101 protein-coding genes, 2 tRNA genes, 2 pseudogenes and 1 riboswitch (2 of these 106 running past the window's edge) are annotated in these 113943 nt (G+C 68.6%); of the genes and pseudogenes, 35 read left to right on the forward strand and 70 right to left on the reverse strand.

Features of this window, described 5'->3' with window-relative positions:
* Nucleotides 1-46 carry the final stretch of a hypothetical protein gene (locus ASC59_RS06155; protein ID WP_055819615.1) on the forward strand. 899 nt of this gene lie to the left of the window's left edge, so only the last 46 of its 945 coding nucleotides appear in the window; the start codon falls outside the window, past its left edge; its stop codon occupies nucleotides 44-46.
* A 34-nt stretch (nucleotides 47-80) separates the two neighbouring features.
* Here ASC59_RS06155 and ASC59_RS06160 read toward each other — a convergent pair whose 3' ends face one another.
* The 7 genes from ASC59_RS06160 to ASC59_RS06190 all read right to left on the reverse strand — a co-directional run bounded on the left by ASC59_RS06160 (nucleotide 81) and on the right by ASC59_RS06190 (nucleotide 7547).
* Complete coding sequence (locus tag ASC59_RS06160; RefSeq protein ID WP_055819618.1) at nucleotides 81-1370, reverse strand: CDP-glycerol glycerophosphotransferase family protein; 1290 nt, start codon at nucleotides 1368-1370, stop codon at nucleotides 81-83.
* 54 nt (nucleotides 1371-1424) lie between these two features.
* Nucleotides 1425-2300, reverse strand: coding sequence for a glycosyltransferase family 2 protein (locus tag ASC59_RS06165; protein WP_055819623.1), 876 nt, complete (start codon nucleotides 2298-2300; stop codon nucleotides 1425-1427).
* On the reverse strand, nucleotides 2287-3117 hold the full coding sequence (locus ASC59_RS06170) for a CDP-alcohol phosphatidyltransferase family protein (RefSeq protein ID WP_235492591.1): 831 nt from the start codon (nucleotides 3115-3117) through the stop codon (nucleotides 2287-2289). The genes ASC59_RS06165 and ASC59_RS06170 overlap by 14 nt, the downstream gene beginning before the upstream one ends.
* Nucleotides 3118-3119: 2 nt before the next feature.
* Nucleotides 3120-4175, reverse strand: a complete 1056-nt coding sequence (locus ASC59_RS06175; RefSeq protein ID WP_055819630.1) for a glycosyltransferase family 2 protein — start codon at nucleotides 4173-4175, stop codon at nucleotides 3120-3122.
* Between the two features lie 118 nt (nucleotides 4176-4293).
* Nucleotides 4294-5982, reverse strand: a complete 1689-nt coding sequence (locus ASC59_RS06180; protein WP_055819633.1) for a S1C family serine protease — start codon at nucleotides 5980-5982, stop codon at nucleotides 4294-4296.
* A gap of 117 nt (nucleotides 5983-6099) precedes the next feature.
* On the reverse strand, nucleotides 6100-6906 hold the full coding sequence (locus ASC59_RS06185) for a hypothetical protein (protein ID WP_157487933.1): 807 nt from the start codon (nucleotides 6904-6906) through the stop codon (nucleotides 6100-6102).
* Between the two features lie 68 nt (nucleotides 6907-6974).
* The gene (locus ASC59_RS06190) at nucleotides 6975-7547 is read right to left on the reverse strand and encodes a hypothetical protein (RefSeq protein ID WP_157487934.1); all 573 of its coding nucleotides are present in this window, start codon (nucleotides 7545-7547) and stop codon (nucleotides 6975-6977) included.
* 146 nt (nucleotides 7548-7693) lie between these two features.
* On the opposite strand from ASC59_RS06190, the gene ASC59_RS06195 reads away from it, so the two are divergent.
* Entirely contained in the window at nucleotides 7694-8890 is a 1197-nt protein-coding gene (locus ASC59_RS06195; RefSeq protein ID WP_055819643.1) for an aminotransferase class I/II-fold pyridoxal phosphate-dependent enzyme, read from the forward strand.
* A gap of 38 nt (nucleotides 8891-8928) precedes the next feature.
* On the opposite strand, the gene ASC59_RS06200 is transcribed toward ASC59_RS06195, so the two are convergent.
* From ASC59_RS06200 to ASC59_RS06250, 12 genes are all read right to left on the reverse strand, one after another.
* Nucleotides 8929-9753: a carbon-nitrogen hydrolase family protein gene (locus ASC59_RS06200; protein WP_055819645.1), complete on the reverse strand. Its 825-nt coding sequence runs from the start codon at nucleotides 9751-9753 to the stop codon at nucleotides 8929-8931.
* A 3-nt stretch (nucleotides 9754-9756) separates the two neighbouring features.
* Complete coding sequence (locus tag ASC59_RS06205; protein WP_055819647.1) at nucleotides 9757-10044, reverse strand: GNAT family N-acetyltransferase; 288 nt, start codon at nucleotides 10042-10044, stop codon at nucleotides 9757-9759.
* On the reverse strand, nucleotides 10041-11828 hold the full coding sequence (locus tag ASC59_RS06210; RefSeq protein WP_082513432.1) for an ATP-binding protein: 1788 nt from the start codon (nucleotides 11826-11828) through the stop codon (nucleotides 10041-10043). The genes ASC59_RS06205 and ASC59_RS06210 overlap by 4 nt, the downstream gene beginning before the upstream one ends.
* Nucleotides 11825-12223 (reverse strand): response regulator, encoded by a 399-nt coding sequence (locus ASC59_RS06215; protein ID WP_055819650.1) that lies wholly within the window; start codon nucleotides 12221-12223, stop codon nucleotides 11825-11827. The genes ASC59_RS06210 and ASC59_RS06215 overlap by 4 nt, the downstream gene beginning before the upstream one ends.
* Nucleotides 12210-12590 (reverse strand): response regulator, encoded by a 381-nt coding sequence (locus ASC59_RS06220; protein ID WP_055819653.1) that lies wholly within the window; start codon nucleotides 12588-12590, stop codon nucleotides 12210-12212. Before ASC59_RS06220 ends, ASC59_RS06215 begins: the two co-directional genes overlap by 14 nt.
* Nucleotides 12587-12727, reverse strand: coding sequence for a hypothetical protein (locus ASC59_RS17465; protein ID WP_200942345.1), 141 nt, complete (start codon nucleotides 12725-12727; stop codon nucleotides 12587-12589). The genes ASC59_RS06220 and ASC59_RS17465 overlap by 4 nt, the downstream gene beginning before the upstream one ends.
* Nucleotides 12724-14223, reverse strand: a complete 1500-nt coding sequence (locus tag ASC59_RS06225; protein ID WP_055819656.1) for a glycosyltransferase family 2 protein — start codon at nucleotides 14221-14223, stop codon at nucleotides 12724-12726. Before ASC59_RS06225 ends, ASC59_RS17465 begins: the two co-directional genes overlap by 4 nt.
* Nucleotides 14220-14966, reverse strand: coding sequence for a PHP domain-containing protein (locus tag ASC59_RS06230; protein ID WP_055819658.1), 747 nt, complete (start codon nucleotides 14964-14966; stop codon nucleotides 14220-14222). Before ASC59_RS06230 ends, ASC59_RS06225 begins: the two co-directional genes overlap by 4 nt.
* Nucleotides 14963-15928: an ATP-grasp domain-containing protein gene (locus tag ASC59_RS06235; protein WP_055819661.1), complete on the reverse strand. Its 966-nt coding sequence runs from the start codon at nucleotides 15926-15928 to the stop codon at nucleotides 14963-14965. Before ASC59_RS06235 ends, ASC59_RS06230 begins: the two co-directional genes overlap by 4 nt.
* Entirely contained in the window at nucleotides 15925-17001 is a 1077-nt protein-coding gene (locus tag ASC59_RS06240; RefSeq protein ID WP_055819664.1) for a response regulator, read from the reverse strand. The genes ASC59_RS06235 and ASC59_RS06240 overlap by 4 nt, the downstream gene beginning before the upstream one ends.
* 84 nt (nucleotides 17002-17085) lie before the next feature.
* Nucleotides 17086-17709: a uracil-DNA glycosylase family protein gene (locus ASC59_RS06245; protein ID WP_055819667.1), complete on the reverse strand. Its 624-nt coding sequence runs from the start codon at nucleotides 17707-17709 to the stop codon at nucleotides 17086-17088.
* 80 nt (nucleotides 17710-17789) lie between these two features.
* Nucleotides 17790-17863: transfer RNA gene (locus tag ASC59_RS06250), tRNA-Met, on the reverse strand.
* Between the two features lie 147 nt (nucleotides 17864-18010).
* On the opposite strand from ASC59_RS06250, the gene ASC59_RS06255 reads away from it, so the two are divergent.
* Entirely contained in the window at nucleotides 18011-19882 is a 1872-nt protein-coding gene (locus ASC59_RS06255) for an alkyl/aryl-sulfatase (RefSeq protein WP_055819670.1), read from the forward strand.
* Between the two features lie 99 nt (nucleotides 19883-19981).
* Here the strand turns inward: ASC59_RS06255 and ASC59_RS06260 are convergent.
* From ASC59_RS06260 to ASC59_RS06275, 4 genes are all read right to left on the reverse strand, one after another.
* Nucleotides 19982-20055 (reverse strand) — tRNA-Met (locus ASC59_RS06260).
* Between the two features lie 122 nt (nucleotides 20056-20177).
* Nucleotides 20178-21041 (reverse strand): class I SAM-dependent methyltransferase, encoded by an 864-nt coding sequence (locus tag ASC59_RS06265; protein ID WP_055819673.1) that lies wholly within the window; start codon nucleotides 21039-21041, stop codon nucleotides 20178-20180.
* 14 nt (nucleotides 21042-21055) lie between these two features.
* Entirely contained in the window at nucleotides 21056-23968 is a 2913-nt protein-coding gene (locus ASC59_RS06270; RefSeq protein WP_055819676.1) for a UPF0182 family membrane protein, read from the reverse strand.
* A gap of 110 nt (nucleotides 23969-24078) precedes the next feature.
* Nucleotides 24079-25185 carry a YlbL family protein gene (locus ASC59_RS06275; RefSeq protein WP_055819679.1) on the reverse strand — a complete coding sequence of 369 codons (1107 nt, stop codon included), beginning with the start codon at nucleotides 25183-25185 and terminating at the stop codon, nucleotides 24079-24081.
* Between the two features lie 139 nt (nucleotides 25186-25324).
* On the opposite strand from ASC59_RS06275, the gene ASC59_RS06280 reads away from it, so the two are divergent.
* Complete coding sequence (locus ASC59_RS06280; protein WP_055819682.1) at nucleotides 25325-26689, forward strand: zinc-dependent metalloprotease; 1365 nt, start codon at nucleotides 25325-25327, stop codon at nucleotides 26687-26689.
* A 415-nt stretch (nucleotides 26690-27104) separates the two neighbouring features.
* A pseudogene (locus tag ASC59_RS17585) lies at nucleotides 27105-27539 on the forward strand (hypothetical protein); the annotation flags it as partial.
* On the opposite strand, the gene ASC59_RS06285 reads toward ASC59_RS17585, so the two are convergent.
* The gene (locus ASC59_RS06285; RefSeq protein ID WP_442915093.1) at nucleotides 27529-29274 is read right to left on the reverse strand and encodes an ATP-dependent helicase; all 1746 of its coding nucleotides are present in this window, start codon (nucleotides 29272-29274) and stop codon (nucleotides 27529-27531) included. The pseudogene ASC59_RS17585 and the gene ASC59_RS06285 sit on opposite strands and share 11 nt — an antisense overlap.
* Nucleotides 29268-30233, reverse strand: a complete 966-nt coding sequence (gene nudC / locus ASC59_RS06290) for an NAD(+) diphosphatase (RefSeq protein ID WP_055819687.1) — start codon at nucleotides 30231-30233, stop codon at nucleotides 29268-29270. Before nudC ends, ASC59_RS06285 begins: the two co-directional genes overlap by 7 nt.
* A gap of 155 nt (nucleotides 30234-30388) precedes the next feature.
* Between nudC and ASC59_RS17755 the strand changes: the two are divergent.
* A pseudogene (locus ASC59_RS17755) lies at nucleotides 30389-31117 on the forward strand (phosphotransferase); the annotation flags it as partial.
* Nucleotides 31118-31515: 398 nt separating this feature from the next.
* Here ASC59_RS17755 and ASC59_RS06300 read toward each other — a convergent pair.
* Together ASC59_RS06300 and ASC59_RS06305 are read right to left on the reverse strand one after the other, a co-directional pair.
* A complete protein-coding gene (locus ASC59_RS06300) occupies nucleotides 31516-34968 on the reverse strand; it encodes an ATP-dependent DNA helicase (RefSeq protein WP_082513435.1) in 3453 nt (1150 codons plus the stop codon).
* Nucleotides 34965-38186, reverse strand: coding sequence for an ATP-dependent helicase (locus ASC59_RS06305; RefSeq protein WP_082513436.1), 3222 nt, complete (start codon nucleotides 38184-38186; stop codon nucleotides 34965-34967). Before ASC59_RS06305 ends, ASC59_RS06300 begins: the two co-directional genes overlap by 4 nt.
* A 98-nt stretch (nucleotides 38187-38284) precedes the next feature.
* Here ASC59_RS06305 and ASC59_RS06310 point away from each other — a divergent pair, with 98 nt between their 5' ends.
* Both ASC59_RS06310 and ASC59_RS06315 read left to right on the forward strand, forming a co-directional pair.
* Nucleotides 38285-38509 carry a DUF3107 domain-containing protein gene (locus tag ASC59_RS06310; protein ID WP_055819690.1) on the forward strand — a complete coding sequence of 75 codons (225 nt, stop codon included), beginning with the start codon at nucleotides 38285-38287 and terminating at the stop codon, nucleotides 38507-38509.
* 1 nt (nucleotide 38510) lies between these two features.
* Entirely contained in the window at nucleotides 38511-38816 is a 306-nt protein-coding gene (locus tag ASC59_RS06315) for a hypothetical protein (protein ID WP_055819693.1), read from the forward strand.
* 62 nt (nucleotides 38817-38878) lie between these two features.
* Here the strand turns inward: ASC59_RS06315 and ASC59_RS06320 are convergent, their stop codons facing one another.
* Nucleotides 38879-39592 carry a ferritin-like fold-containing protein gene (locus ASC59_RS06320; RefSeq protein ID WP_235492695.1) on the reverse strand — a complete coding sequence of 238 codons (714 nt, stop codon included), beginning with the start codon at nucleotides 39590-39592 and terminating at the stop codon, nucleotides 38879-38881.
* A 119-nt stretch (nucleotides 39593-39711) separates the two neighbouring features.
* Here ASC59_RS06320 and ASC59_RS06325 point away from each other — a divergent pair, with 119 nt between their 5' ends.
* Nucleotides 39712-41241 (forward strand): DEAD/DEAH box helicase, encoded by a 1530-nt coding sequence (locus tag ASC59_RS06325; protein WP_055819698.1) that lies wholly within the window; start codon nucleotides 39712-39714, stop codon nucleotides 41239-41241.
* Nucleotides 41242-41359: 118 nt separating this feature from the next.
* Here ASC59_RS06325 and ASC59_RS06330 read toward each other — a convergent pair whose 3' ends face one another.
* From ASC59_RS06330 to ASC59_RS06340, 3 genes are all read right to left on the reverse strand, one after another.
* Entirely contained in the window at nucleotides 41360-42229 is an 870-nt protein-coding gene (locus ASC59_RS06330) for a PHP domain-containing protein (RefSeq protein WP_055819701.1), read from the reverse strand.
* 67 nt (nucleotides 42230-42296) lie between these two features.
* Nucleotides 42297-42734: an alternative ribosome rescue aminoacyl-tRNA hydrolase ArfB gene (arfB, locus tag ASC59_RS06335; protein ID WP_055819704.1), complete on the reverse strand. Its 438-nt coding sequence runs from the start codon at nucleotides 42732-42734 to the stop codon at nucleotides 42297-42299.
* Nucleotides 42735-42962: 228 nt separating this feature from the next.
* On the reverse strand, nucleotides 42963-43190 hold the full coding sequence (locus ASC59_RS06340; protein WP_055819708.1) for an RNA-binding S4 domain-containing protein: 228 nt from the start codon (nucleotides 43188-43190) through the stop codon (nucleotides 42963-42965).
* An 82-nt stretch (nucleotides 43191-43272) separates the two neighbouring features.
* On the opposite strand from ASC59_RS06340, the gene ASC59_RS06345 reads away from it, so the two are divergent.
* Both ASC59_RS06345 and ASC59_RS06350 read left to right on the forward strand, forming a co-directional pair.
* On the forward strand, nucleotides 43273-44304 hold the full coding sequence (locus ASC59_RS06345; RefSeq protein WP_055819712.1) for an endonuclease/exonuclease/phosphatase family protein: 1032 nt from the start codon (nucleotides 43273-43275) through the stop codon (nucleotides 44302-44304).
* Nucleotides 44305-44348: 44 nt separating this feature from the next.
* Nucleotides 44349-45935: an aminopeptidase P family protein gene (locus ASC59_RS06350; protein ID WP_055819716.1), complete on the forward strand. Its 1587-nt coding sequence runs from the start codon at nucleotides 44349-44351 to the stop codon at nucleotides 45933-45935.
* A gap of 1 nt (nucleotide 45936) precedes the next feature.
* Here the strand turns inward: ASC59_RS06350 and ASC59_RS06355 are convergent, their stop codons facing one another.
* Nucleotides 45937-46524: a general stress protein gene (locus ASC59_RS06355; protein WP_055819719.1), complete on the reverse strand. Its 588-nt coding sequence runs from the start codon at nucleotides 46522-46524 to the stop codon at nucleotides 45937-45939.
* A gap of 94 nt (nucleotides 46525-46618) precedes the next feature.
* Between ASC59_RS06355 and ASC59_RS06360 the strand changes: the two genes are divergently transcribed.
* From ASC59_RS06360 to ASC59_RS06375, 4 genes are read left to right on the forward strand one after another with little or no spacing between them, the layout of a single operon-like run.
* A complete protein-coding gene (locus tag ASC59_RS06360; protein WP_055819722.1) occupies nucleotides 46619-47965 on the forward strand; it encodes a magnesium transporter MgtE N-terminal domain-containing protein in 1347 nt (448 codons plus the stop codon).
* Nucleotides 47952-48488 carry a DUF1003 domain-containing protein gene (locus ASC59_RS06365; RefSeq protein WP_055819729.1) on the forward strand — a complete coding sequence of 179 codons (537 nt, stop codon included), beginning with the start codon at nucleotides 47952-47954 and terminating at the stop codon, nucleotides 48486-48488. Before ASC59_RS06360 ends, ASC59_RS06365 begins: the two co-directional genes overlap by 14 nt.
* Nucleotides 48478-49665 carry an Mrp/NBP35 family ATP-binding protein gene (locus ASC59_RS06370; RefSeq protein ID WP_055819731.1) on the forward strand — a complete coding sequence of 396 codons (1188 nt, stop codon included), beginning with the start codon at nucleotides 48478-48480 and terminating at the stop codon, nucleotides 49663-49665. Before ASC59_RS06365 ends, ASC59_RS06370 begins: the two co-directional genes overlap by 11 nt.
* A 4-nt stretch (nucleotides 49666-49669) precedes the next feature.
* Nucleotides 49670-50605, forward strand: coding sequence for a hypothetical protein (locus tag ASC59_RS06375; RefSeq protein WP_055819734.1), 936 nt, complete (start codon nucleotides 49670-49672; stop codon nucleotides 50603-50605).
* 100 nt (nucleotides 50606-50705) lie between these two features.
* Here the strand turns inward: ASC59_RS06375 and ASC59_RS06380 are convergent, their stop codons facing one another.
* Nucleotides 50706-52184, reverse strand: coding sequence for a pyridoxal phosphate-dependent decarboxylase family protein (locus ASC59_RS06380; protein WP_055819739.1), 1479 nt, complete (start codon nucleotides 52182-52184; stop codon nucleotides 50706-50708).
* A 4-nt stretch (nucleotides 52185-52188) separates the two neighbouring features.
* Complete coding sequence (locus tag ASC59_RS06385) at nucleotides 52189-53625, reverse strand: MFS transporter (protein ID WP_055819741.1); 1437 nt, start codon at nucleotides 53623-53625, stop codon at nucleotides 52189-52191.
* Nucleotides 53626-53782: 157 nt separating this feature from the next.
* On the opposite strand from ASC59_RS06385, the gene ASC59_RS06390 reads away from it, so the two are divergent.
* Nucleotides 53783-55333 carry a succinic semialdehyde dehydrogenase gene (locus ASC59_RS06390; RefSeq protein ID WP_055819744.1) on the forward strand — a complete coding sequence of 517 codons (1551 nt, stop codon included), beginning with the start codon at nucleotides 53783-53785 and terminating at the stop codon, nucleotides 55331-55333.
* Between the two features lie 50 nt (nucleotides 55334-55383).
* The gene (locus ASC59_RS06395; protein WP_157487935.1) at nucleotides 55384-55971 is read left to right on the forward strand and encodes a hypothetical protein; all 588 of its coding nucleotides are present in this window, start codon (nucleotides 55384-55386) and stop codon (nucleotides 55969-55971) included.
* Nucleotides 55972-56018: 47 nt separating this feature from the next.
* Here ASC59_RS06395 and ASC59_RS06400 read toward each other — a convergent pair whose 3' ends face one another.
* Together ASC59_RS06400 and ASC59_RS06405 are read right to left on the reverse strand one after the other, a co-directional pair.
* Nucleotides 56019-57458, reverse strand: coding sequence for an HNH endonuclease signature motif containing protein (locus tag ASC59_RS06400; RefSeq protein ID WP_082513438.1), 1440 nt, complete (start codon nucleotides 57456-57458; stop codon nucleotides 56019-56021).
* A 292-nt stretch (nucleotides 57459-57750) separates the two neighbouring features.
* On the reverse strand, nucleotides 57751-58194 hold the full coding sequence (locus ASC59_RS06405) for a twin-arginine translocase TatA/TatE family subunit (RefSeq protein ID WP_055819753.1): 444 nt from the start codon (nucleotides 58192-58194) through the stop codon (nucleotides 57751-57753).
* Nucleotides 58195-58277: 83 nt separating this feature from the next.
* On the opposite strand from ASC59_RS06405, the gene ASC59_RS06410 reads away from it, so the two are divergent.
* Entirely contained in the window at nucleotides 58278-58910 is a 633-nt protein-coding gene (locus tag ASC59_RS06410) for an O-methyltransferase (RefSeq protein ID WP_055822927.1), read from the forward strand.
* A gap of 228 nt (nucleotides 58911-59138) precedes the next feature.
* Here ASC59_RS06410 and ASC59_RS16970 read toward each other — a convergent pair whose 3' ends face one another.
* The 3 genes from ASC59_RS16970 to dapE all read right to left on the reverse strand — a co-directional run bounded on the left by ASC59_RS16970 (nucleotide 59139) and on the right by dapE (nucleotide 61748).
* Entirely contained in the window at nucleotides 59139-59312 is a 174-nt protein-coding gene (locus ASC59_RS16970; protein ID WP_082467399.1) for a DUF3117 domain-containing protein, read from the reverse strand.
* 103 nt (nucleotides 59313-59415) lie between these two features.
* Nucleotides 59416-60669, reverse strand: a complete 1254-nt coding sequence (locus ASC59_RS06415) for a mannosyltransferase family protein (protein WP_235492594.1) — start codon at nucleotides 60667-60669, stop codon at nucleotides 59416-59418.
* Complete coding sequence (gene dapE / locus ASC59_RS06420; protein ID WP_055819756.1) at nucleotides 60651-61748, reverse strand: succinyl-diaminopimelate desuccinylase; 1098 nt, start codon at nucleotides 61746-61748, stop codon at nucleotides 60651-60653. The genes ASC59_RS06415 and dapE overlap by 19 nt, the downstream gene beginning before the upstream one ends.
* A 56-nt stretch (nucleotides 61749-61804) precedes the next feature.
* On the opposite strand from dapE, the gene dapD reads away from it, so the two are divergent.
* The 3 genes from dapD to ASC59_RS06435 all read left to right on the forward strand — a co-directional run bounded on the left by dapD (nucleotide 61805) and on the right by ASC59_RS06435 (nucleotide 67243).
* Complete coding sequence (gene dapD, locus ASC59_RS06425) at nucleotides 61805-62779, forward strand: 2,3,4,5-tetrahydropyridine-2,6-dicarboxylate N-succinyltransferase (protein WP_055819758.1); 975 nt, start codon at nucleotides 61805-61807, stop codon at nucleotides 62777-62779.
* 172 nt (nucleotides 62780-62951) lie between these two features.
* Nucleotides 62952-65528 (forward strand): penicillin acylase family protein, encoded by a 2577-nt coding sequence (locus tag ASC59_RS06430; RefSeq protein ID WP_235492595.1) that lies wholly within the window; start codon nucleotides 62952-62954, stop codon nucleotides 65526-65528.
* 101 nt (nucleotides 65529-65629) lie between these two features.
* Nucleotides 65630-67243 carry an MFS transporter gene (locus ASC59_RS06435; RefSeq protein ID WP_235492596.1) on the forward strand — a complete coding sequence of 538 codons (1614 nt, stop codon included), beginning with the start codon at nucleotides 65630-65632 and terminating at the stop codon, nucleotides 67241-67243.
* A 46-nt stretch (nucleotides 67244-67289) separates the two neighbouring features.
* On the opposite strand, the gene ASC59_RS06440 is transcribed toward ASC59_RS06435, so the two are convergent.
* From ASC59_RS06440 to ASC59_RS17590, 5 genes are all read right to left on the reverse strand, one after another.
* A complete protein-coding gene (locus ASC59_RS06440) occupies nucleotides 67290-67916 on the reverse strand; it encodes a hypothetical protein (RefSeq protein WP_055819760.1) in 627 nt (208 codons plus the stop codon).
* Nucleotides 67917-67943: 27 nt separating this feature from the next.
* Entirely contained in the window at nucleotides 67944-69251 is a 1308-nt protein-coding gene (locus tag ASC59_RS06445) for a citrate synthase (protein ID WP_055819763.1), read from the reverse strand.
* A gap of 168 nt (nucleotides 69252-69419) precedes the next feature.
* Complete coding sequence (gene dapC / locus ASC59_RS06450) at nucleotides 69420-70526, reverse strand: succinyldiaminopimelate transaminase (protein WP_268765477.1); 1107 nt, start codon at nucleotides 70524-70526, stop codon at nucleotides 69420-69422.
* Between the two features lie 12 nt (nucleotides 70527-70538).
* Nucleotides 70539-70859 (reverse strand): ferredoxin, encoded by a 321-nt coding sequence (fdxA, locus tag ASC59_RS06455; protein WP_055819766.1) that lies wholly within the window; start codon nucleotides 70857-70859, stop codon nucleotides 70539-70541.
* An 89-nt stretch (nucleotides 70860-70948) separates the two neighbouring features.
* Nucleotides 70949-71902: a hypothetical protein gene (locus ASC59_RS17590; protein ID WP_235492597.1), complete on the reverse strand. Its 954-nt coding sequence runs from the start codon at nucleotides 71900-71902 to the stop codon at nucleotides 70949-70951.
* 221 nt (nucleotides 71903-72123) lie between these two features.
* Between ASC59_RS17590 and efeU the strand changes: the two genes are divergently transcribed.
* From efeU to efeB, 3 genes are all read left to right on the forward strand, one after another.
* Nucleotides 72124-73032 carry an iron uptake transporter permease EfeU gene (efeU, locus tag ASC59_RS06465; protein ID WP_055819769.1) on the forward strand — a complete coding sequence of 303 codons (909 nt, stop codon included), beginning with the start codon at nucleotides 72124-72126 and terminating at the stop codon, nucleotides 73030-73032.
* Nucleotides 73033-73072: 40 nt separating this feature from the next.
* Entirely contained in the window at nucleotides 73073-74278 is a 1206-nt protein-coding gene (gene efeO / locus ASC59_RS06470; protein ID WP_055819772.1) for an iron uptake system protein EfeO, read from the forward strand.
* 93 nt (nucleotides 74279-74371) lie between these two features.
* On the forward strand, nucleotides 74372-75709 hold the full coding sequence (gene efeB / locus ASC59_RS06475) for an iron uptake transporter deferrochelatase/peroxidase subunit (protein WP_055819775.1): 1338 nt from the start codon (nucleotides 74372-74374) through the stop codon (nucleotides 75707-75709).
* A gap of 1 nt (nucleotide 75710) precedes the next feature.
* Here the strand turns inward: efeB and ASC59_RS06480 are convergent, their stop codons facing one another.
* The 6 genes from ASC59_RS06480 to ASC59_RS06505 form a co-directional block, all read right to left on the reverse strand.
* On the reverse strand, nucleotides 75711-76145 hold the full coding sequence (locus ASC59_RS06480; RefSeq protein ID WP_055819778.1) for a hypothetical protein: 435 nt from the start codon (nucleotides 76143-76145) through the stop codon (nucleotides 75711-75713).
* A gap of 210 nt (nucleotides 76146-76355) precedes the next feature.
* The gene (gene typA, locus ASC59_RS06485) at nucleotides 76356-78266 is read right to left on the reverse strand and encodes a translational GTPase TypA (protein WP_055819780.1); all 1911 of its coding nucleotides are present in this window, start codon (nucleotides 78264-78266) and stop codon (nucleotides 76356-76358) included.
* A gap of 214 nt (nucleotides 78267-78480) precedes the next feature.
* Entirely contained in the window at nucleotides 78481-80238 is a 1758-nt protein-coding gene (locus ASC59_RS06490; protein WP_055819783.1) for a dipeptide ABC transporter ATP-binding protein, read from the reverse strand.
* Nucleotides 80235-81191 (reverse strand): ABC transporter permease, encoded by a 957-nt coding sequence (locus ASC59_RS06495; RefSeq protein ID WP_055819785.1) that lies wholly within the window; start codon nucleotides 81189-81191, stop codon nucleotides 80235-80237. Before ASC59_RS06495 ends, ASC59_RS06490 begins: the two co-directional genes overlap by 4 nt.
* Nucleotides 81181-82110 carry an ABC transporter permease gene (locus tag ASC59_RS06500; RefSeq protein WP_055819788.1) on the reverse strand — a complete coding sequence of 310 codons (930 nt, stop codon included), beginning with the start codon at nucleotides 82108-82110 and terminating at the stop codon, nucleotides 81181-81183. The genes ASC59_RS06495 and ASC59_RS06500 overlap by 11 nt, the downstream gene beginning before the upstream one ends.
* Nucleotides 82111-82295: 185 nt before the next feature.
* Nucleotides 82296-83924, reverse strand: coding sequence for a peptide ABC transporter substrate-binding protein (locus tag ASC59_RS06505; protein WP_055819790.1), 1629 nt, complete (start codon nucleotides 83922-83924; stop codon nucleotides 82296-82298).
* A gap of 242 nt (nucleotides 83925-84166) precedes the next feature.
* Here ASC59_RS06505 and ASC59_RS06510 point away from each other — a divergent pair, with 242 nt between their 5' ends.
* The gene (locus ASC59_RS06510) at nucleotides 84167-84985 is read left to right on the forward strand and encodes a CPBP family intramembrane glutamic endopeptidase (RefSeq protein WP_055819793.1); all 819 of its coding nucleotides are present in this window, start codon (nucleotides 84167-84169) and stop codon (nucleotides 84983-84985) included.
* Here the strand turns inward: ASC59_RS06510 and ASC59_RS17175 are convergent.
* The 5 genes from ASC59_RS17175 to ASC59_RS06530 form a co-directional block, all read right to left on the reverse strand.
* Nucleotides 84906-85322 carry a hypothetical protein gene (locus ASC59_RS17175; protein ID WP_157487936.1) on the reverse strand — a complete coding sequence of 139 codons (417 nt, stop codon included), beginning with the start codon at nucleotides 85320-85322 and terminating at the stop codon, nucleotides 84906-84908. The genes ASC59_RS06510 and ASC59_RS17175 overlap by 80 nt on opposite strands.
* Before the next feature lie 118 nt (nucleotides 85323-85440).
* Nucleotides 85441-88347 carry an aminomethyl-transferring glycine dehydrogenase gene (gcvP, locus tag ASC59_RS06515; protein ID WP_055819796.1) on the reverse strand — a complete coding sequence of 969 codons (2907 nt, stop codon included), beginning with the start codon at nucleotides 88345-88347 and terminating at the stop codon, nucleotides 85441-85443.
* Nucleotides 88348-88394: 47 nt separating this feature from the next.
* The gene (gcvH, locus tag ASC59_RS06520; protein ID WP_055819799.1) at nucleotides 88395-88766 is read right to left on the reverse strand and encodes a glycine cleavage system protein GcvH; all 372 of its coding nucleotides are present in this window, start codon (nucleotides 88764-88766) and stop codon (nucleotides 88395-88397) included.
* Between the two features lie 46 nt (nucleotides 88767-88812).
* Complete coding sequence (gcvT, locus tag ASC59_RS06525) at nucleotides 88813-89934, reverse strand: glycine cleavage system aminomethyltransferase GcvT (RefSeq protein ID WP_055819802.1); 1122 nt, start codon at nucleotides 89932-89934, stop codon at nucleotides 88813-88815.
* A gap of 151 nt (nucleotides 89935-90085) precedes the next feature.
* Nucleotides 90086-90173: riboswitch (glycine riboswitch) on the reverse strand.
* Between the two features lie 57 nt (nucleotides 90174-90230).
* Nucleotides 90231-90899 carry a DUF1294 domain-containing protein gene (locus tag ASC59_RS06530; protein ID WP_055819805.1) on the reverse strand — a complete coding sequence of 223 codons (669 nt, stop codon included), beginning with the start codon at nucleotides 90897-90899 and terminating at the stop codon, nucleotides 90231-90233.
* Between the two features lie 138 nt (nucleotides 90900-91037).
* Between ASC59_RS06530 and ASC59_RS06535 the strand changes: the two genes are divergently transcribed.
* The 5 genes from ASC59_RS06535 to ASC59_RS06555 are packed head-to-tail and all read left to right on the forward strand — an operon-like array spanning nucleotide 91038 to nucleotide 96832.
* On the forward strand, nucleotides 91038-91826 hold the full coding sequence (locus tag ASC59_RS06535; RefSeq protein WP_055822943.1) for an NUDIX hydrolase: 789 nt from the start codon (nucleotides 91038-91040) through the stop codon (nucleotides 91824-91826).
* Nucleotides 91823-93220 carry a quinolinate synthase NadA gene (gene nadA / locus ASC59_RS06540; protein ID WP_082513441.1) on the forward strand — a complete coding sequence of 466 codons (1398 nt, stop codon included), beginning with the start codon at nucleotides 91823-91825 and terminating at the stop codon, nucleotides 93218-93220. The genes ASC59_RS06535 and nadA overlap by 4 nt, the downstream gene beginning before the upstream one ends.
* Nucleotides 93221-93222: 2 nt before the next feature.
* A complete protein-coding gene (locus tag ASC59_RS06545; RefSeq protein WP_055819809.1) occupies nucleotides 93223-94815 on the forward strand; it encodes an L-aspartate oxidase in 1593 nt (530 codons plus the stop codon).
* Entirely contained in the window at nucleotides 94809-95693 is an 885-nt protein-coding gene (gene nadC / locus ASC59_RS06550; RefSeq protein ID WP_055819812.1) for a carboxylating nicotinate-nucleotide diphosphorylase, read from the forward strand. The genes ASC59_RS06545 and nadC overlap by 7 nt, the downstream gene beginning before the upstream one ends.
* Nucleotides 95690-96832, forward strand: a complete 1143-nt coding sequence (locus ASC59_RS06555) for a cysteine desulfurase family protein (RefSeq protein WP_055819815.1) — start codon at nucleotides 95690-95692, stop codon at nucleotides 96830-96832. Before nadC ends, ASC59_RS06555 begins: the two co-directional genes overlap by 4 nt.
* Nucleotides 96833-96838: 6 nt before the next feature.
* Here the strand turns inward: ASC59_RS06555 and ASC59_RS06560 are convergent, their stop codons facing one another.
* A complete protein-coding gene (locus tag ASC59_RS06560) occupies nucleotides 96839-97855 on the reverse strand; it encodes a magnesium and cobalt transport protein CorA (RefSeq protein ID WP_055819818.1) in 1017 nt (338 codons plus the stop codon).
* Between the two features lie 222 nt (nucleotides 97856-98077).
* On the opposite strand from ASC59_RS06560, the gene ASC59_RS06565 reads away from it, so the two are divergent.
* Nucleotides 98078-99613, forward strand: a complete 1536-nt coding sequence (locus ASC59_RS06565) for a DHA2 family efflux MFS transporter permease subunit (protein WP_082513442.1) — start codon at nucleotides 98078-98080, stop codon at nucleotides 99611-99613.
* Nucleotides 99614-99672: 59 nt separating this feature from the next.
* A complete protein-coding gene (locus ASC59_RS17700; RefSeq protein ID WP_268765478.1) occupies nucleotides 99673-99804 on the forward strand; it encodes a hypothetical protein in 132 nt (43 codons plus the stop codon).
* Here the strand turns inward: ASC59_RS17700 and ASC59_RS06570 are convergent.
* The 4 genes from ASC59_RS06570 to ASC59_RS06585 form a co-directional block, all read right to left on the reverse strand.
* Nucleotides 99749-100348, reverse strand: coding sequence for an RBBP9/YdeN family alpha/beta hydrolase (locus tag ASC59_RS06570; RefSeq protein WP_082513611.1), 600 nt, complete (start codon nucleotides 100346-100348; stop codon nucleotides 99749-99751). The genes ASC59_RS17700 and ASC59_RS06570 overlap by 56 nt on opposite strands.
* Nucleotides 100349-100456: 108 nt before the next feature.
* Nucleotides 100457-100852 carry a ribonuclease E inhibitor RraB gene (locus ASC59_RS06575; RefSeq protein WP_055819824.1) on the reverse strand — a complete coding sequence of 132 codons (396 nt, stop codon included), beginning with the start codon at nucleotides 100850-100852 and terminating at the stop codon, nucleotides 100457-100459.
* Nucleotides 100853-100976: 124 nt separating this feature from the next.
* Nucleotides 100977-102641, reverse strand: coding sequence for a VWA domain-containing protein (locus tag ASC59_RS06580; RefSeq protein ID WP_157487937.1), 1665 nt, complete (start codon nucleotides 102639-102641; stop codon nucleotides 100977-100979).
* Between the two features lie 116 nt (nucleotides 102642-102757).
* A complete protein-coding gene (locus ASC59_RS06585) occupies nucleotides 102758-103438 on the reverse strand; it encodes a TetR/AcrR family transcriptional regulator (RefSeq protein ID WP_055819830.1) in 681 nt (226 codons plus the stop codon).
* Nucleotides 103439-103534: 96 nt separating this feature from the next.
* Here ASC59_RS06585 and ASC59_RS06590 point away from each other — a divergent pair, with 96 nt between their 5' ends.
* Nucleotides 103535-104461 (forward strand): SDR family oxidoreductase, encoded by a 927-nt coding sequence (locus tag ASC59_RS06590; RefSeq protein WP_055819834.1) that lies wholly within the window; start codon nucleotides 103535-103537, stop codon nucleotides 104459-104461.
* 4 nt (nucleotides 104462-104465) lie between these two features.
* Here the strand turns inward: ASC59_RS06590 and ASC59_RS06595 are convergent, their stop codons facing one another.
* A complete protein-coding gene (locus ASC59_RS06595; RefSeq protein ID WP_055819837.1) occupies nucleotides 104466-104924 on the reverse strand; it encodes a DUF4279 domain-containing protein in 459 nt (152 codons plus the stop codon).
* Nucleotide 104925: 1 nt separating this feature from the next.
* Complete coding sequence (locus ASC59_RS06600; RefSeq protein WP_235492598.1) at nucleotides 104926-105702, reverse strand: LON peptidase substrate-binding domain-containing protein; 777 nt, start codon at nucleotides 105700-105702, stop codon at nucleotides 104926-104928.
* 117 nt (nucleotides 105703-105819) lie between these two features.
* Here ASC59_RS06600 and ASC59_RS06605 point away from each other — a divergent pair, with 117 nt between their 5' ends.
* Nucleotides 105820-106320 carry a tetratricopeptide repeat protein gene (locus ASC59_RS06605; RefSeq protein ID WP_055819839.1) on the forward strand — a complete coding sequence of 167 codons (501 nt, stop codon included), beginning with the start codon at nucleotides 105820-105822 and terminating at the stop codon, nucleotides 106318-106320.
* 75 nt (nucleotides 106321-106395) lie between these two features.
* Nucleotides 106396-106971, forward strand: a complete 576-nt coding sequence (locus ASC59_RS06610) for a carboxymuconolactone decarboxylase family protein (protein WP_055819841.1) — start codon at nucleotides 106396-106398, stop codon at nucleotides 106969-106971.
* A 51-nt stretch (nucleotides 106972-107022) separates the two neighbouring features.
* On the opposite strand, the gene ASC59_RS06615 is transcribed toward ASC59_RS06610, so the two are convergent.
* The 8 genes from ASC59_RS06615 to ASC59_RS06655 all read right to left on the reverse strand — a co-directional run.
* The gene (locus tag ASC59_RS06615) at nucleotides 107023-107883 is read right to left on the reverse strand and encodes an Fpg/Nei family DNA glycosylase (RefSeq protein WP_055819844.1); all 861 of its coding nucleotides are present in this window, start codon (nucleotides 107881-107883) and stop codon (nucleotides 107023-107025) included.
* A gap of 105 nt (nucleotides 107884-107988) precedes the next feature.
* A complete protein-coding gene (locus tag ASC59_RS06620) occupies nucleotides 107989-108471 on the reverse strand; it encodes a nucleoside deaminase (protein ID WP_055819848.1) in 483 nt (160 codons plus the stop codon).
* Nucleotides 108472-108476: 5 nt separating this feature from the next.
* Nucleotides 108477-108686 (reverse strand): dodecin, encoded by a 210-nt coding sequence (locus ASC59_RS06625; RefSeq protein WP_055819851.1) that lies wholly within the window; start codon nucleotides 108684-108686, stop codon nucleotides 108477-108479.
* A gap of 104 nt (nucleotides 108687-108790) precedes the next feature.
* Nucleotides 108791-108982, reverse strand: a complete 192-nt coding sequence (locus ASC59_RS06630) for a hypothetical protein (protein WP_055819854.1) — start codon at nucleotides 108980-108982, stop codon at nucleotides 108791-108793.
* A gap of 7 nt (nucleotides 108983-108989) precedes the next feature.
* On the reverse strand, nucleotides 108990-110765 hold the full coding sequence (locus tag ASC59_RS06635; RefSeq protein WP_157487939.1) for a cell wall-binding repeat-containing protein: 1776 nt from the start codon (nucleotides 110763-110765) through the stop codon (nucleotides 108990-108992).
* 239 nt (nucleotides 110766-111004) lie between these two features.
* Nucleotides 111005-111880 (reverse strand): DNA-formamidopyrimidine glycosylase family protein, encoded by an 876-nt coding sequence (locus ASC59_RS06645; protein ID WP_055819863.1) that lies wholly within the window; start codon nucleotides 111878-111880, stop codon nucleotides 111005-111007.
* 50 nt (nucleotides 111881-111930) lie between these two features.
* Nucleotides 111931-113379: a hypothetical protein gene (locus ASC59_RS06650; RefSeq protein WP_055819866.1), complete on the reverse strand. Its 1449-nt coding sequence runs from the start codon at nucleotides 113377-113379 to the stop codon at nucleotides 111931-111933.
* Between the two features lie 70 nt (nucleotides 113380-113449).
* On the reverse strand, nucleotides 113450-113943 hold the 3' portion of the coding sequence (locus tag ASC59_RS06655) for an RNA polymerase sigma factor (RefSeq protein ID WP_235492599.1). Its footprint extends 85 nt past the window's final position; 494 of the gene's 579 nt are visible here — the last part of the coding sequence; its start codon lies beyond the right edge, outside the window — the gene reads right to left on this strand; its stop codon occupies nucleotides 113450-113452.

Genomic DNA, 113943 nt, shown 5'->3' on the forward strand with positions numbered 1-113943 from the left:
CCCGCTCGACGACCTGTTCGGCGAACCGGACTCAGACCCGCGCTGAGTCGGCGGAGCGCCAGCCGGAACGCCATCGCGGCCTACTGCCCGAGGATGCCCGGATCGTCGTCTTCGCCGACATCGTGTTCGTCGACCTCGCCATCGGCGGCGTGCAGTGCGGCATTGCGGTCCCACTCGTCCATGAGATGCTGCACGGCGGCGTGGAAGCGCGCGGTGGCCGCGCCGGGGGTCGCGTCGCCGAAGTAGCGTTCCACCCACACCCGCAGCCGCTCGCGTGCGTCGTCGCCGTGCGACAGCTCGTCGACGAACTCGACGATGTTCGGGGCGTCCGCCGCCGTCAGCCACTCGCAGTCGGACAGGTAGCCGCCGGTGTCGATCTCCGCTGCTGGGTTCACCGGGCGGGTGATCATCAACGGCTTGCCGGTCGCCAGACGGTCGTAGACCATGGCTGAGATGTCGACGACCGCTACATCGGCTGCCGCGAGCTGCCAGCCGAGGTCGGCACCCTGATCGAAGATGTGCTGCGCTGTCTGGTCTGACGCATTGGCCTGGGCGATCATCCGGATGATCTCCCGGTTGGCAGCCCCGTAGGCGTCATCGACGACTCCGGACCGCGGATGCGGTCGATAGATCACCCGGTGCCGCCCCGTGGCCAGCAGCGCGCGGACGAGTGCGACACCGTGCGTGGCGACGGATCCGTAGGCGGCAGCGGCCCGGTCGCCCTCCCATGTAGGCGCGTAGAGCACGACGTCACGGGCATCGGGCGTGTACGGCAGCTCGCCCGAGTAGTGGTCGGCCTGCGGACGCCCGATGGGCAGCGCCCGTTTCGCGAAGTCGTAGTCCCACAGCACCTTGTTCAACCGCGACAGGGCTGCGTCGCCGGCGACCAGCGCGTAGTCGTAGGCCTTGAACTGGTTCGTGGTCATGTACATCTTGTCGCTCTCACCATGGTTGATGAAAACGTGCCAGCGGCGCCCGTAGCGCATCATCTGGAAGTTCTTGGCGTTCTGGTTGACGTAGAAGATGACGTGCAGGTCCTGCTCGTCGATCACCCGCTCCAGGTCGACGACTTTGCGCACGTAGGCCACCGGAACGGGCGCCTCGTCGAGCAGGATCGACGCCGAACCCGATGCCCGGCTCAAGATCAGCACCGGCCAGGTCTTCGACAACTCGGCGAGCGGCTTGTACCACTGCCGCATCTGGTACAGGTTGACCTTGCCGTCGGCGAAGTAGACCGCGATCTTGTAGCGGTGGGGCTCGAGCGGCGGCTTCGCGGCCAGCTTCTGACGCAGTTCCGCCTGGGCGCGGCGGTTGGCGAAGACACCCTTCACGTAACGCAAGCCCAGCTTCGCGTCCTTCATCACACCCACGGTTCCAGCCTACGGGGTGAGGTGAACGAGGGTCGACGACGACGACGGATGCCGTCAGATGACGGGCGGGCGGCCGGCGAGAGTCATGCGCCACACCGTGCGCCAGCGGAGGGGCCGCCGCTCGCCGGCATCCGTTCTCCAGCCCTCGCGCCAGCCGCCCCACCAGGCCCCGAGACCGTCGCGATTGCGCAGCGACCGCAGCACCTGCACGCCGGTCCAGGAGCCGACGTAGAGCGGGATGAAGACGGCGGGCAGGTTGCGCCGGGCCAACCACACCCTGTTGCGGGCGTTCAGCCTGTAGTAGTAGCTGTGCCGCGTCGGGGTGATCACCGGGTGATTCGCCACCAGGTCGCCGGCATACCAGGTGCGCTTGCCCTGGTCCCAGACCCGCCAGGCGAGCTCGATGCCCTCGTGGGCGTAGAAGAACGGCTCGGCCCATCCGCCCGTGGCGTCGAACACGGCGCGGGGAAGGATGATGGCGCCCTCCCAGACCGAGAAGACGTTGCTCGAGTGCTCGGCATCGCCCTTGCGGATGCGCGGGATCCACCGCTTCGGCGGCGTGGTTCCGCTCGGGTCGACGACCCGTGGCTGGATGAGCCCGATCGAGGGGTCGGCACGCAGCTTCGCCACCGCCGTCGCGAGGAAGCCGGGATCGGGCAGGCTCGCGTCGTCGTCGAGGAAGAACAGGAACTCGCCGTCGACTCGAGCGACACCGCGATTGCGGCCGGCTGGGATGCCGAGGTTCTCGGGCAGCGCGAGGGTCGCCACTCCGGCAGGCAGCCCCGTCGGTTCCCATCCGTTGCCGACGCAGACGATGTCGAGGCTGACCCCGGTCTGCTCCTGGAGCGAGCGGATGCCGCGGGCCAGGTCATCGGGACGCGTGCCCTGGGTGAGCACGACGACGCCGACGGTGGGATCAGGAGCGGACACGCTTGGAGGCCATGATCGCGACGAAGTGGCCGATCAACGCGAGGAAGGCGAGCGGAACTAGCACGACGACCAGGATGCGGTCGACCTCCGGCTGCCCGACGAAGAGGCCGATCACGGCCGCGACGAACGCGATCATGGTGAGCTCGACCGAGTGGTACAGCCTGTGGAACGGCACGAAGCGCGCTGCGCGGCGCAGGGTGGCGACCAGGCTGTGCGTCGGTGCGGACTCGCCGTGCGTGTCGGCGAGCTTCGTGAGCCCGGCGTTCGCACGCGCGACGTGCACCATGTCGTTCAACGCCTTGTTCAGGACGATGAGCAGGGCGAGCAGGGTGCCGAGCGTGGTCCAGAGGTAGTCCTCGGGAGTCTCGAAGGGCCAGGCGGCTGCACGGACGCCGAGGGCGATGGGGATGAGCGCCTCTGTGGAGTAGTGCCCCACCTTGTCGAGGAAGACGCCGGCCGGCGACGAGGTTCGGCGCCAGCGGGCCACTTCTCCGTCGCAGCAGTCGACGAGCATCTGGAGTTGACCGAGCACGAGAGCCAGCAGTGCGCCCCAGATGCCGGGGATGAGGAGGGCTGCCGCCGTCGACCAGCCGACGAGGATCATGAGGCCGGTCACGCCGTTGGCCGAGATGCGCGTCTTCAGCAGCATCCAGGTCAGGTAGGGCGAGAGGTCGCGCAGGTACAGCGACGCGGTCCAGTGCTCGGCGTTGCGACGACCGCGCACCTCCGGCGGTTGCGCGACGGCGCGCAGCTCGGCGATCGACGACGGACGCGCCGGACGCTCGGGAGCCGCCGCCGACTCGTGTGGTGCCGCCAAGCTCATCTCCCCGTGTGCGCCGCGATGTTGCTGGTCAACGAGAGATAGCCCGGCAGGAAGCCGAGACCCCAGCAGAAGTGGATGCACGGCAAGACTAGGAGAAACCACAGGGACACGCGAATTCCGGCGCCCCTCGTCGAGAGGATGGTGGCCGCGATCACGAAGAGCGCGTACACGGCCGGCACGGCGAAGCCGACCAGAAGCCACGGCGCGACGCCCACGAGAGCCTGGACGACACCGGCGAGGCCGAGGAGAACGCCGAGCGTGACTCCCACCACCATCACCGGAGGGATGAAGTAGCGCAGGCCGTTGTTGGCGGGGAACCGGCGCGCCAGTTCACCGCGCCACAGGCCGGTGGAGAACATCTGTCGGGCGAGGCGGGAGACGCTCGGCCGCGGGCGGTAGACCACCTTGAGGCGCGGGGTGAACCAGACGGTCTCCCCCGCCAGCCGCAGCCGACGATTGAGCTCCCAGTCCTGGCCGCGCTTGATGTTCTCGTCGAAGAGTCCGACGGCCTCGATGGCGTCGCGCCTGAAGCATCCGAGATACACGGTCTCGGCTGGCCCCTCGGCCCCGCCGACGTGGAACGACGAACCGCCCAGTCCGACCCTGGTCGTGTAGGCGAGCGCGACGGCCTTCTGGAACGGGCTGTGGCCGCGGGCGTCCATGATGCCGCCGACATTGGCGGCGCCGGTCGCGAGGATGGTCTCGACGGCGATGCGTGCGTAGTCCCTCGGCAGGCTGGAATGCGCGTCGACGCGGATGACGATCGGATGCCGGGAGGCACGGATCGCCGCGTTGAGGCCGGCCGGCGTCGAGCCGACCGGGTTGTCGATGACCCTGATGCGCGGGTCCTCGGCTGCCATGTCGGCCAACAGTTCGGTGGTGCCGTCGATGCTCGGGCCGAGGGCGATGGCCACCTCGAATGGGCCGGCGTAGTCCTGTTCGAGCAGGCTCTTCACTGCCGCCCGCACGTGCGTCACCTCGTTGAGCACGGGCATGACGTAGGAGACGCCAGGCAGCAGCTCTGCTGGGCCGCTGGGGGCGTTCTCTGTCATTGCATCCACTCGTCAGACGGTCGATTGAGCCTATCGCAGTGATTCTGGGAACTCCGCAGCCGGAGACCGACGAAGCCGCCGCACCCACGGTGCGGCGGCTTCGTCTCGATCGAGTGGATCAGCCTGCGGTGTAGTCGCCGAGGGTGACCGTGGCTGTCTTGGTCTTCCCGTCGCGAACGAAGCTCAGCTCGGCCTTCTCGCCGCCGGCCAGGTAGCGCACCTGGGCGGTCAGGTCGGTCGCGTTCGAGATCGGCACTCCGTTGAACTCGGTGACGATGTCGCCGGACTCGAGGCCGGCCTTCTCGGCTGCACCATCGGAGGAGACCTCCTTGATGAGGGCGCCGACGACACCGGCATCGGCGCTCGTCGCATCCTGCACGCTCGCTCCGAGCAGACCGTGCGAGGCCGTGCCCTCCTTGATGATCTCCTGAGCCACACGCTCGGCGAGGTTCGAGGGGACCGCGAAGCCGACGCCGATGCTGCCGGACTGGCTGCCCTCAGCAGTGGCTCCGGCGCTGGCGATGGCCACGTTCACGCCGATCAGCTCACCCTTCGAGTTGAGCAGTGCACCGCCCGAGTTGCCCGGGTTGATGGCGGCATCCGTCTGGATGACGGGCAGGGAGATCGTCGACGTGGCCTGCGGCTGCGCCTGCGGCTGTCCGCTGCCGTCATCGGGCAGGTTCCAGAAGTTGAACGGGCTGTCGCCGCCCTGGCCGTTCTCGTCGTTGGGGTCCTGCTGGTCCTGCGTCGAGTCGTCGGGAGCGGCGGAGGACGCCACCTGGATGGACCGGTTGAGTGCGCTCACGATGCCGTTGGTGACGGTGCCGGCGAGGCCGAGAGGCGCGCCGATGGCGATCGCCGAGTCGCCGACGTTGAGCTTGCTGGAGTCGGCGAAGTCGAGGGGCGTCAGGTCCGACGCATCCGTCAGCTTGATGACGGCGAGGTCGGAGACCGGGTCGGTGCCGACGAGCTCGGCGGCGTAGAGGGTGCCGTCGGACATCTGCACCTGGATCTTGGTGTCGCTCGCACTGCCGTCGAGGGTGACGACGTGCGTGTTGGTGAGCACGTAGCCGTCCTTGGAGAGAATGATGCCCGAGCCGGTTCCGGCTCCGCTGTCGGACTGCACCGAGATGGTCACGACGCTCGGCGACGCCTTGGCGGCGACGGCGGTGATCTCGTTGACCGAGTCGGTGTTGTTGACGACGACGTTCTGGGGCTCAGCCGAGGTCGACGACTGGGTCGTGTCGTCGTTGCTCGTCAGGACGGCTGCGACGCCGACTCCCGACGCTCCACCGATGAGGGCACCGGCGATGAGGGCCGCGACGATCGGGAGCGTCGCGCGACGCTTGGTCGCGGTTGCGGCCGGTCCGCCGGCGGCTCCGCCGTTGCCTCCGGATGCTGCAGGCGTCCCGAGGTAGGGCTGCGTGGGCTGGGTCTGCTGGGCGTACGGCTGCGGGGCGGTGCCCGGCGCGTAGACGGTGGCCGCCGGGGCTGCCGGCTGTCCGAACGCTCCAGTGGCCTGGGGGTGCGCACCCGGGTGAGACGCCGCAGCGGGGGCCGCGGGTGCCGGAGTGGCGGGGGCTGCCGCAGCGGGCGGGGTCACGGCGACCGCGGGGGCGGCCGGTGCGACGGGGCTGGTGGTGGCATCCGGAGTCGTGGGCTCGGAAACGACGGGAGCGGTGTGCTCGACAGTCGGCTCGATGACCTCGGTGGGTCCGGTGGGCGTCGTCGCCTCAGGGGAAGTCTGCTCGGGGGCGTTCGTAGCGACTTGCTCCGCTGCGCCGTCCGGGGTGTTGCTCTCGGTCATGGTTGCTCCTTCCAAGCGATATCAGCTTGTCGCCCGTAGCTGTGCGTAGGATTCACAGACGCTGTGAGCAGACTTGCCCGCGCATAAGAGTTCCCTATGACGCACGGCCTCTCGTCGTCAGCAGCCCGGACCCGACGGATTCCGAACGCAATCCCGAGCGACGAGCACGGTCTCGGCCTGCGCCGCCGTGACGATGATGTCGTTCGCCGACACTGTCAGCGTACCGGCGATGGGGCGCCACGGCTGGCCGGCGAAGCTGAATTCGGCCGCATACTCGACGGATGCCCTGACGGTGATGCGCCCCGTCGTCGTGAAAGTGAGGCTCGTGGGCGTCGCCGTGAACTCCGGCACGCCGAGCTGCGCCCAACTCGCACCGCCGGTGCCGCTCGTCGCCACTGCGCCATCGCTCGACGACCAGCCGTAGCCGACGGGCGTGAAGCGCACGCGAGCCGCGAAGCCGAGCAGGGTGCCCGCTTCGACCTCGGTCTCGGCCGCAGTGAAGAAGTTGGCTGGAAGGCCGACGACGGCCCATCCGTCGGGCTCCATTGCCTGAGACGGTGTGGTCGGGCGGAAGGAGGCGATGTCATCGAGGGTGACGACCGTCGGCGGAGTCGGCTCCTGCGGGTTGCAGTCGACGACGGCACCGCAGGTGACCGCACCGCCGTCGCCGTCACCACCCGTGAGCGTGCGCAGGCTCACGTCGACGCCGTCGTCACCCACAGCCGGGTTGATGATCAGGTCGGGCGGAGGTGAGGCATCGCCGCCCCCGGCCCCACCACCGTCACTGTCTGAACCACCACCCTCGCCATCGCTGCCGCTCTCGCCGTGCGCGGTGAGGTCGACGCTGTCGTCTCCGATGGAGCCGGATGCTGACGGCGTGCACTCGTGCAGAACAAGGGCAAGATCGCTGCAGGATCCGCTCATTGAAACCCCGAAGAGCAAACCGGCGAACGCCGTGTGCACAAACAGGACGCTAATCAGACGTAGCATTTTCATTCGCAGAAATTGTCCCCGGTCCAGAAAGTCCGCTCAGAGATCTTCAGCAATGTACTCGGACCCGAGACTGCTATCTGCCAGGGAGTAATCTCGGCTCCGTCGGGGTTTCCAACTTCGACGCCGTCTTCATCAATCGCTCGCACCGCCGACGCGTCATTGCAGACATAGAGAACGATTTCGACTTCATCGCTCGAATAGTCGACTGACTGCATGGCGTCGACTACGAATGTGTTCTCGCCTTCTGTACGTACACCCGCGTTCATGATCTCTTGAGCGTCGGCTATTGCGGTCTCGAGTGCAGATCTGCTCGCGACCGATTCGTAGCGATCGAAACCCTCACCACCGTCCGACCACACGTCGTTCTGTACGTCGACGTACGCCGCATACGCCTTCTCCGCCGCCGCGAGCGCCTCCTCATCGGACGCGAAGACCGGGGTGGGCGCCGGGGTACTGCTGGCGGAGGGAAGTGGTCTCGGCGAGGCAGCACATCCGGTGAGCACGACGGCCGAGAGGCTCGCCGCGAGCAGCAGCGCACCTACGGCAGTCGAGCGGTGCGATGCGGCGCGCATGCAGTCACGGTAGGCCATTCGCGCGGCCCGTCGCGAGAGAAGTCCACAGGAGCCCCCGTCGTCGCCTACCGTGGACGAGAGGAGCATCCGCCGACCCGATGTACGGCGCAATGACTCCGAACACCGACGTGAGAACGAGGAGACCGATGACGGCCGACGCTCCCTGGCAACGCGCAGCACGCGGAGCGGGTCTGCTCGCGCCCGACGGCAGCATCGCGGCCACGATCTTCGCCGAGATGAGCGCGCTGGCCACCCGCACCGGTGCGATCAACCTGGGCCAGGGCTTCCCCGACGAGGACGGCCCGGCCGAGGTGCTCGCCGCAGCACGCGACGCCATCGCTTCCGGCGTCAACCAGTATCCGCCCGGCCGCGGCATGCCCGTCCTGCGTGAGGCCATAGCAGCGCATCAGCTGAGGTTTCGCGGCATCATCCTCGACCCGGAGCGCGAGGTGCTGGTGACGGCGGGAGCCACCGAGGCTCTCGCGGCCACCATCCTCGCGCTGGTCGAGGCAGGCGACGAAGTCGTCACCTTCGAGCCGTTCTACGACTCGTACGGAGCGATCATCTCCCTCGCGCAGGGCGTTCATCGCACAGTCCCGCTGCGGGCGCCGCACTTCCAGCCCGACCTCGACGAGCTGCACTCAGCGATCTCGGGCCGCACCCGCCTCATCATCGTCAACACGCCTCACAACCCGACCGGGTCGGTGTTCGGCGTCGACGTGCTGCAGACGATCGTCGAGCTCGCGCACCGGCACGACGCCATCATCGTGACCGACGAGGTCTACGAGCATCTCGTGTTCGAGGCCGCGCACATCCCGATCGCGACTCTGCCCGGAGGCCGGGAGCGCACTATCAGCATCTCCTCCGGAGGCAAGACGTTCAGCACGACGGGGTGGAAGATCGGCTGGCTCACGGCTCCGCCCGAACTCGTCACAGCCGTGCTCGCGGTCAAGCAGTACCTCACCTACGTCAACGGTGCGCCGTTCCAGCCGGCGATCGCCGTGGGGCTCGGCCTCCCCGAGAGCTTCTTCATCGCGGCTGCCGACACTCTGCGAGCGAAGCGCGACCTGCTGTCGTCGGGGCTGACGGATGCCGGATTCACGGTCTCGCTCCCGCAGGCGGGCTACTTCATCGTGGCGGATGCCGCCCCGCTCGGGCATCCGGACGCCGTCGAGTTCTGCCGCTCGCTCCCCACCCTCGCCGGGGTCGTCGGCATTCCGATCACCGCCTTCGTTCACGAGAGTCGGCGCTCGGAGTACCCCTCGCTGGTGCGCTTCGCCTACTGCAAGCGCACGAGCGTGCTCGAGCAGGCCGTCGCGGGGCTCAGGCGACTGAGCAGCTGAGCGTCTGGACGAGCCGGACCCTCGGCGCCCCAGATGCCTCAGCGCGGAACGACCGCATAGCGTCGAAGCGCGAGTGCCGGGTTGGTGCGGCGCACGGCCGCGATGCGATCGGCGCTGACCCAGGCGACTGCAACATCCGTCGTCTCGCCGATCGTGGCGAGTTCGACTCCCATGGGGTCGATCACGAAGCTGGTGCCGACACCCACCGGCGGCGCGTGATCGGCGGCGGCGAGATAGACGGTGTTCTCGATGGCCCGCGCCGTGGCGAGGGTGCGCCAGTGGTGCTCCTTGAGCGGTCCGCGCACCCATTCGGCCGGAACGAGCACGAGGTCGGCTCCGGCGTCGACGAGCCGCCGGGAGACTTCGGGGAACCGGATGTCGTAGCAGGTCTGCATCCCGACACGGATATCGCCCACCACGAAGGTCTCCGGGTCGCCGATGGCTCCCGGCACGACCCGGTCAGACTCGGTCTGGCCGAACGCGTCGTAGAGGTGCTGCTTGCGGTACGTGGCCACCAGCTCACCGCGCGGGTTCAGCGCGACGAGAGTGTTCGAGAAGCGCGCGGCATCCGTCGTCTGCTCGAGCACGCCGGCCACGATGTGGATGTCGAGCGAAGCCGCGAGATCGCCCAGAGCGCGCACGAACTCGCCATCGAGCGGCTCGGCAGCGTCGACCATGTCCTGGTCGAGTTCCGCCCTGAAGAAGGCCGAGTACTCGGGGAAGACGACGAGTCGAGCGCCTCGGGATGCCGCGAGGGCGGCGAGCCTGCTCATCTCTTCGAGGTTGGAGTCGGCGTCGTCTCCCGGCGCGAACTGCGCAACGGCGACACCGAGTTCGTCGTTGGTCTCGTCGAGAGGCGGCATCCGTCAGCCTCGATCGATGATGTCGTCGAACTGGTGGTGCGTCTCCAGGTACTCCACGAGGAACGGGCACTTCGGCACGACGCGCTCGCCTCGGTCGCGGGCGTCGGCGAGCATCCACTCGGTGAGCCTCGTGGCGACGCCGTGACCCTTGAAGTCGCGCAGAGTCTGGGTGTGGGTCACGATGATCGAGCCGGGCTGCTGCCGGAAGTCGGCGTAGCCCGCGATCTCGCCGTCGATGGAGAGCTCGTAGCGGCCGCCCTCGTCGTTGCGCCTGATGGTTGTCTCGCTCACGCAGTCGTCTCCTCGTTCATCTCATTCTCGCCGATCTCGCCAATCCGGCCGGCTCTCCGGGGCCGCGGCAGCGCGATCGTGAAGGTGGTTCCCTCGTTCTCGACGCTCGAGACCCCCATGAGGCCGTGGTGCGCCGTGACGATGGCCTTGGTGATGCTGAGCCCGAGACCCACACCCTGCACTGCCTGCCGCATCGCCGTGGAGGAGCGGAAGAATCGGGTGAAGAGCCTGTCGATCTCAGCAGCCGGGATGCCCATCCCCGTGTCCTGCACGGCGATCACGGCCTCGCTCTCGGACTCGGTCAGCGAGACCGTGACCGATCCGCCGCGCCCAGTGAACTTGAGAGCGTTGGAGATGAGGTTGTCGCAGGCCTGCGCGAGACGCGTCGGATCGCCATCCACGACAACGAGGTGGTCCGGGAGTTCGGCCACGAGGTTCACGCCGTTGCGCTCGGCGGCCGGTCGTCCCGACTCGACGGCTGCTGCGACGATCTCGCCGAGCTCGACCGACTGGCGCTCCAGCGGGAACTTGCCCGCCTCGACCTGCGCCGTGAACAGCAGGTCGCCCACCAGGGAGAGGAGACGGTTCGCGTTGCGCTCGGCCACGGACAGGTAGGCGAGCTGCTCAGGCGTGAGAGGTTCCTCCGCCTCGTCCCGGATGAGCTCGAGGTATCCCAGGATGGAGCTGAGCGGTGTGCGCAGCTCGTGCGAGATCATGCCGACGAACTCGTCCTTGAGCTTGTTGACCTCGCGCGCCTGGGTCAGGTCCGTGCCGATGAAGATGAACCCGACGACCTGGCCCGTCAGGTCGATCCGCGGCGACGCAGACAGCTGCACGGGAATGTTCGTGCCGTCGGCGTGCACGTAGGTCCACTCGGCGTTGTCGCCGTAGCCCTCGCGGGCCGCGGTGATCAGCTCGACGAAATGCTCGTGGTCGTGGATGGGATCGATCGTTGAGTCGAACTCCGCTGTGCGCTCGATCAGCTGCTCGGCGTCGATGAAGTCGACGATGTAGCGCTTGCCCTCGGTCTCCTCGGCCGTGTACCCCAGCATCCGCACGGCCCCGGGGTTCCAGGCGACGACCTCGCCCCGCAGGTCGACGGCGATGACCGACTCGGCGACGACCGCCTCCCAGATGCTGCGGTTGAACTGCTCCGATTCGCGCAACCTGGCCTCGCTGGCCTCGAGGTCGCGCGCCTGCTGCTCGGCTTCGGCGAGCAGGCTCGCGCGCTGCTCTGCGAGGGAGCTCAGCGAGGCGATCTGAAGCCGCGACCGGTGAGCGAGATCGTTGAGGATCGCGGCGAAGATGAGGTACACGAAGGGCGAGAAGAAGCCCCGAAGCACCAGCCCGTCGGTCCAGGACGCCTCGCCCAGGAGGTACGGCATCTGGAGCGTCACGCAGGCGGAGATGGCGGCGATGGCGATGTAGCGCCGGCCCTCCTCGGTGGCGATCCAGACGACCGGAAGGATGATGAGCGCCCCGAAGAGGGAGGATGCTCCTCCGGTACCGACGCGGAAGAATCCGAAGCCCAGCATGGTCGCGAGAGGGAGGGCCAGGGTCCAGACATGGGGAATGCGTCGCCACGGCAGGAGGAAGGCCGCGATCGTGGCCAGGACCACGACGAGGATGCCGAGCCATGCCCAGGGCGGATCAGTCATGCCGGCGCGCGGTGCGAAGAGGATGGCCAGCAGGGCGAGCGCGAGCCCGGCAACGGCCGGGATCTGCTTGAGTCCCGGTGTCGGCGAATCTCCGACGAGACGGCCGATCCACGTGGGTGTCGTCATGCTTCCCACTCCCCGATCAGCTCGCGCAGTCGCTCCGCGAACCTGCGCGGGCTGAACGGCTTGGTCACGTAGTCGTCGGCACCGGACTCCAGCCCGGCTGCGAGCGACGCGGCATCGACGCTGGCGGAGACGATGACGACGCGCGGTTCCGTCCTCGGTCGGGACGACCGGATGCTGGCGAGAACCTCCAGGCCGCTCATCTCGGGCATCGACACGTCGAGGATCGCGAGGTCGACGCCGCCCCGTTCGATCACTTCGAGCGCCGCTCGTCCGTCACCCACGACCGCGACGACGTCGAGTCCGGCCATGATCGCGGTGATCTCCATGAGCGAGCGGATGTCGGAATCGTCGTCTGCGACGAGTGTGCGCAGCGCCCTGGTCTCAGTCGTCGACACGGTGCTCCTCGCGGAGACGGTCGAGGACGGCCCGCACCTGAACGCCGGTGAACGGCTTCGGCAGCACCGCGTCGGCCACCGGGTAGTCGTGGGCGTCCAGCACGGAGGAGATGACGATGGCGGCCCGGGGGGCGAGCTCCCGCATCCGCGTGGTGATCTTCCAGCCGTCGGCGCCGGGCAGCAGCAGGTCGATGACGATGATGTCGGGCGCGAAGTCGAGCACCACCTCGAGGCCGGCTTCGCCGGACTCGGTGAGTTCGACGATGCATCCGGCCTTCGTGAAGTGCTTGCCGAGCAGCTCGCGCTGATCGTCGCTGTCATCGACGATCAGAACCCGGTACGGCGATGTCGGGTCGTCGGCCCTCACTGGAAGTACACCTGGCGGATGATGACGACGCCCACCACGATCAGCAGTGCCAGCAGCGCCTGCGGAATGAGGCGTCGCTCGGAGCGCCTGTTGTCGTCGATCTCGCGCTGCAGGGCGCGCTCACCGAGCTCGCTCATCCCATCACCCGTCCAGTCTTCTCGGTCTTGTCCCACACCATGGCGGCTCCGCGAGCCTCCTTGATGTACGAATCGAAGGTTACAGCGCAGAGGATGGGCCCGTAGCCGACGACGTATGTCAGCAGAGGGCTGAGCCACCGTCCAGCGCGAGTCCCGTCGACCACCTTGGTCAGCCACGCCCCGAGCATCGACACCGAAATCCAGATGTAGGTGAACAGGGTCCAGAGGAAGATTCCGGACTCGGTGAAGTGGAAGCCGAACCACGCGGGAACCACCACCTCGAAGAACCCGGGCAGCAGGGCCGAGATCATGATCACGATCGAGATGAGGCCGGGGAACAGGATCGCCTCGCGCCAGCTCGAGCGTCCGGTCACCGGGTCGAGTTGCGACGCCAGAAGCATCGTGTAGATGTAGGTGCACGCCGCCGTGACCCACAGGATGCGGAACACCTCGGAGGCCAGGTTCGATTCCAGCAGCAGGAGACCGATCAGCCCGATCGACGAGAGGATCATCAGCACCGGCAGCAGGAACACGCTGAACCAGAACAGGCCGAAGGAGATGCTGCCGAGATTGTGCTTGCGCGATGGCCGGAACCAGACGTCCTTGTAGCGCTTGGTGAGCTGGACGTTGCCCCGGGCCCAACGCAGGCGCTGCTTCCAGAGAGCGGCGATGGCCAGCGGCTCCTCGGCGAGAACCACGGCGTAGGGCTCGAAGACGACACGCCGACCGGCCAGCTGGGTCTTGAACGTGGTGACGGTGTCCTCGGCCAGCGAACTGGTGTCGATCGCGCCGCCGATGTCGACGAGGTTGAACCTCGAGTGCAACTGGGCGCCGCCGGCCAGGCAGGCCAGCGCACCGAGCACGTTCTGCGCTCGCCGGCTGCCGATCTGCGAGAGGACGTACTCGAAGGCGATGAAGCGGTTGAGGAAGTTCTTCTCGGTGCTGCCCTCGCGGATGTACGCCGTGACGGCGCCGACATCCGGGTCGGCGAGGTGCCGTGTCATGCGCCGGAGCGAATCCGGCAGGTAGATCACGTCGGCGTCCATGATGAGCAGCGCCTCCATCCAGTCCTCGGAGAGCACGTGACGGATGCCGTGGTTCAGCGTGTGGGCCTTGCCCTCACCGCCGACCTCACGACGCAGGTGGAAGACGGCGTCGGGGTACTGCAGTTCTTTCGCCTTGACGACGTCGGGGGTGTCATCCGTCGATGCATCGTCGACGACGTAGATGCGCAGGCGGCCCTCGGGATACTCCAAGGCCATGAGCCTGTCGATCGACGCTCCGATCACGGCGCCCTCGTTCCAGGCTGGAACGATCACCGCGACGTTGGGCAGGTAGGGCGCCGCCTTTCCGTAGTGGTTGCGGAAGGCGTGGAAGGGGATGAGCAGGAACTGGTAGGCCATCATGAGCACCGGCACGATGCCGAGCGCGACGAAGATCACGAGCACCACGACGAGGATCGTCTCGAACAGGTTCGCCCAGTCTCCGGCGGTCATACGCTCTCCCCCGCCGCTGCATCCAGCAGCGCGATGACGCGGTCGTAGCGTCCGACATCCTCGGCGACGTGGCTGTCGGTCGCAGCGACGACCCTCGCACCGGCGGCGCGGGCCGCCCGGATCACACGCGCGCCGGGGCAGGCCCACTTCTCGTTGACCTCGATGCTCGTGCCCGTCGCTGCTGCGGCATCCGCCCACTCCGCGAGCAGGTCGCCGTCGAGGTCGTCCTCGCCGAGGCCGATCTTCGGGAGGATAGAGAACGGATGTGCCAGCTGGCCTCCGGGAGCCAGCTTCATGGCGCCGATGGTGGCGTGCACGAGGGTGGCCAGCGCATCGGTCGTCGAGAGCCCGGAAGCGAGCTCTGCACGCGTGCGCTCGGGTGTCCACGGGCCATCCTGCCCCGGGAACTGGTGATCGGCGATGACGATGCCATCGACCCCGCCGACCCCGATCACGAGGTCGGAGGGAATGTCGAGCGCCCCTGACGAATCGAGGATCTTCGCCTCGACGCCGGTGTGCAGGGTGAGCGAGTCCGGGAGCGAGCGTCGTTCGAGCGCGATGGCGGCGAGGAACTCCGGCACCCAGGTGGTGCTCACCCTCACGTGGTCGATGAGGCGCAGGTGGCGGACACCGCGCTCCACAGCCACGCGGATGTTCTCCGCCATGGTGCTCGTCGCATCGTCGGAGAACTGCGAGTGCACGTGCCAGTCGCCGTTCAACTCCGGATGCGCTGCTGCACTCATGACGATGCGATGATCTCGTCGACCGGAAGGAAGATGTCCTCGAGGAACCGCGTGACCGCGATCTCCTGGAACGGCACGGTCTGCGGCAGTTCACGTCCCAGAGCGAGGTCGACGGCCAAGGAGGGCATGTCGACGCCGGCGGCGACGGTGAGCGGCATCGAACCCGAGAAGCGCGGGTTGATCTCGAGCAGGGCGGGGGTGCCATCGGTGGCGTAGCGCAGCTGCACGTTGGCGACGCCGACGAGGCCGGCAGCACTCGCGCACGCGGCCGCGGTGTCCTCGAGCTCCGCGCGGTGCACAGTGCGTCCCGCCACGGCGACGCCCGAGTCGACGCGGGCGCGGAGGCGTGGCACGGCCGAGATGACGTGGCCGTCGGCACCGAGGATGACGTCGACCGAGAACTCGTCGCCCGGCAGGTTCTCCTGGATGATCTGGGTGGTGTCGCCGGCTGCAGCCTCGAGCTCCGCGCGCGTGTGCACGAGGTGCACACCGCGAGACCCGGCACCGCTGCGCGGCTTGACGATCACGGGGAAGACCCAGTCGTACTCCGCCCCCTCCTGGGTGAGCAGCTCCGTGTGCGGGATGCGCGCCTTCCCCTCGACGGCCTGCATGAGCAGCCACTTGTCGAGGGTCGTGTGCAGTGCTTCCGCCGATGGTGCGGCGAGCTCGGCGCCCAGTTCGGCGCGCCTGTCGGCGAGGCCGGGAAGCTCGGCGTCCACGGTGGAGACGATCACGTCGATCCCGTCATCGGCGACGAGCGCGATGATGGCATCGACGAACTCCGGCGCGAGGCCTGCGGGGATGATGCGACGCCGCTCGGCCGGAACGAGGTAGAGCGCACTCGCCCAGCCATCCATGTCGGCGGCGAAGACCTCGAGGTCGTCCCGCTTCAGCAGCGAACGGATGACCGCCACTCCCGCCGGTCCTCCGGCTCCAGTCACGAGCACTCGTGAGACGGTCACATTTCCTCCCCTGCTCTCGGACTCGACGCCACTGCGCCGGCCGAGGTGTCGATTGATGACGGAGCGCCGATCGCGGCGCTGTCACGGATGATCTCGAGCGGCTCGCTGTAGCGGCCGGTGCCGAAGCGCGACCAGTAGCGGGCGGTGGCGAGAACGAAGTCGGGCTCGAGATAGTCGCGGATGCCGGCCTGCGACGCGAACGCCCGCAGAAGGGCGAGCTTCGTGTCGGTATGGCCGTCGATGGTGACGAAGCGGCTGGGCCGGAACTCGATGGTCGATGACGGTGACTGGAAGCACGCGACGGTCGGGACCTTGCGAGTGGCGATGAGGGCCGCCTCGTGCACGGACCGGTGATCCTGGTGCCGTTCGTTCTTCGTGTGCGTGTAGACGATGCCCGGCGACACCTCGGCGACCACACGCTCGATGATGCCGACGGTCGGATCGGAGTTCGGGATGCGGGTGTCTTCGAGGTCTTCCATGAAGAGCCGCGCTCCGAGGATCTCGGCCGATGCCAGCGACTCGTGCTGGCGGTCGTCTGCTGCGCCTCCGCGTGCGCCGCGGGAGAGTGTGAGGATGACGATCGGGTCGCCAGCAGCGGCGTGGGCGGCGAGCACTCCCCCGACACCGATCTCGACATCATCGGGGTGGGCCCCGATCGCGAGCACAGTGCGCTTCTGCCGAGCCGCCGCCGCATGGCGCGACCGTGCGCCGAGACGGTTGACGGTGTCGACGAGGACGGTGCTCGGCACCGGCTTGGTGAGGAACTCGTCGGCCCGGTCGCGGAGAGCTCGCACCGCGTAGTCGACGGAGGCGTGCGCCGTCATCACGATGACGGGGAGCGATGGGTCGACGGCGCGCGCCTGCTCGAGGATGTCGAGACCGCTGGCGCCGGGGAGTTCGACGTCGGTGACCAGCACGTCCGGCCTGAACTCGCGCACCACATCGATGGCGCCGATACCCGAGTAGAGCACCCGAACGTCGCATCCAGCACGCTTCTCGAGCACGGTGCGGGTGAAGAGCGCAACGTCCTCGTCATCTTCGATAACGAGAACGCGGTAGGGCGCGTCGGTCATCTGGAACTCCGTTCGACATGTCCCACTCTATTGAGAGTGAGCAGCGCTCACCCGCCAACCGGCCGTAACCGACGCGAAAAGGGGTCACGCCTCAGGTCGAGTCGACGCGGGAAGCGCGAGCGCGTCGGCCACCCTCGCCTGCAGATCGGGCACGAGCTCGGACTCGAACCACGGATTGCGTACCAGCCACCCGGTGTTCAGCGGAGACGGGTGCACGATCGGGATTCGTGCGGGGGCGAAAGCGCGCCAGTCCTGGACGGTCTCGGTGAGGGTGGCCCGGCGGTCACTGCCGAGGACGTGACGCTGGGCGTACGAGCCGACCAGCACCGTCAGGGGTGCATCCGCGATCAGGTCCAGGATGCGCGGATGCCACCTCTCCGCGATGCCCCGGCGCGGGGGCAGGTCTCCCGACGGAGCCTTGCCCGGATAGTAGAAGTCCATGGGCACGATGGCGAAGAGCCGCGGATCGATCAGCTGCGCGTGGTCGACGCCGAGCCATCGCGTGAGGCGTTGGCCGCTCGCGTCGTTGAACGGGATGCCGGACTCCTGCGCGATCCGACCTGGCGCCTGGCTCATGATCACGACCCGCGACGACCGCGAACCCGTGAAGAGAGGTCTCCAGCCGCGTGCGGTCAGCTCGAGGTTGGCCGGATCCGCTTCGATCTCGCCGAGGACGGCCTCGAAAGCGTCGTCACGAAGCACGGTCATGGAGCAAGCGTATGTCGGGGGGACCAGCCGATGGAACGAAGAAGTCCCCCGGATCCTGGCGGACCCGAGGGACTCATCTGTTGCGGGGACAGGATTTGAACCTGCGACCTCTGGGTTATGAGCCCAGCGAGCTACCGAACTGCTCCACCCCGCGTCACCGACCGCCGGAGCGGTCAACCTGCGAGATCCAGTTTACGTCAAAGACGGACGCCCACTCGACCACTCGGAACTGTTGACGCGGCGACCGGGGTGCGGAAGTGTCGGAAGAAGTCAGCTGACACCGAGCAAGGGAAGTCAAGAAATGCAGCAGAACGATCCGGCACCGTCGATCGAGTCCGCCCACGAGGCGCTCTCGAGCAGCCTCCCCTTGGGCGACACTGTCGATTTCGACAACGCCGACCGGGGTTTTCTCGGCACCCTCGACGACCCGGCGATCCGCAATGAGGCAGGCGACGTGGTCTGGGATGCGTCGACGTACGACTTCGTCGACGGAGACGCCCCGACCTCGGTCAACCCGAGCCTGTGGCGTCAGTCGAAGCTGGTCTCCAAGCATGGTCTGTACGAGGTCGTCGAAGGCCTCTACCAGGTGCGCGGACTCGACCTGTCTGTCGTCTCGTTCATCGAGGGAGACACCGGCGTGATCGTCGTCGACCCGCTCATCGCCAAGGAGACGGCGGCGGCCGCTCTCGGCCTCTACCGGAAGCACAGGGGCGACCGCCCCATCGTGGCCATGATCCACACCCACAGCCACATCGACCACTTCGGCGGAGTGTTCGGAATGATCTCGCAGGCAGAGGTCGACTCCGGCGCAGTGCCCGTCGTCGCCCCCGAGGGCTACCTCGAGCACGCCATCGCGGAGAACGTCTACGCGGGCACGGCGATGTCCCGGCGCGCCGGATACATGTACGGGGCCGCCCTGGCCCGCGGGCCCCAGGGCCAGGTGGGCGCCGGCCTCGGCCAGACCACCTCGACGGGCCAGCCCGGAATCATCGTTCCCACCCTCCTCGTCGCTGCGACGGGAGAGAAGCACACCTTCGACGGCGTCGAGTTCGAGTTCCAGATGGCTCCGGGTACCGAAGCTCCGTCGGAGATGCACTTCTACATTCCCCGCTACCGCGCGCTCTGCATGGCGGAGAACGCGACCCACACCCTGCACAACCTGCTCACGCTTCGCGGTGCAGTGGTGCGCGACCCGCACGTGTGGTCCCAGTACCTCACCGAGGCCATCGAACGATTCGGCGACAGGGTCGACGTGGTCTTCGCATCGCACCACTGGCCGACCTGGGGACAGGACGAGGTGACGGCATTCCTCGGCATCCAGCGCGACCTCTACGGCTACCTGCACGATCAGACACTGCGGATGCTGAACCAGGGTCTGAACGGCGCCGAGATCGCCGAGGTCATCCAGCTGCCTCCGGCGCTCGAGGCGAACTGGAGCACGCATGGCTACTACGGCTCCGTCTCCCACAACGTCAAGGCCATCTACCAGCGCTACATGGGCTGGTTCGACGGCAACCCGGCGCGGCTCTGGCCGCACCCGCCGAAGCCTCTCGCCGAACGGTACGTCGCCGCCATCGGAGGCACCGACCGCGTCGTCGAACTCGCTCAGGCTGCATACGACACCGGAGACTTCCGCTGGGCCGCAACGCTGCTCGACCACGCCGTGTTCGCCGAGCCAGACAACGATCAGGCCAAGGGCCTGTACGCCGACACTCTGGAACAGCTCGGCTACGGATCCGAGAACGGCACCTGGCGCAACTTCTTCCTCTCGGGTGCCACCGAGCTCCGCGAAGGCAGCTTCGGCACACCGGTCTCCACCAGCGCGCCGGCCATCGTCGCCCAGCTCACTCCGGAGCAGGCCTTCGACGCCATCGCCATCACCATCGACGGACCGAAGGCCTGGGACCTCGATCTCGCGTTCGACATCACGTTCAGCGACCTCGGGCGGAGCTTCCATCTCACCCTGCGGAACGGCGTGTTCATCTACGTCGAGCGTGAGCCCTCCGGCGACGCTCCGCTGCACCTCACACTCACGAAGCAGCGGTTCCTGGCCATGGCCGGAGGAGACACCTCCAGCGAGGGACTCACGATCGAGGGCGACGCGTCGATCCTGTCGACGCTGACGGGTGTGCTCGACCCGGGCGACCCCGGCTTCAACATCGTCGTTCCGTGACGGCGGTGGGGTGCGCTTCGTGCGCACCCCACCGCCCGCCGGCACCCGCGGCGCAGTCGAAAAAAGGCCCCGGATCCTTGCGGATCCGGGGCCTTACTGTTGCGGGGACAGGATTTGAACCTGCGACCTCTGGGTTATGAGCCCAGCGAGCTACCGAACTGCTCCACCCCGCGGCACAAGGAATAACCTATCACGGCTTCGCGCAGACGACGAATCGAGCACCGGAGGACGCGCTTCGGCCGCGGACCGCGTCCGGGCCTCAGCGAGCAGTCCGGGTGCAGACCGGCGGCAGAGGTCAGCGATCCGTTGGAGCAGGATTCGCGGCCACGAGCGAGTACGCCAGCGGCAGCCACTGCTGATCGGCCCACCCGAACATGCCGGACTCCTTCTCGACCAGCACGGGGAACATGCGCCACGGCACCTGCAGGTGCTCCCGGAACATGTCGATGCGCAAGCCGGCCTCGCGAAGCGACGCCATCACCTCGCCGAGCGGATGCATCCACTCCCACGTGCGTGCGTTCTCGAGCACTGCCTCGTCGTCGGCGTAGTCGCCGGGGTCATCGATGATGTCGGGTTCGTCGCTCACGTACGGATAGGCGAACGACGGCATGCCGTCCGCACCTGAGTCGCCATCGAAGACGAAGGCGGTCGGATGCCCGTCGGCGAAGTAGAACCGCCCTCCGGGCTTGACGAACCACGACACGATGCGCGCCCACTCCGCGACATCCGGAAGCCAGCCGATCGTGCCCCACGTGGTGAAGACCAGATCGAACGACTCCGGCTCGGGAAGGATGTGCCTGGCGTCGTAGACGTTCGCCTCGATGAACCGCGCTCGCTCCGTGACACCGAGCTCGGCGGCCATGCGTCTCGCCTCCTGCACTGCCGGGCGGGAGAAGTCGAGGCCGACGACGGTGGCACCGAGGTTCACGAGCGAGAGCGAGTCGGACCCGAAATGGCACTGCAGGTGCAGCACCCGCTTGCCGTCGAGGCCGTCGGGGAACAGCTCGGCGATCTCGGCGGCCACGATCGGATCGAGCACGCTGCCACCAGCTCGCAGCGCACTCGAATCGTAGAACTCGCTGGCCAGGTGCACGGGCACCCGCTCGTTCCAGTTCGCCCGGTTGTCGTCGAGCCACTCCCCGTCGCGCAGGTCGACCATCAGTCCTCCGTCGGTCAGCCGTTCAGCAGGGCGATCATCTTGCCGACGGTCTGGGCGAGTGCGGCGTCGGCAACGCCATATGCTGCCCAGTCGCCTGCGGAGAGGGCGTCCTGCTTGTCCTTCAGCTGCTGCTTCGCCTGGTTCGACAGGTCCTTGAGCTGCGCATCCGTCGCGGGGTCGCCCGTGGTCGGCGTCGTGTCTGGGTCGGTGTCGGTCCCGGTACCGGGATCGGTCGGAGTCTCCCCCGGAGTCTCCGATCCCTGGTCGCCGGCGGATGCTCCGGAGTCTCCACCGAAGAGCACGTCGAGCGACTCGTCGAGGGTGTCCTGGAAGGCGATCTTGTCGCCGAAGGCCACGAGCACCTTCTGGAGCAGCGGGTAGCCGTCGCCACCCTTCGACTTGACGTAGACCGGCTGCACGTAGAGCAAACCGCCACCGACCGGCAGGGTGAGCAGGTTGCCGTTCAGCACTGTGGTCTGGCCCTGGCGCAGCAGGTTCAACTGCTGCGAGACGCTGGTGTCGGCGTCGAAGTTGGCCTGCACCTGTCCCGGGCCGGGCACGGTGTCGTCCTTGGGCAGCGTCAGGAGCCTGAGCTTTCCGTAGCTGGCGGCCTTGGTGCCCTTGTCGGCTCCGGCATCGGAGTCCACAGCGAGGTAGCCCGTGAGGACGTTGCGGCTGACCGATCCCTTCGACTCCGGGATGAATGTCGAGTACAGCGAGTACGACGGCGCGTCCTGACCGGGCATCTGCATCGTCAGGTAGTACGGCGGCTGAAGGGTGTTCGATGCTTCCGCGGCCGTCGGGTCGTCCGGAACGACCCAGGCGTCGTTCCTCGAGTAGAACGACGACGCGTCGGTCACGTGGTAGCGGCCGAGGGTGGCGCGCTGCAGCTTGAACAGGTCGGACGGGTAGCGCACGTGACTCATGAGCGCGCCGGACATGGCCGAGAGCGGCTTGATGGTCGACGGGTAGATCTTCTGCCAGCTCTGCAGCAGCGGATCGGCGTCGTCCCACGCATAGAGTGTCACCTTGCCGTCATAGGCGTCGACAGTGGCCTTCACCGAGTTGCGGATGTAGTTCACGTTGTCGATCGCGAAGGTCGGCGTCGGCGTCTCGGTGTCAGCGATGGCGTCGCTCATGCTGAGCTTGGTCGAGTACGGGTAGTTCTCGCTCGTGGTGTAGCCGTCGACCACCCAGACGATGCGTCCGTCGACGACTGTGGGGTAGGTCTCGGAATCGAGCGTGAGGTACGGGGCGACCTTCTGCACGCGGGACTTGGGGTCGCGCTCGTACAGGATCTGCGAGCTCGTGGTCACCGAGTCGGACAGGAAGATCTGCTCGGACTGGAACTTGAGGGCGTAGACCAGCTTCTTGAAGACGTTGTCGAGCTTCGGTCCGCCATCGCCGTCGAAGGTGTTGTACTTCTGGTCGGCACCCTGATCACCGGACGGGTAGTCGAGCTCGACAGGCTTGCCGCCCTTCGGCGCACCCACGATGGAGTACGTCGGCGAGTTGGTGCCGAAGTAGATGCGCGGCTCGAAGTCGCCCAGGTCGCCGGAGGTCGGGATGCCCGACTCGAGGAACACCGGCTGGCCGTCGGCCGAGCGCTGGTTTCCGTAGGCGGCGACGAGGCCGTAGCCGTGCGTGTAGACCAGCGAGGAGTTGACCCAGGTCTGGGCGTCGTCGAGGCCGGCGAGGTTCAGGTCGCGTACTGCCACGACGGTGTCCTGGCTCTTGCCGTCGATCGTGTAGCGGTCGACGTTCAGCTCCTTGGGGAACTGGTAATACTGCCGGAACTGCTCGAGCTGCGAGAAGGTGTCGCTGACGATGGCCGGGTCGAGGATTCGGATGCTGGCCGTGGTCTCGGCGTCGGAGCGCAGAGCGCCCGGCTCGGCATCCGTCGTCGCGTTGTACGGGATCTCCTCGACGGAGTCGACACCGAACGCCTGCCGGGTGAGGTCGATGTTGCGCTGGATGTACGGCTCCTCCAGCGTCTTCTCGCTCGGGTCGACGGTGAAGCGCTGGGTGATCCACGGGTAGAGGGATCCGGCGATGAGCGCCGTCACGATGAGCAGCGCCGTGCCGACCAGCGGCAGGCGCCAGCGGCCGATGAAGGCCGTGACGAAGAACAGGATGGCGACGAACAGGGCGGCACCGGCCAGGATGGCGCGGCCGGGGATCGTGGCATGCACGTCGGTGTATGCCGCACCCGTGATGTTCGCGTTGGCATCGGTGAGCGTGGTGTATCGGTCGAGCCAGACGCTGACTGCCTGCAGCAGCAGGTACAGGCCGGCGGTCACGGCGATCTGGATGCGCGCGGCCTTGGCGATGAGCACCTCACGGCCGCTGACCCTGATGGCGCCGTAGAGGTAGCTCGTGGCGACACCGAGCAGGAGCGCGAGCAGCACGACGGCCGAGGCGAAGCCCAGCACGGCGTGGAAGAACGGGAGGTCGAACAGGTAGAACGAGATGTCGAGGTTGAACTGCGGGTCGGTGGTTCCCGTCGGGGTGCGGTTCAGCCAGAGTGCGGTGAGCTCCCAGCGCGAGGACGCCGAGACGCCGGCGAACAGGCCGAGCAGCACCGGGATGCCCCACATGGCGAGGCGACGCAGCGGCTCGATGACCTGCTGGTAGCGGTCGAGCTGGGAATTGAGCTTCGCGTACACGGGGCGGGAGCGATAGGCGACCTGGATGGCCACCCACACCGGGATGGCCATGGCGAAGAATCCGATGAGGAACATCGACGCCCCGGCGAACCACTGGGTGGTGAGCACGGACAGGAAGCCGAGGTCGTCGAACCACAGCACGTCGGCGTACACGCCCGCGAACACGAAGAACGCCACCACGAGGGCGGCGACGATCACGATCGTGATGACGAGGGGTGCCCGTCTGCGCCGATCGGAGGGGTCGGAACTGGCTGATGTCACGAAGGATGCCTCAATGCTCGTCTGGTGAACTGCTTCAAGGAATCATCCTAGGCATTGCCAGATAACGTTTCCCTGAGGTTCAGGCCTCACGACGAATGCCCAGCCGATACTCAGGCTCCACTGGAACACGAGGGCAATGCGCTGGTGTCGCCACCATTCGCGATGGTCTCGAGAACGGCCATCGAGTCATCGAGGGTCTTCACACTGAACACGGTGAGCCCGTCCGGGATGTGCCCGACGACCTCGTTGCAGTTCGATGCCGGTGCGAGGAACCAGTCGGCACCCGCATCCTTGGCACCGAAGAGCTTCTGCCGGATGCCGCCGATGGCTCCGATGGTGCCTGCCGAGTCGATGGTGCCGGTTCCCGCGACGTTCTCTCCTCCGTTGAGCAGTCCGGGAGTGAGCTTGTCGATGATCCCGAGGGCGAACATCTGACCGGCACTGGGCCCGCCGACGTTGTCGAGTTGGATGTCGACGTCGAACGGGAACTCGTAGTTCATGCGCACGCCCACGCCGATCAGCGCGGTCCCGTCGGCATCTGTCGGGGTGATCTCGGCTGAGGCGGCGACGCCGTCGCGCTCGTAGTCGACCGTCGCCGCCTTGTCGGTGCCGTTCTCCGCGACGGCGTCACGGAGCGCCTGGGTGTCGTGCACCTCGGTTCCGTTCAGGGCGACGATGACGTCGCCCTCCTCGAGCACGCCCTCTGCCGGAGAGTCCTTCGAGATCCCGGCGACGGTGACCTCGCGCGGGAAGTCGTAGCCGAGCTCGACGAGGGCCGCGGCGATGGCGTCCTGCTGGGAGTCGACCATCATGGCCTGGCTCTGCTCCTGGATCTGGTCGTTGCTGACGTCCGCCGGGAACACGGCATCGATCGGGAGCACAGCGCGGGTCGGGTCGAACCACGACGTCGCGACCTCGAACCAACCGGGCTGCTGCTCGCGGTTGCCCTTCTGGGAGACCGTGAGCAGGTCGAGCGATCCCTTCGTCTCGTAGGTCTTCTCGCTGGGGATGCTGATCAGCGGCACCTGCTCGCCATCGTGCTCCGCCGTGCCGAGGGTGTTGTAGACCGGCCCGGGAAGATCGATCACGTACGGCGCCGGCATGGCGCCGAGAACGATGACGGCGACGAGGGCGATCCCGAGGATGATCCAGCCCGGCCGCGATCGCCGCGGTGGGCGAGCGCCGTCGTCGGTCGCGGCATCCGTGAACAGTGACAACGGGTTCCCTTCATCAGTACGACCCCGCGCTCGCTGTTCGCGACGGGCGGACTCCCGGGCCCGCCTGCGGACGCATTTCCCGACAAGTTACCAAGGTTCCGGGGATAGCGTAGGGATACGCGACTGAGAGGTGCCTGAAGTGGCCGAGAACCCCGAACGGGACGACGAACCCGGATCCGAGGACGAACTGCGCGACATGCTGCAGCAGTTCCTGGCGGGCGGGTCGGGCTTCGATCCGAGCCAGCTCGCCGGTGCAGCGGGTCTGCCGAACGACCCCGCCTCCATCGCAGCACTGATGAGCCAGCTGCAGGGGGCCCTCCGCAACTCGTCCGAGGGCATCGACTGGAGCATCGCGCTCAAGGCTGGAGAAGACCGCGCTGCGGCGACCCAGCTCTTCCCGACCGATGAGCAGCGCGCCCAGCTCGACGCGGCCTTCCACATCGCGTCCCTGTGGCTCGACGAGGTCGTCTCGGTCAGCGAGCTCTCCGACACACCCCAGCTCATCACCCGCAAGCAGTGGGTCACGAAGACCATGCCGGTCTGGACCCAGCTGGCTGAACCCGTCGCCTCCAGCATCGCGGATGCGCTGACCCGCGCTCTGTCGGAACAGGCTCCCGAGGAGATGCGGAGCATGGTCGCCAACGCCGGCTCCCTGATGCGCTCCATCGGCGGAACCATGTTCGCGATGCAGCTCGGCCAGGTCGTCGGACAGCTCGCCAGCGAGGTCGTCTCGGGCGGCGACGTCGGAATCCCCCTGCTCGGCGACGGAGAGGCCGCGCTCCTGCCGCAGAACGTCGCCGGTTTCGGCGAGGGCCTCGACGTCGAGGACGACCAGGTGCAGATCTACCTCGCAGTGCGCGAGCTCGCCCACGCCCGCCTGTTCCGGCACGCACGCTGGCTGCGCCTGCACATGATCAGCTCGATCACGGAGTTCTCGCGCGGCCTGCGCATCGACAACGAACAGCTGCAGGATCTCGCGGAGCGTTTCGACCCCTCGAGTCCCGAACAGTTGCGCGACGCCCTCACCAACGGCTCGCTCATCCCGCCCAAGACCGATGTCCAGCTGGCCGCGCTCGCCCGCCTCGAGACCATGCTCGCACTGGTCGAGGGCTGGGTCGATGTCGTGACGGCGGCGGCGACCTCCCGTCTGCCCAAGTCCGCAGCGATCGCCGAGATGGTGCGCCGCCGTCGCGCCTCGGGCGGTCCGGCCGAATCCGCGTTCTCCACGCTCGTCGGACTGGAGCTGCGCCCGCGTCGACTCCGGGAGGCCGCAGCCATGTGGCAGGCCGTGACGGATGCCGTCGGCGGCGAAGCCCGCGACGCGCTGTGGGCCCACCCCGACATCCTGCCGACGTCGGAGGACCTCGACGACCCGATGGGTCTCGTCACGAGGCTCACGCAGACGGCGGAGGGCGGCGAGCCTGCTCTCGACGACATCGACCAGGCCCTGGAGGACCTGCTCCGCAACGACGGACCCGAGAGGCCGAGCGAACCGCAGGTGTAGCGGAACCGGAGACGCTTCGGCCGCGGACTCGGTCCGCGACGGCCGCCCCTGTGGACGATCCGGCACGCGCCAGCGCCGAGCGGAGCACACTGCTGGGATGTCGCTTCGACTCGACCCCCGCATCCCGCTGGTCTGGCGCACTCCGGACACCCTGCAGATCGGCGTCGACGAACCCGTCGCGACCATCAATGGCGTCACGACCTCCGATGAGCGCATCATCGCGGCATTGCAGGCCGGCTTGCCGCGGGGAACCCTCGATGTCGTCGCCGCCCTCGTGGGCGGTGATCCTGCCCAGGTCGATGCGATCCTGACGCAGCTCGGCCCCGCGATCCTCGACAGCGATCTGCTGGCTCCGCCTCGCACGGGCGACGTCATCGTCGACGGGAGCGGCGAGACGGCCGACGCCATCGCGGAGATGCTCGACGGCCTGGGGCATACGATCCGCCGCACCGACGGGCTTCCCCATGAGCTGCCGGATGGCGCCACGGAACGGATCGCGCCCGATGTCGTCGTGCTCGTCGCCCACCATGTGGTGCGGCCGGCGCGCTACGGGCACTGGCTGCGCCGCGATGTCCCTCACCTCGCGGTGGTCTTCGGCGACACGACCCTCTCCGTGGGCCCGTTCGTGCAGCCCGGCTCCGAGGCGCCGTGTTTGTGTTGTCTCGATCTCGCCCGTCAGGACGCCGACCCTGCATGGCAGGCCATCGCCACGCAGTTGGCCTATCGGGCGCCGTCGGCCGAAGAGCCCGTCGCCCGCCTGCTCGGCGCCGCCGTCGCCGGCACGGCGATCGATCGCTGGCTGCGCACGGGAGAGTCCGGGCTGGCCGGTGCAGCCATCGTCATCGACGCGCGGACCGGCGCGAACTCGATCCGGATGCTCCCGCCGCACTCGCAGTGCGGGTGCCGAGCTCTGACAGGAATCTCGACGGTTCCCGGGGTGCGCGCTGATGCTGACCCACCTGCGCCCAGCTCAGCATGAGCGAACGGCGGGCTCGCGTGATGCCGACGTAGAGCAGGCGGCGCTCCTCATCGATCTGCTCGAACGACTTCGCATAGCTGATGGGAACGAGGCCCTCGCTGAGACCGACGACGAAGACGTGATCCCACTCGAGCCCCTTGGCCGAGTGGAGGGTGGCGAACGTGACCGCCGAGACCGTCGGCTCGTGCTGCGAACGCTGGCGTTCGAGCAGCTCGTCCGTGAAGTCGCGGAAGGTGGTCCCCGGAGCCGCGACGTCGACGAGGCCCATGATCGCGTCAAGCGATTCCCACCGGTCGCGCACGGCGCCTCGCGCCTCGGGCGGACTCTGGCTCCAGCCGATCGAGCGCAGCACGTCGCTCACGGACTTGAACAGCGGCTCCCCCACGATGGAGACGGATGCCGCCCGCAACGCCAGAACCGCCTGCTTGACCTCAGGCAGGTCGAAGAATCGCTTCGAGCCTCGGATGAGGTAGCTGAGTCCGGCTTCGACGAAGGCCTGCTCGAGGGCCGCGGACTGCACGTTCACGCGGAACAGCACGGCGATGTCCTCGGCCTTCGCGCCGGAGTCGATCAGCTCGATCACCCGCTGCGCGACGCCGCGGGCCTCCCCCATGTCGGTCTGGAAGCTCCTCTCGGCGACCTCTGGACCCGTCACGGCTCCCTCTCCCACCGTCGGCAGGAGGGTGAGAGCACCGGGCCGTCCACGCATGAGTCGGTTCGCCGTGTCGATCACGGGCGGGGCGGACCTGTAGTTCTGCTCGAGGCGCACGACGGTCGCGTCGGGGAATCGGCTGGGGAAGTCGAGGAGGTACTCCGACCGCGCGCCGGCGAAGGAGTAGATGGTCTGGCTCGCGTCGCCGACGACGCACAGGTCGCGCCTGTCGCCGAGCCAGAGCCGCAGCAGCTGATACTGCAATGGCGAGACATCCTGGAACTCGTCGACCACGAAGAAGCGGTACTGCTCGCGCACCTGCATGGCGACGGCGGGCTCCTGCTCGATCATGCCCGCGACGGCCAGCAACACGTCCTCGAAGTCGACCTGCCTGCGGGCGTCCTTCAGGTCCTCGTAGGCCTGTTGCAGCGCGATCGTGCGCTCCAGGTCGAGTTGGCCCGGCAGCGACCTCGTGTGCGAGACGGCCGCGTACTCCTCGATCGAGAGGCCGCTCACCTTGCGCCACTCGATCTCGCCCGCCGCGTCGCGGAGGGTGGCGGTGTCGACCTTGAGATGAATGGTCTCGGCAGCGTGGGCGAGAACGCGCGCCTTGGCGTCGATGATGGCGGGGGCCGTGCCGCCGACGACCTGGGGCCAGAAGAAGCCGAGCTGCGAGAGCGCCGCGGCGTGGAAGGTGCGTGCCGACACACCGCCGGCTCCGAGCATCCGGAGTCGTCCGCGCAGTTCGGCGGCGGAGCGCGCCGTGAAGGTGAGCGCCATGACCCGATTCGGCGCATAGGCGCCTGTGGCGACGCCGTAGGCGATGCGATGCGTGATGGCGCGGGTCTTGCCGGTTCCGGCGCCGGCCAGGATGCTGACCGGACCGACGAGCGCCTCGGCTGCGACCCGCTGCTGCGCGTCGAGTCCGGAGAGGAGGTCGTCAGGGCTCACCAGCGGCCCTCGTGGTCGGGGATCGGCCCGCCGAACCAGTCCTCGAGCAGCGCGCGTGCGATCGACGCGGCACCGGGCAGGAGCACTCCGCTGCCCGGAGAGGCGAGCTGCTCCCGAGTGAGCCAGCGCAGATCGACGATCTCGACTCCGTCGGGCATCAGACTCTCCGGGTCCTGTGCCTCGGACAGGCGGGCATGGAATCCGAGCATGATCGAGGCCGGGAACGGCCAGGGCTGCGAGCCGCGGTAGACCGGGTCGACGACGTCGACGCCGGACTCCTCCTTCATCTCACGGATGACGGCGTGCTCGAGCGACTCGCCGGGCTCGACGAATCCAGCCAGCAGGGAGTAGCGACCTGGCGTCCAGTTGGCGTTGGAGCCGAGCAGCACGCGATCGTCGGCGTCCGTGATCAGCACGATGACGGCCGGGTCGGTGCGCGGGAAGATGTCGATGTCGTCCTTGGGGCAGTGCCGCACCCAGCCGGCCTGCTGCGGGATGGTCGCTGTTCCGCAGCGCGGACAGAAGCCGTGGGACGCATGCCAGTTGGCGACGGAGACGATCTCCGCGAACAGCGCGGCATCCCCATCGGAGAGGAGCGGCGCAGCGGCGCGCAGGGTCGTCCAGCGAGCCGGGTCCTGCTCGATCCGGCCGGCGACCTCGTCGCCGACCATGGCTGCGACGAGCGGAGTACCGACGAGAGGCTCCTCGGTGCCTCGACCGAGGTAGAGGTACTGCTCGGCACCGACGGCGGCATCGGGATCGAGCAGGGCGAGGGACGGAGCACCGGCACCGGCCGAGCCGTTCATCGGATCCGCGAGGAGGATCCGAGCCTTGTGCACGGCGATGACCCTGGTGAGCGGGTCGGCCAGCAGCGAATCGAGCAGTCCATCGCGGGAACGGGCGTCGGCATCGCGGTCGAGCAGGTGGCGGGCGAGCGGGATGCTCAGGGGGCCGTGACTCACCAGGCGTCTCCTCAACTCACGGGTGCGGCGTTCGTTCTCCGCGCTGCTGTTCGGTCCGTCGTCGTCACGTCTGGCGCTGAAAGCACGGAAAGGAGGCTCTCGGCGAAGGCGTGGCGGTCGGCCGCAGCCGAAGCACGAGGACGTACCCTGAAGGCATGGCCCGAACCCATCTCACTCTAGCCGCGCTGGCCACCGCAGCCGTTCCCGGTCTCGATGTGCAGTCAGCACGCAGTCACACCGGATCCGGCCACGGCGAGTTCGATTCCGCCGTGGTGACGGCGCGCGACGGCCGCGAGGTCATCGTGCGGATGCCGCGCAGCCAGGCCGCTGAGACGGAGCAGGCTGCCGACCTCGTCGCGCTGCGTGCACTCACGACGGGCGTGCGCAGCCGCCTGCCGTTCGACGTGCCCGAGTACCTCGGCCAGGCGCCGATCAACGGCACGCGGGCCCTCGCCTACGGCTTCCTTCCGGGGCATCCGGTCAGCCTCGACCGCCTCACCTCCGACGCCGGCCTCGCCGCCAGCGTCGGCCGTGCCATCGCGGCAGTGCACTCGCTGCCCACCTCCTTCATCTCGGACGCTGGCCTGCCGATGCAGTCGGCCCCCGATGCTCGAGCGGCCACGATCACCCTGGTCGGCCGCGCTGCCGACACGGGGCATCTGCCGGCCGCTCTCCTTCGACGCTGGGAGGAGGCGACGGACGATGACAGCCTCTGGCAGTTCGCTCCCGTCGTGATCAACGGCACGCTGAGTGCCGCTTCCCTGCTGGTCTCCGACGACGCGGTGTCGTCGATCGTCGGCTGGTCCGGTCTGCGGGTGGGCGACAGCGCCCGCGATCTGCACTGGCTGCTCGCCTCGCGCGGCGAGGCCGCCGAGACAGCCATCGCCGCCTACACCTCAGGGCGAGGATCATCATCCGATCGCCTGATCACCCAGCGTGCGATGCTCTACGCCGAGCTCGAGCTGGCGCGGTGGCTGCTGCACGGTGTCGAGACCCACGATCAGGGCGTGATCACCGATGCCATCGCGATGCTCGACGGGCTGGTCGACAGCGTGCACGCCGACGTCATGAACCCCATCTCACCGCTCACCGGACCGGTGATGGCGGTCTCCGACGTCGAGGCCATGCTGCAGGACACGCCCCGCACCGAACTCCGCCGCGGCGGGGGTGCCGAGATGCACACGGACAGCTACGACCAGTCGTCCTTCGAGCTCGAGAGCTACGGCGAGCCCGAGAAGCCGGCGTGGCACACCCTGTCGAAGACGGGTGAGCCGTTCGCCTCTCACGACGATTCGGAGACCGGTCCGATCGAGCTGTTCTCGATGGACGATGACGCCGAGGCGTCGGATGCGGCATCCGACGACGATCCCGACGCGACGGCGGCCTTCGACGCCGGCCTCGAAGCCCGGTCGGGCTCACGCCGGGCCTCCGACGAGACCGACGACCACAGCGCGAGAAGGTCCTCCTCTTCGTAGAGGCGTTCCGGCCGCACGACGACGTCGTCGGCCACGAAGTAGAACACCGCATCGACGGTGGACGGATCGACGCCCTTCCAGCGCGCGTAAGCGAGTCGATAGAGGGCCAGCTGGGTCTGCTTGAGTTCGAGGTCGCGGGCATCGGTCGGCGCTCGTCCGGTCTTCCAATCCACGACCTGGTAGCCGGTCTCGGTGCGGTAGACGGCGTCGAGCTTGCAGATGAACACCTGGCCGGCCAGAGCCAGGTGGATCTCGATCTCGACGTCCTCCGGCGCGCGATCGGCCCATTCCGACCGTTCGAAGGTCGCCTGCAGGTGGGCGAGACGGTCATTCTCGGGCGTCGCGTCCACGGCGTCGACGATGGTGTCGGCATCCGACTCATCGGCAGACACGTAGAGAAGATCGAAGGACCCGACGCCAGCCGAGCGGTGTTCGACCCAGCTGTGGAACAGCGTCCCGAGTCGCGTCGCGCGATAAGGACGCTGCGGCAACGGCCTGCGCAGACCCTCCGCGACCTCCCCCGGCCGATCGACGTAGTCCTTGAACCGCGACGCCGGGATTCGGGCCGGCAGGGCGACGGGCTCGGGCTGGGCCCGCCGGCTGCGCTCGGCGAGCAGCAGGTCGATGTCACGGCTCCACGGCGTCGCCGGGTGCACGAGGCTGCGCGAACGCTCCCGGGCGGCCGAGCGTACGGCATCAGCGGCCTGCTCGACACGTCCCCGGCGGGTGCCGAGGGGATCAAACGGCCACTCCCCCGTGCGATCAGCGCGATCGGACGGGTTCTCCTCGTTCTCCGGGGCGTCGGGAAGCTCTGCGATGATGCCGACCTCCGCGAGCTCGCGGAGGTATCGGCTGGGCTGCTTGGGGCGCACGCCGTCGGCCCAGAACGAGCCTGTGAGCAGCAGCTGCTCGCGGGCACGGGTGACGGCGACGTAGGCGAGCCGGCGCTCCTCGAGGGCGCTGCGCTCCGCCAGGGCGGCCTTGAACGCGACGAACTCGTCACGGAACTGCTGCTGGGTGGCGACGCCTCGCCAGGGCAGCACGGGCAGTTCGAGCCTGTCGCCGCGGAACTCGTAGGGCAGCTGGCCGAACGACACCCAGCCGCCACCCTCCCGTGGTGCACTCGGCAGGCCGGCCTCCGTCATGCCCGGAACGACGACGAAGTCCCACTCCAGACCCTTGGAGCCGTGGATGGTGAGCAGCTGCACGACGCCGCGCTCACCCGGATCGCTTCGAGGACCCAGGTCGTCGGCCTTCTCGGCGCGATCGAGCCAGGCGAGGAAGCTCCCCAGGGTTCCGCGTTCGTCGGCGGCCACGAAGGCGGCCACCTCGTCGTGGAACGCGTAGAGGTTCGCCATGCCGCGCTCGTTGCGCTCGTTGGCGCTCACCTCGATGTCGAGCCGTAGCTCCTGTTCGACGAGCCGGACGAAGTCGGGCAGCGCGAGCCCGACACGGGATCGCAGGAACGCCAGTCGGGCGCCGGCACCTCGCAGGCGGTAGAGGCCGAGATCGCTGAACCCGGTGAGCTGGCGGTGCTCGGCCGGAGCCGTCGAGACGAAGTCGAGTGCGTCGACGATGGATGCCGCGTCGTCGACGGCGACGGATTCACGCAGCGCCCGCCGCACCTCGTCACCGACGTCCTTCTGCTGCCAGTCCCGGCTCTGCAACCAGGCGGCCACGCGGGCGAGTTCGGCGAGATCGCGGGGCCCGATGCGGAACAGGGCTCCGGAGAGCAGTCGCAGCAGGGACGACCCAGCCGCTGGATCGTGCACCACCCGCAGGGTCGCAACGAGGTCGACCACCTCGGGCGTCGACAACAGGCCGCCGATACCGAGCACGTGGCACGGGATGCCCCGCCGCCGCAGCGCCTCGGCGAAGAACTCCATGTGGCGGCGCGCCCGGAACAACATCGCAGCGGTCGGTCTGTCGCCCTCGGGAAGAGACGGGTCCAGCCGGGCGGAGAACCACTCGGCGACAGCATCGGCCTCGTCGACCATCTGCTCGGAGAACGACGCCGTCAGCACTCCCGTCGGGGCATCGGGGCGGGGCGAGAGCGTGGCGACGCCGACCGTCGTTACGGCGGTCAGGGGTTCGACCAGGCGATTGGCCGCGTCGAGCACGACGGTGGGATTGCGCCAGCTCGTCGACAGGCTGAGCGTCTCTGCCCCGGACCCGTCGGTCACGAAGTCGGAGGCGAAGCGGCTGAGATTGTCGGCGCTGGCGCCCCGCCATCCGTAGATCGACTGGTGGGGGTCGCCGACGGCCATCACGCCCTGACCGGCGAAGAGGGTCGAGAGCAATCGGGTCTGTCCGACCGAGGTGTCCTGGTACTCGTCGAGGAGGATGACCTTGTAGCGGTCGCGGTAGCCATCGACCACCCGCGGGCTGCGCTCGCACGCCGCCCTGGCCAGGGCGACCTGGTCGGAGAACTCGACGAGTCCGAGCCTGCGCTTCTCGGCGTCGAAGCGAGCCGCGAGATCGAGGAGCACGTCGAGCGATTCGACGTGGGCGAGGGCGGTTGTCACGTCGGCGTACTGCTTGGCGGCGCCGGTCTTCTCGTTGTACGGCAGCTCGGCGAGGCGACGGAACTCCTGTCCGAAGCGCCGCACCTCGGATGCGTCGGCCTCGTTCTCGGCGAGAGCGCGACTGAGACGGAGAACGGCGTCCGTGACGTCATCCACACGCTTGCCGATGCGCACCAGACGGTCGTCGCCGTGCTCGACCGTGACCCTGCGTGCGAGCAACCAGGCCGACGACTCGCTGAGCAGTTGCGATTCCGGCTCCCGGCCGAGGATGACGGCGTTGTCGTGGAAGATGCTGTTCGCGAAGGCGTTGTAGGTCGACACGGTCGGGCGGTCGAAGAGCGAGTTCGCCCCGGCATCCGATGCCGTCGCTCCGATGGCGCCGCTTCGGGGAAGCAGGCCGCTCTCGTCGAGCCGGCCGATGCGGCGCTGGATGCGTTCAGCCAGCTCTCCGGCAGCCTTGCGCGTGAAGGTGAGGCCGAGCACCTGCTCGGGGCGCACGCGACCCGTCGCCAGCAGCCAGATGACGCGGTTGGCCATGGTCTCGGTCTTGCCGCTGCCCGCTCCGGCGATGACCAGGGTCGGCGAGAGGTCGGCACGGATGACCGCGGACTGCTCCGCGGTCGGCGAGAAGGCGTCGCCGACGCGGCGGGCGAGATCGTCGGGTGCGATCTCGAGCCCTGCCGGATGCACGGGGGCGAACTCGTCGCCGAGACCGTCGAGGGTGACGTCGGTCATGAGCTCACCGACCCCACGATATGGATGCGGCACGAACCATGGGAGTACGGATCGACGCAGTGCGATCCGATCTGGGCGATGAACGTGGTGCCGCCCATGCGCCGGGCATCCTCCTCCACACGGGACTGGAAGGCCGCGAGCTGCTCGTCGTCGAGGGGAGCCTGGGTCGGCTGCCGCCACGGCTGGGACCGCGTGCCGCTGGAGACGACCACCAGCCTGGCGCCGCCGAGAGGAGCGTCGGGAAGCTCGCCGAGCGCTCCGGCCGCGTAGGCCAGCTGGTACGCACCGAGCTGGGCGTGCTCCGCGACGGCGTCGTCGCTCGTCGGCTCGCTGCGTCCGGTCTTGAGGTCGACGATGTAGAGCAGACCGCCCCGCAGCTCGACCCTGTCGATCTTGCCGTTCAGCACCGCGGCATCACCGACGGGCAACGAGAAGCCGCCCTCCGCCTGCACCAGTTCTCCACCGGCCGAGCGGAAGTCGCGCAGGTACGCCGAGAGGCGCTCGGTGAGTTCAGCCGCTCGCGCCGACTCCAGCCCGGACTGCCACTCCGACTCGAACGGGATCTCCTCCCAGCGCTCCCGCACGCTGGCCAGCAGGCCGTCGGGGGTGATGTCCGACTCCGGTGTCGCATGCTCCGCGACCGAATGGATGATGCTGCCGAGGCTGGACGCCGTGTTCGGAGCAGAACCACCGAGCTGGTCGATGAGCCAGTGCAGCTCGCAGGTCTCGAAGGCCTCCATGCGCGACGGCGAGACCCGAACGGGCCCGTCGCCGCCGTCAGGGTGGTGCAGCGGGAGTTCGGTGGAGATGTCGGCGATGCCGTACCAGTCGACGGGGTCGGCACCGGCGACGTCCTCCGCTGCGAGCCGGGCGAGATCGAAGGCCGCCTGCCTGCTGCGCAGCGGGTCGGTCTCGGTGGTCAAGGTGCGGCGCAGACGTGCCGTCAGGCCGCGGAGGGAGAGCGGATGCCGCTCTGCAGGCGAGTCGTCGGGCTCGGGGAGCAGGGAGAAGAACGCCGACGGCGCCTGGTCCTCGTCGCTCACCGCTGTGACGAGAAGCTCCCGGCGGGAGCGCGAGACGGCCTGGGCGAACAGGCGCAGCTCGTCGTGCAGAACTGCCGTGCGGGCATCGGTGGTGTCGGCGGATGCTCCCGTGACAGCGGCGGGCAGATCGCCTGAGCCGAGCAGTGTGCCTCGCACCCGCATGTCGGGCCAGACGTTCTCCTGCACGCCCGCGACGACGACGATCTCGAAGTCACGGCCGACGACGCCCGTCGGCGTGGAGACCGTGACCGATTGGGCGACGGCACGCGGCGCCAGGGTGTCCTCGGCGACGTCACGGGCCGTGAGCTCGTCGAGGAACAGGGCAGGGGGTGCCAGCGGTGCCCGCTCGACGAACCGCTGAGCCGATGCGAAGAGGGCGACGACGACGTCGAGGTGGCGGTCTGCCTCGTCGGCGGCGATGCCCGGCTCCCTGGCCTGGGTGGTCCACGTGCGCTCGAGACCGCTGCGCTGCCACAGGCCCCACAACAGCTCCTCGATGGTGGCGCCTGCGGCGGCCTCGGCTGAGGCGGCGCGCACGCTCTCCGCCAGGCGGGCCGCCCGCCTCGCGGTTGCCGTGTCGATCGTCGCGAGCCCACCGGGGCGATCGAGCGCCTCGACGAGAAGCTCGTCTGCACCGCGTGCGCCTCCGGCCGCGAGCTCCTCCCGCCGGAGGGCGGAACGCAGGCGACGGAGGGAGATCGGGTCGAGACCCCCGAGCACCCCGGAGAGCAGGTCGACGGCCGCGGTCGCATCGAGCTGACGGCGGCCCATGGCGACATCGAGGGCGAGCACGAAGGCGCGCACGACCTGTTCATCGCGGAGTGCCGATCCGGCGGTGGTGACAGTCGTCGGAACCTCGAGGGCGGCGAGACCCCTGGAGAGCGGCTCGACGAGCGACCCGCTGCGCACGATCACGGCCATGTCGGACCAGGCGACCCCGTCGAAGACGTGGCGTTCACGCAGGGAGCGCGCGATGAGCTCGAGTTGCTGTGCCGGACTTCCGGCGATCCGGGCGCGCACTGCCGGCGGCGCGCCGATGGACGCGCCGGCGGACGCGCTGACCTCCGCGCTCCCATCGAGGGCGGCGTCCGAGGCTTCGGCGGCTCCGGCCCGACGGTGGCGCCCGGTGGTGCCGGCTGTTCCGATGCGACCTGAGACGGCCGCCACGATGCTGCGGATGTCGGATCCGTGCCTGTGCACTGTGTCGAGCACGATGGTGTCGACGGAATCGAGCGCGAGATGGTGCGCGAGCCTGCCGAGGGCATCGGGATGGGAGCCGCGGAACGAGCCCGTGCTCACATCGGGGTCGCCGACCGCGACGATGGCGACGCCGCGCTCGGCGAACCGGCGCAGCAGCGCCAGGGTGGAGCGCGTGAGCTCCTGCGCGTCGTCGACGATCAGCAGCTTCAGTGTCGCCAGCGAGCCGAGTGTGGCGGATGCCGCCGCTCCGGCCGGCGCCTCCAGCACCGTCGCCGCAGCCTCCTGGGCCAGGGACGCGGAGTCGAAGGCCCGCGAGCGATAGGCGTCGGTGACCATCTCGTACTCGCGAAGGAACTCCGCCGCGGCCACCCACTCCGGCCGCTCGAGTTCACGGCCCAGGCCGGCGAGACGCGCAGGCGAGACCCCGTACTCGGTGCAGCGGGACATCAGGTCGCGCAGTTCGGTGCGGAAGCCGCGGAGTCCCCGCACCTCGGGCGTGAGCGGGTCGGGCCAACTCGGCCCGGTGCCGTCCTCGAGATGGCCCGCCAGCAGTTCGGCGATGATCTGGTCCTGCTCGCCACCGGTGAGCAGCACGGGATTCTCGGCATCCGTCGAGGCCCCACGCACGATCTGGAAGGCGAGCGAGTTGCCCGTGCGAGCGAGCGGTCCGTTGGTCGGCACCCCGACCCGCAGTCCGATGCGGTCGCGCAGCCGCGTCGCCGATGCGCGGGTCGCGGCGAGCACCAGCACCTCTGCGGGCGTGTAGCCGCGGTGACGGATGCGGTCGCGGACGAGCTCGACGACGAGGGTGGTCTTGCCGGAACCCGGTGCTCCGATGACGGCGGCAGAACGGCCTTCCGGCAGGGCGAGAACGGCGAGTTGGGCTGGATCGAGGAACACCTCATCGGTCGCCGGGACGAGGGCTGCAGCGAATGCGGCGCTCGCGGCGGTGCTCTGGAATCCCGTGATCGTCACGCCTACAACGCTAAGCGGTTCCGCCGACAGTGAACCCGCGCAGCGCCGTGGTCGATCTGTCGTAACCTGAGCCGAGACGCAACGAAAGGCACTCAAACGTGGAAATCCGCATCGGCATCCAGAACTCCCCTCGTGAGATCAGCTTCGAGACCAGCCAGCCTGCTGCAGAGCTCGAGTCGGCAGTCGCCTCCGCCCTCGCCGAGAAGACCGGCTACCTGAAGCTCCTCGACTCGAAGGGCACCACGTACATCGTTCCGACGGCGACCATCGCCTACGTCGAACTCGGAAGCGACGAGGCCCGTCGCATCGGATTCGTCGGCTGACATGGAGCTGCTCTTCGTCTTCCTCGGCGGAGCCATCTTCGGCACCATCGCCCGCTACACCCTGCCGCACCGGGATGAACACGGTTCGGTGCTCATCCCCGCCGTCGGTGCTGTGGTGGCCTCTGTGGTCTGGGTCGCGCTGACCTGGCTCGGCTGGGCGTGGGATGGCGGCTGGATCTGGTGGGCCAGCCTCGGCGCATCGGTGATCGCCGTCGTCGTCGCCGACCTCGCCATCGGGCGCCACCGTGTTCAGACCGACGCGGCGCTGCTGGCCAAGCTCACCGGAGCAGCGGCGACAGCTCACTGATCGCTCGAAACGGGCTGCACCACCGAACGGTGGCGCAGCCCGTTTCGTCGTGCGGGAGAGGCTCAGGCCGTCAGGCCGAGGCTGTCCATACGGCGCGTGTGCGCAGCGATGAGATCGGTGAAGGCCGGCTCGATGCTCTGATCCACAGGGCCCCGCGCCTTCGCTTCGCGGAGTGCCGAGCGCGCGACCAGGAGGGTGTCGCCCACGAGTCGACGCCCCCACATGGCGAGGGGCGATGCCAGCTGGGGATCGGCCACGATGGCCGCGGCGAGGGCGTCGGCGACGACATCCGTTCGCGGACGACGCGACAGGATGGCTGCGACCCTCGACCCGACACCGTCGGGAAGCGATCCCGACAGGCTGATGAAGAAGTCGTCGAGCATGCCCGCCGTGATGAGGTTGGTGATCATCAGCTCATGCCAGGTGGCGCCGGTCGTCGCGGCGCGGAAGGCGTCGATGGCCGGGGCGAACGGCGCCATGACGAGCGCGGGCTCCTCGTCGAGGGCACGGATCTCCTCGGCCAGACGGTGGTGCTTGCGCAGCGTGAAGCGGGCGGCCGTGCTGAGACCCGCCTTGTCGGCCAGCGTGGGTGCCGTGGCCATGGCGCGCGCCAGGTTCTCGAACAGCTCGAGCTGGATGTAGGCGGCCTGGCCCAGGAACGGGAGGGTCTCTGGGGTGAGTTCGCCGAACTCCACCTTGGTCGTCGCGACAGCGGCCGCTCTGGGCTGCCGTCGGGGCGCCTCGGTGCGCCGTCGACTCTGGGGGAACCACTTCATCACGCCTGACAGCCTAGATGAGACCGCCCGGATAGACTGGTCGCGCTGCGGGCATCGGATCCCAGCCGTGCGCCTTTCACGAAAACGGCGCATTCCTCTTCAAGTACTGACAGGCACACGTGACTTTCGCAGATCTCCAGATCGACCAGGACATGGTCGACGCCCTCGCCACCCAGGGCATCATCGAACCGTTCCCCATCCAGGAGCAGACCATCCCCCTCGGCCTCAGCGGCCAGGACATCATCGGCCAGGCGAAGACTGGAACGGGCAAGACCCTCGGCTTCGGACTGCCCATCATCCAGCGCATCGGCCTGAACCCGGAGCCCGGTGTCCAGGTGCTCGTCGTCGTCCCCACGCGCGAACTCTGCGTGCAGGTCGCAGAGGACCTCGAACTGGCCACCAGCAATCGGGCCACCACCGTCGTCGCCATCTACGGCGGCAAGGCGTACGAAGGACAGGTCGAGCAGCTCAAGGCCGGCGCGCAGATCGTCGTCGGAACCCCGGGCCGCCTCCTCGACCTCGCGCAGCAGCGCCTGCTCAACCTCGGCAACGTGACGGAGATGGTGCTCGACGAGGCTGACAAGATGCTCGACCTCGGCTTCCTCGCCGACATCGAGAAGCTGTTCGCCAAGACGCCTCCGACCCGCCACACCATGCTGTTCTCGGCGACCATGCCCGGCCCGATCGTGGCTCTGGCGCGTCGCTTCATGTCCAAGCCCATCCACATCCGTGCGACGGACCCCGACGAGGGCCTCACCCAGGCGAACATCAAGCACGTCGTCTACCGGGCGCACTCGCTCGACAAGGACGAGGTCGTCTCGCGCATCCTGCAGGCCGACGGCCGCGGCAAGACGGTCATCTTCACCCGCACGAAGCGCGCTGCCGCGAAGCTCGTCGAGGAGCTCAACGACCGTGGATTCAACGCTGCCGCCGTGCACGGCGACCTCAACCAGGACCAGCGCGAACGCGCCATGGCCGCCTTCAAGGCCGGCAAGAAGGACGTGCTGATCGCCACGGATGTCGCAGCCCGCGGCATCGACGTCAACGACGTCACGCACGTGATCAACCACACCGTGCCCGACGACCACGACACCTACCTGCACCGCGCCGGTCGCACCGGCCGCGCCGGCAAGACGGGCATCGCGGTGACGTTCGTCGACTGGGACGACATGCACAAGTGGGCCCTCATCAACCGAGCGCTCGAGATGAACCAGCCAGAGCCCGTCGAGACCTACTCCTCGTCGCCCCACCTCTACAGCGACCTCGACATCCCGGCCGGCTCGAAGGGGCGCCTCAAGGCCACCCCGGTCAAGGAGACTGCGCCGCGCGCTGCTGGCGAGAACCGGGGCTCCGGCCGTCAGGGATCTGGTCAGCAGGGTTCCGGCTCGGGCTCCGGCTCCTCCGAGGGCTCGAGCAACCGCAACCGTCGTCGCACGCGCGGCGGCCAGGGCAGCTCGGGACCGGGTACCTCGACGACCACTCCGGCCTCGGGCTCGGGCTCGCCGGAGGGATCGACGGATGCTGCAGCCGCCGATACGAACATCGCGGCCGGCACCCACGATGGCCAGGGCCACGAGCACCACGACGGGAACAGCGCCCCGCGTCGCCGTCGTCGTCGCGGCCCGCGCCCGGCATCGACTCCGCAGTAGCGCGCCAGTTGGTCGAGTAGCGACCGAGCGCAGCGAGGACGCGTATCGAGGCCACATCCGAGGAGCGCAAGCCCGGGTTGATCTCGATACGTGTCCGACTTCGTCGGGCACTACTCGATCAGCATGCGTCCGGGTACACCGGCGAGAAGCCCGTGGCCTCGGCGATGAGCTTCTCGAGCACATCCGGAGCAGTGGTGTTCTCCCCGAGTCGGTTCGGCTTGCCCGAGCCGTGCCAGTCGCTCGACCCCGTGATCTGCAGGCCGAAGCGCTTGGCGAGCTCTCTGAGCCGCGCCTTCGCATCGGGCATGTTCTCGCGGTGATCGATCTCGAGGCCGAACAGGCCGTCGTCGACGAGGACACGCAGCCGTTCAGCCGGGATCACGGCCTCGGCACCGCGTGTTCCCGGGTGGGCGAGCACCGGCACTCCCCCGGCCTCGCGAACCAGGCGCACGCCCTCTCGGGGATCGGGCGCGTAGTGCGGCTGATAGTAGCCCCGGCGCCAGTGCAGGATTCCGGCGAAGGCGTCCGACCGGTTCGGCGCGTGCCCCCTCGCCACGAGGGCATCCGCGATGTGCGGCCGTCCGACCGTGGCGTTCGGGGTGGTCTGGGCCAGCACGTCGTCCCAGGTGAGGTCGTAGTCGCGCGAGATGCGTCGCACGATCTCCTCGGCCCTCGTGAGTCTCGCGGCGCGGATGCGGGCGGTCTCGATCTGCAGTGCCTCGTTGGCCGGATCGAAGAGATAGGCCAGCATGTGCACGCTGGAGAACTGCACCTGCGTCGAGAGCTCCATGCCGGGGATGAGGGTGATTCCGACCCGCTGCGCCTCGAGCGACGCAGCAGACCAGCCCGACGTCGCATCATGGTCGGTGATCGCCACGGTGCCGAGTCCGGCCTCTGCCGCCTGCCGTACGAGCTGGGTGGGCGACTCGGTTCCGTCTGACACGCTCGAGTGGGCGTGCAGGTCGATCGGACCACGGAATCGCTGCATCCCCCCATGCTAGGACGGGGCGGGGGTCGCGCCGGGACGGCCGGCTCTCGGATCAGTCGGCTCTCGGTCAGTCGTCCGGCGCCCGGCGCAGTCGCTTGACGTCGGTGCGCCGCTTCTTGGCTTCCAGGCGCCGTTCCGTCGCACCCCGAGTCGGCCTGGTCTGCCGTCGCGATGGGGAAGGCGGTCGCAGCGCCTCGGCCACGATGGCCGCCAGGCGGGCTCGGGCGGCATCCCTGTTGCGCACCTGCGCTCGATGTTCGGATGCCGCGATCGTCAGGACCCCGTCGACCAGGCGACCGCTCAGACGCTCCGCGAGCCGTTCTCGCTGGACGGCCGTGAGAACGGCCGACCCCGCCACATCCCAGACGAGCTCCACCCGGGAGTCCGCCGTGTTCACGCCCTGACCGCCAGGACCGGACGACCGCGAGAAGCGCCAGAACAGCTCGGACTCGGGGATGGTGAGTCCGGCGTCGACCTTGAGGCCGGGACGGTGGGTGGCGGGCATGGATCCATCATGCTCCCCCGCCCTTGATAGACCTTCCGGCGCGTGATTGGATGCCGCATGACCTACGCCGTCGTGTCCGGCATCCGAACCTCTGATGGCCGAGGTTGGCGACGACCCCTTCACGACCTGGGACGAGCAGCACATCGACGGACTACGCGGAACCGTGCTCCAGCCGTCGTCCGGCTGCGGTTTCCGGAATGCCGGCGGAACGGGGTGCCATCGGTCCCGTCACGACGAGACGCGAACCCTGTGCCCCTCGAAGCTGACGACGTCTCCGTGCTGCAGCTGCCGCCCACGGCGACGATCCACTTCGCCGTTCACGGTGACGTCACCGTTGGCGATCGCCTCCTTCACGTCTCCACCGGAGTCGAGGAGCCCGGCGAGCTTCAGGAACTGCCCGAGACGGATGCCGTCCCCATCGATGGGGATGTCGTCGATCGGAGCAGCGTTCGTCATCCTCGAATGCTAGTCGCCCGGCCGACAGCCTCTCGCGTGCCTCGGGCATCCCCCCAGCGTTCTCGCCTAGGGTGAGCTGGCCATGGTCGCTCGTCTCGTCGCCCCCGTCGTCGCGCTCGTCGCCGTGCTGTTCGCTCTCGTGCTCGTGTGGCCGGCATGGTTCGGTCTGCAGGACCAGTTGGTCGTGGCGCAGCTCATCGCCCTGCGTGCACTGCTCGCCATCGGCGCCGTCGCCGCGGCCATCGTGCTGGCGCTGCTGGCGCTCGTGCGTCCTCTCCGACGCACCGCCGTGCTGCTCGCCGTGGTGCTGCTCGTCTTCGCGGTCGCGAACGCGGGCATCCTGGCCGTCCGCGGATTCACCCAGCAACCGGCATCCGCGGAGCAGAAGACGGCGGCGGACACCATCACCGTGCTGAGCTGGAACACCCTGGGCGGTTCCCCTGGCGCCGATCAGGTCGCCCAGCTCGCCCTCGAGCGCGGTGCCGACATCGTCTCCCTGCCCGAGACGACCGATGCCTTCGCCACCGAGGTCGCCGAGCTGATGCGAGACGGCGGCAGCCCGATGTGGGCCCTCGGCCTGTCGTTCAGCGAGATCTACGAGGCGCGTTCGACCGCGGTGCTCATCAGCCCCGACCTCGGCGAGTACACGGTGAAGTCGGCCGGCGGCACCGGCCCTCCCGGCAACACAAACGTCTCTCCGACGGTCGTTGCCACACCGGACTCCGGTGACGGTCCCACCATCGTCGCCGTGCACGCCGTCTCGCCGCTGCGCGGGGAGATGACCAACTGGCGCAGTGACCTCGACTGGCTCGCGGCGCAATGCGGGGCGGACGGCGACGTCATCATGGCCGGCGACTTCAACGCGACTCTCGACCACATGATCGGACGGGGAACGGATGGCGGCGTGCTCGGCGCATGCCACGATGCGGCCGCCGTGAACGGAGCCGCCGCCCTCGGCACCTGGCCGAGCGACATCCCGATGCAGCTCGGTTCCCCGATCGACCACGTCATGGCCACCGACGACTGGACGGCCGTCTCCTTCGAGGTCATCACGAGCCTGGACTCGGTGGGCAGCGATCACCGACCGATCGTGTCGACGCTCACTCGATCCTGACGCCCACCACCCGCCAGCCGGCGAGCGGTGCGAGAATGTCAGACATGGCCACGAGCACCGACACCTCTGTATCCGCACGCCCCGAGAACGACCTCGCTGAGACACCCGAGGCGACCACCGAGGCTCCCCGCGCCACGTCGAACCGGTCGACGACGCCCGGGTCCGAGGGCTTCAAGGCGTATATCGGCGGCCAGTGGGCCGAGCGCATCGAATCGGTACCGGCTGCGCGCGAACAGGCGAGCTTCGCCGCGGAACGCCGCGCCAGGGTGTCGGCGGCCTTCCCCGGGCAGCGCCTGATCATTCCCGCCGGAAGCCCCAAGCAGCGCTCGAACGACACCGACTACCCGTTCCGCGCGCACTCCGCCTTCTCCTATCTCACCGGCTGGGGGTCGGATTCCGAGCCCGGTGCCGTGCTCGTCTTCGAGCCCACGGCCGACGGCCACGACGTCACCCTCTACTTCCGGGAGCGCGCGGGCCGCGACTCCGACGAGTTCTACGCGAACCCCGAGATCGGCGAGTTCTGGATCGGCCCGCGGCCGTCGCTCGCCCAGGTGGCCGGCGACCTCGCCCTGACCACGAAGGGCATCGCCGATCTCGAGGCCGTCATCAGGTCGGTAGACACCGCCACGCTCCTGGTGCGTGAAGCGGATGCCGCCATCGCCGAGCACGTCGATGACGCACGCCTGCGGTTCGCGGCCGAGCAGGCGCTCTCCACGAACGCCTCGGACAGCGCGTTCAGCATCGAGGTCGGCAGCGAGCATGCCCCAGACGCCAAGCTCGCCGAGGTGCTCAGCGAGATGCGACTGGTGAAGGACTCCTACGAGATCGAGCAGATGCGCCTCGCCGTCGACGCCACGCAGCGCGGCTTCGAGGACGTGCTCGGCGAGCTCGATCGCGCCACGTCGGTCGAGCGCGGCGAGCGCATCGTCGAGGGCGTCTTCAACACGCGCGCCAGGCTCGACGGCAACACCGTGGGCTACGACACGATCGCCGCATCCGGAGTGCATGCCACGATCCTGCACTGGACCCGCAACGACGGCGCAGTGAAGCCCGGTGAGCTCATCCTCCTCGATGCCGGCGTGGAGGTCGACAGCCTCTACACAGCCGACATCACCCGCACCCTGCCGATCAGCGGCCGGTTCAGCGCCGAGCAGCGCCTCGTCTACGAGGCCGTGCGCGAGGCTGCGGATGCGGCGTTCGCCATCGTGCGCCCCGGCATCATCTTCCGAGACGTGCACGCCGCCGCCATGGCGGTCATCGCCAAGCGCACCGCCGAGTGGGGATTCCTGCCGGTGAGCGCCGAGGAGGCCTTGAAGCCCGACAACGAGCACCACCGCCGCTACATGGTGCACGGCACGAGCCACCACCTCGGCATCGACGTGCACGACTGCGCGCAGGCGCGTCGCGAGATGTACAAGGACGGCGTCGTCGAGGAGGGCATGGTCTTCACCATCGAGCCCGGCCTCTACTTCCAGAGCGATGACCTCACGGTTCCGCCCGAGTTCCGCGGCATCGGCGTGCGCATCGAGGACGACATCCTGGTGACCGCTGACGGCGCCGAGAACCTCTCGGCCGGCATCCCGCGCACGGCCGACGAGGTCGAGGCCTGGATCGCCGCCAAGCGCGGCTGACTCAAGTCGCGCGCGGTTCGTCCATCCCGGGGTCGGCCGGCAGAGGATCGCCGGGCTGCGGTTCCGTCTGCTGGTCCGCCGCGGGCTCCTCGGCGGCATCCGTCGCGCCCGAGAGCACGTTGCGAGCACGATTGACCAGGGCACCGTCGACGATCACCTGATAGTTCGTCGCGATCACCTGCATGGTCGACGTGAAGTCGCGGCGTCGGCGGTTGACGGCGTAGGTCACGATGCCGAACAGCATACCGAAGCCGGCACCGATCAGCACTGCAGCCAGCACCAGGGCCAGGTCCACCCCCGTCGCCACGAAGATGAACATCAGGAGTCCGAAGAAGACGCCGAGCCAGGCTCCGGATGCGGCTCCTGCGAGGGCTGCTCGTGCATAGGTCATGCGTCCGGTGACGTTCTCGACGGTCTTCAGGTCGTTGCCGACGATCGAGAGCGACTTCACCGGGAAGTCGGCGCGCGCCAGCACGGCGACGGCGTTCTGGGCCTCGGCGTAGGTCTCGTACGTCGCCACGATCTCACCGCGCGGCAGCACGGGCGACGTGGCCGGTCGGCGACCAGCGAAGGGATTCTGGTTGCTCATGCTCTCGATTCTCCCACGCCGCTCGTGAGGCGAGCGGGGAGCACGAACCGAAGCGGCGGCGACCGAGCGGGGCTCGAGGGCATAGATTTGTCTCGTGAGTGCCACGAGAGTGTTCGTCGCCCGGCTGGCCGGGTGCGCCGTCTTCGACCCCGCGGGTGACAGGGTCGGCAAGGTGCGCGACGTGCTCGTGGTCTATCGGCGCGCGGATGCCCCGACAGTCGTCGGCCTGATCGTCGAGATCCCCGGCAAGCGCCGCGTCTTCGTGTCGATCGGCCGTGTCACCAGCATCAGCGCCGGCCAGATCATCACGACCGGACTCATCAACGTGCGTCGCTTCGAGCAGCGCGGCGGTGAGGTGCGGGTGATCGCCGAGATGCTCGGACGCCGGGTGCTGTTCGCCGACGACTCCGGTGAGGCCATTGTCGAAGACGTGGCGATCGAAGAGGTCGCTCCGAACGAGTGGCAGGTCAGCCAGCTCTTCGTGCGCCGCCCCAAGAGCGGCGGCTCCCCGTTCGCCAAGGGTACGACGGCCTTCGTGAGCTGGCGCGAGGTACGCGAGAGCGCCGTCGTCGGCGAGGCGCAGTCCGCGGAGCAGCTCATCGCCACCTACTCCGAGATGAAGCCGGCAGACCTGGCCAACACTCTGCTCGACCTTCCCCAGGAACGCCGCCACGAGGTGGCGGAGGAACTGTCTGACGGCAGGCTCGCCGACGTGCTCGAGGAGATGCCCGAGAGCGACCAGGTCGAGATCATCGGCCGCCTCGACGACGACCGCGCCGCCGACGTCCTCGACCAGATGCAGCCCGACGACGCCGCCGACCTCATCGCCCAGCTGCCGGAGGAGCGCGGCGAGCACCTGCTCGAGCTGATGGAGCCCGAAGAGGCCGACGACGTGCGCATGCTGCTCAGCTACGCGCCCGACACCGCCGGTGGCCTGATGACCACCGAGCCGATCATCGTGTCGGCCGATGCCACCGTCGCGGAGGGCCTCGCGCTCATCCGTCGCCATGAGCTCGCCCCCGCCATCGGCGCGGCGGTCTGCGTGACCCTCCCGCCCTTCGAACCGCCGACAGGGCGGTTCCTCGGCATGGTGCACTTCCAGCGGATGCTGCGCTATCCCCCGCACGAACGCCTCGGCACGCTGCTCGACCAGGGGCTCGACCCCGTCACCGTCGACGCATCCGCCGCCGAGGTCTCGCGCATCCTGGCGAGCTACAACCTCGTGTCGGTTCCGGTTGTCGACGACAGCCATCGCCTCGTCGGGGTGGTGACCATTGACGACATCCTCGACTACCTGCTCCCCGACGACTGGCGATCTCACGCCGACGACGACCACGTCTCGAGACGCGCGGCCGCCCGTGCGCAGCTGAAGACGGGCAGCATCCCGATCCAGGGCCAGCCTCAGAAGAACGGAAGGAGGAACGCCAATGGCACGCGCTAGCCGATCCGACCAGCGTCTCGACGCCCCGAAGGGACTGCGCAACTCCGCCAAGCGCAACCGCGCCTCCAAGGACCGCTTCGGGCGCTTCACCGAGGGCGTCGCCCGCGGCATGGGCACACCCTGGTTCCTCCTCGGGCTCTCCCTCTTCGTGATCGCCTGGATGGCGTGGAACACCCTCGCTCCGGAGTCGTGGCGCTTCGACTCCATCTCGCTCGGCTTCATCGCCCTGACGCTCGTGCTCTCCCTGCAGGCCTCCTATGCGGCTCCCCTCATCCTGCTCGCGCAGAACCGCCAGGACGACCGCGACCGCGTGCAGATCGAGCAGGACCGCCAGCGCTCCGAGCGCAACCTCGCCGACACCGAATACCTCGCGCGCGAGGTCGTCGCCCTGAGGCTCGCCATGCGCGACATGGCCTCGAAGGACTTCATCCGCTCCGAACTCCGCGCCCTGCTCGAGCAGCTCGACGAGCGCTCAGACGACCGCGACGACGAGACGACGGACGCCGAGCCGAATGCCCGCTGACGCGACCGCCGATCCCGCACTCGAGGGCCGCGTGCTGGCCGCACTCGCGAGCGTGATCGATCCCGAGATCCGCAAGCCCATCACCGAGCTCGACATGGTCGGCGGCGTCATGGCTCGCGCTGACGGTGGCGTCGACGTCGGCATCAAGCTGACCATCGTCGGATGCCCAGCGGCAGACCGCATCGAGCGCGACGTGCTGGCGGCCGCTGAGGCGGTCGTGGGCCCGGGGCTCGCATCCGTCGACGTCACGATCATGACGCGGGAGGAGCGCACCGCCCTCACCGAGAAACTCCGTGGCGGCAAGGCGAAGCGCGGCATCCCGTTCACGGCCGAATCGCTCACCAGGGTCTACCTCGTGACGAGCGGTAAGGGCGGCGTCGGCAAGTCGACCCTGACGGCCAATCTCGCCGTCGCCCTGGCCGAGTCAGGTCTCCGGGTCGGCATCGTCGACGCCGACGTTCACGGCTTCTCGATCCCGGGGATCCTCGGACTCGTCGAGACGGATGCGGCCAGCGGCGTCCAGCGGGCGACCCGTCCGACGCAGGTGGGCGACATGATCCTGCCGCCCGTCGCTCACGGGGTGAAGGTCATCTCCATCGGCATGTTCGTCGAGCCGGGGGCCGACGGCTCCGGCGTCGCGGTCGCGTGGCGCGGTCCCATGCTGCACCGCACCATCCAGCAGTTCCTCACCGACGTCTACTTCGGCGACCTCGACGTGCTCCTGCTCGATCTGCCACCCGGCACCGGCGATGTGGCCATCTCGATCGGACAGCTGCTGCCGCACGCCGAGGTGATCGTCGTGACCACTCCGCAGCCCGCAGCCGCCGACGTCGCCGAACGCAGCGCGCTCGTCGCCCGGCAGACGGGCCAGCACGTCTACGGCGTGATCGAGAACATGTCGGGCCTCCCGCAGCCCGACGGCAGCGTGCTCGAGCTCTTCGGCTCGGGTGGAGGAGCCGAGGTGGCCCGACGGCTCTCGGCGAGCGGAGCCGACGTGCCCCTGCTGGCTCAGATCCCGCTCAGCATCGCACTACGGAGTGGCGGTGACACCGGAGAGCCCGTCGTGCTCGCTCACCCGGAGGAACCGGCGAGCCGCGCCATCCGCGCGGTCGCCGACACCCTGGCCACTCGCTCGCGCAACCTGTCCGGGCGCCCACTGCCCTTCTCGCCGAGGTAGCACCGTGACCCGCCTGCGTCGTCGTGAAGTCGCCGGAATCGGCGTGGGCGGCATGGGAGATGGGCGCGGCCCGCTCATCGTCGCAGTCATCGCACTGGCGGCATCCGTGCTGTCCGGCTGCAGCGGCGCGGCTCCCCCGCCGTCGGCGTCGCCGCCGAGCTTCAGCGCCGAGGCAGCCATCGTTCAAGGCCGCACGGACTACACCCGTGGCGTGTTCTCGATGGCGATCACCAACACCGGAGACGGCCCGCTCACCATCGTCGATGCCGCCTACACATCGCCGAGGTTCGCCGAAGCGGCCGAGCGCACCGGAGAATCCGTGACGCTCGCCGCCGGCCAGCGCATCGATCTGCGGTCCCCCATCCCTCCCCTGGCCTGCGACTCGGCTGCCGCCGACGGCACCGGCGAGATCGGAACCATCGAGTTGATGGTGACGGATGGCTCTCCCGACGCAGAACCGACGGAGCTGTCGCTCGTGCCCACCGACCCGAACAACACCGTCGACAGGCTGTTGCGCGAGGGCTGCCTCGTGAACGACGTCGATGACGTCGTGGCCATCGCGCCACCCACGGCGTTGCGCGTCGATGGGAGCGGCGCCGACGCCGAGGCCTTCATCGACCTGACGTTGACCCCGACTGGTGGGACCGGCAGCGCGACGTTCACGGGAGTGCGCTCCACCACCCTGATGTCACCGGCCGACGGAGCAGACGGCTGGCCGCTCGGATTCACTGCGGATGCGGCATCCGCGGTGCGGGACATCACGCTGCCGATGCGGCCGACCCGGTGCGATCCGCATGCGCTGGCCGACGACAAGGTCGGCACCGTGCTCGTGATCGATGCCACGACGTCGACGGGTCGGGAGGGGCGCTACCTGCTGCCCCTGCCGCCCACGGTCAAGGCTGAGGTGTACGAGTACATCACTACGGTCTGCGGCGATTGAGATGTGGCCTCGATGCGGCGGCTCGCTCCGCGGGAACCCGGTGATCGAGTAGCGCCCGACGCAGTCGGTCGCGTATCGAGATCATCCTCGTACCGTCTGCTCAGACGGGCTCCACCAGGCGCGCCAGCAGCTCCGTGAGAAGGCGCTCGGCCAGTGCCGGCGGCAACGCCTCGATGAGCGCGAGCAGCGGAGCGAGCTCGGCAGGGAGCCCCGCTTCGCCGGCGCCGATGCCCACGGCGGCCAGCAGCCCGGCCGACTGCTCGGAGTCGGGCAGTGCGCCGCCGAACGCGGCCAGGAGTGGGCCGAGAGCCTCGATGATGCCGTCGGCCGACGCCCGCGGCACTCCGCGCACCTCATCGGCGGCGGCAACGAGTGCAGCCGTGAGAGCCGGAAGCTGCCCCTCCGTCACCGGCGTGATCGTGAGGTGCGTCGTGTGAGGCACCCGCGTGCCATCGGCCTGAGTGAGGCCGGGCTGAAGCTGGATGATGAAGCCGTGACGGCGAACCGCATCCGCCCACCGGTGCGGGTCGATACGGCGGTCGGCTGGAACGGACTCGTCGGCAGCCGCGGCGAACAGCGGGCCGACGGGGTCGCCGACCACGCGCAGGCCGTCGATGCCGTCCACGACGGAGACGAGGGCGACGGTCGCCCGTTCGGCCGCGGCCGTGAGCGCTGCGAAGCCGTCGGCGCCCAGGGCGTGCACGATGGCCCAGGCCGCAGCGAGCGGTGCGGCCGACTTCGATCCGAGCATCGTCGGGTTGACCACGGGATATCCCATCCACCGGGTCGTCGCGAAGTACTGCATCCGCTGCCGATCGCGACCGCGCTGCAGCAGCACCGAGGCGCCCTTGGGCGCGTAGCCGTACTTGTGCAGGTCGGCCGAGATGCTGGTGACTCCCGGCACCCGGAAGTCCCAGGCCGACAGCTCGCCGCCGCGCCACCACGGCAGAGCGAAACCGCCGATGCAGGCGTCGACGTGACATGCGACGCCTCGCTCGGCGGCGAGGGCGGCGACCTCGGCGATGGGGTCGAACGTGGCAGTCGGGTACGACGGAGCGCTCACGACGACGAGGGCGACGGATGCATCCAGTCGGGCGGCGATCGCCTCGACCGCAGGAGCACCCGTCGCCGGGTCGACGGGCACCAGGTCGAGTTCCAGACCGAAGTAGTGGGCGGCCTTGTGGAATGCCGCATGAACCGTCGTCGCCGCGAGCAGGCGGGGCACTCCGGTGCCACCGGCGGCGCGCCAGACATCACGAGCCGTCTTCACCGCCAGCAGGCAGCTCTCGGTACCGCCGGTGGTGATGGTGCCGACCACGTCCGAGTCACCATGCAGCACGTCGCGGGCGAAGCCGATGAGCTCGCGCTCCATCACCGCGATCGAGGTGAAGGTGGTCGGGTCGAGGCCGTTGAGGGGCTGCACGGCACGGATCGCGGCGGCCGCCAGCTCGTCGAGCTCGGCGAGTCCTGAATCGTAGACGTAGGAGAGCACACGACCACCGTGGGTCGGGGCATCCGCTCGCCGAAGCTCGGCCAGTCGGTCGAGGATGTCTGTCGGGTTCTGGGCGAAGGCGGTCACGCTCTCACTGTCCTGTCTGTGGTGCGAGTTCGTCGGAGCTGGATGAACGGAGGAGGTCGATGTCCCCTCGGCGCAGGCGGTAGCCCCGAAGGGTCAGGATGCTGGCGAGGATGATGACGGCGGGAACGACGCTGAAGCTCACCACGATTCCGGCGACGGCGGATGCCGGCTGGGTGACGACCTCGGCTCCGGCCGACTGCACGTAGCCGGTGACCGCGAGCACGACCGAGAGCGCCGTCGCCCCGAGAGCCATGCCCGTGGTCTCCCCGGCGGTCCACATGCCGCCGAAGGTCCCTGCTCGTCCCGGCCCCGCGGTGACGGCGTCGTGGGAGATGACATCGGGGAGCATCGCCATCGGGAGCGACTGCATTCCGGCGTAGCCGGCGCCGGCGAGCGCAACGGGCAGGTAGACCCAGCCGGACGGAGCCCAGAGCATCCCGATCAGGGACAGCGCTGCGATGCCGTAGAGCGTGCTCGCGTAGACGTAGCTGCGCTCCTTGCCGATCCGTCGTGCGATCGCTCCCCAGAGGGGTGCGAACACCAGCGCCGGAGCGATGAGGGCGATGAAGAGGAAGGTGAGCGCGTCGTCGGAGTGCAGCACCCACACGGCCACGTAGTTGGCGGCGGCGAGCATCATGCCGGTCGCCAGTCCCTGGAGCAGGAACGTGGCGAGCAGGGCGCGGAACGGCTGGCTGCGCCGCAGGGCGCCGAAGCCCTCGGCGTAGTACCGGCGGAGAGAGACCTTGTCGGGCGCTGCGCCGGATGCCGCATCCGTCGGCGTCGGCGTCTGGGTCGTGACGGCCTGGCCTCGACCACGCCGCGGAACCGACACGAACACGGCGACGAGCATTCCGAGGCCGATCACGACGCCGGCGACGACGGCCATCACGATGTAGCCGACGTACTCGTCATCGGTGACCGAGCGGAGCGCCGGCCCGCCGGCACCGAACAGGAGGATGGCCAGCGTGAGCACCACGACGCGCCAGGTGAGCAGGCGCGTGCGCTGGTCGTAGGTGTCGGCGATCTCAGCCGGAAGGGCGATGTAGGGCACCTGGAACAGGCTGAAGGAGGTGGCCGTGAGCAGGAAGGCCACGAACACCCAGATCCCGGCGGCGAGCGGCGGAATGCCGGCCGGCACCGAGAAGGTGATGACGAAGAACAACGGGAGCGTGCATGCTCCGAGCAGCATGAAGCCGCGTCGGCTTCCCGTGCGCAGCAGCCAGCGATCGCTCCACGCGCCGATGAGCGGGTCGATGATCACGTCCCACACCTTCGCGAGGGTGACGAGCAGGCCGGCCATCAGTGCCGCGACACCGAGGGTGTCCGTCAGGTAGAACACCAGGACGAGTCCCGGCAGCGTGGCGAAGCCGCCGGTCCCCAGGGATCCGGCGGCATACCCTGCGACGGTGGTGCGCGTGAGCACCCGCGGCGTTGCGATCATTGCGGCAGTGTATCCGCCGTTTCGGGCGCCGGCCGACAGCGAGCGAACGTGAGTGAACCTCGTGGCGGATGCGGCGCATCGACGCGGGCTGATTCCTCCCGGATGCGGCCTGCGAAGAGTAACCGATGAAGTGGGTCAGTTGTCCTAGAATGGCGCAATGCCCGCAACGATGCCGGATCTCGCGATCCTGAACGACCTCGACGCCGACGTCTGCTCGACGTCGGGCGCCTCGAAGACAGTGATCGCCCCGCTCACCGGGACGGTGCTCCATGAACTTCCCGTGAGCACGCCCGATGACGTCGCTGACGCCTTCGCCCGTGCTCGGCTCGCCCAGTTGGCGTGGGCCCGTGCCGGCTTCGCCGCCCGCCGCGCCGTGCTCCTCCGGGCGCACGACGTGATCCTCGAGCGCCGCGATGAACTCCTCGACATCCTGCAGTCCGAGACGGGCAAGACCCGCGGACAGGCGTTCGAGGAGGTCTTCCAGTCGGCCACCGTCACCCGCTACAACGCTCTGTCGGCTGCGAAGGCCCTGCGCGGCGGCCGCCGCCGATCCGCGCTTCCCCTCATCGTCGACACCACGGTGCGCTACAGGGCGAAGGGCGTCGTCGGCATCATCACCCCGTGGAACTTCCCCCTCAGCCTCGCCGCCATGGATGTCGTTCCGGCACTCGCTGCCGGCTGCGGCGTCGTGCAGAAGGCCGACGACCAGGGCGCTCTGAGCGTGCTCGCTCTCCGTCGCGCATTCATCGATGCCGGCCTCCCGCCCGAGCTCTGGTCGGTCGTGACGGGAGACGGTCCGGTCATCGGCGGCGCGGTCACCGCGAACGCCGACTACATCTGCTTCACCGGGTCGACGGCGACAGGCCGCAGTGTGGCCGTCGCAGCGGCAGAGCGACTCGTCGGTGCCTCCCTCGAGCTCGGCGGCAAGAACGCCATGATCGTGCTCGACGACGTCGATCCCCTCAAAGCCGCTGCGGATGCCGCATACGGATGCTTCGCCTCGGCCGGGCAACTCTGCGTCTCGGTCGAGCGCATCTACGTGCAGCGTGGCGTCGCCCGCGCCTTCACCGAGGCGTTCGCAGCCCGCGTCGAGTCGCTGCGGTTGGGCTCGGCGTTCGACTACTCGACTGACGTCGGGTCGCTCACCAGTGCGGCGCAGCTGGCACGCGTGCAGGCTCACGTCGACGACGCCGTCGCGAAGGGCGCAACCGTGCTCGCTGGAGGCAGGGCGCGCCCCGACCTGGGTCCGTACTTCTACGAGCCGACAGTGCTCACGGATGTCACCGACGACATGGCCTGTGCAGCCGGCGAGACCTTCGGTCCGGTGGTCTCGGTCTACACGGTCGACACCGACGATGAGGCCGTGATCGCCGTCAACGACTCCGACTACGGGCTGAATGCGTCCGTCATGAGCGGCTCCACCTCGCGAGCTCGCGCCGTCGCCTCGGTCATCGATGCCGGCAGCGTGAACATCAACGAGGGATACCGGGGATCGTTCTCGACGGTCGACGCCCCCATGGGCGGGATCAAGCAGTCGGGACTGGGTCGTCGAAACGGACGCGAAGGCCTCCTCCGATTCGTCGATGCCGTCACGGTGTCCCGATCGACCGGTTTGATGCAGTTGCCCCGCACCGGTGCCGAGTTCTCCTCGATGGCCGGCCCGATGGTCCTTCTCGCTCGGGTCATGAAGGGCGCCCGCCAGCGCTGATGATGCCGGTGAAACTGCCACCCGCGAGAGCGACGCGCTGGTCGCGAGCCGTGCCGTTCGCCGCCACACCGCTGGCCATGGCCGCCATGGTGTTGTCCGGCGAAGCAGACTTCAACGGCGTCGTCCTGCCGTACGTTCTGGTTCCTCTTGCTGTTATGGGCCTGGCCCTGTCGACGATTCAGGTCGTGTCCGTGACCGCCTCCAGGCGATTGATATCCTCCATACGACTAAGCCTCGGTAGCGACACCGACATCTTCGCCATTCTCAGGACACCACGTCTGGCAGCCGAGTTGGAGACGGTGGATGAGTTCGCCGCGAGCCGCCTCCGCCAGCGCCTCGTGCGATACGCGGCCATCTCACTCGATGACGACGGGATCGCCTTCTGGGACTGGAAGGACGGAGCGATGGAGGTCTACTCAGTCCCGTGGGCGAGGGTGCTCTCGGCGGCCCCGGGCACAACGGAACTGCCAGCTGATCTGTATCGGTGTCTGGATCTGGACATCGCAGCTCCCGCCGCGACGATGCCCATCGTCGTGCTGGACGAGGGGCGAATGGGTCCCCGTCTCACCTCGGACACGCGTTTCGCTTCCTTGCTCGACACCGTCCGCGGACGCGTGGTCGTGGCCAGCGCGATCTGAAGGGCGATTCGATTTCGGCTCACCGGCTCACCGGCTCGCGCGGACCATCACTGCCGCAACCGCCTCGTGACGGCGTCGACCCGGCGAGTGGTCGAGGCTCGGGCCGGCCGCCAGACCTGGGGACCGAGCACAGGTGGCGGCATGATCTCAGGGTGTCCGTGGACCATGCGGATCTGCCATCCGCTGGTGGTGATGGTGCGGTGGTGGAACCAGCACAGAAGCACCCCGTTCGACACGTGCGTGGCCTTCACGACCGCCCAGGGCACGACGTGATGGGCTTCGGTGTACTGGGGTGGCATCCCGCAGATGATGCAGCCGCCGTCGCGTGCAGCCATCGCACGACGCTGAGTCCGGTTGAAGCACCGTTCCGTGGTTCCCAGACGCTGGATGGCGCCGTCGGCGCTGATCGCGACGGCTTGGATGCCGTTCGCGCAGCACAGTTGCTCCACCGCTCCGCTCGAGACCGGGGCGTCGAGGCCGTCGATGTGACCGGCACCGGTGACCGAACCGGTGGTCTCGTCGAGGTCGGCTGCCAGCACATGGGTGACCATCGTCGCTGACGCCCCGTTCAGAGTGGGCAGTTCGCCGGAGCGGCCCGCCAACGCGAACAAGGCGGCGACGGCGTCGTGCTGTCGTTGCGCCCGACTACGCGGATCGCGCGGGCCCTCGGTCGCTTCGAGTGCGGCACGTTCGTCGTCGGTGAGGAAAGTCAGTGAGGAGCGCACATTGCACGTCGCATCGAACACAGCCTGCACTTGTCCGGCGACTTCGGGAAGCAGGGCTCCGCTGATCGGGATGAGGCCGTTCTTCGGGCGGTGAAGCCGGAACGCCCGCGACTCGAACTCCGTCACCGACGGTTCGGCACCATCCGGGTTCAGCACCTGCACCCAGACCGACGCCTGATCATCGGTCTCGGTGGGCGTCACCGGCGGCAGAGCCGGGGCATCCGCGCCCGGTGACACTCCGATCGCCGAGCACACCAGTTCGTACTCGGCGGGCAGGAACTTCGACAGGGTGTCTGTCGGAGCGCCCACCATGGCCTTCGACAGCGCGGTCGTGATGGTCGTAGCTGAATCCAGACCCAGCCGACCGGTGGCCAGGCCGCGGCGGACGACATCGAACGGAGCTGGCAACGCCTCCCCGATCAGTGACAACCCCCGTCGGGTCTGGGTGCCCAGCTTCAACCGAGCACGAGCGGTCTGAGGGGAGACTCGGACGACATGTTCCAGCAGTTTCCCGGGGGTCGAGCACCCGAACCGTTCGGGCAGAGCACTCGGGCCCAGGATCTTCCGCGACCGGTCAGCGACCTCTCCGGCGTACGCGATCCGGCCGGCATCGACCAGACGCCCGAGTTCCTCCATCAACGCCGCACCCGAGAGCAAGTCCTCATCCGTGGCCGACGGCAGCACTCCCACGGCGGTGGTCTCCGCCAGCAGCGGTGTCGCCGCAGCGATCGCCTGCCGCATCCGGGACTGGAGTGCTTCCATGCCTTGACACTACGGGTACCCACCGACATTCAAGCCGGGAAATACGTAGCTTGACCGGGATGTTTTCACCCACAGGCTGTGGAAACCGGGTAACGCAGCGGGGGGTGTGGAGGAGGGGCGTTTGCAGAGCGGGGAGCCGGGCGGACAGTGGTCTCGATACGCGTCCTCGCTGCGCTCGGTCGCTACTCGACCAGCGGTGAGAGACTGCGCTCGGCGCTACTCGACCAGCGGTCAGAGACTGCGCTCGGTCGCTACTCGACCAATGGTGAGGTACTGCGCTCGGTCGCTACGGCTAGGTCGCCTCTGAGTCGAACGGCGTGGGCATCGCCGTCATCTCGGCGGACCGCTTCTTCTGCAGGTAGGCCGAGTTCGGGTTCACCCCGATGGTTCCGGATGCCCCGGCCACTCCGGCGGCGGTCCCGGCCGCCCCTGCCGCAGCCACGACGGGCGCGCCCGATCGCGACACGGTCGGGGTTGCAGGCTCGTCGTCCAGCAGGGCCTCGCGGATGATGCGGCGCGGGTCGTACTGGCGCGGGTCGAGCTTCTTCCAGTCGACGTCGTCGAAGTCGGGACCCATCTCGTCGCGCATGCGATCCTTGGCGCCGTTCGCCATGTCGCGCAGCTGACGCACGAGCCGTCCGAGCTGCGCCGCGTAGTGAGGCAGCCGCTCCGGTCCGAGCAGGAACACCGCGATGACCCCGATGATGAGGAGTTTCTCGAAGGTCAGCCCGAACATGCCATCAGGATAACCCGCGGCGAGGCATCCACCCGCCGCTCGGGGCCGGCTCTAGGCTGGGATCGATCATCTTGGGAGAGAACGTGTCTGACAAAGACCTCAACTGGAAGTACGTCGACGACATCGTCGGCGAGCCCGAATCCATCGCGAAGGCGCGTCTGCAGTCGCTGGAGTTGGGCATCGAACCGATCTCCCCGGCCATCGGAGCGCAGGCGGCCGTCATCGCCGCTGCGCACTCGGCTTCGGCGATCGTCGAGATCGGCACCGGCGTCGGAGTCTCCGGTCTGTGGCTGCTGCGCGGAGCCCCGGATGCGACCCTCACATCCATCGACTCCGAGGTCGACCACCAGCAGCACGCCCGCACGAACCTTCTCGACGCCGGGATCGCCGCCAACCGCATCCGGCTGATCGCCGGGCGCGCAGGCGAGGTGCTCCCCCGCATGAACGAGAACTCCTACGACGTCGTCTTCGTCGACGCCGATCCGCAGTCGGTCATCGAGTATGTCGAGCACGGACTGCGCCTGGCCAAGCCCGGCGGCACCGTCCTGGTGCCGCACGCTCTCTGGCGGGGCCGCGTGGCCGACCCGGCGCAGCGCGACGAGGTCGCCAGCGGCTTCCGCTCTCTGATCACGGAGATCTCGGGCTCGACGGCAGTGCTGAGTGCACTCTCACCGGCCGGCGACGGCCTCCTGCAGATCTCGAAGCTGCTCTCCTAGCGGGGCGCAGGCTCGCGCGCCCCGGCAGGCGCAGAGGCTCGCGGGCCGGCATCCGTCGACACCGGATGCGGCCTCCCGGCGAGCACGCGGCACTTCCCGGCCAGCGAACGGCACTTCTCGGCCAGCACACGGGACTCGTCGCCGAGCGCCGGGCCGCAGACCGTGGATGAGACGCAAAGAGCTGGCCCGGTGCCTCTCGGCTCCGGACCAGCTTCACATGTGCGCAGGCTAGACCGGCGCGACGACCTTCTCGAGGGCGTCGTGCAGTTCCTTGGCCTCAGCGTCGTTGACGGAGACGACCAGGCGTCCCCCGCCTTCCAGTGGAACGCGAACGATGATGAGACGCCCCTCCTTCACGGCCTCCATCGGTCCGTCACCAGTACGTGGCTTCATCGCCGCCATTGAGTTCCCCTTTCGTGGCAAGACTGCTTCCATTATCCCCTGCTGGGAGTACTATCCGAAATCACGGGCGTGCCCCCAGTACGCCCGCGCGCTCGTGGCGCCGTCACGGCGGGCTCCAGTCGTAGCCGATGTAGGCCCAGCAGATGTACAGCCAGCCCCATTGCAGAGCGATGAACACCAGCACCAGCACACCGCGATACAGCCGTGAACGCGGCTGAGCGAGCGCACCCAGCAGCGGGAACAGCGGGGTCAGCAGCCTGAAGGTGCTCGACTGCGGGAAGAAGACGGCGAGCAGGTAGAGGGCGTAGCTCCCCAACCAGAAGCGCAGGTCGATGCCCAGTCGCCGCACCGCCGGCAGGAACAGCACGGCGCCGAAGCCCACGATCAGGGCTGCGACGACGATGTAGCCGGTCGGCGACCCGAGCCACCAGGCTCCGCTCTGGAACCAGGCCGTGAACGGGATGAGCTCCTGGTACCCGATGTAGGGCGCGCGCCAGGCCAGCTCGGTATCGGTGTACGCGGTGATGCTGCCGGTCGCGACCCACGCTGCAGCCGGCCACGCCAGGCCCATCAACCCGGTGAAGACCGTGACGGCGACGGATGCCCCCATCTCGCGTGCGGGGAACGGATCGCGCGAGCGGGTGAACCAGCGGTGGATGACGTGCAGGCCGAGCGCGAGGGCGAAGGCGAGACCACTCGGTCGGGTGAGAGCCATGACGGCGACGACGGGGAACAGCAGCCAGTACCGCCTGCGCACCAGGAGCAGCAGCGCGAGGGTGAGGAGGAACAGGTACATCGCCTCCGCGTAGCCGACCTGCAGGATCGGCGACAACGGCGCGAAGCAGAACAGGGTGACGGCGAAGAGGGTGGTCGAGGCATCCAGGCGTGTGCGGAGCAGTTGGTGGAACACCAGGGCTGCTCCGAGACCGAACACCACGGAGACGAAGACGGAGAGCACGCTCCACTGCAGTCCGGTCACCTCCATGAGCACGCGCACCAGGGCTGGATAGCCGGGCATGAATGCCCATGCGTTCTCGCCGATGTGGCCGTCATCCGTCAGCGGGAGCTCGCTCGGATAGCCGTAGCCCGCGATGATCTCGTACCACCGGCCGTCCCAGAGGTTGGCGAACGCGGCGTACGACGGGTGAGCCCCTGTCCAGGGGTTCGCCTGCTGGATGCCGGAGAGGACAAGCATGAGCACCGTCGTCGCCACACGCGACACGGCGTAGACGGTGACGACCCTGAGCCACCAGGGCATCATCCGCCAGCGCACGACGACCGCGAGCGGGAGGAGTCGCTTCTGCGGCCGTTCCGAGGTGCGCCGCTCGGAACGGCGGGTCAGCGCCCGTTCAGCCATGTACGCAGCGCCCTGGCGCACTCGGTGATCTGCTCGACGGGCACGCGCTCCTGGTCGTGGTGGGCGAGCAGAGGGTCTCCGGGGCCGTAGTTGACCGCCGGGATGCCGAGGGCGCTGAAGCGGGCGACATCGGTCCAGCCGTACTTGGGCTTCGCCTCGGCGCCCACGGCTGCGAGGAACTCCTGGGCGAGCTCGGCGTCGAGTCCCGGCCTGGCGCCCTCGGCCTGGTCGACGACGGTCAGCTCGTACTCGGGGAAGAGCTCGCGCAGGTGATCGATGGCCTCGGCAGCCGTGCGGCTCGGGGCGAACCTGTAGTTCACATGCACCATGACATCGTCGGGGATGACATTGCCTGCCACTCCACCCGTGATGCCGACGGCGTTCAGGCCCTCCCTGTAGACCAGCCCCTCGACCTCGACCGATCGCGGCTCGTAGGCCGCCAGCCGGTCCAGAAGCGGGCCGACCTTGTGGATGGCGTTGTCGCCGACCCAGGATCGGGCCGAATGCGCCCGCCGGCCGAAGGCGCGCAGCTCCACCCGCAGCGTGCCGTTGCAGCCGCCCTCGACCGATGCGTTGCTCGGCTCGCCGAGGATCGCGAAGTCACCGTCGAGCAGATCGGGACGGGTGAGAGCGAGGCGCCCCAGTCCGTTCTTGTCGGACGAGACCTCCTCGCCGTCGTAGAACAGCCAGGTGATGTCGACGATGGGGTCCGTGAGCACCGGAGCGAGGGCGAGTTGCACGGCCACCCCGCCCTTCATGTCGACGGTTCCGCGGCCCCAGAGGTAATCGGCACCGTCTTCGGTCTCGAACCGGGTGGGCAGGTTGTCCTTCAGCGGCACCGTGTCGATGTGACCGGCGATGACCACGCGCCTGTCCCGTCCGAGGTTCGTGCGGGCGACGATCGTGTCGCCGTCGCGGATGACCTCGAGGTGCGCGTATCCGGCGAGCGCCGTGGCGATCGCATCCGCCAGTGGCGTCTCGTTCCCGGAGACCGACTCGATGTCGCAGATGTCCCTGGCGATGGCGACGACGTCTGCCGACAGGTCGAGCACGGGCGTGGAGACGTCGTTCACCGGCATGGCTCCAGTCTATTGATCGCGGTGGCCGCCCTTCCGCCGCCGTTACGCTGGGTGGCATGCCTGCGACTGACGCCTCAGCACCTCTGTCCGCCCGCGCCGCTTGGGGGCACGGCCTCGCCACCATCGCCGGCGACGGCACCGTGCTCGACACCTGGTACCCGGCGCCTCGACTCGGCGCTCGCCCGGCAGCGGCAGCCGTGCCTCCCGATCTCGAGAGCACCGCTGGCCCCGACGATCGACGGAACGTCCGCACCGAGGTCGTCACTGTCGAGATCGACCTGGATGCGGCGCCGTCATCGACTCCCGACGCCTACCTCCGGCTGCACCTGCTCTCCCACCTGCTGACACCGCCGAACACGCTGAACCTCGACGGCATCTTCGGCCACCTCCCGAACGTCGCCTGGACCACCGCGGGACCGGTGCACCCCGACGACTTCGCGCGCCTCCGCCCGACCCTGCAGCGCGCCGGCATCAGCGCCACCGGACTCGACAAGTTCCCGAGGCTCATCGACTACGTCGTGCCGGAGCGGGTGCGGATCGCGGATGCCTCGCGCGTGCGCCTCGGCGCGCACCTCGCCCCCGGAACCACGGTGATGCACGAGGGCTTCGTGAACTTCAATGCCGGCACCCTCGGCACCTCGATGGTGGAGGGCCGCATCTCGCAGGGCGTCGTCGTGGGCGACGGCAGCGACGTCGGGGGCGGCGCCTCCATCATGGGCACGCTCTCGGGTGGCGGAACCCAGCGCGTCAGCATCGGCGAACGAGCCCTGCTGGGCGCGAACTCGGGCATCGGCATCTCGATCGGCGACGACACCGTGGTCGAGGCCGGCCTCTATGTGACCGCAGGCACCAAGGTCGTCGTGGTGGAACCGACGGGGGCCGGCCAGAACCCGATCCAGCGAACCGTGAAGGCTGCGACCCTGTCCGGAGTGCCCAATCTCCTGTTCCGCCGCAATTCGGTGTCGGGCGCCGTCGAGGTGCTCGCGCGCAGCGGACGCGGCGTTCTCCTGAACGAGGCCCTGCACGCCTGAGGGCGCCCTAGGCGTACTCCCCTCGCGTGCGCTGCAAGCCGGGGAGGCGATCCGATGAGTCTGGGTTCGGTGGGCATCCGCGGGCGAGACTCATCGGATGGCTTCCCCGGCGACACCGCGGTGAACGGATAGGCTGCCCAGACTGCACAGGCACCGATCACGAAGGAGTGACGTGGGCACCGACTCCCCTCGCACGAGCAGGCACCGCGGCACGAAGGTGGTGATCGGCGTTCTCGTCAGTGTGCTGGTGCTCGCCGTCATCGCGGCAGGCGTCGGCGTCTGGACGGTGACCCGCTCCTTCCCGACCATGTCCGGACGCGTCGACCTCTCCGGGCTGCACCGTGACGTCACCGTCTACCGCGACTCGGCCGGCATCCCGCAGATCGCAGCCGAGACCGCGCCCGACCTGTTCATGGCCCAGGGCTACGTGAGCGCCCAGGACCGCTTCTGGGAGATGGACTTCCGCCGCCACGTGACGAGCGGTCGGCTCTCCGAGCTGTTCGGCGAGAGCCAGGTGCCCACCGACACCTTCATCCGCACCCTCGGCTGGCGTGCCGTCGCCGAGAAGGAGGTCGAACTGCTCGACGAGACCACGCTGAGCTACTACCAGGCCTACGCCGATGGCGTGAACGCGTACCTGAAGAGTCATTCCGGAGCGGACATCTCGCTCGAATACGCCGTGCTCGGCCTGCAGAATCCCGGCTACACCCCGTACAAGTGGACCGTCGCCGACTCGCTCGCCTGGCTGAAGGCCATGGCCTGGGACCTCCGATCCAACCTCGAGGACGAGATCGACCGGGCTCTGCTCTCGACGGCGCTCAGCCCCGACGAGGTGAAGCAGTTGCACCCCGAGTACCCGTACGACACTCACCCGACGATCGTCGGCGGGGCCGTCGCGGCTCCCGCATCCCTCTCGTCGACTCCCCTGTCGAATACTCCCCTGTCGGATGAGGCGACGACGGATGCCGCCACGGCGGCGGCCCCGGCCCTCCGCCAACTCCAGAGCACCCTCGCGGCACTCCCCGAGCTCATCGGGCCCGCTGGCAACGAGATCGGCTCCAACTCGTGGGTCGCTGCCGGCGCGCTCACCGACACCGAGGCGCCCATCCTCGCCAACGACCCGCACCTCGGAGCCGTGATGCCCTCGGTCTGGTACCAGGTCGGGTTGCGCTGCGTCGAGGTGACGGCGGAATGCCCGTTCGCCGTGGCCGGCTACAGCTTCTCCGGAGTTCCCGGAGTGATCATCGGACACAACGACACCGTGGCGTGGGGCTTCACCAACCTGGGGCCCGACGTCGCCGACCTCTACCTGGAGAAGGTCTCGGGCGACGAGTACGAGCTCGACGGAGCCCAGGTCGGGCTGCGCTCGCACACCGAGACCATCACCGTCGCCGGCGGCGACCCCGTGGACATCGAGATCCGCGCGACGGAACGCGGCCCCATCATCACAGGGATCACGGATGCCTTCGGCACGATCGCCGCCGACTATCCGGCCTCCGCAGACGTGCCGGCCGGGGACTACCAGCTGTCGCTGCAATGGACGGCATTGACGCCCGGCCGAACGGCCTCCTCGATCTTCGCACTCGACAAGGCGCGCAACTGGAACGACTTCCGGGCCGCCGCCGCCGTCTTCGACGTGCCGTCCCAGAACCTGCTCTACGCCGACGTCGACGGCAACATCGGATACCAGGCGCCCGGCCTCATTCCCGTGCGCAAGGCCGGCGACGGCACACTTCCGCTGCCCGGCTGGACGAGTGCGAACGGCTGGAACGGCTACATCCCCTTCGGCTCGCTGCCGAGCCTCCTGAACCCGGCCAGCGGGCTGATCGTGACGGCGAACAATGCCGCCGTCGGTCCGGACTACCCATCACTCGTCACGAAGGACTGGGACCTGGGCTACAGGGCCCAGCAGATCACGACCCGCCTTCAGGACGTCATCGCGGCGAAGAAGAAGATCTCCGTGAAGACGATGGCCTCGATCCAGGCAGACACGGTCGACCTCAACGCCGTGGCCCTGGCTCCCGTCATCGCGAAGCTGAAGCTGTCGGGCGACGCGAAGAAGGGCGCAGCGCTGCTCGAGGACTGGGACCACCGGGACGACGCTGACAGCGCAGCAGCGGCGTACTTCAACATGACCTGGCGGCACCTCCTCGCGGCGATGTTCGACGACAAGCTTCCGGAGGGCACCAAGCCAGCAGGCGGAGACCGCTGGTTCGGCGTCGTCGGCTCACTTCTCGACGAGCCGGACTCGCCATGGTGGACGAACGAGAAGCTCGGCATCGAAGGACGGGACGCCATGCTCGCGTACGCCGCGGAGAAGGCATACGACGAGGGCGTCGACGCGATGGGCAGTGATCCGAAGCGCTGGACGTGGGGCAGTCTGCACACCCTCGAGCTGACCCACGCGAGCTTCGGCGAGTCCGGCATCGCCCCCATCGAGTGGCTGTTCAACCGGGGGCCGTATCCTGTCGGCGGGAGCTCATCGGTCGTGAACGCCGTCGGCTGGGATGCCACGGAGAGCAGCTACGACGTGCACTGGGTCCCCTCGATGCGACAGGTGATCAGCCTGGCCGACTTCAACGATTCGACGTGGATCAACCTGACCGGCGCATCCGGCCATGCGTTCCATCCGAACTACGACGACCAGACGCCCCTGTGGCAGACGAACCGCACCCGCCCCTGGAAGTTCACACCCACGGCCGTGGAGAAATCCGCCAAAGACACCCTGGTGCTGAAGGCCGAGCAGTAGGCCGCGCCGTCGTGACGACCTGCGTCGTGTCGCCCTCGTGAGGCGAACGTCCCCGCTGCCATACTGACCGGGAGCGCCAGCTCGGGAAGCAGGTACGGTTCGTGAAGAAGTGGTCCGTCGTCATCATCCTGGGTGCCGCGCAGTTCGTCATGGTGCTCGACGGCACAGTCATGAACGTGTCGATCTCGACCGTCGTGGAGGATCTCGACACGACGGTCTCGGCCATGCAGGCCGCCATCACCTTCTACACCCTCACCATGGCGTCCGTCATGCTGTTGGGAGCCAAGCTCGGCGACGTCTGGGGGCGTCGACGGGCGTTCGTGGTGGGCTCGATCATCTACGGCATCGGCTCCCTCATCACGGCGCTCGCGCCGAACATAGGCTTCCTGTTCCTGGGATGGTCGGTCATCGAAGGCCTGGGCGCGGTTCTCGTCATCCCCGCGATCGCCGCACTCATCGCCGACAACTACACGGGCAGCGCACGGGTGACCGCGTACGCCGTCATCGGTGCCATCTCGGGAGCCGCAGTGGCGGCTGGCCCGCTCATCGGCGGCTTCGTCACGACCTACCTCAACTGGCGGTACGTGTTCGTGGGCGAGGTGGTCATCATGGCCGTCGTGGTGCTGTGCGCCAGGATGGTGACGGATGCCACACCGCCTCGTGCCGTGCGCATCGACATCGCCAGCGTGCTGCTCTCGGCCGCCGGCCTGGTGCTCCTGGTCTTCGGCATGCTGCAGAGCAAGGTGTGGGGCTGGATCATCCCGCTCGCTCCCCCGGAGATCAACGGCGTCGCGATCGCGCCGTTCGGAATCTCCCCCACGGCGTGGCTCATGCTCATCGGCGCCCTCCTGCTCTGGATGTTCGTGACCAGGCAGCGCAGGCTGGTCGACGCCGGCCGGCCGCCATTGCTGCAGGTCTCGATGTTCTCGATCACCCAGTTGCGCAGCGGACTGTCGGTCCTCGGCGCCCAGTACGCCATCACGGCCGGCCTGTTCTTCATGGTGCCCGTGTACCTGCAGATGACCCTCGGACTCGACGCCCTCGAGACCGGGATCAAGATCTTCCCGCTGTCGGTCTCGCTCATAATCTTCTCGTTCGTCGGAACCGTGCTCTCGCGGCGCTGGTCTCCGCGGCGCATCGTGCGGACGGGCCAGGTGATCCTGGTCGTGAGCGCCGTCGTGCTGCTCGCCTCGGTCTCCGACGACCTGCGCGGCGTCATCTTCGCGATCGGCATGTTCGCGGCCGGGTCCGCTCTCGGCCTGCTCGCCTCGCAGCTCGGCAACGTGAACATGTCGAGCGTGCCGGCCGAGCAGACCAGCGAGGTCGGCGGCCTGCAGGGCGTCTTCCAGAACCTCGGGTCGTCACTGGGAACCGCCCTCATCGGATCCGTGCTCATCGGCGCACTGTCGACGTCGTTCGCGGCCGGTGTCGCGAGCAGCGAGCTGCCACCGGACGTCAAGAGCACCATCGCGGAGCAGACCGAGGACGGGGTGCAGATCATCCCGGCGGCGACCGTCGACACGGTGGCCCAGGAGGCTGGGCTGTCGACAGCGGATGCCGCGAGCCTCACGACGATCTACAGCGCGGCGCAGGTGTCGTCGCTGCGCGTCGCCTTCTTCGGGCTCATCGCGATCGCGTTCCTGTCGCTGCTGTTCTCGCGCGGCATCCCCTCGACGGTGCCGGCGCGCACGCCGAAGGCAGCACGCGCCGGGTGAGCCGCCGACCGGCCGGCCGATGCGACGGGGAGGACTCCGAGGAGTCTCAGTCCTCGGTGAACCGCTCGAGCTGCTGATCGAAGTCGTCGAGGGGAAGGCCCAGGTCGCGACGCAGCATCGAGCGGCTGATGAGCAGCCCGAGATACTCGGGGTCGTCGGTGTTCTCGGTGGCGGCCATCATCTCCAGGCCGAGGGTGTACCAGCGCTCGGCCGTGGTCTCATCGCCGTTGTCCTCGTAGGACTCGCCGATCATCGTGTAGAACGCGAGATCGACCGGACGGGCGTCGAGCACCTCTGCGGCGAGGGCGTCGGCCGCATCGGTGTCGCCGGCGACGAGGGCGAACTCGATGAAGGTCGGATGCGCCTCGAACGGCTCGGCGTCGGCGTGGTCGCGCGCCTGCCCGGCCAGCCTGTGGGCGTGCTCGACGTCACCGGCGGCGTGCCTGTGCTCCGCCGCGATGAGCAGCAGCAACGGGGCGGTCAGTTCGCCTCCGAGCGTGTAGGCGGCGGTGTCGGTCGCCCACGCCTCGATGATGTCCGCCATCTCGCGGTGCTCGTCTGGCGACAGCGGGATCTCGTCGCCGGCCTCGGCGAGGTCGTCGGGCAGCTCGAGGATCTCCTCGTAGCTCTCGTCGAGCTTCTGGAGGTCGTCCTCGGTGATCAGCTGGGGCATTCTCTCTCGTCTCCTGAGCCTGGCGTCCTACGCCTGGCTGGTCGGCCAGTCGCGCTCGACCGAACCCGTGTAGAGCTGCTGCGGGCGGCCGATCTTCGTCTGCGGGTCCTCGTTCATCTCGCGCCAGTGGCCGATCCAGCCGGGAAGGCGCCCGATGGCGAACAGCACGGTGAACATCCGCGTCGGGAAGCCCATGGCCTTGTAGATGACGCCGGTGTAGAAGTCGACGTTGGGGTAGAGCCTGCGCTCCTTGAAGTAGTCGTCCTCGAGGGCGATCTGCTCGAGCTCCTTGGCGATGTCGAGCAGCGGGTCCTGCACACCGAGCGCCTCGAGCACGGCATCCGCGCTCTCCTTGACGAGCTTGGCGCGCGGGTCGTAGTTCTTGTAGACGCGGTGGCCGAATCCCATGAGGCGCACACCGGCCTCCTTGTTCTTCACCCGCTCCACGTAGCGGGCGACGCCCTCGCCGGAGTCGCGGATCTCGGCGAGCATCGTGAGGACGGCCTCGTTGGCACCACCGTGCAGCGGACCGAAGAGGGCGTTGATGCCGGCGGACACCGAGGCGAACAGGTTGGCCTCGGTCGAGCCGACCAGGCGCACGGTCGAGGTCGATGCGTTCTGCTCGTGGTCCTCGTGCAGGATGAGCAGGCGCTCGAGTGCCTGCGAGACCACGGGGTTCACCTCGTAGATCTCGGCCAGGTTGCCGAAGTTCAGCTTGAGGAAGTTGTCGACGAAGCTCAGCGAGTTGTCGGGGTAGAGGAAGGCCTGACCGATCGACTTCTTGTGGGCGTAGGCCGCCATCACGGGGAGCTTGGCGAGCAGGCGCACAGTGGAGAGCTCGACGTGCTCGGGGTTCTTCGGGTTCAGGGAGTCCTGGTAGTAGGTCGACAGGGCCGAGACGCCGCTCGAGAGAACCGACATCGGGTGGGCGTCGTGCGGGAGCGCGCCGAAGAACTTCTTCAGGTCCTCGTGCAGGAGCGTGTGACGACGGATGCGGTTGTCGAAGTCGTTCAGCTCGCTGGCCGTCGGGAGCTCGCCGTAGATGAGCAGCCAGGCCGTCTCGAGGAAGGTGGCGTTCTTCGCGACCTGCTCGATCGGGTAGCCGCGGTAGCGGAGGATGCCGGCGTCGCCGTCGATGTAGGTGATCGCCGACTTCGTGGCCGCGGTGTTCACGAACCCGTAGTCGAGGCTGGTCAGGCCGGTCTGCTTCGTCAGCGTCGAGAAGTCGATGCTCGATGCCCCGTCTGCACTCGGCAGGATCGGGAACTCGGCCTGACCGCCCGGGTAGCTGAGTACAGCCTTCTGTGACTGGCCGTCCTGTGCCTCGTTGCCCACATCGCCTCCTGAGCGCTTGATTCATGGCGGGGAACACGACAGTGCTCTGTGAAGCACCCGTGAGAACCCCGCATACAGCCTAATCGGCACGGCGGCATACTGTCGCATCGGCCAAAGCAGGGCGACATCCGTTGACGGATGCGACAGCTTCGCCGACCTCGTCGGTCCTCAGCGAATGGCGGAGAGCCGTTCGGCGGCAGCAGCGATGCGCTCATCCGTCGCCGTGAGCGAGAAACGCACGTGCTCGGGGTAGATGTCGCCGTAGAAGTGTCCCGGACCGGCGAGGATTCCGAGGTCGGCCAAGCGCTCGATGCTCTCCCAGGCGTCGCGCCCCTCCGTCGCCCAGAGGTAGAGGCCCGCCTCGCTGGAGTCCACGCGGAAGCCTGCGGCCTGGACCGCCGGCAGGAGCACGGACCGCCGTGCCCGGTAGAGCTCGCGCTGGCGATCGACGTGCTCGTCATCGCCCAGTGCCGCCACCATCGCCTCCTGCAGCGGCGCAGGCACCATGAGGCCGGCGTGCTTCCGAACCGTCGTGAGCCTGGCGACGATATCGCCGCATCCGGCCACGAAGGCCGCCCTGTAGCCGGCCATGTTCGACTGCTTGCTGAGCGAGTAGATGGCGAGGGTCCCCCGGCGATCCTGGCCGATCACCCGCGGATCGAGGATGCTCGGAACGCGCTCCGTGCTCCACGGGGCGTCCCAGCCGAGCTCCGCGTAGCATTCGTCGCTCACGATCACCGCGCCGAGCTCTCGTGCCCTGGCGACGGCCGTGCGGAGTGCCTCGACGGTGAGGACTCGGCCGTCGGGGTTGCCCGGCGAGTTCAACCAGATGAGCTTCGTGCCCTCCGGCCAGTCGGCCGGGTCGTCGGAGGCGAGTGCGTCCGCACCGGCCAGTGCTGCGCCGATGGCATAGGTCGGGTAGGCGGCCCGTGGGTGCACCACGACATCGCCTTCCCCGACGCCCAGCATGAAGGGGAGCAGGGCGACGAGTTCCTTCGAGCCGATCGTCGGCAGCACGTTGCGCTCCGTCAGGCCGGTGACACCGCGGCGGCGCTCGAACCAGTCGATGATGGCCTGGCGCAGCGCCGGAGTGCCGACGGTGAGCGGGTAGGCGTGCGCATCGGTCGCTCTGGCGAGCGCATCGCGGATGAGAGCCGGGGTCGGATCCACCGGCGACCCGATGGACAGGTCCACGATTCCGTCCGGATGCCGGCGGGCACGCTCGGCGAAGGGGGCCATGGACTCCCAGGGGTAGTCCGGCAGCGGCGTGAGCACGCGGGACCGGCTCTAGTGGGCCTGGGGCGGCAGCACGGAGATGACGGGGTGATCCTTCGGGATCACGCCGATCTTGGCCGCTCCGCCGGGAGACCCGATGTCGTCGAAGAACTCGACGTTGGCCTTGTAGTAGTCGGCCCACTGCTCGGGCAGGTCGTCCTCGTAGTAGATCGCCTCGACGGGGCAGACCGGCTCGCAGGCGCCGCAGTCCACGCACTCATCGGGGTGGATGTACAGCGAGCGTTCGCCCTCGTAGATGCAGTCGACGGGGCATTCGTCGATGCAGGCGCGGTCCTTGACGTCCACGCAGGGAAGAGCGATCACATAGGTCACAGTGCAGGAGTCCCTTCAACGGCGTACTGGCAAGTCTACGCAACCAGAACAGCAGACGTGGCAGTGCGAGCGTGCCACGACAGTTCCGCCTAGGCGTCGGCGCGGTGCTGATGGCCGGCGCGCGGAGGCAGCGATGGCCACGCCAGCACCAGTGCAGCGGTGAACGCCGGCGTCACGGTCCAGATCACACTCGCGATCCCCTGGGGGATGAGAACGGAGCCGCCGGCGCTCGGAAGGGTGAACAGGGCCACGATGCCGATGAGCCCGACGGCACAGGCACCGACCACGAGCTTGTCGTGGATGACGAGCCTCAGTCCGACCAGCAGGGAGACCACCGCGACGACCGAGAGGATCAGGCCGATCGGAATGTCGATGCCGGCGACAGTGACCGAGGTGGTGTGCGCGACGGTACCGATGGCACCGAACACGACGCCGATGACGAGGGCGAGCGCCGCGGTGCCGAGGCGGTTGCCGATGGTCGTCGGCTCGGCGACGGATGCCGCTCTCGAGGCCTCTCTGCCCGGCTCCGGCGCCGGTTCCCCGACCCTGTCGAAGCCCTCGGTGAGAGCGCCGGCCGCTGCCGAGGTCGCGGCGGTGGCGCCCCCCAGCACGGTGAGGGCGTCGAGCTTGGCATCGCGCTGCAGTCCGACGTCGATGCGCCGCGAGAGGGTGTCGGGGGCCGAATCATCGAGGCGGGCGGCATCCCTCACCCTGAACAGCGGGATGCCGAGGAGGAGGGCTGCGTCTCCGGCCGCGCGCGCCACGGCGGAGGCGGCCGGGGTCGAGACCCCCGGCGCGATCAGCACTGTCGCAGCGCGGCTCTCGGCGACCTCGACCACGTCGCCGGGACCGGCGGCCACGACGTGGTCACCTCCGGTGAGGCGCGCGAGGGCATCGCTCTCCCCCTGCGACATCGGGAGCGCGGTGATGAGTGTCGACGAGCCGCCCTCCTCGACCACGCGGGCCATGGTGCCGCCGGCGACGGCGACGGCGGAGCGAGCGTCGGGGAAGACGAAGACGGCTCGATCCGCTCGATTCGCCATGCCTGCCCCGTCCTCGTGAAGTGTCTGCGGGCGCACGGCCCTGGATGGATTCTACGGCGCGGCACCCGTGCAGCATCCTGTCTCTCGCGTCCGACGGAACGCCGGCGGCGGATGCCCCCGGCGGTCCGGGCTGGACAGGCCGAGGGGCGCGGGTTAGAGTCGAAGCCGGTTAGGTTAGCCTTACCATCACTCCCCCACCTTCCCCATCCTCCGGAATCAGCGTGCTCGCAAACTTTCTCATCGGCCTGCGTGAAGGCCTCGAAGCCGGCCTCATCGTCGGCATTCTCGTGGCGTACCTCTCGAAGCTGGGCCGACGCGATGTGCTCCCCCGCCTCTGGAGCGGCATCGGCTTCGCCATCGTGCTCTCGCTCGGCGTCGGGGCGATCCTCACCTGGGGTCCGTACGGCCTGAGCTTCCAGGCGCAGGAGATCCTCGGCGGTTCGCTCTCCATCCTCGCCGTCGCCCTCGTCACCTGGATGATCTTCTGGATGGGCAACCATGCCCGCGGCCTGAAGCACGACCTCCAGTCCAAGCTCGACGTCGCCCTCACCGGAGCCGCATCCGGCATCGTCATCCTCGGCTTCCTCAGCGTCGGGCGCGAGGGCATCGAGACCGCCCTGTTCGTCTGGGCGACCGTGAACTCCAGCGGCGACGCCGGGATCGCCACGATCGGCGCCGTGCTCGGCATCCTCGCCGCCGTCGCCGTGTCGTACCTGATCTACCGCGGACTCATCCGCATCAACCTCTCGCGCTTCTTCACCTGGACGGGCCTGTTCCTCATCCTCGTCGCCGCCGGGGTGCTCGCCTACGGCATCGGCGACCTCCAGGAGGCAGGCGTCATCCCCGGCTGGGGACAGCCAGCCTGGAGCCTGGCCGGCGCCATCCCGCCGTCCAGCTGGTACGGCACCATCCTGGGCGGCGTGTTCAACTTCACGCCCGAGCCCACCTGGGCCCAGGTGATCGGCTGGCTCGCCTACGCCTCGATCGTCACCGGCCTCTTCCTTCGCCAGGTCTTCACCCGCTCGGCGCCGGCAGCCCAGGCTCCGGCAGCGCCGAAGACGACGGCGCCGGCATCCCGCACAGCGGATGCCACCCTCGCCGACAGCGGCATCGCGCCCCGCTCGGCCTGATCACCTTTCCCAGCAGCACGTCCATCACAGGAGACCACCCATGAAGAGAACTCTGTCCGTCGGCCTGGCCGGCGCCGGGATCATCGCACTCACGCTGACGGGTTGCGTGCCCAACAACGCCGGTGGATCCGCGGTCGCCGTGGCCATCACGGACGACGCCTGCGATGTCGCCACCGACACGACGGCATCCGGCGCGGTGACCTTCGAGCTCAGCAACACCGGAAGCGACGTCAACGAGTTCGAGATCCTCGCAGACGACAAGCTGCGCATCGTCGGCGAGAAGGAGAACGTCACGCCCGGCCAGACTGTGTCGTACGTGGCCCAGCTCGAGCCCGGCACCTACTACACGGCATGCAAGTTCCAGCTCATCGGCTCCCCCATCGGGCTGGCCGAGTTCACCGTGACCGGTGACGCCACGGCGATCGACGCCGACGCCGCCGAACTGAACGATGCCGCCGTAACCAACTACATCGCCTACATCCGCTCGCAGGTCGGCGAACTCATCCCCGCCGTGGCCGCCTTCACCAGCGCCTACGCTGCTGGCGACGACGAGACGGCTCGAGGGCTGTTCGCCCAGACCCGCGCGTTCTACGAGCGCATCGAGCCCACGGCCGAGGCCTTCGGCGACCTGGACCCCAAGATCGACTACCGCGAGGTCGACGCCGTGGCCGAGGGCCTCGACTGGACGGGCTTCCACCGCATCGAGAAGGACCTCTGGCCGCCGGCCCAGGGCGACTCGAACTCCGACGGGACCAGCGCGTTCCTCGACTGGGCGCCCTCGACGACTGCCGAGCGCGCAGCATTCGCCGCCGGGCTGGTCGCCGACACGCAGCAGTTGCACGACCTCGTGAACGCCGACGACTTCACCGTGAGCGTCGCCGACATCAGCAACGGCTCCATCGGCCTGCTCGACGAAGTCGCCAGCGGCAAGATCAGCGGTGAGGAGGACTGGTGGTCGGGAACCGACCTCACCGACTTCCAGGCCAACGTGCAGGGTGCTGAGGTGGCCTTCGGCAACGTGGAGGCGATCGCCAGGAGCAAGGGGGACGACGGCGAGAAGCTGGTCGACGACATCCAGAGCGAGTTCGATGCTCTCGACGCCCTGCTGGCCCAGTACGGCACGATCGACGACGGTTTCGTCGACTACTCCACGGTGACCGATGCGCAGCGCAAGGAGCTCTCCGACCAGGTGAACGCCCTCTCCGAGCCGCTCTCGCAGCTCACGGCGCTGGTTCTCGGCGCGTAGCCCCCACTGCCCTGACACCGGGCCGGCCCGCGGCGAAGCTGCGGAGACCGGCCCATCAGGGTCTCCACCGCAACAGGAAGTACCATGAGCGGGATGAATCCTGACGCCGGCCCCGAATCGGCGCCCGAGAACACGACAGCGGTGGACGGCTCCGCCGACGAAGCAACGGCTCGCCCATCGGGACTCTCCCGGCGCGGCCTCTTCGGCCTCGTCGGCGTCGGTGCCGCCGGACTCGTCGTCGGCGGCGCAGCTGGGGCTGCCGCCGCCGCGACCGCGGCATCCGCCTCATCGCAGACCAACGCGGTCTACCCCTTCTACGGCGCCAGGCAGGCCGGCATCACCACCCCGGCCCAGGACCGCCTGCACTTCGCCTCCTACGACATGGCCGCGGGAACCAGCCGCGACGACCTCATCGAGTTGCTGCAGGACTGGACCTACGCGGCCGCTCGCATGACGCAGGGCCTCGAGGTGACGGATGGCGGAGCCGTCGGCGGGTCGCCGCTGGCGCCGCCGGCGGACACCGGCGAAGCCCTCGGACTGCCGGCCGCCGGGCTCACCATCACCTTCGGCTTCGGCCCCACGCTGTTCTCGACCGACGGCGGCGAGGATCGCTACGGCATCGCGGCACGGCGTCCGGAGCTGCTCACGAAGCTCCCCCGCTTCTCGGGCGACTCGCTCCGGCCGGAACTCGGCGGGGGCGACCTCTGCATCCAGGCCTGCGCCGACGATCCGCAGGTCGCCGTGCACGCCATCCGCAACCTCAGCCGCATCGCCTTCGGGCGTGCCTCCATCCGGTGGTCGCAGCTCGGCTTCGGACGCACCTCGTCCACGTCGACCTCGCAGCTGACTCCCCGCAACCTGTTCGGGTTCAAGGACGGCACGGCGAACGTCAAGTCGGAGGACGCGAAGCTCGTCGACGACCAGGTCTTCGTCGGCTCGAGCGACTCCCCCGCGTGGCTGGCCGGCGGAAGCTATCTCGTCACACGCAAGATCCGCATGATCATCGAGACGTGGGACCGCACGAGGCTCGAGGAGCAGGAGCGCGTGATCGGCCGCGACAAGGGCGAGGGAGCGCCGCTGTCGGGCGGCACCGAGTTCACGGAGCCGGACTTCGACGCCGAGACCGGGGCGGGGACGCCGACGATCGACGCCGACGCTCACGTTCGTCTGGCCCACCCGAGCGTCAACAAGGGCGCGAGCCTGCTGCGTCGCGGCTACAACTTCGTCGACGGCAACGACGAGCTCGGCCGCCTCGACGCCGGCCTCTTCTTCATGTCGTACCAGCGCTCGCCCGAGCAGTTCATCGGCATTCAGCGCAGCCTCGCATCCGATGCCCTCAACGAGTACATCAAGCACGTCGGTTCGGCGATCTTCGCCATTCCGCCCGGCGCCCGCGACGGGTCGTACGTGGGCGCGCCGCTCTTCGCCTGAATCAGCCGCCGGTCACCGGTGTCACCGTGTAGAGCAGCCCGTCCTTCGTGCCGGCCACCAGCACGGAGTAGTTCTCGTTCTTCATCGCGACGAAACCGCCGTCGTCCGTTGTCGCCTCGGCTGCGCTCCCGTCGACGCTGAAACCGGCGCCCTCGAGTTGGGTCGTCGCCTCGGCGATGGGGTCCGCTGCCGTCGCGTCGACGGTCACGATCCATCCGCTGCCGTTCTCGCCCTGACCGCCGGCGCCCACCAGGATCTTCCCGTCCACGACGGGCACCTCCTCCGGCCAGCCCCTCGGAAGCTCGCCGCCGACGCTCACCTGCCCTCCGGTGGCCTGATCCACGGCCGAGTCGACGATGCCGCAGCCGGCGAGGGTCGGGGTCAGGAGCAGGGCGACGGCGATGGCCGGAACGACGAGGCGGGTGCGGAAGGGCATGATGTCTCCAGGGCTCGGGCCTCCAGAGTACGCGCTGGGGCTACGACAGAGGGTGTCGNGGCGATGGCCGGAACGACGAGGCGGGTGCGGAAGGGCATGATGTCTCCAGGGCTCGGGCCTCCAGAGTACGCGCTGGGGCTACGACAGAGGGTGTCGGCATCCGCTCTTCACGAGAGACGGATGCCGACACCCTCGAGGTGTCGCGAGCGACTAGTTCTGGTTCTGCTTCTTCAGGCGCGAGGTGGAGCGGGCGCGCGACTGGGCGTCGAGCTCGACCTTGCGGATGCGCACGTTGGCCGGGGTGACCTCGACGCACTCGTCCTCGCGGGCGAACTCGAGGCACTCCTCCAGCGAGAGCTGACGCGACGGCGTCATCGACTCGAAGGTGTCGGAGGTGGACTGACGCATGTTGGTCAGCTTCTTCTCCTTGGTGATGTTCACGTCCATGTCGTCGGCGCGCGAGTTCTCGCCGATGACCATGCCCTCGTAGACCTCTTCGGTGGGGTTCACGAAGAAGCTCATGCGCTCCTGGAGCGCGATGATGGCGAACGGGGTGACGACACCGGCGCGGTCGGCGACGATGGATCCGTTGTTGCGGGTGACGATCTCGCCGGCCCACTCGTCGTAGCCGTGCGAGATGGCGTTGGCGATTCCGGTACCACGCGTGGTGGTGAGGAACTCGGTGCGGAAGCCGATGAGGCCGCGCGACGGGACGATGAACTCCATGCGCACCCAGCCGGTGCCGTGGTTGGCCATGTTGTCCATACGGCCCTTGCGGGAGGCCATCAGCTGGGTGATCGCGCCGAGGTACTCCTCGGGAGCGTCGATGGTGAGGTGCTCGTACGGCTCGTGCAGCTTGCCGTCGACGCGCTTGGTGACCACCTGCGGCTTGCCGACGGTGAGCTCGTAGCCCTCGCGGCGCATCTGCTCGACGAGGATGGCGAGAGCGAGCTCTCCACGACCCTGCACCTCCCAGGCGTCGGGGCGTCCGATGTCGACGATCTTGAGCGAGACGTTTCCGACGAGCTCGCGGTCGAGGCGGTCCTTGACCATGCGCGCCGTGAGCTTGTGGCCCTTGACCTTGCCGACGAGCGGCGAGGTGTTCGTGCCGATGGTCATCGAGATCGCGGGGTCGTCGACGTGGATCTGCGGGAGCGGACGAACGTCATCCGGGTCCGCGAGGGTCTCGCCGATGGTGATGTCCTCGAAGCCGGCGACGGCGACGATGTCGCCGGGGCCGGCGCTCTCGGCGGGGTAGCGATCGAGTGCGCGGGTCTTCAGCAGCTCGGTGATGCGAACGTTCTTGACCTGGCCGTCGTGGCGCACCCAGGCGACGGTCTCGCCCTTCTTGAGCGTGCCGTTGAAGACGCGGAGCAGGGCGAGGCGGCCGAGGAACGGCGAGGCGTCGAGGTTGGTGACCCAGGCCTGCAGGGGTGCCTCGTCGTCGTACTTCGGAGCGGGGATGTGCTCGAGGATCGCGCCGAACAGGGGCTCGAGGTCGTCGTTGTCGGGCAGCGTGCCGTTCTCGGGCTTGGTGAGGCTCGCGGCGCCGTTGCGACCGGAGGCGTACACGACGGGCACGTCGAGGATGGCGTCGAGGTCGAGGTCGGGAACGTCATCGGCCATGTCGGAGGCGAGACCGAGCAGGAGATCCTGGCTCTCGGCGACGACCTCGTCGATGCGCGCATCGGGGCGGTCGGTCTTGTTGACGAGCAGGATGACGGGGAGCTTGGCCTCGAGGGCCTTGCGCAGCACGAAGCGTGTCTGGGGCAGGGGGCCCTCCGACGCGTCGACGAGGAGCACGACGCCGTCGACCATGGACAGGCCGCGCTCGACCTCGCCACCGAAGTCGGCGTGGCCCGGGGTGTCGATCACGTTGATGGTGATGGGACCCTCGGTGGCGTGCACGCCGTTGTAGGTGATCGCCGTGTTCTTGGCGAGGATCGTGATGCCCTTCTCACGCTCGAGCTCGTTGGAGTCCATGGCGCGCTCTTCGACGTGGGCGTGGTCGGAGAAGGAGTGGGTCTGGCCGAGCATGGCGTCGACGAGAGTCGTCTTGCCGTGGTCGACGTGGGCCACGATGGCCACATTCCGGATGTCTGAGCGCAGGGCGATTGCCATAAGTCTGTCCTTGGGTTTTCTTCGGTTCGCGCTCTGTCACGACGACGGGCTGGAGCTCGGTGTCGGATCGCGCACGGCGTCGCGGATGCGGCGCTCAGGTGGGGTCTGCGGGTCGGCGCGCTGAAATGCGCACAGCCCAATCACCCCAGTTTAGCCTGTAATGCTGAACGGCGGGTCCACGAGGACCCGCCGTTCACCAACCAGACGCCTGACCCTAGGAGGCGAGCTCGATGCTCGCTCCGGGGATGGCGGCCAGCAGATCCTGCGTGTACTGCTGCTGCGGGTTGTCGAACACCTGGTCGGTGGTCGAGTACTCGACGATCTTGCCCTTCTGCATGACGGCCACGTTGTCGGCGATCACGCGCACCACGGCGAGGTCGTGCGTGATGAAGAGGTAGGTCAGGTCGAGCTCCGACTGCAGGTCCGCGAGCAAGCGCAGGATCTGCGCCTGCACGAGCACGTCGAGAGCCGACACGGCCTCGTCGAGGATGACGATCTCGGGCTTGAGTGCCAGAGCACGCGCGATGGCGATGCGCTGACGCTGTCCGCCCGACAGCTCGTTGGGGTACCGGCTGACCAGCATCTTGGGCAGCGACACCTGGTCGAGCAGCTCGAACACCCGGGCCTGACGCGACTTGCGCGATCCGACGCCGTGCACCGACAGCGGTTCGCTGATCGTGTTGCCGATGTTGCGCAGCGGGTTGAGGGAGCCGTACGGGTCCTGGAACACCGGCTGCATCCGGCTGCGCAGGTTGAACAGCTCCTTGCCGCCGAGCGAGTTCAGGTCCTTGCCTCCGACGATGATCTTGCCGGCGGTGGAGTCCTCGAGCTTCAGCAGCATCTTCGCGACGGTCGACTTGCCGGAGCCGGATTCGCCGACGAGCGCCATGGTGGTGCCCTTGGCGATCTGGAACGAGACATCGTCGACGGCCTTGAAGTCTCCGGAGCCCCGGATCTTGTAGACCTTCGTCAGGTTCTCGACGACGATCGCCGGCGGAAGGCCTGCCGAGTCGTCTCGTGCCTCCGCCCGCGCCTCGGCCGTGGCGATGAGGTCGACGACCTCTGCTGCTGCCGGGGCGTGGATGTCGAGCTCCGACAGAGGCGTATCGCTCGCCTGGATACGGCGCGACGCGAGGCTCGGTGCCGCTGCGACGAGCCTCTGGGTGTACGGGTGCTGCGGATCCTTGAGGATCTTGACCGACGGCCCGGACTCGACGACCTTGCCCTTGTACATAACCACGAGCTGCTCTGCGCGCTCGGCCGCGAGGCCGAGGTCGTGCGTGATGAACAGCAGCGTCGTCCCGAGGTCACGGGTCAGCGTCTCGAGGTGATCGAGGATGACGCGCTGCACCGTGACGTCGAGCGCCGAGGTCGGCTCGTCGGCGATGAGCAGCTGCGGGTTGGCAGCCAGGCCCATGCCGATGAGCACGCGCTGGCGCATGCCGCCGGAGAACTGGTGCGGATACTGCTTGAGTCGGCGGTCGGCGTCGCCGAGACCGGCCTGCTTGAGCACCTCGATGGCGCGTGCGCGCACGGCCTTCTTGCCTGAGGCGATGCCGTTCGAGCGGATGGCCTCCTCCACCTGGAAGCCGATGCTCCAGACGGGGTTGAGGTTGGACATCGGGTCCTGCGGCACGAAGCCGATCTGCCGACCGCGGATGTCCTCCATCTCCTTCGGCGTGGCCGTGGAGAGTTCCCGCCCGTCGAGCTTGATGGAGCCGCCGGTGATCTTTCCGGTGCCGGGGAGCAGATTGATGATGGCGTGCGCCGTCGTCGACTTGCCGGAGCCGGACTCGCCCACGATCGCGAGCGACTGCCCGCGGTACAGGGTGATGTTCACGCCGTCGACGGCTTTGACGAGACCGTTCTGGGTGTTGAAGCCCACCTGGAGATCGGTGATCTCGAGGATGGGACGTTCGCCGTTCTCGGAGTTCACGGTGTTCCCGTCGTTCTGGGTGATCGTCGTGCTCATCGTGCGGCCCTCGCCTTCGGGTCGAGCGCATCGCGCACGACCTCGCCGAGCATGATGAAGCTCAGCACGGTCAGGGACAGGGCGATCGACGGGTAGATCAGCGTCTGCGGAGCGACCCGGAGGTCGTTCTGGGCCTGGCTGATGTCATTGCCCCACGACATCGTCGTACCCGGCAGACCGACACCGAGGAACGACAGCGTCGCCTCGGCGACGATCGCGGCCGCGAGCGAGATCGTCGTGACGACGATGACGGGTGCGATCGAGTTGGGGAGCACGTGGCGCACCAGGATGCGGAACCGCGACAGGCCGATGGCCGTTGCAGCCATGACGTAGTCGGAGTTCTTCACCCTGAAGATCTCGGCTCTCAGCACGCGGGCGGTCGATGGCCACGCGAAGATTCCGATCGCGAGCGAGATCACCCACACGCTGCGGTAGGCCGAGAAGACGCTCATGATGACGACGGCGGCGAGGATGTAGGGGATGGAGAAGAAGATGTCGCCGACGCGGGAGAGCACGCCGTCGACCCAGCCGCCGTAGAACCCGGCCAGCGACCCGAAGGCGATGCCGAGGACGAAGACCAGGACCGTGACGATGATTCCCACGGAGAGCGAGGTGCTCGTGCCGTAGATGATGCGCGCGTAGATGTCGCAGCCCTGCTTGGTGTAGCCGAGCACGCTGCCGTCGCCGGGTCCGTCGAGGCTCTTGGAGAGCTCGCAGAACGCCGGGTCGACGGAGGTGAACAGCGACGGGAAGAGCGCGACCGCGACGATCACGATGATCACGATGATCATCACCGAGGAGATCCAGAACATCGGACGCTTGCGCACATCGTGCCAGGCGTCGATCCAGAGGTTCGAGGGCTTGCCCTCGGTCTTGACCTGGTCGATCGCAACGAGGGGCGTCTCCTCGAGAGGCGCGACGAAGTGATTCTGCTGGGAGTTTCTACTTGGCATAACGGATCCTCGGGTCGAGAACGGCGTACAGCAGATCCACCAGCAGGTTCACCACGAGGTAGATCAGCACCATGACCGTGACGAACGCGACGACGGTGGGGCGCTCTCCTCGGATGATGGCCTGGTACAGGGTGCGCCCGACTCCGGGCACGTTGAAGATTCCCTCGGTGACCGTCGCACCGACCATGAGCGTGCCGAAGTCTACGGCGAGGTAGGTCACGACGGGGATGAGGGAGTTGCGCAGGATGTGCACCGGAACGATGCGACGACGGCTGAGGCCCTTGCTCGCTGCGGTGCGAACGAAGTCCTGACCGCCGGTCTCGATGACTGACGACCGTGTCAGTCGTTGGATCTGCGCGAAGCTGATGGTCGCCAGCACGATGGCAGGCAGGATCAGGTCCTGGAGCGGAGCTCCGGGCCCGACAGTCGCCCTGAACCAACCGAGGTTGATCGCGAAGACGAGCTGGGCCACGAACGCGATCACGAAGATCGGCAGCGAGATGAGCACGAGGCTCACGGCCAGTGCGCTCGAGTCGAAGAACTTGCCCTTGCGAAGACCCGAGATGAGGCCGACGCTGATGCCCGCGATCATCTCGAAGAAGATGGCGATGAGCGCCAGCCGCAGGGTGACCGGGAAGGTCTTGGCGAGGATCTCGGTGACCGGCTGACCGGAGAACGAGATGCCGAAGTCTCCGACGAAGATGCCCTTGAGGAAGAGGAGGTACTGCACGATGAACGGCTGGTCGAAGTGGTAGCGCTCGCGAAGCTGCTCGATCACCGCGGGGTTCGGCGTCTTGTCACCGAACAGCGCCACGATCGGGTCACCCGGCATGGCGAAGACCATGAAGTAGATGAGGAAGGTGGTGCCGAGCAGGACAGGCACGGCCTGCAGCACTCGACGGAGGATGTAACCGGCCATGGATCAGGCCCCGCAATCCGGGGTTTTTGGCATGAGAGAACCTATCTGTCTTTCAAGCTCGATCGTCCCAGAGTAGCGCTGTGACGCAATCGGAACCACGAGCGTGGGAGTGGGGCGGCAGCTGATAGCTACCGCCCCACAGAGTGCTTCAGGAATACTAACCCCTCAGCGGTGTGCCGCGAGAATTACTCGGCGGCGGTCTTCGTCACCTCGTAGTACAGCGGAACCGAGTTCCAGCCGAACTGGACGTTCTCCACGTTCTCGCTCCACGCGCCGTTGACGGTCGCGTACCAGAGCGGGATGGCGGGCAGGTCCTTGAAGAGCTGGACCTGGACATCCTGGAACTTCTTGTTGGCGGCGTCGAGGTCGGTCTCGGCCAGGCCCTCGGAGAGGAGCTTGTCGACATCCGGGTTCGAGTAGTCGCCGTCGTTCGAGCCGGCGCCCGTTCCGTAGAGCGGTCCGAGGAAGTTGTACAGAGCCGGGTAGTCGGCCTGCCATCCCGTGCGGAACGCCGTCTGGATCGTGCGGTCGGTGATCTTCGTGCGAGCCTCGGCGAACGTCGGGTACGGGTCGCCGGAGGCGTCGATGCCGAGAACGTTCTTGATGCTGTTCGACACTGCGTCGACCCAGCCCTGGTGGCCGCCGTCGGCGTTGTAGGCGATCTTGAAGGTGCCGTCCCACGGGGCGATGGCGTCAGCCTCTGCCCAGAGCTTCTTGGCCTCGTCGGGGTTGTAGTCCAACACCTCGGAGCCTTCGAGGTCCTCGGAGTAGCCGTCGATGACCGGCGACGTGAAGTCGTGGGCCGGCGTACGGGTGCCCGAGAAGATCACGTCGGTGATCTCGTCGCGGTTGATGGCCAGCGAGATGGCCTGACGACGGAGGTTGCCCTCTTCGCCCGAGAAGTGCGGCAGTCGCGCCGGGATGGTGAACGACTGGAAGATCGCAGCAGCCTGGTTGACGCTGCGGTCGCCGAACTCGTCCTCGTAGGTTCCGAGCGCGCCCGAGGGGATCGCGTCGAGAACGTCGAGGTTGCCGCCCTGCAGGTCGGCGTAGGCCGCTTCCTGCGTGGCGTAGAAGATGACGTCGAGGCCACCGTTGACGACCTCGCGGCCGCCGGCGTAGTCGTCGTTCTTCACGAGCGAGATCTTCTCGTTGTGCTCCCACGCGCCGTCTTCGGCGAGCTTGTAGGGGCCGTTTCCGATCGGGTTCTCACCGAAGGCGGCGATGTCGTCCCATGCTGCCTCGGGCAGCGGGTAGAACGCCGAGTAGCCGAGGCGCAGCGGGAAGTCGGACTCCGGCTGGTTCAGCGCGACCGTGAAGGTCGTGTCGTCGACGACCTTGAGGCCCTCGAGCTCGGGAACGTTGACGTCGTAGCTGAAGCCCTTGATCGACTCGAAGAAGTAGCTCGAGAGCTGCGCGTTGTCGAGAGCGGCACCGTAGTTCCAGGCCTTCACGAAGGACTCGGCCGTGACGGGCTCACCGTTGGTGAACTTCTGGTCGGGCTTGATCTTGATCGTGTAGTTCTGAGCGTCATCCGACTCGATGGACTCGGCCATGTCGTTCACCGGGGCGCCCTTGGCGTCGTAGTACACGAGGCCTGCGAAGATGGCGTCGAGGATCTTGCCGCCGCCGACCTCGTTGGTGTTGGTCGGGATGAGCGGGTTCTGAGGCTCGGATCCGTTCGTGGTGATGATCGCGGTCGAGTCGCCCTTGGGCGCCTCGTCTCCGCCTCCGCCGGTGCTGCAGCCGGACAGGATGAGTGCTCCCGCCGCGGCAAGAGCGATGGCTGCAACGCCAAATCTCTTGGTTCTCAATGTTCCTCCTGGTGAAAAGGGCTTCGCCGCCTCGTTTTTCGAGCGCGCACGATGGCCTGAGTACCTACAAAATATGGAGCGGGGAGGCAGAAACCAAACTGTGCCGGGAAACGTTACAGATCAGAAACCTGGCCGACCGTGAATCTGCAGCGGGGGACGTTTCCTCGCAAGATCATTGCGCCCCGCGCGAGTTTGTCGAGCGGTGTCGGTGAATTCAGCCGCGAGAATGACAGGATGGCCACATGAGTGAGACGTCAGGCGCACATTCCGGCCGGTCAGAGGCCGGAAACGCGGATCGGGGTACAGTACCTCGCGGTGAGCGTGGTCGCCTCTGGATCGAGATCGCGATAGTTCTGGGACTCTCTCTGGGAGCCAGTGCCGTCTACTCCATCGTGGCCATCATCGCCCGGGTGACAGCCGAGACCTCCCTCGGCGATCAGTCGACGGCTCTCAATCCGTCGCAGTCCCCTCGGGAGTGGCTGGACTTCACTTACCAGTTCCTCGGGATCTTCTTCGACCTGCTACCCGTCGCGCTCGTGTTCTACCTGCTCTGGCAGCCCGGCATCAACCCGTTCCGTCGCATCGGCTTCGACCTGACGCGTCCCGGACGCGACGCCCTGGGCGGCCTCGCCCTGGCGGCGGCCATCGGCATTCCCGGGCTAGCGCTCTACGCGGGCGGCCGCATGATCGGCATCACCGTGGATGTGCAGGCCTCGCCACTGGATGCCGCGTGGTGGACGATCCCCATCCTCGTGCTCGCGGCACTGCGGTCGGCGTTGTCCGAGGAGATCATCGTGGTCGGCTACCTGTTCACGCGCCTGCGGGAGATCGGGTGGGGGAAGTGGCAGATCATCCTGGCCAGCGCGGTCCTCCGTGGCAGCTATCACCTCTACCAGGGATTCGGGCCGTTCATCGGCAACGCCGCGATGGGCGTCGTCTTCGGCTGGTGCTACTGGCGCTGGGGCCGCACCATGCCGCTCGTCATCGCTCACACGATTCTGGACGTGGTGTCGTTCGTCGGGTATCCACTGGCCGTCGTGTGGTGGCCTGGACTGTTCTGACCCTGCCTGTCGCGAGGTGCGGTTCCGCCGCGACGTACATCGGCAGCGCCGGTACGGGCGGCGGCACAGGGCGCTCGGCCTCGTCGTCATGGGCCAGCGCCGCCCGCCGCGACGGCGTGCACACCACCATGACCTCCGGCAGCCAGTTGCCGAGACCGTAGGCGTGGTCGCTGACGGCCTGCGCCTGGAGCAGGGCGGATGCCCGTCCCGGATCCGTGCGCTGGAGCGAGGCGGCCCGCGACTCCAGGCTCATGCGGTTGCCGATGACGGACAACCCGAAGATGAGGCCGATGAATCCGACCGAAGCCATGCTCCAGAGCAGATCGAAGACGTTCATGGCATCCTCCCGACGTAGACGTCGCTAGATTCGCAACGGTACGCCGGGAGGAGCCGGAAGGCTAGAGCTGTTTCCGCTCTTCGGTCGCGGCCTTCGGCCGGATCTCACCGAGCGGGGTTCACTCGGCGAAGGCCTCGATCGGCGGGCAGGCGCACACCAGGTTGCGATCGCCGTAGGCCTGGTCGATGCGCCGCACCGGTGCCCAGTACTTGGTGCGGATGATCGAGTGCACGGGGTAGACGGCCTGCTCGCGCGTGTAGGGGTGCGTCCACTCCCCCTCGATCACCGAGCGGGCGGTGTGCGGGGCGTTCCGCAGCGGGTTGTCGTCCGCCGGCCAGTCGCCGCGGGCGACGGCATCCGCCTCGCCCTTGATCGCGATCATCGCCTCGATGAAGCGCTCGATCTCGGCGAGGTCCTCGCTCTCGGTCGGCTCGACCATGAGGGTGCCGGCGACCGGGAACGACATCGTGGGTGCGTGGAAGCCGTAGTCGACGAGGCGCTTGGCGACATCGTCGACGCTGACACCCGTTGCCGCGGTGAGGGGGCGCAGGTCGAGGATGCACTCGTGGGCGACGAGGCCGTTGTCGCCGGTGTAGAGCACCGGGTAGTGGTCGCGCAGGCGGGAGGCGATGTAGTTGGCACTCAGCACCGCGGCGCCCGTGGCCTGCTTGAGTCCCTCGGCTCCCATCATGCGCACGTAGGCCCAGGAGATGGGCAGGATGCTCGGGCTGCCGTACGGTGCTGCGGAGATGGGGCCGCCGGCGTGCACGAACGGTCCGTGGTCGGCGCGCTGGGCCATCGGGTGCCCGGGCAGGAACGGCGCCAGGTGCGCCTTCGCCGCCACAGGGCCGACACCGGGTCCGCCGCCGCCGTGCGGGATGCAGAACGTCTTGTGCAGGTTCAGGTGCGAGACGTCGCCGCCGAAGTCGCCGAAGCGCGCGAATCCGAGCAGGGCGTTGAGGTTGGCTCCGTCGACGTACACCTGTCCCCCGGCGTCGTGCACGGCCTGGGTGATCGCGGTGACCTCGTGCTCGTACACGCCGTGCGTCGAGGGGTAGGTGATCATCAATGCGGCCAGGGTGTCCGCGTGCGCCGCGATCTTGGCGCGCAGGTCGTCGAGGTCGACATTGCCGAGCTCGTCGCAGGCGACGACCACGACGCGCATGCCGGCGAGCACCGCCGATGCCGCGTTCGTACCGTGAGCGCTCGATGGAATGAGGCACACCGTGCGCTGCTCGTCGCCGTTCGAGCGATGGTAGCCGCGGATCGCGAGCAGGCCGGCGAGCTCGCCCTGGCTGCCGGCATTCGGCTGAAGTGACACCGAGTCGTAGCCCGTCACCTCCGCCAGCCAGTTCTCGAGCTGCTCGATGAGGGCGAGCGATCCGACGACGTCTGCTTCAGGGGCGAACGGATGCAGCGATCCGAACTCGGGCCAGGTCACGGCCTCCATCTCGGTGGCCGCGTTGAGCTTCATGGTGCACGATCCGAGCGGGATCATTCCGCGGTCGAGCGCGTAGTCCCGGTCCGCGAGCTGCTTGAGGTAGCGCATCATCGCCGTCTCGGAGTGGTGCGTGTTGAACACCGGGTGCTCCAGGTAGCCACCGTCGCGGGCGAGATCCGCCGGAACCGCGGCCTTCACCGCGTCGACCGAGTAGTCCAGGGCGAACTCGAGGCGCTCCGGCAGGCCGAAGGCGTGGGCGATGGCGGCGAGATCATCCGTCGTGGTCGTCTCGTCGACCGAGATCCCCACCGTGGCATCACCCGCGAGGTGCACGTTGTAGCCGAGTTCGCGCGCGCGCTCGACGACGGTCGATGCGAGGCCGGGCACGTTCACTCGGATCGTGTCGAAGTAGTCGTCACTCGCGAGGGTCAGGCCGTACTCGGTGAGCGTGGCCGCGAGGGCTCGAGCGGTGAGCGCGGTCTTCGTCGCGATGTAGCGGATGCCGCGGGGGCCGTGGTAGACCGCGTACATCGAGGCCATGACCGCGAGCAGCACCTGGGCCGTGCAGATGTTCGACGTGGCCTTCTCGCGGCGGATGTGCTGCTCACGGGCCTGCAGGCTGAGCCTGTAAGCAGGGTGGCCGTCGGCATCCTGCGACACTCCCACGAGACGGCCGGGAAGCTGACGCTCGAGGCCGGCGCGCACGGCCATGTAACCGGCGTGGGGTCCGCCGAAGCCCATGGGAACGCCGAAGCGCTGGCTGGTGCCGACGGCGACGTCGGCTCCGAGCTCGCCAGGGCTGGTCACGAGGGCGAGGGCCAGCAGGTCCGCGGCCACGACGGTGAGCGCCCCCTGCGCCTTCGATGCGGCGAGGACCGCCGAGGGGTTCCATAGATTGCCCGACGCCCCGGGGTACTGCACGAAGATGCCGAAGTGCTCGCCGAGTCCGGCGATGCCGGCCTCGTCGAGGCGGGCCAGCGGGGCGCGCACCAACTCGATGCCCACGGCCTCGGCACGTGAGGCGAGCAGCGCATCGGTCTGCGGGAAGGCGTCTTCGTCGACGATGAAGCGCGGGCTCTTCGACTTCGAGCCGCGACGAGCCAGCAACATCCCCTCGACGACCGCGGTGCCCTCGTCCAGCATCGACGCGTTGGCCGTGTCGAGACCCGTGAGGTCGGTCACCATGGTCTGGAAGTTGATGAGCGCCTCGAGCCTGCCCTGCGAGATCTCGGGCTGGTACGGCGTGTACGCCGTGTACCAGCTGGGGTTCTCGAGCACGTTGCGCTTGATGACGGCCGGCGTGATGGTGCCGTAGTACCCCAGGCCGATGAGCGAGGTGCGCACGGTGTTCTGATCGGCCAGCGACCGCAGCTCGGCCAGGGCCTCGCGCTCCGTCGCCGCCTCGGGGATGACAGAGGTCAGGTGCTCGCCGATGGCGATCGACGCCGGGACGGCGGCGGACATCAGCGACTCGAGCGAGTCGTAGCCGAGCTCGGTGAGCATCTCGGCCTGGGCGTCGAGGCCGACGCCGATGTGGCGACGCCCGAAGGCGTCCATGTCGAAGGCCGAGGAGGCTGAAGTCATTGCGCGCGTGATCCGATCAGGTTCGTGGGTGCTGGAAGGAGGCTCGGCTACTCGCCGACGATGGCCGAGTACTCGTCGTAGGAGAGCAGGGCGGGGAGCTCGGTGAAGGTCACCTTGATGAGCCATCCGTCTCCGAAGGGATCCGAGTTCACCAGCTCAGGGGTGTCGACGACGGCGTCGTTGATCTCGGCGACGGTTCCATCGATCGGCGCGAACAGTTCGCCGACCGACTTCGTCGACTCGATCTCTCCCACGACGACCCCGCCCTCGACCTGGGTGCCGACGGCCGGCAGGTCGACGAACACGACGTCGCCGAGCTTGTCCGCGGCGTAGGCGGTGATTCCGACTGTCGCGGTGTCGCCGTCGACGAGCACCCACTCGTGCTCTGCGGTGTACTGGAGCGTGGTCTTGTCAGCCATGATGGCGTCCTCTCAGGAGTTGGAACTCGGGGGTGATGATTGCTGGCTACTTCTGGCGCTTGTAGAACGGAAGGGCGACGACGGATGCGGGGATCCGTGTGCCGCGTACATCGATGAACACCGCGCTTCCGACCTCGGAGGACGCGGCATCGACGTAGGCCATGGCGATGGGGTGGCCGAGCGTGGGCGACAGGGCCCCGCTCGTGATCACGCCGACAGGTGCGGCGTCGGGCTCGGAGGACGCGTACACCTCGTAGTCGGCGCGACCCGCGCGCTTGCCGTCGGCCGTCAGCCCGACGAGAACGCGGGCGTCGGCTGACGGACCGGCCTCGATGGCTGCGCGACCGACGAAGTCGCCGTCCTTGGTGAGCGCGACGACGCGGCCGAGACCGGCCTGCACGGGGAAGGTGTCGAGTCCGAGCTCGTGCCCGTAGAGCGGCATGCCCGCTTCGAGGCGCAGGGTGTCGCGGCTGGCGAGGCCGGCCGGCACGAGTCCGTGCTCGGCGCCGGCCTGGGTGATGGCCACCCACAGCCGGGCGGCGGCATCCGTTCGGATGTAGAGCTCGAAGCCGTCCTCGCCTGTGTAGCCCGTGCGGCCGATGAAGACGGGGACGCCCTCGAAGTAGCCCTCGCTCGACCAGTAGTACTTGAGGTCGGCGAGCGGGGTGCCGAGCTCGGTGATCGCCGTGACGGCTTCCAGGATGGTGCGGGCGTTCGGGCCCTGCACGGCGATGAGGGCGATGTCGTCGCTCTGGTCCTCGACGCGCACGTCGAAGTCGGCCGCGCGCTCGGTGAGGGCGGCGGCGGCGGCCTCGCGATTGCCGGCATTGGCGACGACGAGGAACTTCTCCGCGCCCAGGCGGTAGACGACGAGATCGTCGATGATTCCGCCGGATTCGGCCAGCAGCAGGCTGTACTTCGCCTGGCCGACCGCGATGACGCTGAGCTTTCCGGCGAGGGCGTAGTCGAGGTAGGCGGCGGCATCCGGTCCCTCGACGAGGATCTCGGCCATGTGCGAGATGTCGAAGATGCCGGCGGCTGTGCGCACGGCGTGGTGCTCGGCGAGATCGCTGGAGTAGCGCACCGGCATCTGCCAGCCGCCGAAGTCGGTGAAACCGGCACCCGCGGTGACGTGCAGGTCGTGCAGGGGGCTGAGACGATCGGACACGAGTTCTCCAGAGTGTGCGCAGAAGGCGCGACCGAAGTCGCTGGGAACTCCCCCTCTGTCATTGGCCTGAGAGTTTCACCCGGCGCGCGAGGCGCTCGGACTTTCACCGTCGGCGGGATGTCGCGAAGCGACATCCGCTTTTCAGAGCGGCCTCGTTCTTGCGGTGTAGTGACCTGAGAGATTGGCGGGGAGGCTTGCTCCGTCGGTGCCGGCTGATCCGGCTCTCCCGCAAGGCGTCGATGGCCCGATATGCGATTGTGCGGACAGTCTACCGGGTGGACCGGCCGGTCCCGCGATCAGCCACCGACGATCTCCGGGTGCGAGATTGCCCAGATCACCACGATGAAGAAGCAGACGTTCACGACCGCCGTGATCCAGAACTCTGTGCGGAAGCTCCGTTTCGTCGTCTTGTGGCGGAACACCTGCTGCGCCACGATGGCGCCCGGCCAACCTCCGAACAGTCCGAGCGCGAGCAGCGTCACCTCCGGCACCCGTCGGTCTCCGGTGCGGGCCGCCCGCTTGTCCCTCCAGTACATGAGGAGTGCGATGGCGCTCATGACGCCGTACTGCACCCAGATCCAGGTGGGCACACCCCACGAGAGAGCGATGCCGGCCCAGATCGCCCCGAAGAAGAGGCCGGCGACCATGCTCGAGCGGGCTCCCGGTCGGGAGCCGATTCCGCTGGTCATCGACGGTTCGCGCTCCTGCGACCGCACCGAGCTCGTCCGAGTGCTCGACACCTGGGGGACGATCTGCACTCCCGCCGCCCTCGACCGGCCGTCGGGGGCGGCCTCGATCGAGAACCGGATCCCGTCCCCGGTGACAGGTCGGACCGATCGATCGGTGAACGCATTGATGTGCACGAAGAGCGGGCGACTCCCGTCGCGCAGGTCCACGAAGCCGTAGCCCTTTCCGTCGTTCCACGACGAGAGGATTCCGGTGTACTCGAACGTCGTGCGCGCCATAGGCGAGAGCGTATCGGCACGACCGAGCGATGATGCACATTCTTCGATTGGAGTTCGGGTCGAGATGACTGTAAGGTGGGTTCCATGAGTTACGGTCATTCCGACCTTTACTCGAATCGCGACGAACGGATGCGGAAGATGGCCGGATCGGATGCGACACCCGAGCGGGCCGCGGGCGCCGGGAACGATGCCGCCCTCGCCGTGTCGACGGTCATCTTCGCCCTGCGTCCGCACGAGACGACGGGGCGCATGACGCTCTGGATCCCCCTCGTGCGCCGCACGCGGAACCCGCAGAAGGACCTCTGGGCCCTGCCCGGCGGCTGGCTCCCCGTCGACGAGGAGCTCGTGAGCGCTGCCGCGCGCACCCTGGGCGAGACCACGGGCCTCGCCCCGACCTACCTGGAGCAGCTCTACACCTTCGGAGAGTTGGAGCGCTCCCCCGGCCGCCGCGTCGTGTCGGTGGTCTACTGGGCCATGGTGCAGTCCGCCGAGGCCGAGCGCGCCTCGGAGAGCGAGAACGTGCGCTGGTTCGTGGCCGACGAACTGCCGCGGCTCGCCTTCGACCACAACCGCATCATCGACTACGCCCTCTGGCGCCTGCGCACGAAGGTGGAGTACGCCGCCATCGCCCATGCCTTCCTCGGTGCCACCTTCACCCTGGCCGAGCTCCGCGAGGTGCACGAGGCCGTGCTGCAGCGCCACATCGATCCCGCGAACTTCCGGCGCACCGTCGAAGCCTCGGGAACCGTCGTGGCGACGGGCGAGGTCGTCGCGGGCACCAGACACCGCCCGCCGCGGCTCTACCGCTACGACGCGTCCATCGACCTCGCCGACCGCGGACCCCTCGGTCCCGAGTCGGTCGCAGGGGCAGAGGCCGCCGGCAGAACCTCCACTCCGTCCGTTCCACACACAGGAGAACAGCGATGACACTCTCGCGCATCGAGTTCGGCGGGGCATCGGTCGATGCATCCGTCGACCGCACCATCCAGCTGGTCCAGGCCGGTCGGGCCGAGGGAAGCACCTGCTCCCCCGATCTCGCCGCCGGACCGTGGGAGTTCGACGCCGGCCCCCTCGGCTACGGCCCCGGATCATCGATGGGCGACGTGATCCCCGTCGGCTCGCCGCGACAGGGCGAGCTGCCCGCCGTCTACCGCACGGCATCCGCTGATGAGCTCGATGCCCGCATCCGTGCCGCCAAGGCCACCCTCGGCGAGCGCGTCGTCATCCTGGGGCATTTCTACCAGCGCGACGAGGTCGTCGCCTACGCGGACTTCGTGGGCGACTCGTTTCAGTTGGCAAATGCGGCCAAGTCGAAGCCCGACGCGGAGGCCATCATCTTCTGCGGCGTGCACTTCATGGCCGAGACCGCCGACCTGCTGTCTCGTCCGGAGCAGGCGGTCATCCTGCCGAACCTCGCCGCCGGCTGCTCGATGGCCGACATGGCCGACATCGACTCGGTGCAGGAGTGCTGGGAGCAGCTCGAGGCCCTGTACGGCACGGAGCCGGATGCCGACGGCCGGGTTCCCGTCATCCCGGTGACGTACATGAACTCGTCGGCAGCCCTCAAGGGCTTCTGCGGCGAGCACGGCGGCATCGTCTGCACCTCCTCGAACGCCGAAACCGTGCTGGCGTGGGCATTCGAGCGCGGTCAGCGGGTGCTGTTCTTCCCCGACCAGCACCTCGGCCGCAACACCGCGAAGGCCATGGGGGTGTCCCTCGACCGGATGCCGATGTGGAACCCGCGCAAGGCCCTCGGCGGCTCGAGCGCGACCGACCTGCTCGACGCCCAGGTCATCCTGTGGCACGGCTTCTGCAGCGTGCACCGCAGATTCACCGTCGACCAGATCGCGCAGGCCCGCATCGATCACCCCGACGTGCGCGTGATCGTGCACCCCGAGTGCCCGATGGCGGTGGTCGATGCAGCAGACGAGTACGGCTCGACGGACTACATCACCAAGGCCATCGCGGCTGCCCCGGCCGGCTCGACCTTCGCCATCGGCACCGAGATCAATCTGGTCCAGCGCCTCGCGGCGCAGTACCCGCAGCACACCATCTTCTGCCTGGACCCGGTGATCTGCCCCTGCTCCACGATGTACCGCATCCACCCCGGCTACCTGGGCTGGGTGCTCGAGGCCCTCGTCGGCTCCGCTGGGCGTCCCGCCGAGGTGCTCAACCGCATCACGGTGGGCGACGACGTCGCCGCTCCGGCACGCGTCGCCCTCGAACGGATGCTCGCCGCCAGGCCGCCGGCATCCGGTGGCGGATCGGCATCCGTCGCGGCTCCGACTCCTGCCCCGGCAGCCCCGGTCGTCGGAGCCTGATCATGCACGTGCTGGTGATCGGCAGCGGCCTCGCGGGGCTGTTCGCGGCTGTGCGCGCCACGGATGCCGGCCATGCCGTCACGCTCGTGACGAAGGGCGCCCTGGCGGAGAGCAACACCGCCTACGCCCAGGGCGGCATCGCTGCGGCGCTGTTCCCCGACGACTCGGCTGATGCCCACCTTCTCGACACGCTGAGCGCCGGTGACGGCCTCTGCGATGTGGACGCCGCCCGCGTGCTCGTCGAGGAGGGACCAGCACGGGTGCGCGACCTCATCCGGTTCGGCGTCGCATTCGACGGCGATGCGTCTGGCTCCGGCCTGGCGCGTGGACTGGAGGCCGCACACCGCCGGGCCAGGGTGCTGCACGCCGGAGGAGATGCGACGGGCTCGGCCATCGAACGCGCCCTGATCTCGACGGTGCGCCAGCGCGCCGCCGTCGTGCACGAGTACACGATGCTCGTCGACCTGCTGACGGATGCCGGCACCGTGGTGGGCGCCCTGGTGCAGGGGCCGGCCGGAATCGGGCCGCAGCCGCTGTCGCGCTGGGAGATCCGGGCGGATGCCGTCATCCTGGCGACCGGCGGTGCCGGGCAGCTGTACAGGCACACCACCAATCCGGCGGTCGCGACAGGCGACGGAGCCGCCGCTGCCTGGCGGGCCGGGGCGCGCATGGCGGACCTCGAGTTCCTCCAGTTCCACCCGACCGCCCTGGCCGTGCCGGGCACGCCGCTCGTCTCGGAGGCCGTCCGTGGCGAGGGCGCCGTGCTGCGCAACGCCCACGGCGAGCGCTTCATGCTCGACGTGCATCCGCTCGCCGAGCTCGCTCCCCGAGACGTCGTCGCCCGGGCCATCGCGGTCGAGATGGCCGCGCAGGGCGGGGAGCCGGTGCTTCTCGACGCCACCGCCATCGGACGCGGGGCACTCGAGGCGCGGTTCCCGACGATCACGGCGGCCTGCCGGGCGACCGGCTACGACTGGGCGGTGCAGCCGGTTCCGGTCTCTCCTGCCGCTCACTACTGGATGGGCGGCGTCGCGACGGACAGCTGGGGACGCACGTCGCTCGCCGGCCTCCACGCCGTCGGGGAGGTCGCCTGCACGGGGGTTCACGGCGCCAACAGGCTGGCATCGAATTCTCTGCTCGAGGCGGCGGTCTTCGCCGATCGGGCCGTGCGCGATCTCGGGACCGCCTCCGACGTCACCCCTCCTGGAAAGCGAGGACTTTCCGAGCCGGAGGTGCCCTCTTCGCACGCCCCGGACGGCGTGTCGGCCGAAATCTCCTCGCTTTCCAGCCCCGACGCCGGCCTCCGCCGGTCGGTGCAGGCGCTCCTCTGGGAGCATGCCGGCGTGCTGCGCTCCGGCGACGGCCTGCGGCAGGCCCGAGACGCCCTCGCCGCGCTCTCCAGACCCGACACCGCTGCGACGCGAACGGGATCAGTTCTCGAGGATGCCAACCTGCTCGACCTCGCCCGTCTCATCGTCGACGCCGCTCTCGCCCGCGAGGAATCGCGCGGCGCCCACTTCCGCACCGACTTCCCCGTCGCGAACCCGCAGCTCGCGGTTCGTGCACCCCTCCGAGAGGACTCGCTCGCATGCTGACCCCCGCCGCCATCGACCGCATCGTGGCCGCAGCCCTCGAGGAGGACGCCCCGTGGGGCGACATCACCTCCGCCACCCTCATTCCGGAGACCGCGACGGCCACGGCCCAGCTGGTGGCGCGCGAGCCCGGGGTCTTCAGCGGAGCCCGCGTGTTCGAGGCGGCGTTCCGGCTCACCGACCCGCGGGTGTCGGTGGCGCTCACGGCATCAGACGGCGAATCCTTCGACACCGGCGCGGTGCTGGCGGAGGTCACGGGCCCCGCGCGCGGCATCCTGCAGGCCGAACGGATCGGTCTCAACTTCGTGCAGCGCATGGCCGGCATCGCCACCCTCACCGCCCGCTACGTCGCCGAGACCGCCGGCACCGATGCCCGCATCGTCGACACCCGCAAGACGACGCCGGGCCTGCGGGTGCTCGAGCGGCAGGCCGTGCGCGACGGCGGCGGCCGCAACCACCGGCATTCGCTCTCCGACGCCGTGATGGCGAAGGACAACCACCTCGCCGTGCTCACCGCCGGTGGACTGTCGGTGACGGATGCGCTGCTCGCCGTTCGCGCCGCCCTGTCGCACACGACGCACCTCGAGGTCGAAGTCGATCGCATCGACCAGATCGAGCCCGTGCTCGCGGCCGGGATCGACACGATCATGCTCGACAACTTCTCTCCCGAGCTGCTCCGGCAGGGCGTGGCGCTGGTGGGCGGCCGTGCCATCGTCGAGGCCAGCGGCGGCGTCACCCTCGACACGGTGCGGGCGATCGCCGCCACCGGCGTCGACGTCATCTCGGTCGGCGCGCTCACGCACTCGGTTCGCTCCCTCGACCTCGGGCTCGACGTCGTGATCGAGACGCCAGCACCGGGATCGACTCCGGCGACGCCGTGATCTATCTCGACAACGCCGCGACGACCCCCGTGCGCCGGGAGGCGATCGAAGCGATGTGGCCCTTCCTCACCGGCGACTTCGGCAACGCATCGAGCGTGCATTCCTTGGGCGCTCGTGCAGCGGACGCCCTCCGCGGCGCGCGCGCAGAGCTGGCCCGGGTGACTGGAGCTCGAGCGGGGGACGTCATCTTCACCTCGGGCGGTACCGAGGCCGACAACCTGGCGATCAAGGGCATCGCCCTCGCCTCGCCTCGCGGTCGGCACATCATCACGACGGCCATCGAGCACGAGGCCGTTCTCGAGTCGGTGGCCCACCTCGAGCGCGTGCACGGCTTCGACATCACAGTGCTGCCCGTCGACGATGCCGGCCTCGTGTCGCCGGATGCCCTCCGAAGCGCTCTGCGCGCGGATACCACCCTGGTCAGCATCCAGTACGCCAACAACGAGATCGGCACGGTGCAGCCGATCGCCGAACTCGCCGCCATCGCCGCAGCCCGCGGCGTCCCGTTCCACACCGATGCCGTCCAGGCCGCCGGATGGCTCCCCCTCCGCCTCGACGACCTCGGCGTCGACGCCCTCTCGCTCGCCGGCCACAAGGTGGGAGCGCCCAAGGGCATCGGGGCTCTCCTCGTGCGCGGCCGCATCCCCCTCGAACCCGTGCTGCACGGCGGCGGCCAGGAGCGCGGCCGCCGCAGCGGCACCGAGAACGTCGCCGGTGCCGTGGCCTTCGCCACGGCACTGCGTCTGGCGGAGTCCGAGCGTGCGGATGCCGCGGCCAGGGCGACGGCGCTCCGAGAGGATTTCATCGCCGCCGTGCTCGCGTCGGTTCCCGCTGCTCGGCTCACCGGCGACGCCGCGCGCCGGCTGCCCGGGACGGCCTCGTTCGTCTTCCCGGGCACGAGCGGCGAGGCTGTCCTGCTCGAACTGGAGAAGCGCGACGTCGTGTGCTCGAGCGGATCGGCCTGCGCGGCCGGCAGCGACGAGGCCTCGCACGTTCTCCTGGCGGTCGGGCTCGACACCGAGGTGGCTCAGACCGCCGTGCGCTTCACCCTGGCGGGCACGACGACGGCCGATGACCTGGCGGCCGCGGCCGCGGCCACCGTGCAGGCGGTCGCCGCGGTGTCCGGCATCCGGAGCTGAATCGGCCTAGAGCCAGCCTCGCTTTTTGAAGACCTTGTACAGGCCGAACCCCATGCCCACCATGAGCAGCAGCGCGAACGGGTAGCCCCAGGTCCAGTGCAGCTCGGGCATGTGATCGAAGTTCATCCCGTAGACGGTGCCCACCAGGGTCGGTGCGAACAGGATCGCGGCCCAGCTGGAGATCTTCTTCACCTCTTCGCTTTGGGCGATGTTGGTCTCGGAGAGATTGCGCATCTCGTCGTTCTGGCGCTGGCCCACGAGGGTCAGCTGCACCGTGAGCGCGTTCTGCAGCAGCTGGCGGTAGCTGTCGCCGCGGTCGATGATGCGCAGCACATGGTCGTTCACGTCGCGCAGGTGCCGCTGCAGCTCGAGGTCGACTCCGTACTTCTCCGATCCGGCCTGCAGCCCGGCCAGCATGCCGACGAGAGGCTGCGTCGCCCGCTGGAACTTGATCACCTCGCCCGAGAGGTCGTAGATGCGCCGGGAGACTGCGGGGTCTCCGTCGAAGATCTGGTCCTCGATCTCGTCGATGTCGTTCTCGAGTCCGGCCATGACCGGCGTGTACTCGTCGACCACCTCGTCGAGGATCGCGTACAGCACGGCCTCCGGTCCCTGGGCGAGAAGGTCGGGTGCAGCCTCGAGACGGTGTCGCACCGCGGCGAGGTCTGGGGCCTCCGCGTGGCGGATGCTCACGACGAAGTCCGGTCCGACGAAGATGTGCACCTCGCCGAACTCCACCTCCTCGACCTCATCGAGGTAGCGAGCGGGTCTCAACACCACGAACAGGGTGTCGCCGTAGCGCTCGAGCTTGGCCCGCTGGTGACCCGTCCTGGCGTCCTCGACCGCGAGGTGGTGCAGTCCGAACTCGGCCGCGACAGCGTTGAGCTCGGTCTCACTCGGCCTGTACAACCCGATCCAGGCGAAGCCGCCGAGTTCCGCCTTCGCCTCGAGCGTCAGGTCGAGCGTCTCGGGCGTCGCCGCCCTCTTCCCGTCGACGTAGACGGCATTGTCGATGACGGCCATGGATTCCTTCGGTGCAGCGGGCGGACCGCCTCAGAGTACGCCGCGGTGTCGGCTGCTCGCGGTACCCTCGCGGAACACTCACGGTCGACATCCGGAATTCTTCCTGCGTTCCGGGAATGTCATCGGTTCCCATGCGGTTCGCACTCAGTACACGCGACAGCTGTCCGGACCGATGGCCATCTCGATCGCCCAGCCGAACCTTCCACCGTTAAGGGGATCCCTGTGACCGACAAGACCACCTCCGACGCCGTCGCGCCGAGTAATCTGGCCTCCGGCCACACCGACCAGGGCGCGCAGACCCAGGCGGATGCCGCCAGCGCGACTCGCGCCGGCCGAGAGCGCGGCGTGCTGTGGGTGCTGCTCGTCGCCACCTTCGTGGTCATCCTGAACGAGACGATCATGAGCGTCGCGATCAAGACGCTCCAGGTCGACCTCGGCATCGACGCCAGGGCGGCGCAGTGGCTCTCCACCTCGTTCATGCTCACGATGGCCATCGTTATCCCCGTGACGGGCTTCCTGCTGCAGCGCTTCACCACCAGGTCGATGTTCATCACGGCGATGACGCTGTTCTCCCTCGGCACGCTGCTCGCCGGTCTCGCACCCGGATTCGAGGTGCTCCTCGCGGCCCGCATCATCCAGGCCACGGGAACGGCCATCATGATGCCGCTCCTGATGACGACGATCATGACCGTCGTGCCCTCCGCGGAGCGTGGCAAGACCATGGGCAACGTCTCGATCGTCATCTCGGTCGCTCCGGCGATCGGTCCGATCATCTCGGGCGTCGTGCTCTCGCTGCTGAGCTGGCGCTGGATGTTCTGGATCGTGCTGCCCATCGCCCTCGCGATGCTCCTCCTGGGCTTCCGTCGACTGCAGAACGTCGGCGAGACGCGCAAGGCTCCCATCGACACGCTCTCGGTGGTGCTCTCGGCCTTCGGCTTCGGCGGTCTCGTCTACGGCCTGAGCCGTATCGGCGAGGCGCCGGCCGCGGGTGCGGACGCCGCCATGGCCGCCATGCCCATGTGGGTCTCGCTCGGCATCGGCGCCGTGTCGCTGGCGGCGTTCATCATCCGTCAGCTCCTGCTGCAGCGTCGCGACCGTGCGCTGCTCGACCTGCGCGTGTTCCGGTCGTCGACCTTCACCTTCTCGGTGACGATGATGGCCGTCAGCATGATGGCCCTGTTCGGCACGATCATCGTGCTGCCCATCTACATGCAGCAGGTGCTCGGCCTGCCCACCTGGCAGATCGGCCTCATCCTGCTTCCCGGCGGCCTCGTCATGGGCCTGCTCGCACCTCTCGTCGGACGCCTGTACGACAAGGTCGGCCCCCGCGTGCTGCTCGTCCCCGGGGCGATCGTCGTGAGCGCAGTGCTCTGGGCGCTCACCACCGTGTCCGAGGACACCTCGCCCATGTTCGTCCTCGCTGCCCACATCACCCTGAGCGTGGGGCTGGCGTTCCTGTTCACACCGCTGTTCACCGCCGGCCTCGGTTCTGTTCAGCCGCGCCTGTACTCGCACGGCAGCGCGGTCATCGGCACAGTGCAGCAGGTCGCCGGTGCCACCGGAACCGCACTGTTCATCACGCTCATGGCCACGCAGACGGCCTCGCTCACCGCGGCAGGCGAGGCTCCGAATGCTGCTGCTGCCGGTGGAGTGCAGGCGGCGTTCCTCGCCGGAGCCATCATCTCGATGCTCGGCATCGTCGCGGCACTCTTCATCCGCAAGCCCGTCGACGCCCCCGAGGGCATCATCGCCCACTGACCGGAGGCGGTGCGCAACGGGGTTGACCATGCCCACCGAGGGCTGATTAGGCTGAGATCATGAGCGACAACACTGCTGCAGACCGCGAGGAACTGGACCGCGAGGAGGAGGAGGTCTCCCCCGAGCCCGAGATCCTCAAGGAGTGGCTGCCTGACGCTGAGCCCTCCGACGGTCCGGCGCCGGCTCCCTGAGCACCGCCTCGGCGAACGCATCCACCAGGGCTCGGCCAACGGGCCAGTCCGCCAGACCGCTCGCGCCGTTGATGTGCCCCAGCGCGCCCGCCACAACGGGCTCCGCCTTCCAACGCCGGGCCAGCTCGGCCGCCGCATCCGGTGAGCAGTAGGGATCGTCGCTGCTGAGGATCAGCAGCAGGGGAACGGATACCGCCCCTCTGGCGATGCCGATGAAGCTCGGGCACCGCTCCGGGAAGATGTCGATCGCCTCATCGGGCGGCGCGACGAGCACGGCGCCGGCGACGCCGGCGGGGTGTGCCCTGCCCAGCCACTCGACGGCGGCGATGCAGCCCAGACTGTGAGCGACGAGAAGGACAGCGCCGGCTTCGGACTCCAGCGCGCTGTCGACGGCGTCATCGAGAGCCCTCATCCAGTCCTCGAGTTCGGGACTCGTCCAGGACCCGGGCGCGATGCTTCGGATCTGCGGGTCGTCCCCCGCCCACAGGGTCTGCCAATGCTGCTCGCCCGATCCGTCGATGCCCGGCACCATAACGATGTTCATGGTCATCAACTCTGCCAGCGTGGGCATGGCGGGACCGCTGGCGAAGCGTCATCCTTCGTCGACAAGCCGCCACGACGCATCGTGGCGGCTTCTCACCTCATCGGCCCGTCAGGACCAGTGGATCTCCTCGGGAGTGTCGGGGATGTGCACGAGGGGTCTGCGCGCTGTCACGACGGGAGCACCCCACCCGTCGTAGTCGCCGGAGTGGGCATCGACGATGGCGGTGACGGCGCGCACGAAGTACCGGGCGCTCTCCTCGTCGACGGCGTCGAGCCGCACGGCGCACATCACGTGCGAACTGCTCGTCGACATCGTTGAGCAGCGGAACGACAGCCGCTCCAGCTCGGCGACCGCCGCCTGGGCGTCGTCGTCCGTCGGGAAAGAGGCGAAATGTTCGACCTCGCGGAGCCGGGACAGGTCGTCGCCGAGGATACGGCGATTGTCGATCTGCGTGCGATCGACTGCGAACTGAGAGGCGAGACGTCGGGTGTACTCGTCGGTCATTCGTTGATCCCTTCTGTGACCATTAGTGGTCACAGTACCGACTCCCCCGTTCGGGGCGCATCCTCTCTTCACAGCTCTCAGCGGTCTCGAAGAAAAGACCCTGATCGACGCTGAGAAAAATCGGTCAGCAGTCGGGACGGCAGGAGCGCTGCGACAACGCGTCCACCAGCACATCGCCCAGATCCTCCGGCTTGGTGGCCGAGTACGCGGCCCCTCCCGTCGCCTTCGCGATCTTCGTCATCGCGTCGAGGTCGGTGTCGGGTCCGAAGCCGATCATGATGACGGGCACCGGCTTGTCGGGATCGGCCTGTTCCTCGAGCTGGGCGAGAAGGTCGTCGAGGGTGATCCCGTTCTCGTCCTCGTTCCTGCCGTCGGTGATCACCAGCAGCGAATTCACCTTCGAGGCGTCGTACCCGTCGCGCACGTTCTTCACGCCGGCGAGAGTGGTGTCGTAGAGACCGGTCGCGCCTCCCAGTCGATCGGGGAGCGAACCGATAATGCCGGCGATCTGTTCGCTGTGCGCAGCGTCGCCGAGTGGGGCGATGGGCGCGAGGTCCTCCCAGTCCTTCTCTCCGTCGCGCTGGGTCGAGAACACCCAGACACCGAGCTCGACCTCGCCCGAGAACTTCTGCAGGGCACCGGATGCGGCCTGCTGGAAGATGTCGATGCGCCGGAGTCCGCTCTCCGAGGGCTCCTCCATCGAGCCGGACACGTCGATCGCGGCCAGCATCCGCGACCGCAGGTTGAGCACCCCCCAGCTGCGCAGGATGCTGAGCTGGGAGGCACCGTCGGCTCCAGCCATGAGCACGACGGGCTGGGCCACGACGCCAGGAGCGTCGATCACGCCGGTGCCGTCGCCCTCGCGAAATCCGCCGGCCGTGATCGCGTCACCCGAGGCGTGGACCGCCTCCTCGAAGGAGGCGATGAGCTCATCGAGCTTCTCGTCACCGGTCGACTCCCCGCCGACGCGCACGAAGGGGAAGCCGACTCCCGTGGTGCCATCGCTCGGATAGATCGCCAGGAACTGGTCGCTGTCCGGCGCGGAGTTCGTGGACGCCACGGCCTGCTCGGTGGTCACGACGACGGTCGGGGTCGAGGCCGACTCCGCCGAGACGAGAGCGGCGTCCAGCGACCGCGGGATCGTCCTGCCGAGAGCGATCATCGCTCCGGCGAACGGGCGGGCGTCGTCGCCTGGAGCATGCGCTCCGAGCGCCCCGAGCGCGGCGAGACTCGCCCCACTGCCCTCGGGGTCGGGGAGCAGTGCCGACACCGACCCGTCGAGGATCGACGACCATCCGACGGGCTGTTCCGCGAAGGCCGCCGATTGCGCGGCCGGCGCTGCGAAGACGACGGGCGTCGTGGCGACGGCATCACCGAAGGCGGCGGTCGGCGCCGGCCGCCCCAGCGAGGCGGCCGTCGCATCGGTGCGCGTTCGCCACGCGGCGGAATCCGGGACCCAGATGTCGGCGTGCACATCGTTTCCCGCCGCCAGCACCGATGCGGTGTCTGCAGAGGCCTGGGGCTTCACCGTGGTCTGCGTGCACGGGTGGGCGGCATCGAACTCGGCCGCGATGCCGGCCATGACCGGGGCTATGGCCGGGTCGGCGACGACGGCCAGAGGGCGCACGGTGTCGCAGGACGGTGTCGACGCGCCGGTGGGGATGATCCCCCCGAGCGAGCCGCTCGCCCACGCGATGCCGCCACCGGCCACCAGGCACACGGCGACGAGCGCAGCGACGGAACCCCAGATCAGCCCCGGACGGCGTCGCTTGACTGTGTGACGTCCCACGATCACTCCATTGTCGATACGTGGCCGTCAGCAGCCAGGGTTCGTTGAGATGTGGTGACCCCCGAGAGAGGGCCGACGTCAGTGTATCCGACAGGTTCAGAAGCGCAAGAGGCCGCTCAGTCGAGGTGCGGTGCCCGTTCGCGCAGACCCGTGATGAGAGTCGCGACCAGCTCACGGATGCCGACTCCCAGGTCGATGCGCATGGCCGCGAGCGCCGGATCGGCGGCGTAGGCCTCCGCCATGGCCGGGGACGGCTGCGAGGCCGCCCACAGTCCGCCGATGACGATGACCGTGCCCCCGGCGAACGCCAGGGCGGCAGCATCGCCGTTCTCCCCCAGCGCCGGCCGGGCGAACTGCGCCAGCTGGTGCGCCGTGTCGATGGAGGAGTGCTTGTAGGCGGCAGCGGCCTGCACCGAGACGTTCCGTTCGAGCACGACGGCGGCACTGGCGCACAGGTCGCAGAAGACCGGACGCGCCACCGCGGTCGTGGCGATCATGGTGGCGAGGCCGTCGACAGAAGCGGCCCCGCGCGGATCCGCATCCGCCAGCGCACCCAGGTCTGCGAGCCAGGCGCGGAATTCGCGGTCGTACAACTCGAGCAGCACGGCCTCACGGGAGTCGAAGTAGCGCAGCACGTTCGACTTCGCGAGGCCGACCCGGTGAGCGAGCGCGGTGAGGCTCAACTCCGGCACACGGGATTCGGCGAGGATGCCGGCCGCCGCGTCCAGGATGGCCTGGCGGCGCTCTGCGCGCTGCTCGTCGCTGCGCGCCCTGTGGAACGGAGCAGAGAAGGTCATCCTGAGTCTTTCCTCACCATCGGAGATAACAGAACTGCGGTCTGTTATCGTGGCCTCGAAGAGACCACCGGTCTATTATCTCGCGAAGGAGTCTCCATGTACACGGTGCCCGACCAGTCCGGACGCCTCGTCGTCGTCACCGGCGCGAACAGCGGAACCGGAAGGGAGGCCACGAGACGCCTCGCCGCCGCCGGAGCGCACGTCGTCATGGCCGTGCGCACGATCGAGAAGGGAGAGGCCGCCCGTTCCGAGATCCTGGAGCAGCACCCCGAGGCGAGCCTCGAAGTCCGGCACATCGACCTCTCCGAGCTGGCCACGGTGCGGACCTTCGCCGACTCGCTCCTCGCCGATGGCCGGCCTCTCGACATCCTCGTCAACAATGCCGGCGTGATGGCACCGCCGAAGCGGATGGAGACCCGCGATGGCTTCGAACTGCAGTTCGGCTCCAACTTCCTGGGTCCGTTCGCGCTGACGAACCTGCTCCTGCCGCTCGTGCTCGAGTCGGGGCATCCGCGGGTCGCCACCATGACCAGCGGAGTGGCCAACGCCGGGCGGATTCACTTCGACGACCTGCAGTACGTCGACCGTCGTTATGTGCCGATGCTCGCGTACGCGCAGTCGAAGCTCGCGAACATGCTCGCCGCCCAGCACCTCGCTCGAGTGTCGGACGAACGGGGATGGAAGCTGATCAGCACCTTCGCGCACCCGGGGTTCACCCGCACGAACCTGCAGAGCGCGGGCGCAAACCTGGGCCGCGAGACACCGCGGCGGTCGCCCCTGTCCGGGGAGCACACCATCGTGCCATCGCAGGGCGTCGAGCAGGGGACCGAGCCGCTGCTGTTCGCCGCGACCTACCCGTATGCGTCGCAGGGGAGCTACTACGGCCCCGACCGGCTGGGTCTCGTCGGCCCCACCAAGCGGGTCGACCCGCCGCGCTCCGCTCGCGGTGTCGACCTGGCAGCCTCGCTCTGGAGCGTGGCGGAGTCGCTCACCGGCACTCGCCTGCCGGATGCGAAACCATGAGCCTCTAGAGCACGGCGTCGATCCCGTCGGCTTCCAGATAGGCGGTGCCGTAGAGATCGCAGCCGATGATGGCGAGGCCGCGCACGAGGTCGGCGTCGAAGACGAACGGCGCCTGCGTGCTCGACGAGATCGCCGACCACCAGATGCGCAGTTCGTAGTCGGCGCGCAGTGTCTCGAGTTGCCCCTGCTTCTCGCGGAACACGTCGACGAGGAGGCGGATGCTGGTGGATCCGGCCGCATCCGCCACTCCACTCCGGGCCGGATCCGCTCGCACGGTGTGCTCCCAGAGCGAGTGGGTGTACTGCGTCGGCGAATGACTGCCGGCCCGGCGTGAGCGGGAGCGTCGGCGGGTATCGCCGATCTCATGGATGGACGTGGGCTCAACGCCGAGGGCGGCGGTCACCGCCGCCGCGCTCAGATGGTCGGAGTAGATCGCGAGCGTCGCGATGTCGTCAGTCGGCATGTCATCCCCCCAGCCCGTAGCGGCCCCCGCCACCCCGGTCGTCGTCATCGTCGTCATCGTCGTCGGGTTCACCGAACGCGTCATCGTCATCGTCATCGTCATCGCCGATGTCCCCGGCATCCGTCACCGGATCGAGCCAGTCGGGGGCGACGATCTCCGCAGCCGCCTCGGTGAGCTCGACCAGGGACGCCAGGAGCGCTGCGAAGCTCGTGGACCTCAGCAGGGCGACCTGGTCGAGTTCCCCGAGAGGGGCGATCCCGGCGAGCTGCCACGACGCCCGGGCCGGATCGTCGGAGAGCACGACGTCGGCAGACCAGGTCGACTCGACGAACTCGCTCGCCCGCGCGAGGGATCGCCGCACCACCCGTTCCGCGGTGACGAGGGCGTCTCGGTCGTCCTCCGACCACACCAGATCGGGAAGCACGCGCACCTCGGCCACAGGGTGGGGATCCTCCGGCAGCCAGTCGAGAACCTCGATGCGGCTTCCGCCCTGGGCGACCAGGGCCAGCGTGCCGTCGGCCGTTCCCACCTCGGTGACGGACGCGACGGTGCCGACCGAGAACCTGTGCTCTCCCCCGCCCACCTCCTGGCCGCGCTCGATCAGCACCACTCCGAATTCGGCCTGGCCGGTCTCGAGCAGGCGCGAGAGCATCACCAGATACCGCGGTTCGAAGACGCGCAGCAGCAGCGGCATGTGCGGGAAGAGCACGGAACCCAGGGGGAACATCGCCAGCTCGGCCATGAGGCCAGCGAACCACGTCGCGGCCCCGATCGCCATGGATCACCGGCAGGTACACAGGATCGGGGTGCCGCATCCGAGCCACATCCGAGCCGAGGCGGGCAACCCGGACCGGCCGGGGCCGGAGCCGAGGTCCGCGTTCGTTAGCGTTGGGGCATGACGATCGAGGAATGGGAACAGCAGGTCGCGGAGTTCTGGGCATCGTTCGATGCCGCTCCTCCCGAGAGCGACGAGCAGGCGCACCCGCTCGTCGCCCGACTCGACGCCCTCACAGCCCACTGCCCGGCCGATGACGGTCGCGGGGAGTTCGAGCGCGGCTGCGTTCGCGACTCGACCGGGCGCACCGCCGAGGCGGTCGGGCACTACGTGGCCGGCCTGGCTGCCGGCCTGGACGAGGTGCGCCGGACTCGCACGTTGGTGCAGATGGCCAGCTCGCGCCGGGTGCTCGGCGAGCTCGATGAGGCACTCGAGATCATCACGCAGGCCGATCCGCATGCTCTGGGCGGCGCGCCGGGTGCCGTGCTGGCTCTCGTCCTGCACGATCTCGGCCGGCCGGATGACGCCCTCCGCGTCGCCATCGAGGCCCTCGTCCCGCACCTTCCGCGCTACAGGCGCTCGATGTCGAACTACGCGCGCCTGCTGACGGAGCCCGAGTAGGGGTCGACGACTCTCCCTTCCGCCGGAGGACACTCGGTGCGACGATGGACGGCATCCGTTCGAGGAGGCACGATCATGTCGATCATCCGTACAGTTCCCGACGACGAGGCGACGGGCCGCCTCGCCGAGCTCTACGCCGAGGACATCGACGATCAGGGCTTCGTCGCCACGCACACCCGCGTGATGGCGCTGCATCCCGAGGCCTACGACGCGTGGGAGGCGCTCATCACGGCCATCGGCCGGCCCATGGGCAAGCGGCGCTACGAGTTGGTGACGCTGGCTGCAGCGCGGGGATCGCATTCCCGGCACTGCCGACTGGCACACGGACGACGCTCCGTCACGCTCGGGCTGTTCGACGAGGAGCAGCTCATCCGGATAGCGCGGGACTACAGCGATGCCGACCTCACGGAGGCGGAGGTTGCGATGATGGCCTTCGCCGAGCAGGTGAGCATCGATGCGTCGACCATGACGGATGCGGACAGCCAGCGCCTGCGCGATGTCGGGTTCAGCGACCGCGAGATCCTCGACATCACTCTGGCAGCCGCAGCGCGCAACTACTACAGCCGCGCCATCCAGGCCCTCGCCGTCGAGGTGGACGAGACCCCCGATATCAGCGAGGAGCTGAAGCAGGCGCTGGTCACCGGCCTCTGAGGGATCAGGGCCACGATCGACAGGGCTTCGGGCCGGCGCCGCTGGGGCCGGCTACTTCAGCAGCCGCGACAGGATGCGATCGGCGAGCACCTTGCCGCCGGTCTGGCACGTCGGGCAGTACTGCAGGCTCGAGTCGTGGAAGTTGACGTCGCGCACGGTGTCGCCGCACACCGGGCAGGGCAGCCCGGACCGGGCGTGGACGCGCATGTTGGCCCGCTTGGCGTCCTTCAGCTCGGCCGGCGGCTTGCCGGACGCGACGGCCGCCGCATCCGTCAGCGTCGTGCGCATGGCGCGGTACAGGTGGGCGACGGTCTCCGGGGACATCGTCGCCGCGATCGCGAACGGCGAGAGCTTCGCCACGTGCAGGATCTCGTCGGAGTAGGCGTTCCCGATGCCGGCGATGATCGACTGATCGCGGAGGAGCCCCTTGATCTGGGTGCGGCGACCCCGCAGCACCTCGGCGAACTCGGCTTCGGTGAAATCTTCGGCGAGGGCATCGGGGCCGAGGCGTGCGATGCCGGGAACATCCTCAGGATCGCGCACGACGTAGACGGCGAGGGACTTCTTGCTTCCGGCCTCGGTGAGATCGAAGCCGGAGCCGTCATCGAGGCGCACCCGCAGGGCGATCGGTGATCGGCCGGGCTTGATGGCCGTGGCAGGCACCGTGTCGAACCAGCGCAGCCAGCCCGCGCGGGCGAGATGGAACACCAGATGGGCGGCATCGGTCTCGATGTCGATGAACTTGCCGCGCCGCTCGACCCCTGAGATCGTCGCGCCGGCGAGAGCATCGATGGGCGGTTCGAAGGTCTTGAGCGCCGAGAACGACGTGATGCTCGCCAGGCTGATGGCGTGACCGACGGTCCGCTCAGCCAGGAAGGCGACGAGCGCATGGACCTCGGGCATCTCGGGCACCCGTCCAGTCTGGCCCGACCTGGCGACATTCGGGAGGGGTTGCGCCCGGCCGAGTCCGGCGCCGCACGCCGCGGCCCGCACCAGCCGGCCGCGGCGTGCACCGGATCAGCGGCGCTCCGCAGAGCGCTGCAGCAGCTCCCGCACCTCGGAGGCGAACGGCTCGACGGGACCGTCGACGGCGATTCCGGGGGCGACTGTCGAGATGGGCAGCACCGCGACGGGGCTCGGCGAAGCACCCCACTCAGAACGCCATCCACTGATCTGGGCGGCGGATGCCGCGTAGACGATGCGACCGAGCCCGACCCAGGCGTGCGCCGCCGAACACATCGGGCAGTGCTCGCCCGAGGTGTAGACGACCGCGCTCGCGCGCTGCTCGGGCGCGAGGTTGTTCGCCGCCCAGCGGGCGATCTCGAACTCCGGATGCAGCGTCTCGTCGCCGCCCGAGGTGCGATTGCGGTCCTCGAACAGAACGGTTCCGGCGGCATCCGTCAGGACGGAGCCGAACGGCTCATCGCCGGCCTCCAGCGCTGTACGCGCCAACTCGACCGCCCGGGCCAGCACTCCGCCGTCGGCATCCGTGACCGCCACCGTGGTCAGTCCTCGAGCCTGAAACCGACCTTGAGCGTGACCTGGAAGTGCGCGACGCCTCCATCGGCGACTTCTCCCCGGGTCGAGACCACCTCGAACCAGTCGATGTTGCGCAGCGTCTGCGCGGCTCGGGCGATGCCGTTGCGGATGGCAGTGTCGGTGCTCTCCGGCGAGGTGCCGACGATCTCGGTGACGCGGTAGGTGTGATTGCTCATGATGCTCCCCTCCTCCCGCGACCGCGGCGGTGCGGGGTGATCCGAGGCTACTCCGGAGCGGGCGCCCGGTGGAGCGCAAGTCACCGCGACGTCACGAAAGCCCGTCAGCCGAGGTCGCGACGGATGCCCAGGGCGGCGTCGACGGCATCGCTGATGTCGTCGTAGCTGCATCCACCCGGGCAGTCGTAGTCGATGACGGCGAGACCGGAGTCGCCCATGGTCGGCACGACGGCGACGCCGACGTTCGCCGTCGACGCGCAGCGCGGACAGGCGAGCGTGAGGCGGCGTTCCGTCATGGCAGCATCAGCCGATCTTGATTCCCTGGAGCGACATGAACGGAACCGGGTCGGTCTGAACGCCGTTCCTGTACACCTCGAAGTGCAGGTGGCAGCCTGTCGCGGCGCCCGTCGCGCCCGACCAGGCGATCTGCTGCCCGGCGACCACGAACTGCCCCACACGCACCAGAGTTCCGCCCGTGACGATATGGGCATAGCCGGTGTCGATGCCGTCGCCGTGGGCGATCTTCACGAAGTTGCCGTAGGTGCCGAGGGGCGCTGCATAGCTGACCCGACCACCGGACGCCGCGTAGATCGGCGCCCAGCAACCGGTACCGATGTCCGTGCCGCGGTGGACCGACTGTGAGCATCCGCCCGGCGTGCAGATGGGCTCGCGGGGGCCGAACGATCCGGTGATCCGGCCGGAGGCGGGCTTCGCCCACACCTGAGCGCAAGCCGTGTTCTGCAGCACGGGGTTGCCGACGACGGCTTCTCCGCCGAGGATCACCCGGGAGATCGGCTGCAACTCGTTGATGGCAATGGCTGCCGGCTGCGGTATGCACTGGGCGCGCGTGATGTACAGCGGCGAGCGGAGTCCGCCTGCGAGGGCCGCTCCGGGGAGAGCGTCGGCGAAGTCGGAGCCCGTGGCGATGAAGGCGGTCGCCAAGGGCTGGGTGGGGCTCGTGCGGAAGACGGCATCGTTGATGGCCGCAGCCGTGAGGTACCTATCCTGCCCCTCGTGTCGCTTGACCGCGTAGCCGCGAGAGCTCACCTGGCTCTCGATCGCGTCGCTGACGGCGGCGCTTCCGCCCGCGATGCGCACGGTCTTCACCCCGAGACGCTCGAGAAGGGTGTAGGTGCTCTGGCCCACTCCGGGCAGCACGCCGTCGATGAGGAAGACGGGTGCGCCGAGCTTTCCTGCAGCGGCGGACGCGGCCAAGGCATCGGGGAAGTCGCGTCCGGTGGCGATGAACGCCTCGCGCGATGACCTGAACGCACCGCCTACCAGCAGCTCGCCGGTCTCGTAGCGGCTGGCGCCGCCGAGGCGTTCGATGCTGGGCGTCAGAGTGCTCAGGGTCTTGTACACATCGGCGCTCACGGCGGCCTCTCCACCGGCCACGACTATGCGTGCCGGGGCGAGGCGGACGATCTCGGCCCGCACGACCTCGGGCAGGGCAGCCGTCGGGGTGAGGAGGAGTGGTCCGCCCTGGGCTGCCGCGGCCGCGGCTGCCGACAGGGCGTCGGGGAAGGTCGCTCCGGTCGCGATGTAGAGCACCGGCACGTTCGGGGCGAAGCGTCGCGAGATCGAGACGGCGGTCTCGTAGCGGTCGGCGCCCGAGAGGCGCTGCGCGCCGGGCGCGAACGGCTTGATGACGGTCTGCACGGCCGGCGCGCCTCGGGCGAGCAGCCCGTTCTTCGTCTCGGAGACGGCAGGCGCCGACGGCGTGGGTGTGGGCGTGCTCGAGGGGTCGGCTGTCGGATCCGGAGTCGGCCCGGCAGTCGGCTCGGGCTCGGTTGTCGGCCCCGGATCAGGAGTCGGAGTCGGCTCCGGCTCGGCCGTCGGCTCGGGGCTCGGCTCAGCGGACGGCTCGGGCGCCTGCGTCGGGTCCGTTGAGGAGCCGGGCACCGGGTCGGCCGCTGGCGGCTCGGTCGGCGCGGTCGGCTCGCTCGTCGTGTCGGTCGTCGCGGCGGCATCCGTCGTCGACGAACTCTGGGACGAGCCGGGTGCGATCTCCGCACCGACTGCAGGACCGACCGCTCCGAACCCGATGATGACAGCCGTCGCGATGGCGACGGCGTTCATCCGCACAAGTGAACGCATGATGATGAAACCTCCCCGAGTGGCCGGCGACGTAGGGGAACACCGGGCACTCATCGCAGTGTACGACCCGCTCGCGCGCCACGGCGAGGCCCCTTTTCGAGCCCTGAGCCGTCCCGCGGGCGTGTCGCACGCTGCGGAAGCGGCCCGATCCGCCTAGCCACAGTGGTTTCCATCTGTCACACGGGCACCGGACCGGGGCCGACTCGGGGAGCCGGATGCCGTCACTTGAGCGGCAGAAGCTCGCCTCCGGTTTGGCAGTCGGGGCAGTACTGCGCTGTCGTGCCTGCGAACGTGAAGTCGCGAATCGTGCCTCCGCAGACAGGGCAGGTCTCGCCTGCTCGACCGTGCACGCGCATGGCAGCGACCTTGGTCGCCTTGAGATCGGCGATGGGGACTCCCCGGCGATCGGAGATCGCCCCGGTGATCGTCGCCACGGTGGCCTGGAAGAGGCGGTCGAGCGCGTCGGCGTCGAGGCTCGCAGCATGCGCCACCGGCGACACCTGAGCAGAGTGCAGGATCTCGTCGGAGTAGGCGTTGCCGATTCCGGCGAGCGACTCCTGCTCCTGGAGCACCGCCTTCACCTGCTTGCGTCGACCGACCATGGCCGCATCGAATTCCCGGCGGGAGAATGTCGGATCGGCCGGATCGGGGCCGAGCTTGGCCACCGCCGGCACCTGCGCGGGGTCGTCGACGATCCACAGGCCGAGCGACACCCAGTCGCCGGCATCGGTGAACTCGAGAGCCGAGCCGTCGTCGAAGGTGAGTGTGACGAGCGTCGGGCTCGGCACGGGTGCATCAGCCGGCACCTCGGCGGCCCCCTGCGTCTGCGCCTCACCGGCGGCGACATCCATCGCGCCCCATCGGGCCCACCCGTGCCGGCCGAGGGACACCACGAGGTGCTGGGTCGAGAAGGCGAGGTCGAGGAGCTTGCCGTGACGCACGACACCCGTGACGCTTTCGCCCACGAGCGACTCGGGCGCACGACCTCGGGTCTTGGTGGTGCGGAACTCGAGCACGTCGACGCCCGTGAGCGCATGGCCGACCAGCCTCGTCGCGAGTTCCTCGGCGAGCGCCTGCACCTCCGGTGATTCCGGCATGCAGCCAGCCTTCCACATGGCGCCGACACGCGGCCAGGGTGATTCCGGCGCTACTCCGTCGCGAAGTCGAGCATCGAATCGGCCACGGCGATGACCGACCAGGTGCCGCCCTCGGCGTCGGTCAGCTCGTAGGCCGGCACCACGACGACACTGCCATCCGGCTGCCACTGGCTCGCGAGCCCGAGCCTGGCGCCGACGATGTCGACCCGGGTCACGGGCCACGAGAGCGGCGCCCCGGTCGTCGGCGTCGCCGGCGGCTCGGTCGGCGGAATCCACTCGTCCGCGGCGTCGCTGCCGGCACTGCCCTCTGCAGTCCTCATCAGCGCGACGGGCAGGGCCGACATCCGCGCGCCGAAACGCGGATCGGAGAGCCGTTCGAAGGCCTCCTGCGCACTGACGACCTCGTAGTCGCCCACGGGAACGATCGTGGCCAGCCCTCCGTAGGCGTTGACGATGCCCTCGGTCGCGAGCTCCAGGCTCCAGGGCTGGTCGACGCGCTGACCGTCGACGACCGGCCAGGCCTGGGCGGTGCGGGTGAGCGCGCCCTCCCAGGTCTCGGAGCCGTACTGGAATGCCTCGGGGTCCTGTCCGGTCGCCGCGATCAGCGAGCGCAGCGCCTGGATGGCAGCTTCCTCGCCGGGCACGGTGCCATCGCCCGAGGGAACGCAGGCGCCGGTCTCGTCCGTCTCCGTGCAGTCCCAGGGGTTGATGGTCGGGTTGGAGTACGAGTACGAGAGGGTGCCGTCGAGGGAGACCATGAGTCCGGGGGCTGTCCCATCCTGGCTTCCGACGAACCAGACGCCGTCCTTCAGCTCGGGCACGCCCTCGAGCCCGAACGCTGCAGCGAGAGCCCCGACCGTCTCGGCGTTCGAGGATGCACGCGGATCGAACGCGTATCCTGCGGCCGATCCGCCATCCGTCGACAGGCCGGACGACGTGAAGTCGCTGCGGCCGAAGCCCGACGGGTACATCATGTCGGCCGTGCCTGCCATCTTCCGGCTTCCGGATGGCTCGGGCACGGCGATGCTCGGCGCCGATCCGGCGCCATCGGTCGCCGCGCCCTCCTGCGCACCGGGCGACATGCCCTGCGGCGCTCCCTGGAGGGAGATGGGCGGTGCCGCCCCGTCGGCGAGATTCGAGGTTCCCGCACTCGACGCCCCCACGGCATATCCGGCGGCACCGAAGATCGCGATCGACGCCGCAACGGCCGCGATCGGAATCCACCGCGGCCGCCGCCGCCGGCGCTCCGCACCGAGGTCGGTCACGGGCGCCGGCTCCCCCGCCGGATCGTCCGTGACCGCCTCGGAACCGACAGCACCGGAACGGACAGTCCCCCAACCGGCAGTGACCCCTGTCGACGCGGCGACGACCTCATCCACGAATCCGGCTCGAGGTTCCACCCCTGCCGCCGGGTCGACGGCGCGCAGTCGCGCCACCGGGTCGAGTCCATCGCTGGCATCGAGTCCGGTGTCCGGGTCGAGTCCGTTGTCGTCGTTCATGTCGTTGTGCCTTTCGTGCGTGCGCCTACTCATGTCTATGTGCGGGCGGCGCCCGACCTTGCACGAAGGTCTAGAACGACATCCGTTCGCCCCATGCATCGCGCAGTCGCTTGCGAGCACGTGACAGGGCGGCGTCGGCTCCCGACCTCGAGATGCCGAGGACCGCCGCGAGTTCCTCGCCGTCCAGTCCCTCCCAGGCGTGAAGCAGCAGGATGCGGCGATCGCGTTCCCCCACTGCGGCCAGGGCGCCGCGCAGTTCGGCGTCGAACAGCGCGCTCAGCTCCGGGTCATCGCCGACGCGAACGGTGCCGGCCTCCGGTACCTCGTCGACCGGGAGATCGATCGTCTTGCGGCGGTGGTTGGCGAGGATGAACCCGGCCGTTCGGTACAGCCACGGAAGCACGGCGTCCGTCGGGACGTCGTTGCGGCGACGCCAGGCGGTGGCGAAGACCTCTGCGGCGAGATCCTCGGCGTCCTGTCGTGGGCCGCGGCGGGCGAAGTAGCGCACGATGGCGGTCGAGTTGTCGCGCACGACCGCGGTGAACCAGGCCACCTCACGGGTCG

This window comes from Leifsonia sp. Root1293, from assembly GCF_001425325.1.
Classification (GTDB): Bacteria; Actinomycetota; Actinomycetes; order Actinomycetales; family Microbacteriaceae; genus Orlajensenia.

Bases quoted from the DNA above. Each gene is read 5' to 3' on its own strand.
- ASC59_RS06175 (WP_055819630.1), bottom strand. From the start codon at position 4,175: ATGACAGAGAACGCCCCCAGCGGCCCAGCAGAGCTGCTGCCTGGCGTC.
- ASC59_RS06180 (WP_055819633.1), bottom strand. From the start codon at position 5,982: ATGACCGAGAGCAACACCCCGGACGGCGCAGCGGAGCAAGTCGCTACG.
- ASC59_RS06185 (WP_157487933.1), bottom strand. From the start codon at position 6,906: ATGAGCGGATCCTGCAGCGATCTTGCCCTTGTTCTGCACGAGTGCACG.
- ASC59_RS06190 (WP_157487934.1), bottom strand. From the start codon at position 7,547: ATGCGCGCCGCATCGCACCGCTCGACTGCCGTAGGTGCGCTGCTGCTC.
- ASC59_RS06195 (WP_055819643.1), top strand. From the start codon at position 7,694: ATGACGGCCGACGCTCCCTGGCAACGCGCAGCACGCGGAGCGGGTCTG.
- ASC59_RS06200 (WP_055819645.1), bottom strand. From the start codon at position 9,753: ATGCCGCCTCTCGACGAGACCAACGACGAACTCGGTGTCGCCGTTGCG.
- ASC59_RS06210 (WP_082513432.1), bottom strand. From the start codon at position 11,828: ATGACGACACCCACGTGGATCGGCCGTCTCGTCGGAGATTCGCCGACA.
- ASC59_RS17465 (WP_200942345.1), bottom strand. From the start codon at position 12,727: ATGAGCGAGCTCGGTGAGCGCGCCCTGCAGCGCGAGATCGACGACAAC.
- ASC59_RS06225 (WP_055819656.1), bottom strand. From the start codon at position 14,223: ATGACCGCCGGAGACTGGGCGAACCTGTTCGAGACGATCCTCGTCGTG.
- ASC59_RS06230 (WP_055819658.1), bottom strand. From the start codon at position 14,966: ATGAGTGCAGCAGCGCATCCGGAGTTGAACGGCGACTGGCACGTGCAC.
- ASC59_RS06240 (WP_055819664.1), bottom strand. From the start codon at position 17,001: ATGACCGACGCGCCCTACCGCGTTCTCGTTATCGAAGATGACGAGGAC.
- ASC59_RS06245 (WP_055819667.1), bottom strand. From the start codon at position 17,709: ATGACCGTGCTTCGTGACGACGCTTTCGAGGCCGTCCTCGGCGAGATC.
- ASC59_RS06255 (WP_055819670.1), top strand. From the start codon at position 18,011: ATGCAGCAGAACGATCCGGCACCGTCGATCGAGTCCGCCCACGAGGCG.
- ASC59_RS06265 (WP_055819673.1), bottom strand. From the start codon at position 21,041: ATGGTCGACCTGCGCGACGGGGAGTGGCTCGACGACAACCGGGCGAAC.
- ASC59_RS06300 (WP_082513435.1), bottom strand. From the start codon at position 34,968: ATGACCGACGTCACCCTCGACGGTCTCGGCGACGAGTTCGCCCCCGTG.
- ASC59_RS06315 (WP_055819693.1), top strand. From the start codon at position 38,511: ATGGAGCTGCTCTTCGTCTTCCTCGGCGGAGCCATCTTCGGCACCATC.
- ASC59_RS06320 (WP_235492695.1), bottom strand. From the start codon at position 39,592: ATGAAGTGGTTCCCCCAGAGTCGACGGCGCACCGAGGCGCCCCGACGG.
- ASC59_RS06330 (WP_055819701.1), bottom strand. From the start codon at position 42,229: ATGCAGCGATTCCGTGGTCCGATCGACCTGCACGCCCACTCGAGCGTG.
- arfB (WP_055819704.1), bottom strand. From the start codon at position 42,734: ATGCCCGCCACCCACCGTCCCGGCCTCAAGGTCGACGCCGGACTCACC.
- ASC59_RS06340 (WP_055819708.1), bottom strand. From the start codon at position 43,190: ATGACGAACGCTGCTCCGATCGACGACATCCCCATCGATGGGGACGGC.
- ASC59_RS06345 (WP_055819712.1), top strand. From the start codon at position 43,273: ATGGTCGCTCGTCTCGTCGCCCCCGTCGTCGCGCTCGTCGCCGTGCTG.
- ASC59_RS06350 (WP_055819716.1), top strand. From the start codon at position 44,349: ATGGCCACGAGCACCGACACCTCTGTATCCGCACGCCCCGAGAACGAC.
- ASC59_RS06355 (WP_055819719.1), bottom strand. From the start codon at position 46,524: ATGAGCAACCAGAATCCCTTCGCTGGTCGCCGACCGGCCACGTCGCCC.
- ASC59_RS06365 (WP_055819729.1), top strand. From the start codon at position 47,952: ATGGCACGCGCTAGCCGATCCGACCAGCGTCTCGACGCCCCGAAGGGA.
- ASC59_RS06370 (WP_055819731.1), top strand. From the start codon at position 48,478: ATGCCCGCTGACGCGACCGCCGATCCCGCACTCGAGGGCCGCGTGCTG.
- ASC59_RS06385 (WP_055819741.1), bottom strand. From the start codon at position 53,625: ATGATCGCAACGCCGCGGGTGCTCACGCGCACCACCGTCGCAGGGTAT.
- ASC59_RS06390 (WP_055819744.1), top strand. From the start codon at position 53,783: ATGCCCGCAACGATGCCGGATCTCGCGATCCTGAACGACCTCGACGCC.
- ASC59_RS06400 (WP_082513438.1), bottom strand. From the start codon at position 57,458: ATGGAAGCACTCCAGTCCCGGATGCGGCAGGCGATCGCTGCGGCGACA.
- ASC59_RS06405 (WP_055819753.1), bottom strand. From the start codon at position 58,194: ATGTTCGGGCTGACCTTCGAGAAACTCCTCATCATCGGGGTCATCGCG.
- ASC59_RS16970 (WP_082467399.1), bottom strand. From the start codon at position 59,312: ATGGCGGCGATGAAGCCACGTACTGGTGACGGACCGATGGAGGCCGTG.
- ASC59_RS06415 (WP_235492594.1), bottom strand. From the start codon at position 60,669: ATGGCTGAACGGGCGCTGACCCGCCGTTCCGAGCGGCGCACCTCGGAA.
- dapE (WP_055819756.1), bottom strand. From the start codon at position 61,748: ATGCCGGTGAACGACGTCTCCACGCCCGTGCTCGACCTGTCGGCAGAC.
- dapD (WP_055819758.1), top strand. From the start codon at position 61,805: ATGCCTGCGACTGACGCCTCAGCACCTCTGTCCGCCCGCGCCGCTTGG.
- ASC59_RS06440 (WP_055819760.1), bottom strand. From the start codon at position 67,916: ATGCCCCAGCTGATCACCGAGGACGACCTCCAGAAGCTCGACGAGAGC.
- ASC59_RS17590 (WP_235492597.1), bottom strand. From the start codon at position 71,902: ATGGCGAATCGAGCGGATCGAGCCGTCTTCGTCTTCCCCGACGCTCGC.
- efeO (WP_055819772.1), top strand. From the start codon at position 73,073: ATGAAGAGAACTCTGTCCGTCGGCCTGGCCGGCGCCGGGATCATCGCA.
- efeB (WP_055819775.1), top strand. From the start codon at position 74,372: ATGAATCCTGACGCCGGCCCCGAATCGGCGCCCGAGAACACGACAGCG.
- ASC59_RS06480 (WP_055819778.1), bottom strand. From the start codon at position 76,145: ATGCCCTTCCGCACCCGCCTCGTCGTTCCGGCCATCGCCGTCGCCCTG.
- typA (WP_055819780.1), bottom strand. From the start codon at position 78,266: ATGGCAATCGCCCTGCGCTCAGACATCCGGAATGTGGCCATCGTGGCC.
- ASC59_RS06490 (WP_055819783.1), bottom strand. From the start codon at position 80,238: ATGAGCACGACGATCACCCAGAACGACGGGAACACCGTGAACTCCGAG.
- ASC59_RS06495 (WP_055819785.1), bottom strand. From the start codon at position 81,191: ATGCCAAGTAGAAACTCCCAGCAGAATCACTTCGTCGCGCCTCTCGAG.
- ASC59_RS06500 (WP_055819788.1), bottom strand. From the start codon at position 82,110: ATGGCCGGTTACATCCTCCGTCGAGTGCTGCAGGCCGTGCCTGTCCTG.
- ASC59_RS06510 (WP_055819793.1), top strand. From the start codon at position 84,167: ATGAGTGAGACGTCAGGCGCACATTCCGGCCGGTCAGAGGCCGGAAAC.
- ASC59_RS17175 (WP_157487936.1), bottom strand. From the start codon at position 85,322: ATGAACGTCTTCGATCTGCTCTGGAGCATGGCTTCGGTCGGATTCATC.
- gcvP (WP_055819796.1), bottom strand. From the start codon at position 88,347: ATGACTTCAGCCTCCTCGGCCTTCGACATGGACGCCTTCGGGCGTCGC.
- gcvH (WP_055819799.1), bottom strand. From the start codon at position 88,766: ATGGCTGACAAGACCACGCTCCAGTACACCGCAGAGCACGAGTGGGTG.
- ASC59_RS06530 (WP_055819805.1), bottom strand. From the start codon at position 90,899: ATGGCGCGCACGACGTTCGAGTACACCGGAATCCTCTCGTCGTGGAAC.
- ASC59_RS06535 (WP_055822943.1), top strand. From the start codon at position 91,038: ATGGCCGGATCGGATGCGACACCCGAGCGGGCCGCGGGCGCCGGGAAC.
- nadA (WP_082513441.1), top strand. From the start codon at position 91,823: ATGACACTCTCGCGCATCGAGTTCGGCGGGGCATCGGTCGATGCATCC.
- ASC59_RS06545 (WP_055819809.1), top strand. From the start codon at position 93,223: ATGCACGTGCTGGTGATCGGCAGCGGCCTCGCGGGGCTGTTCGCGGCT.
- nadC (WP_055819812.1), top strand. From the start codon at position 94,809: ATGCTGACCCCCGCCGCCATCGACCGCATCGTGGCCGCAGCCCTCGAG.
- ASC59_RS06560 (WP_055819818.1), bottom strand. From the start codon at position 97,855: ATGGCCGTCATCGACAATGCCGTCTACGTCGACGGGAAGAGGGCGGCG.
- ASC59_RS17700 (WP_268765478.1), top strand. From the start codon at position 99,673: ATGAGCGACAACACTGCTGCAGACCGCGAGGAACTGGACCGCGAGGAG.
- ASC59_RS06570 (WP_082513611.1), bottom strand. From the start codon at position 100,348: ATGAACATCGTTATGGTGCCGGGCATCGACGGATCGGGCGAGCAGCAT.
- ASC59_RS06575 (WP_055819824.1), bottom strand. From the start codon at position 100,852: ATGACCGACGAGTACACCCGACGTCTCGCCTCTCAGTTCGCAGTCGAT.
- ASC59_RS06585 (WP_055819830.1), bottom strand. From the start codon at position 103,438: ATGACCTTCTCTGCTCCGTTCCACAGGGCGCGCAGCGACGAGCAGCGC.
- ASC59_RS06590 (WP_055819834.1), top strand. From the start codon at position 103,535: ATGTACACGGTGCCCGACCAGTCCGGACGCCTCGTCGTCGTCACCGGC.
- ASC59_RS06595 (WP_055819837.1), bottom strand. From the start codon at position 104,924: ATGCCGACTGACGACATCGCGACGCTCGCGATCTACTCCGACCATCTG.
- ASC59_RS06600 (WP_235492598.1), bottom strand. From the start codon at position 105,702: ATGGCGATCGGGGCCGCGACGTGGTTCGCTGGCCTCATGGCCGAGCTG.
- ASC59_RS06605 (WP_055819839.1), top strand. From the start codon at position 105,820: ATGACGATCGAGGAATGGGAACAGCAGGTCGCGGAGTTCTGGGCATCG.
- ASC59_RS06610 (WP_055819841.1), top strand. From the start codon at position 106,396: ATGTCGATCATCCGTACAGTTCCCGACGACGAGGCGACGGGCCGCCTC.
- ASC59_RS06625 (WP_055819851.1), bottom strand. From the start codon at position 108,686: ATGAGCAATCACACCTACCGCGTCACCGAGATCGTCGGCACCTCGCCG.
- ASC59_RS06630 (WP_055819854.1), bottom strand. From the start codon at position 108,982: ATGACGGAACGCCGCCTCACGCTCGCCTGTCCGCGCTGCGCGTCGACG.
- ASC59_RS06635 (WP_157487939.1), bottom strand. From the start codon at position 110,765: ATGAACGCCGTCGCCATCGCGACGGCTGTCATCATCGGGTTCGGAGCG.
- ASC59_RS06645 (WP_055819863.1), bottom strand. From the start codon at position 111,880: ATGCCGGAATCACCGGAGGTGCAGGCGCTCGCCGAGGAACTCGCGACG.
- ASC59_RS06650 (WP_055819866.1), bottom strand. From the start codon at position 113,379: ATGAACGACGACAACGGACTCGACCCGGACACCGGACTCGATGCCAGC.